Below are 110,725 nucleotides of genomic sequence, written 5' to 3'. Positions count from 1 at the left end.
GAACTGTTGCCCACTGCATACGTATAACTGCTAGCCAGACTGGTAAAGCTGGCACGCCGGATAACCCCGGTTCCATTTCCTGTACTCGCATCTGTACCCGGACTCTCACAGTGGTAGCCCACCACTTCTCGGGCCAGGTAAAAGCGCCGCTGCGGCGAGGCGAATTTAAAGCGAAAACCTGAGGCCGCAGCGCCACTGAGGGTCATCGCCCCTGCATTGAAGGCAAACCCAACACCATTGGGTGTTACTACGGCTGGGGTGGCAGCATTACTGCTGTTGAACGGGGGCCAGACGGAATCACCCGCAGTGTTCATGCCGATGTTGTACAGCACCATCCAACGCGCATCGGCGACACGCGCGGCTGTCATGCCGGGGCTCAGCACGTCGATTTCACAGGTCTGCGGCGATGGTGGGCAACGCGGCGGATCATGGCGCACCGTACTGCCGGCCAAATTGGCGCGGTAACGCCCGGCTTCATGAATGGCCAGCAGTTCAACCGTCTGCCCATTCGGCGTGCGCAAGGTATTCGGTACGGCCAGGCGAACGTCGCGAGCCATGCGGTTGAGCGCACCAGACGCCAGGTCCACCAGTGCGGCCCGCCGGCTTTGGTCGACAAACCCTTGCAATGGGTTGGACAGCACACTGCTGATCAGCACCGCCACCAGCGCCGACAGGGCGATCACCATGATCAGCTCCACCAGAGTGAAGCCACGCTCATCAAACCCTCTAGATGCATGCGCACCTGAGGGCGGGATAGCAAATGCCTGGTTGCACATCAGTAGGCCGCCCTGTAGCCATCGAGCGACAGCAGCTGGCCGGCGGGGTCACGCACCGTTACGGTGATTCGCAAGGCATCAGAATCGTTCAGTTGTGCGGGTACTACCGCAACGGTCACCTGGTAGCCCTCAAGTCCAGTCAACGGCGTAACCGATCCCGCGCTGCGCGGTGCAAACGGCTGATTGACGTAGAACAAACCGTTGTAATCGCATAGGTCATCAAAGCTGCTGCGCCCGGCGCCGTCATGGCTCGCTGCACAGGGCGTGGTGGCTGGGAATGCCTGCAAGGTGATTTCTTCCATGTAGGCTTCAGCAATCGCCAAGCTCTGTTGCCGCAGCATGGGGTCCGCCGAACGCCCGGTAATCGCCGCCATGGCTGAAAACATGGCCGCCGACGCGATGCCCAACACCAAAATGGTGATAACCAGCTCCACCAGGGTCATCCCGCGCTGCGCAGGCTTGTACTCAAGACGGGCAAACCGCGGCATGCTCACGGCGTGGTCTCAATAAAACCGGTGACGGGATGGACGCTCAGCACAAAGGCGCCATTGGCCATCTTGGCGGTGTTATCCGGACCCGCAGCGCCACCCAGAGAATTGAATGTAACGTCCAACGCGGCGCTCACGTCAACGTTGTCAGGCTTGCTGGCGGCATAGCTACCGCCAGCCGGGTTGGCCACCGCACTGCCCTCTGCCTGTGCACCACAGGCCGTCGCGTAGGTCAGTGCGTAGCCGGCATTGCTGATCTGCGCCTTGATCGGGCAACCACTGGCCACCGCCAGCTTCTGCCCGTATCGCACTGCCGCCAGGCTTTCTTCAAAAAACAGGCGCTCATCGAACACCTTCCGGTCAAAGAAACGCGGCCCTACCACTGCGGCGAGAATACCGATGATCACCATGACCATCAGCAACTCGACCAGGGTAAAGCCACGCACAGGGTTTAACAGCCTGTGGTCGTGGTAGTACGGACGATAGTCGGAGCCGTAATCACTGCCGGCGTACCCGATGATGTGGCTGCTGTATAAACCACCTGACAGTTAGCTGGCGTAGCTGCACCTTTAGCCTGCACAGTTGCTGTGGTGGTCGTGGTAGTAACGACGAAATCGCCCGTATTGGCAGCGTTGTCAAGAGCTCCCCCAGTAATATTCGCCGCCACTATGATGCCAGCAGGGCTGGCATAGCCGTTGGTAATTGCAACAGCGGCCCCTTCCAGATTGACAGTCCCCGGATTCGTACCAGCCGCCAGAAATGCCGAACGCGTGATCGCGCTGGCCGACTTCATCGCGCCCTCAACACCCTGAATGGTTGCGCGGCGAGCATCGGCACCGAAATCCGCAAACCGCGGCAACGCAAACGCCGCCAGAATGCCCAGAATCACAATCACCATAATCAGCTCGATCAGGGTAAAACCGCTTTGTTGCTTCTTCATCGGTACTTCCTCATTGCAGTAAAGGGGAATTAAGGGGTGGTGCGATCAAAGTTGGTGGTCACGGTGCCGTTGCTGGAGTCATAGACGATGCTGTCGTTAAGGTCATCCAGCTGGTAGGTGTAGGTGCAAACGGCGCCGGCGGCTGAGGCGATGTAGTCCACCGGGTTGGCTGGGGTCGAGGCGGTGCCGACGCGCGGTGCCGAGCCCTGCAGGATGGCATTCCACACCTGCACGCAGTTGAGGACGTCGGCGGTGCCGACGGGCCAGCCCTGGGCATTCACATCCACCGTGCCATCGCCAAAGCCGACCACATCGGTATTGGGCGTGGTGTCATTGCCATTGCCGCGGTTGACTTCCCACTGCGCGCGCACCAGCAGCACGGCCGAGGCCAACGCTCCGCCGGCACCGCGCACGGCGGCTTCGTGGGCATCCTTGGTGACGTTGATAAAACGTGGCAACGCCACGGCGGCAAGAACGCCAAGAATGACGATAACCACCACCAGTTCGATCAGGGTGAACCCCCGGTTGTGCTTCATGCCGCTCTCCTACTCAATCAAACCCTGCGCAGCCAATTGCGCCTGGGGTACTGCCTGAAGTTCAAGGGCCAGACCGCTGCCCTGCCAGTGTGCACCTGCCGCGGTTGCTTGAGGAACCGCCTGGACCCGGTAGGCCTGCAACTCAGTCGAGTCTTCTGCCCATCCGTCACTGAAGCGCCAGCGGTACAGCACCCAGCCAGGCTCAGCCAACCAGTACCAACAGCCGCTGGCGGGCGTGTCACCACGCGCCAGCTCGCCGCAGTAGTTGTCCTGTTGCCAGCGCAGCAACTGGAACGGATTAGCCGTCAGCATGCCGCGTGACAGCAGTCGATCCTGTGCCAGCTGCTCAGCCGTGAGGCTGATCAAACTGCTGGCCAGGTACTCACGGGTGGCCTGCTGCGCACGCCGCTCGCTGACCTGGGCGATCTGCCAGGCCAGCGCCAGCAGCACGGCCACCAGCAGTACACCGCCAATGGTCCAAACGAGCCGCCGCGCCAGGCGCACCTGCTCTTCCAATTGGTACTCGCCCTTCAACGGCCACCCTTGGCCGCCGAAGCCAGTTCCCACATCGGCAAAAACACGCCCAACGCCAACACCAGCACCATAATGCCCATGGCCACAATCAGAATAGGCTCGATGGCATCGGCCAGTTGTTTAAGGTCGTAGTCCACTTCCTGCTCGTAGAAATCCGCCACCTCAACAAACAAGTCGTCCAGCGCGCCGGTTTCTTCGCCAACGGCCATCATCTGCAGCACCAGGGGGGTGAACAGGCCGCTGGCAGACGCGGTGCGGGTCAATGCTTCGCCGCGTTCAATACCTTCACGCATGGCCAGAATCGCCTGACCGATATAGCGATTGCCAACGCTGGCGCTGTTGATCGACAGGGTTTGCAGCAAGGGCACGCCAGCGCGGTACATCATCGCGAAGGTGCGGGTGAAGCGCGCCAGGGCGATCCGCTCGAAAATCCCACCGACAATCGGCAGACGCAGTTTGATCTGGTCCCACTTCAGGGCACCGGCATCGGTCTCGATCCATTTGAAAAAGCCAAACAGGCTGCCACCGAACAGCAGCGCCAGCAGCCACCAGAAATCCTGAAAGAACTGCGAGGTGCCGATCAGTATCTGCGTAGCCCAGGGCAGGTCCGCCTTGAACTGGGCAAACACCTTGGAGAAGGCCGGAATCACGAACAGGTTGATCACCACCAAGGCCACCGCCATGGCGGACAGCACGAACAGCGGGTAACGCGTGGCCTGCTTGATGCGCTTGCGGGTTTCGCGCTCCAGCTCCAGATAAACCGACAACTGGCGGAAGGCCTGATCAAGCTGGCCGGTGTTTTCCCCGACACTGATCATGCTGACAAACAGGGTGTTAAACACCTTGGGATGAGCGTTGAGCGCCACGGCCATGCCCTGCCCGCCTTCCAGATCGCTGCGCACCGCCTGCAGCACTTCGCGCAGGTAAAGGTTGCGGCTGGATTCGGCCAGACCACCAATCGCACGGATGATCGGCACGCCAGCCTTGCTCAGGCTGTACATCTGCCGGCAGAAGATAATCAGCTCTTCCAGGTCGACATGTTTGCGCCGCAGGCTTTCCTTGAGCTGGGCGAACACGTCGCTGTCACTCGCCTGGGCCTGCTCCTCGATGGTCAGCGGGGTAATGCGTTCGGCCAGCAGCTCGCTGGCCAGGCTGTCCGCCGAACCGGACTCACGGCTGCCGATGATCTTGCCGCCTTGGGCATCACGGCCGGTAAAGCGATAGAGACTCACCGCCCGGCCTCCTGGCGCCATGCGCTCGCCATCAGGCCACCCCTTCATCGGTCAAGGTGGCACAGACTTTCAGCACTTCGTCCACGCTGGTGACCCCGGCCAGGGCGTAGTCCAGCGCACAGGCGGCGAGCGGCCGGTAGTGGGCACTGGTCTGGGCCGCTTCGGCAAAGCCTTGCGGGTCATTGCGGCGCAGGGCGGCGATCATGCCGTCATCCATTTCCAACAGTTCATACACCCCCACACGACCGGCATAACCGGTGTTGTGGCACTGGTGACAGCCTGCGCCACGCTTGAAGCTGCGCCCGAGCAGCGGCGCTTTGTAGAGGTTTTCCAGCCAGACCAGCTGACGGGCATCCGGGGTGTGATCCTGCATGCAGTTCTCGCACACCCGGCGTACCAGGCGCTGGGCCAATACGGCATTTAGCGAGGTGGCGACGAGAAAGGGTTCAGCACCCATATCGATCAGGCGCATGGCCGAGGTCAGGGCATCGTTGGTGTGCAGGGTCGAGAGCACCAAGTGACCGGTGAGTGCCGCTCGCAGGCCGATTTCGGCAGTTTCCTGGTCACGCATCTCACCGATCAGCACGATGTCCGGGTCCTGACGCAGCGCGGCGCGCAGCACGCGGGCAAAGCTCAGGTCGATCTTGGCGTTGACCTGCACCTGGTTGATGCGTGGCAGGCGGTATTCCACCGGGTCTTCCACGGTGATGATCTTTTTCTCCGGACTGTTCAGCTCCGACAGCCCGGCATACAGCGTGGTGGTCTTACCCGAACCCGTCGGCCCGGTCACCAGCACCAGGCCAAACGGGCGTTGCAGCAGGCGACGGAAGCGCACCAGCATGTCGGGCGGCATGCCGCTGGCTTCCAGGGTGGACACCCCGCCGGTTTGATCGAGCAGACGCATGACCACTGACTCGCCGTACTGCACGGGCATGGTCGAGACCCGCACATCGATGTTGTGGCCTTTAACGCGGATATTGAAACGGCCGTCTTGGGGCAGGCGCTTTTCGGAAATATCCAGCCCGGACATGATCTTCAGGCGCATCACCAGGGCCGAAGCGACCCGCGCCTCCTTCATCACCTGCTCATTGAGCACGCCGTCGATGCGCTGACGAATGCGTACCACGCCTTCGTCGGGCTCGATATGGATGTCCGACGCCTTCATCTGCACGGCGTCTTCAAACAGGGTTTGCAGCAGGCGCACTACAGGCGCTTCGGTGTTACTGTCAGCGCCGAGTTTGGACAGGTCGAAGTCGCTGTCCTTGAGTTCACCTTCCAGCTCACCGGCAATCGAGGCAATTTCACTGGTGCGCCGGTACACCGTATCCAGCGTCGCCAGCAGCTCGGCCTCGCGCACCACTGCAGGGCGCACGCGAACCTTGAGGATGCGGTCCATTTCATCCAGGGCAAACAGGTCGAGCGGGTCGGACATGCCCACCAGCAGGCCATCACCTTCGCGTGACAGCACCAGCGCGCGGAACCGCCGGGCCATGGCCTCCGGTAGTTTTTGCACCAACTCCTGGTCGAACTTGAAGTGTTTGAGATCGATAAACGGGATCTTCATCTGCTCGGACAAGGCGGTGAGCAGGCGCACCTCATCGACAAAGCCCATATCCACTACTGTGCGGCCCAGTTTGGAGCCCGTGCGTTTCTGGTCCTGCAGGGCCAGTTGCAGCTGCGCATCGCTGAGCAAACCGGCCTGGATCAGCAGGTCACCGAGGCGCACCTTGCGCTGGCGAACATCATCCTGACTCATCAAAGGCCTCCAAGCGCCTTGGCGCGTTCACTGACGAAGCGTCGAGTGCTGTCGTCCAGGTCTGTGCCCAGGAGGGCCAGACGGTAATGGCGGCCAGCTTCGGCCGGTTGATCGAGCTGCTCAAGGGCAATCGCCAGCCCGAGTTGCCAGGTTGACTGGCTGGGCCGCAGGGCGAGCAGACGCTGGTACAAGTCGGCACTGTTTTGCCATTGGTCGGTCTGTTGATAGCTCGCGGCCAGCAACGCAAAGTAAGTCGGTTCCTGTTCGAGGCGCGGCGGGTTCTGCTCCAGCGTCGCCACGGCGCGACGGGTATCACCGGCCTGCAATTGCGCGCGTGCCAGTATCAGGCGTAGCTCACTGTCATCGGGCAGTTGCGCCAGTTGCGCGGGCAGCCAGTCGAGGAGACGCTGCTGATCGTCGGCCGCCAGATAGGCGCGGGCCAACCAGCGCAGCACTTGTGGGTCATGGCCACGGGTGTTTTGCAGGGTTTCCAGCAGGCTAATCGCGCGAGGGTGGTCGCCTGCCTGCAAGGCCTGACGTGCCAAGGTCAGGGTGTCGGGCTGGTACGCGGCAATCTTCACCTGCGGCGCAGCAACGGGTGCGATGGGTTGTACTGCGGCCGGCGGTGGCGAGGCGGCAACAGGCGTCGGTAATGGCGCACTGACCCACCCCGGCAGTGGCGCTTCACTGTGCGCGGTTTCGGCTTCGGCCGGGGGCAGGTTATCCAGTGCCAAAGGGGCATCAATCGCCTCAGCAGGCGTATTCAGCGGCACGTCTATCCAGAGCATCCAGCGGTCACCTGCCGCTTCAAGGCGGTCAGACACTGCCAAGCTATTGCCCAGGCCGACCAGCAGGACTTGCACATCCGTACCCGAGTTCTCCACTCGCCAGGAAATGCTCCGGCCATCGCGCTGCAACCGCCCCTGCTGCAGTTCACCGGCCAGCTGGGTATCTTTCAGGCGCAGGCTGACAGCGCCACTTTCTTCGTTACGCCGATAGGCCACGCTGCGATCCAGCAGCAGCTGCAGCACCAAGCCACGGCCATCATGTTGCGGCAGCACGTCGAGTATCTGCACCGGCGACGGTACCGCCGAAGCGGGCGCCACGGGCAGCGTATCGGTGGCCACCTCAGGCGCTGCGCTGAGCAGCCGATCAACCAACAGGCCAAGTAGCACAGCGAGCACGGCCACCACCGCCAGCACGACAACGCTGCGGCGCAGACGCTCATATCGGTCGCGGCGGGTCACAGCGGTTTCATCCACCGCGTACAGCCCATCCAACTGCAGCCGTTCACTGGGTGCGGCGCGCCGGGTTTCCAGGTCACGCAGCATGTCGTTCACCAGGCTCATGGCAGCCACTCCCGCCAATGCGCCAGCCAGGGCCACGCGCCCACAACCAACATAATCGACAACACACCGGCCAACATGCCCCACCCCAACCAGGGGGAGCGCCGATGCAGGAAAGGTTGCGCACCTTCAGTATCGCGCTGGGCGCGTTTGACATGGCTGACACGCACCTGCCGCACCCCCTCACCGAAGGCCACCATCAAGGCTTTGTGCGCCAGGATATTGAGCAATCGTGGAATACCGCCGCTGCCCTGTACCAAGCACCGTACCGCGGGCATTTCAAACAGCGACTCGCCACGATAGCCGGCCACCGCCAGACGTTCGTTCAAGTAACGGCTGGTGTCTTTGACATCCAACGCACGCAGTTGATAGGAAAAGGTAATGCGCTGGCGCAGCTGACGAAACTCCGGACGCGCGAGGGTCGCATCCAGCTCGGGCTGGCCGAACAGCACCACCTGCAGCAGTTTGGCCCGCTCGGTTTCCAGGTTGGTCAGCAGACGCAGTGCTTCCAGAGTCGCGGTAGGCAGTGCCTGGGCCTCGTCAATCAGTAGCACCGTGCTTTTGCCTGCGGCAGCCAGCTCAATCAGCCGTCGGTGCAAGGCCTCCAGCACCGCCTGGGTATCCAGCTCTTCAATATCTTCAATGCCCAGCTCACGCGCCAAGGCCTGGCGCAAGCCCGTCGGGCTCATGCCCGGATTGGGCAAATAGGCCAGCTGAAAGCGCTCAGCGTCGAGCTCATTGAGCAACGTGCGGCAGAGTAACGTCTTGCCGGTGCCCACTTCCCCTGTGACTTTGATAAACCCTTCACCTTCACCGAGAGCCACGCGCAGCAAGTTGAGGCACGCCTGATAGGGCGCCAGCTGCACCAGAAAACCGGTGTTCGGGGTCAGCGCGAAAGGCTTTTCGTGCAGACCAAAGAAGGCTTCATACATCGGCCTATCTCAGCTCTTTGAAGGTTTGCGCACTCTTGCGCAGCTCATTCAGCCAGACCTCATCACTGACCACCTGCGGCCGCATGAGAATCACCAGCTCGCTCTGCTGCAGTGCTTTGCGCTGCTGCTTGAACAGGTTGCCGACGATCGGCAGGGTGCTGGCCCAGGGAATGCTGGCATCGGTGTTTTCGTTGTTGTTCTGCAGCAGGCCGCCAATCACCACCACCTGGCCACTGCGGGCACGCACAATGGAGTCCGACTGGCGCGTGGTGGACAACGCCAGCGGCAGGTTGAATACATTGTCTTCGCCCAGGGTGATGGTCTTGTTCTGATCACGCACACGGCTGACGGTCGGCCGCACATGCAGGGTCACGGTGTCGTTCTGATCGATCTGCGGCGTGACGTCGAGGGAGATGCCGGAGAAGAATGGCGTCAGAGTGATGTCCTGGGTCGGCTCAGTAACGCCGCCCACCGTGGCCGTGGAACCGGTGGAGGAGACATTGGTGACAAAGAATTCGTCAGTCCCCACCTTGATCACCGCTTTCTGGTTATTCAACGTGGAGATACGCGGGCTAGAGAGCACACGTACCTCACCTTGCGTCTCCAGCAACTCGATCAGCCCGGTGAAATCCCCCAGGGTCAGGGCAATGCCAAATACGCCATTGACCCCGGTTGGGCCACTCAGCGCCGCAGCCCCCAGGTTACTGCTGACATCGCCACCGATCTGGTCCCAGCTGATGCCTGCCTGGAAGCCGTCGGAGAGCTGCACCTCAAGGATTTTGGTCTCCAGAATCACCTGACGCTGCAGGTTGATCTGCGCCTGCTCAAGAAAGCGCGCGACGTTTTCCTGAGCAGCACTGTGTGCCCGCACCACCAGCAGACTGGCCTGCGGATTGACCATCACGCTGCTGTTGCTGTCACCCGCCACGATCATTTCCACCACCTGGCGCACTTCATTCCAGAAGTCGACATTGCTGGAAGTGCTGACCTGGCTGGCGTTGAGGGTAGTCACAGTATTGCTGTTGCCGCTGGTGTTGGTGCTGTTGCTGACGCCGCTTCCCGCGTTGTTGTTACTGGTGCTTTCCACCTGCCCGGAGCTGACCCGTGTATCGGTCTGGCCGATACGCTGCAGGTTGAGGTAGTTGATGTCGTAACTGCGGGTAATCACCTGATTGGGCAGGATCTGGTAGCCATAGCTGGTACGGCGGAAGTCATAACCGTAACTGTCGCGCACCGCTGCGAGCACTTCATCGAGGGTGACGCGGCGCAGGCTGAAGGTAATGGTGCCGCTCACGTCCGGGTGCACCACCAGGTTCTGCCCAGCACCCTCCATAAGGCTGAGAAAGAACTCACGCGCCGGCATATCCTTGGCCGCCACATCAAAGCGCGGGCCACTGCTGAAGCCGCTGCCCAGCGGCGGGATCAACGCGGCCTGCACGGCCAGCGGCGGCATCACCTTGGGGGCGGCCTGAGCCTGCTTGAGGCTGTCATCCAGCAACTTGCCGCTCTGCTCATAGAGTTGCGCGTCACCATCCTTGAAGGTCTGGCAGGCCACAAGCAGACAGCTCAGGCTCAATAGACAGACACTGGGCAAAAATCTGATCATGGGCATCATCGGCTCGGTTGCATAACGGGTTCAGCCAGGCGCAGCAGCTGTTGCTGGCCCTGGCGCTCAATCAATACGGACTGCGCATGGATGGCCAGCACCCGAGCATCGGCATAGCGCTCGCCAACCCGCAGGTTCTGTCCACCAATCACTGCGCGGCTGCCCTGGGCACCACGCACGATGGCTTGCAATATCAGCGGGCTGTCGCCACTGGCCGCGGCGGCAGGCAACAGCTCGCGCGGTGGCTGGGTCGGGTCGATACCCACATTGTCGGCCAGTGCCGCACTGCTCAATAGCAGACTCAGTAACAGGACTTTAGACACCGACCCACCCCGCATACCGACTCAATGTGTAGAGTTTCAGACGGATGCTGGCCTTGCTCGGCCCCGCCTCGCCAACCTGATAATCCAGGCTGTCCCAGTTGAGTTGCCAACCGCTGGCGTGCACTGCTTGCAGGTAGTTCAACAGGTCGAAATAACCACCTTCCAGCTGCAGCTCCAAGCCATGTTTATAGAGTGTCACCGCTGGGGTCGGCGGCGCTTTGTCAGCGCTTACCGGCGCCGCAGCCGGCTCGGCAGGAGCCAACTGTACCGGCTCACTGAAACTACTCATGCCCAGCACACGCAGCTGCGGTTGTTTGCGCAGCAGCTCTTGCAGCACCGTTTGCATTTTCTGCGGGGTGATCAGCTCTGCGGTGTGCTGATCAATCTGCTGGATGAGCCCATCACGACTCGCCGCTGCAGCGCTCAGGGCGCTGAGGTATTGCTTATTGGGATCAGCCTCTGTGCGACGCTGCAATTCCAACCGAGCACTCTCGGCCTCAGCACGACGACCTTCGGCCACTTGCCAGTCACTCTGCTGCTTGGCCAGGCGCATGCTCAAGGGGTCGCCAACCAGCAGAACATAGAGCACCCCGAGCAGACCCAGCGCCACGCCATACGTCAGCCAGCGCTCACGCGTGGCCATACCCTGCCAGCGCTGTAGCCACTTATTCATCGCCGGCCTCCTTATCCTTCAGCTGGGACGAGAGGTCAAACCGCAGCAGTTGATCGTCACCACGCTGCACATCGAAACGCGCGAACTCACGCCCGCTGAATACGGCACTCTGCCCCAGACGCTGCAAGTACGCCGGCAGCAACTCCTGGTCCTGGCTGCGCCCCTGCAGACGAATATGCCGCCCACCCTCGCGCAGGCTGATGCCGTTCAGCCACAAACCACTTGGGGGATGTTGCTCAGTCAGCGCCGCCAATGGTGCAACAAATCCGGCACTGCGTTGGCTGCCAAGCAGCTGCAAGTAAGCGACCAGTCGCTGCAACTCACGGTTGCCCTGCTCGCGCGCAGCCAGCTCCTCGGGTAATCGCTCATCCAGCGTGGGCTCGATAAAACTGCCAAGAGCCGATGCCAATTGGGCCTCTTCCTGCTGTGCTTGCAGCTGCTTCTCGGCCAGACGCTGTGCGCCGTGATGCAGCTGCCAGGCCTGCCAACTGGCATGGCCCAGGCACAGCAACAACATGACGCCTAATCCCAACAACATCTGCGCAGGACGCGGTCCACTCTGTTGTGTACGTTCGAGCTGATACAGGTTGAGGTTTTGCATCAGCCAGCCTCCTGCCGCAGCGCCGCACCTACGGCGCCCATGCAATAGGCTTGCTCCTGCTCGGATAATTCAGCGCTGGCTTGGCCCGGAAACAGCTCACGCAAGTCCAGTGCCTGCAGCTTAACCGCCAAGCCGTTGGACAAGGCTTGCAGGGCCGCGGCGCCATTGCGCTTCATGGGCAACAGCAGCAGCCGGTTGATGTACCCCTTACCGAGCTGACTTTCGTAGTAATCGAGCGAACGCTGAATCTCCAGGGTCATCGCCGAGAACTCCGGGTCCGCCTGGTCGAGGCCCTGCTCGATTCGCCGCGCCATATACAAATCGGCGCCATGCTGAACAGCGATCAGCCCTTCACTGGAACGTAAACGCAGCAGCGCCAGGCTCATGCCCTCGCTGCCAGCCAGCACGCCCAGATTGCGGAACGCCATTTCGGTGACATCAATGCTGCCCAGGCGCAAACCTGCCTCGTTGCACATGGCACCCAAGGCGTGCATCCGCGCCTTATTCAGGACGGCGCAATAAGCCATACGTGAGCGCCCTCGGTAGGCATCTTCGGGCAGATTGAACGCATCGACGACGACGTTCTCGAGCGGCTCGCTGATCAGCTCCTTGACTCGCCAACGCATCGCATCACGCAATTCAGTGGCCGGTACATCAGGGCTGTCGAGCAGCAGCATCTGGTAAGTCGCAGGGTGCAACAGCAGGTTGACCGGCATGCCGGCAAAGCCCAGCTCATTGACCAGGCGTTTGAGCAAGGCAGGCTGTTCAACACTTGTGGCCTCATGGAATTGGCATTCCAGCAGGCGCGGCGGCTGGCCGGGCTCACGTAGCACGCGTGCCAGCGCAATACCTTCAGGACTGGTTTCGATGCCCAGCAAACCATTGGCGACTTTTATCTTTCTTTTAGCAAACCACGCCAACTGTAAACCCCACCACCCATTGCGACGCAGGCAATCCTGCCGGCCGCACAGTTTAGAATAGCTGTTCAGGCGCGCCCCTGATGCTGATCAATGCCCCTGCTGCAACGCCTGAAACCGTGCCTCGACTGCCCCTCACCCAACCGCCTGACCTCAACACCTTCGCCAGCCATATAGCAACGCCAGTTGCTAGACAGCACTGCACAGCCACGCGACATCAAAAGGCCATACATCGGTTGAAGACTGTATAACACAAAGCATAGGCCTCGGCCCCGTGCTGCGCCCATCACCGCCAAGGCCTTCGCTATGAACGAGGCGGGAAATGCGCCAAAGCAATGCACATCCACCACCCCGATGCACAGCTATGATTCATCCCCACCAGCCCTAGCTGTCATCGGCAACAACGGCCGCCAGGCTCTAAGCCCCTATTTACTAGCCCTGCAGCCAACGTAATAAAACTGGCACACAGCCTGCATAGACTCAAGCAATCCCAGTTTTGGGGACCTTGGTACAGGCAGGCCGGGGATTCCCCTCTTTTATTGCTCCATCAGGCTGACCACCAGCCGCCAGCGCCCGTCCACCTCTTCAGCGCGCCATTCAGTGCGCAAAGGACGGGCCGCCACCACCTTCAAGACCAAATCCCTTCGCTCACGCTGCAAACGCCAGTTGGCCAAGCGCCCCTGTACTTCTAACTGGCCTTGCTGCTCGCGCCCAAAACTCTGCAAGCGCAGGATCACCACACCACCCACATGCTCTTCATGCGGCACCGGCTCGACGTTGAACCAGAACTCCAGCCGCTGCTCCAGCACGTCAACACGTTCAAGCCACAATGGGTCAGGCTGGAACATCCGGCCAATCATCAAACCAATCAAAAATCCAAACACACCCAATGAAGCAATCACCCGCACCCACGGACGGGGGCGCGGGTCTGTAGAATGCTGCTCGTCTTCAAGCTCGGAGCCGCGCATGTTTCACGTCATCCTTTTTCAACCGGAAATACCGCCCAATACCGGCAACATTATCAGGCTCTGCGCTAACAGCGGCTGCCACCTGCACCTGATCGAGCCGCTGGGCTTCGAATTGGATGACAAACGCCTGCGCCGCGCCGGGCTGGATTATCACGAATACGCCACCCTGCAGCGCCACGTCGACCTGGCCAGCTGTCTGGCGAGCATCGGCCGACCGCGCGTGTTTGCCTTTACCACCAAGGGCTCGCAGGCGTTCCACGACGTTAGCTATCAGCCTGGCGATGCCTTCCTGTTTGGCCCGGAAAGCCGCGGCCTGCCTCAGGAAATTCGCGACAGCCTGCCGCCCGAACAGCGTCTGCGCCTGCCGATGCGCGAAGGCTGCCGCAGCCTGAACCTGTCCAATACCGTCGCTGTGGCGGTCTATGAAGCCTGGCGCCAACAGGGGTTTGCCGACGCCCAGTAGCGCCGATCGTGCTGTACAGCGCCCATAAAAAACGCCCCGTAGGGCGTTTTTTGTTGCAACCGCAAACCTTAGTGCGCGGTGGCCGCTTCGCCGGCTTGCTGCATGCGCTGCAGCTCCTGAGCGTAGAGGGCGTCGAAATTCACCGGCGCCAGCATCAACGCCGGGAACGAGCCACGCACAACCAGGCTGTCCAGAGTTTCGCGAGCATAGGGGAAGAGGATGTTCGGGCAGAACGCACCCAGGGTATGGCTCATGGACGCCGCATCCAGACCCTTGATCAGGAAGATGCCGGCCTGCTGAACTTCAGCGATAAAGGCGGTTTCTTCGCCAGTTTTCACGGTTACCGAGAGGGTCAGCACCACTTCATGGAAGTCGCCATCCAGCGCCTTCTGACGGGTGTTGAGGTCCATGGCAACGCTAGGCGCCCACTCCTGACGGAAGATTTCCGGGCTCTTCGGCGCTTCGAAGGACAGGTCACGTACATAGATACGCTGCAGGGAGAACTGTGGGTTTTGTTCGCCCTGAGCGGCGCCGTTGCTAGCTTGTTCTGTCATGGCAAAGCCTTCTTGTCGTTAGGTACGGGTAAACAGGGAATTAAGCCTTGAGCAGCGCGTCGAGCTTGCCCGCGCGCTCCAAGGTGTAAAGATCATCGCAACCACCCACATGGGTGTCGCCGATCCAGATCTGCGGCACCGAGGTCTGGCGCGCCTTGCGGGTCATTTCAGCACGCACATCTGGCTTGCCATCAACCTTGATCTCGTTAAAGGCCACGCCTTTGTGCGTCAGCAGTTGTTTGGCGCGGATGCAGTACGGGCACCAATCGCTGGAATAGATGACGACAGGCTGCATCTCACTTCACCAATGGCAGGTTGTCGCCACGCCAGCTGGCAATCCCGCCGGACAGCTTGGCAGCGGTGAAGCCGGCCTTTTTCAGGTCACGGCAAACACCGCCGCTGTGCTGGCCCATGGCATCAACCACGATGATGGTTTTGGCCTTGTGTTTGTCCAGCTCAACCATACGAGCGGCGAATTTTTCGAACGGGATATTCAGTGCACCGACGATATGCCCAGCGGAAAAGTCCTTCTGCCCGCGGATATCCAACACCACGCCCTGCTCGCTGTTAACCAGTGCGGTCAGCTCGCGGCTGCTCAGGCTCTGTCCGCCCTTGCGCGCTTCGGTAAAGATCAGCAGCGCGAGCAGAGTTGCGAACAAACCGCTCAGGACATAGTGGGTAGTGGCAAATTCAATCAAGTTGGCAAGCATTGTGCGGTTCCGGGGCGGTAAAATGTCGGCCAGTATACACAGCCGCACAGGTCGGCCAAACCCCGCCCGGCGGTGACGTTTTCCATACTTGGCCGTAAAATGCCCAGCCTTGTTTCCCGCCCATCGACCCAGAGCGAACCAGCTTTATGAGCGCCACGCCCAAACCCCTGGTACTGATCATCCTCGATGGCTTCGGCCACAGTGACAGCCCCGAATCCAACGCCATCATGGCCGCCAACACGCCGGTCTATGACCACCTGCGCGCCACCCAGCCCCACGGCCTGATCTCGGGTTCAGGCATGGATGTCGGCCTGCCAGACGGACAAATGGGCAATTCCGAGGTCGGCCACATGAACCTCGGTGCCGGCCGCGTGGTGTATCAAGACTTCACCCGAGTGACCAAAGCCATTCGTGATGGCGAGTTCTTCACCAACCCAACCATCACCGCTGCAGTCGATAAAGCTGTCAGCGCCGGCAAAGCCGTGCATATCCTCGGGCTACTCTCCGATGGCGGCGTACACAGCCACCAGGATCATCTGGTGGCCATGGCCGAACTCGCCGTTCAGCGCGGTGCCGAAAAAATCTACCTGCACGCCTTCCTCGACGGCCGTGACACCCCACCGAAAAGCGCACAGCCGTCCATTGAACTGCTTGACGCCACCTTCGCCAAACTCGGCAAGGGCCGCATCGCCAGCCTCAGCGGTCGCTACTTCGCGATGGACCGCGACAACCGCTGGGACCGCGTCGAACAGGCCTACGGGTTGCTGGTCGACGGTCACGGCCAGTTCAACGCTGCCACTGCCGTGGAAGGCCTGAATGCTGCCTACGAGCGTGGCGAAAGCGATGAATTCGTCAAAGCCACCACCATTGGCGAGCCCGTGCGCATGGAAGACGGCGACGCCGTAGTCTTTATGAACTTCCGCGCCGACCGCGCACGCGAACTGACCCGCGCCTTTGTCGAGCCGGGCTTCAAGGAATTCGAGCGCCCGCGCGTGCCGCAACTGGCCGACTTCGTCATGCTCACCCAGTACGCTGCCAGCATCCCGACACCCAGCGCCTACAAGCCGGAAGCCCTGACCAACGTGCTCGGCGAATACCTGGCGAATAACGGCAAGACCCAACTGCGCATCGCCGAAACCGAAAAATATGCCCACGTCACCTTCTTCTTCTCCGGCGGCCGTGAAGAACCCTTCGCCGGTGAAGAGCGCATCCTGATCCCGTCACCGAACGTCGCCACCTATGACCTGCAGCCGCAGATGAGCGCACCGGAAGTTACCGACAAGATCGTCGATGCCATCGAAAACCAGCGTTATGACGTGATCGTCGTCAACTACGCCAACGGCGACATGGTCGGCCACACCGGCGTGTTTTCCGCTGCCGTGGCCGCCGTGGAGTGCCTGGACGGCTGCGTCGGCCGCATCGTTGCCGCACTGGATAAAGTCGGCGGTGAAGCGCTGATCACCGCCGACCACGGCAACGTCGAGCAGATGGCGGATGAAAGCACCGGCCAGGCGCACACCGCACACACCTGCGAGCCCGTGCCCTTCATCTACGTTGGCAAACGTCCGGCGACAATCCGTTCAGGCGGTGTACTGGCCGACGTAGCCCCGACCCTGCTGACTCTGATGGGTTTGCCAGTACCCGCGGAAATGACCGGCACCAGCATCGTCGAGCTGAACTAAGCAACTGCCCGCAGCCAGGTGCAATGCCTGGCCTGCGGGCCGTCGCAACGTGACGTTAACCATGGCTCCCGGCCATTTTTTAGGCATACTAGGCGCGTTCTTAATTCAGGTGCCGCCCGCCCCATGTTTCGTGCCCTCGCCCTTATTTTCCTGACCCTCCTGCTGACGCCTGCGATCGCCGACGAGAAGAGCGATGCGCAGAAGCAACTGGATGCCGCGCGCGCCGATGTCGCCGAGCTGAAGCAACTGCTGGAAAAGCTGCAGCAGGAAAAATCCGGCGTGCAGAAAGACCTGAAGAAAACCGAAAGCGAGATGGGCCAGCTGGAGAAGCAGGTCAAAGGCCTGCAGCAGGACCTGAAGAAGAGCGAAGAGGAAATCCAGCGCCTCGATACCGAGAAAAAAAAACTTGAGGGCGCGCGCCTTGAACAGCAACGCCTGATCGGCATCCAGGCCCGCGCCGCTTACCAGAGCGGGCGCCAGGAGTACGTCAAGCTGCTCCTCAACCAGCAGAACCCAGAAAAGTTCTCACGCACCCTGACCTACTACGACTACCTCAGCGAAGCGCGCATGGAACAACTTGCGACCTTCAATGAAACCCTGCGCCAGCTGGCTAACGTCGAGCAGGACATCGCCAACCAGCAGAACCAGTTACTGGAGCAGAAGAGCGCCCTGGATGGTCGCCGCGAACAGCTCGCCAGCGTACGAAAGGAGCGTCAGCTGGCCCTGGTCAAGCTGAACAAGGAATTCTCCGCTCGCGACCATAAGCTCAAGGCCCGCCAGCAGGAACAAGCCAACCTGGCCCGCGTGCTGAAAACCATTGAAGAAACCCTTGCCCGCCAGGCCCGTGAAGCTGAAGCCGCGCGTCAACAAGCCCTGCTCGCCGAACGTGAACAATCGCGCAACAGCACTAATACCGCGCCGACAGGTCCACTGGTAAGTTCTGGCGCCAGCTTCGGCGGCCCATTTGCCAAAGCCCGCGGCAAACTGCCCTGGCCAGTTGATGGTCGCCTGGTGGCTCGCTACGGCACACCGCGTGGCGGCGATGCCCGTACCAAATGGGACGGTGTGCTGATCGGCGCATCCGCTGGCAGCCAGGTGCATGCCGTGCATGGCGGGCGCGTGGTGTTTGCCGACTGGTTGCGTGGCGCCGGGCTTCTGGTCATTCTCGACCATGGCAACGGCTACCTGAGCCTCTACGGGCATAACCAGAGCCTGCTCAAAGACGCCGGGGATGTGGTCAAAGCCGGCGAAGCCATCGCCACCGTTGGCAACAGCGGTGGCCAGGAAACCTCAGCACTGTATTTCGCAATTCGCCAGCAGGGCCGCCCGATCGACCCCGCTCAATGGTGCCGCGCACAAGGATAAGTGCTGCGATTACCGATTCAGGACAGGAGTAAGTTCGACATGCCGCATCTGTTCCGCCTCACCGCCCTCGCGCTGGCCGTTACCCTGCTGGGTAGCACTGCCGCCTTTGCCGCGCCAGCCGAAGCACCGGCCACCGCCAACGACAGCGCGCCACTGCCGCTGGACGACCTGCGCACCTTTGCCGAGGTGATGGATCGCATCAAGTCCGCCTATGTTGAGCCGGTCACGGACAAAACCCTGCTGGAAAACGCGATCAAGGGCATGCTCAGCAACCTTGACCCGCACTCGGCCTACCTGGAGCCGGAAGCCTTCCGCGACTTGCAAGAGAGCACCAGCGGCGAATTCGGCGGCCTGGGCATTGAGCTCGGCACCGAGGATGGCTTCCTCAAGGTGGTCTCGCCGATTGATGACACCCCAGCCTCTGCGGCCGGCATCCAACCAGGCGACCTGATCGTGAAGATCGACGGCCAGCCAACCAAGGGCCTATCGCTGATGGAAGCCGTGGAGAAGATGCGCGGCAAAGCTGGCAGTGACATCGAACTGACCTTAGTGCGTGAAGGCGGCAAGCCCTTCGATGTTGAACTGACACGCGCCGTGATCAAGGTCAGGAGCGTGAAGAGCCAGCTGCTTGACGATGGCTACGGCTACATACGCATCACCCAGTTCCAGGTCAACAGCGGTGAAGAAGTCGGCAAGGCCCTGGCTAAACTGCGTAAAGACAACGGCAAGAAGCTGCGCGGCCTGGTGCTCGATTTGCGTAACAACCCTGGCGGCGTGCTGCAGGCAGCCGTGGAAGTCACCGATCACTTCCTCAAGAAAGGCCTGATCGTCTACACCGAAGGACGCATCGCCAACTCCGAACTGCGCTTCAATGCCGACCCGGCCGACGCCAGCGAAGGCGTGCCCCTGGTCGTGCTGATCAACGGCGGCAGCGCCTCGGCCTCCGAAATCGTCGCCGGCGCCCTGCAGGATCACAAGCGTGGCGTGCTGATGGGCACTGATAGCTTCGGCAAGGGCTCGGTACAGACCGTGCTGCCACTGAACAATGATCGCGCCCTGAAGCTCACCACGGCGTTGTACTTCACGCCTAACGGCCGCTCGATTCAGGCTCAAGGCATCGTGCCGGACATCGAAGTGGCGCGCGCCAAGCTAACCCGCGAACAGGGCGACGAAACCATCAAGGAAGCCGACCTGCAAGGCCACCTGGGCAATGGCAACGGCGGCGCCGATAAGCCAAGCAAAGGCAAGACCAGCGCACCGGCACGCCCACAGGATGACGACTACCAACTCAGCCAAGCCCTCAACCTGCTCAAGGGCCTGAGCGTCACCCGCGGCGACTAGGTTTCACCTGTAGAGGCACAGCGCTAAAAAAAGCCCGACCTTGAGTAATCAAGGTCGGGCTTTTTAATAACGCCTGCGACTACAGGTAGTTATTGGTCATCTCGTCAATAAAGCCTTCGGCGCGCAGTTCATCCAATGCTTTCTGCAGACGCTGCACCACCTCATCCGGGGTGTCCTTGTTAAGCGCCAGGTACAGCTCAGCCTCGTTAAAGCGCAGCGCGGTATTCAGACCACTGACGCCCTCCTGCTTGGCCAGATAGCGTCCCACGGGATCAGTGGTAGCCCACAGGTCGATCTTGCCGCTGAGCAGCTTCTTGATGTTCTCCTGATCACGCAGCGCATTGACCGGACTCAGCCCTTGGCTTTCCAGATGCTGGCTAACCGCGTCATTTTTGTAGGCGCCAATTTGGTACTGCGCTGCATCTTTGAGGCTAGCGACACTGACGTTATTACCTGGCGCTGCCAGCAGCACCCAACCGGTTTTAGCCAATGGTCCCACCCACTTGAACAGAGGCTGACGTTCAGCAGTGAACGTGGTGGAGAACAAGCCGTAGTTGGGTTTGTCCAGGGTCAGGCGGTATAAGCGGTCCCAAGGGAAGCGCAGGGTCAGCGTGTAGTTGATGCCGGCACGCTTGAACATCGCACGGACAATCTCGGCACTGATGCCGTCGATACCGTCATCACGGGCAAAGTTCTTGTCATCCACCGCCATGTTGAACGGCGGGAAGTTCTCGGTCAGCAACACCACTTTGTAATCGGCTGGAAGCTCTGCACGGGCAGCACAGGCACTCAGGACAAGCCCGAACAACAGGCTGGCTTTCAGGGTTTTTAACATAGGTCATTCCGCTCGCATGAATTGTGATTATGGCTAGCGGCATCCTTGCTCGGGCGGGTGCCCGGCGACGTATGGTACGTGGCGTCAACCATCCATGGCCGCGGGCCGGTTTGTGACCGGCCCACTGGTTTTGCGTATTACAGGTAGTTGTTCAGAATATCGTCGACAAAACCTTCGCTGCGCATCTTGTCCAGCTCGGCTTGCAGCTTCTGCACAACTTCATCCGGCACTTCTTTATTCAGCGCCAGATACAACTCTGCACTATCGAAACGCAGAATGGTTTTCAGCCCGGAGATGCCCTCCTGCTTGGCCAGGTAGCGGCCGGCGGGGTCGCCGGTGGCCCACAGATCAATCTGGCCGGCCATCAGCTTCTTGGCGTTTTCCGTGTCGCGCAGAGCGGTAATCGGTTCCAGACCTTTTTCCACCAAGTGCTCGGCAATCGCGTCGCCCTTGTAAGCGCCAACCTTGTACTGTTTGGCGTCGTCCAGGCTGTTCAGGGTAATACTGCTATCGGCCTTGCCGAGCAGCACCCAGTCATCCGGACCAATCGGGCCAACCCACTTGAACAGCGCCTCACGCTCCGGCAAGCGCGCCGCAACAAACACGCCATAGCCAGGCTTTTCCAGCGCCAGCTTATAGATGCGGTCCCAAGGGAAGCGCAGGGTCATGTTGTATTGAATGCCGGCACGCTTGAACATCTCACGGATGATGTCCACGGCAATGCCGTCAATATTGTCTTCCTGAGCGAAGTTCTTGCCGTTGATCGCCATGTTGTACGGCGGGAAATTCTCGGTCAGTAGAACCATGCGGTAGTTCGGGTCAATTTCGGCCCGAGCACTGCCCGCAAGCACCATAACTGTGCCGGCAAGGGCGGCTAGTAAGTGTTTAAACATGATGTCTCACATCGATAGTTGGGCTGAGCATGCAAGCATACCCAGCACGTCCGGCTAAGCCCAGCCCAGGTTTGCCGAGGGGATCGACAGCAGCGGGTTAAAGATAACCGTCTTTGATAGCGGTCAATCCACCTTGAGCGCGTATATCGTCCAACGCTTTTTGCAACTTCTGCACCACATCATCGGGTGTCTCTTTATTCAGCGCCAAGTAGAGGTCAGCACTGTTAAAGCGATGTACCACCTTGAGCGCACCCAGTGGCGACTGCTTAGCCATGTAGCGCCCGCCGACTTCATCGGTGGCCCACAGGTCGATCACGCCCTTCTCCAGCTTGTTGAGGTTTTCCTTGTCCTGCAGGCTGGTTTGTACCGTCACGCCACGGTCGATCAGAAACTGTGAAATCGCATCATTGCGATAACCGCCGATCTTGTAGGCACCGGCCTGATCCAGGCTGTTCAACGTAATGCTGCTATCGGCCTTGGCCAGCAACACCCAGTCGCTCACGGCAATCGGCCCAACCCACTTGAACAGCGATTCACGATCCGGCGTACGAATCGTGGAAAACACCCCATACCCTTTGTTCTCTAATGCCTGCTTGTACTGACGATCCCACGGGAAGCGCAGGATCATCTGGCACTCAAGCTGTGCCTTGCTGCACAGCGCACGCACTGTATCGCCGCTAATGCCCTGAACATCAGCATCCTTGGCGAAGTTGCCGCCGTTAGCCGCCATGCTGAACGGCGGCAGGTTTTCAGTCAGCAGAACCAAAGGCTCTGCGCGAGCCAGGCTGACGGCACACAACAGCCACACTGCGGTGAATAGCCGGATAGCGGACATAAGAACTCCGTGTATAGAAATGCCATTTATAAAAAGAGGGGCGCTGCGGGATGCTGAATGTATCAACCCGAACGCAGACAATCTGATTTTAGCGGGCGAGTCGACATTTTGCTGTCGACTCGCCCGCAGCAGTGGCCGGCAGGGCTGCCTGTTGATAGGCCCAAACCAGCGGCCACATGTAGACATCGCCGAGCTAGCCGTTAAATTGCTTCGTTTTTAAATGAGTGGGGGCACGCGGGCGTATTTGTAGCTCCGCCTAGCGGCGGCACATGATGAGGTTTGGGGGGGCTACGCAACTAGGGACCACAAAGGCGCGATTACATCTGAGGGTGCGCGAGCTTATGAGCTAACAGATGCGGAGCCGCGTGATGACTCAAAGTAACTCGGGCGCGGGAACAGCTCTGTGCGTATTCGATCCAGCTTATCGCGCATTTTTGCGATGTCAGAGCGGTCGTCAGTCGTGTCGTTGATGCAGATGCATAGATGACGCCCGAGCGAGTCAAGCAGCGACGCCACCCGGTCATTCTCCACATCATCGGTGAACAGGTAGCGGCACTGCTCCCAGTCAATATCTGCTCGTCCATGGGTCGCACACCAATCAAGGTATAAATTAGCCAGGATGCTTTGGCCTGTCCTGCGCCTGAATTTTTCCTGACGGACCTCGTCGAAAATATCAGGGTGCGCCGCTTCAAGCTCCATCATCCAGCTCTTACGAATGCCTTTGGGGGCGTGCTCAGGGATGAACGCGATGCTCGATGCGCCATAGTTTTTTTGCATCCAATGCCGCGCGTTACTGGCATCGTTATGACCCGACAGCTGCAGATCGGCATCACTGGTTGGAATAGCCTCTCGGGTTAAGAACACCATAGCGCCAACCGCGCTGAAAAAGTCTTTGGGCTGAACATGCCGGGTTAGCATTTGATCATCGTTGAATGAAACGAAGTGTTCCGCTAGGTCGGGGATATGGTGCAGCGCCGACTCGATCGCCCGGGATGAAAATGTCGGAAGATAGCGCGCATCCAGAATCTGCGAATGGTCAACGATGCGCAGCCGAGGGTGCTCCGCGATAAAGCCCGGTACTTGCTGATCGGTGACAATAAAGATGTTGCCGTCTATGCCCCAGAACTGCTCCATCGAGCGAAGCAAAAACAACAAATCGTCGTTATCTCGATAGCGGCCCTCGCCGTTGGCAAAGGGCAGAAAGTCTTGGTGCGGTTCACCTGAGTGATATTCACGCTTGGCCCGCCAATTAGCGTCGCCTCCATCAACCCAAGTAATAACAGCATCAACTTGCATGTCTAATCCAGCTTTGATTCAGGGCAGTCACAACAATCGTCATACGCGCACGGCAAACGTAAGGCATTGAGTGCGATGCGTAGCGGTTTGAACGGCCCTTACGGGAAACGGCTTACGGGGTGACGCTGGCGCACAACTCGTTGCCCCTTCGCACAAGGTGGCAACGCTCACTGACCTGCCAACTCGCTGACAGGGCTGCCGGCCAGCGAGGTTTAGCGCACGACAATCCCGCGAGCGGCCATGTAGGCCTTGGCTTCCGGCACGGTGTATTCACCGAAGTGGAAGATGCTCGCCGCCAGCACGGCCGCCGCTTTGCCTTCGATGATGCCGTCAGCCAGGTGCTGCAGATTGCCGACGCCGCCGGAAGCGATCACCGGGATGCCAACCATTTCGCTGATGGCGCGGGTCACGCCCAGGTCGTAGCCGCTTTTAACGCCATCCTGATCCATGCTGGTCAGGAGGATTTCACCGGCGCCGAGGTCTTCCATCTTTTTCGCCCAGAGCACAGCATCCAGGCCGGTGGGCTTGCGCCCGCCATGAGTGAAAATTTCCCAGCGCGGCGCTTCGCCCGGCTTGGAAACTTTCTTCGCGTCGATGGCCACGACAATGCACTGCGAGCCGAAGCGTGAGGCCGCTTCACCGACAAACTCCGGGGTAAACACAGCAGCGGTGTTGATCGACACCTTGTCCGCGCCGGCATTCAGCAGGTTGCGGATGTCCTGCACGGTGCGCACACCGCCACCGACAGTCAGCGGAATAAACACCTGGCTGGCCATGCGCTCGACGGTATGCAGCGTGGTGTCGCGGCCGTCGACGCTGGCGGTGATGTCGAGAAAGGTAATCTCATCAGCACCCTGCTCGTCGTAACGCCGGGCGATTTCCACCGGGTCACCGGCGTCGCGGATATTCTCGAACTGGACGCCCTTGACCACGCGGCCGTTGTCCACGTCGAGGCAGGGGATGATGCGTTTAGCCAATGCCATATCGGTATTTCCGTAGGGTATCGCGGGGCCGCCCAGGCGGCGCTCACCGCAAGAGCAGACGAATCAGCCCTTGAAGTTGTCGCAGAAGGTCTGCGCTTCAGCCACATCCAGAGTGCCTTCATAGATGGCACGGCCGGTGATGGCACCGATGATGCCGGGCGAACGCGCCAGCAGCAGCTTCTCGATATCGCCCAGGTTATGAATGCCGCCGGAGGCGATCACCGGGATACGGCTGGCCGCCGCCAGGGCCGCCGTGGCTTCGATATTGCAGCCCTGCATCATGCCGTCTTTAGCGATGTCGGTATAAACGATGGCCGAGACGCCATCAGCCTCGAAACGCTTGGCCAGGTCAGTCGCTTGCACAGTCGACACTTCCGCCCAGCCGTCGGTGGCGACGAAGCCATCTTTGGCGTCCAGGCCGACGATCACCTTGCCCGGAAAGGCTTTGCAGGCATCGGTGACAAACTGCGGATCTTTCACCGCCTTGGTGCCGATGATCACGTAGCTGACGCCGGCCCGCACGTAGTGCTCGATGGTTTCCAGGGTGCGGATGCCACCGCCAATCTGGATCGGCAGCGTCGGGTAGCGCTTGGCGATGGCGGTGACCACTTCGCCGTTAACCGGCTGGCCTTCGAAGGCACCATTGAGGTCAACCAGGTGCAGACGACGGCAGCCACCCTCGACCCATTTGGCAGCCATGCTCACCGGGTCATCGGAAAACACCGTGGAGTCTTCCATACGGCCCTGGCGCAGACGCACGCAGGCGCCGTCCTTCAGATCGATAGCGGGGATAATCAGCATCGGTTGAACCTGCTCAAGTCGTGTGAATTCGGTGGGTCAGCTCTTTTCGAGTGCCCAAAGGTCGCTTTCGATGCTCTCGAACCGTTCTTTCAGGTGAGTCTGCACATCGAAAACCGCCCGGTTGTAGTAGTGCGGCGCAATCTCGCGGGCAAACAGCTCAAGGATTTCCGCCGCTTCGAACGAACCCAGCTGCAGCTCGAAGCGCTCTTCCATAAAACGCTTGAGAGCATTGGTCGCTTCACGCTCCTGCTCAACAGAGAGGGTGAGAATCGGCGGCTTCTGCTTGGCCCGGCTCATTTACCAGCGACCATCCCAGGCGGCGAAGTTCTGCAGCAGCTGCAGGCCGTGGGTGTGGCTTTTTTCCGGGTGGAACTGCACGGCAAAGCGCGAGCCTTCAGCCAGCGCCGCGGCGAAGTCCTTGCCGTAATGGCCACGGCCGACCACCTGCTTGGGGTTACCAGCCTCGATGTAATAGCTGTGCACGAAGTAGAAACGCGCCAGGTCCGGAATGTTGTGCCACAGCGGGTGCTTGACCGACTGCGCCACCTCGTTCCAGCCCATGTGGGGCACCTTCAGCGGCTCGCCGTCTTCGACCATGTCCTTGCCGAAGAAGCGCACTTTGCCGGGGAACAGACCAATGCAATCAACGCCATCGTTCTCTTCGCTGTGCTCCAGCAGCGCCTGCATGCCCACACAGATGCCGAGAAACGGCCGATCCGCGCTGACTTCCCGCACCAGGCTGTCGAAGCCCAGGCGCTTGATCTCGGCCATGCAATCGCGGATCGCACCCACACCGGGGAATACCACGCGATCGGCTTCGCGAATCACCTGGGCATCACTGGTCACCAGCACCTTGCCGGCACCGACGTGCTCCAAGGCTTTGGCCACCGAGTGCAGGTTGCCCATGCCGTAGTCGATTACTGCAACTGTCTGCATTTACAGGCAGCCCTTGGTCGACGGCATCTGCCCGGCCATGCGCTCATCCAGCGTCACGGCCATGCGCAGGGCGCGACCAAACGCTTTGAACACCGTTTCAATCTGGTGGTGGGTATTGGTGCCACGCAGGTTGTCGATGTGCAGCGAAACCAGCGCGTGGTTGACGAAGCCCTGGAAGAACTCCTGAAACAGATCCACATCGAAACCGCCGACCACGGCGCGGGTAAATGGCACGTGCATCTGCAGGCCTGGACGGCCAGAGAAGTCGATCACCACGCGCGACAGCGCTTCATCCAGCGGCACGTAGGAATGGCCGTAACGAGTCATGCCCTTTTTGTCGCCGATGGCCTGGGTAAAGGCCTGCCCAAGAGTGATGCCGACGTCTTCCACGGTGTGGTGGTCATCGATATGCAGGTCGCCCTTGCACTGGATATCCAGGTCGATCAGGCCATGACGGGCGATCTGATCGAGCATGTGCTCAAGGAACGGCACGCCAATATCGAACTTGGCCTTACCAGTCCCATCCAGGTTGATCGAGACCTTGATCTGGGTCTCCAGGGTATTGCGCTCGACGGATGCCGTACGTTCGGCCATCACCAGCTCCAGAAATTGCCCACGGAAAAAGGCTGGCATTATAGGCGGGCATCCGCCTGGGCGGCTACCGGCGGCGATCAGAGGCACAGACTATTGGCCCAACCGAAGCCTCGCAGCCTGCGCGAGCCCGTGGGGAAACTCACCCCGAGCAGGGAACCGGCCACCGACTTACCTATCCAACTGCCAGAGCAGACGGTTCGAAAGCCCAGGCGCGACGGGCCCGGCCAGAGCCAGCCACGCTGCGCACCTGCAAAAGCCGCTTGCAAAATCACCGCGTAAACGGGACTGTCGGCGGTCAAGGTAAAAACGCTGGCGCTATACTCGCCGGCTCGAATTGCAGCTCTTCACCATCTCGTTTCGAAACAAGGATTCGCACATGAAAGCGCTCGGCAAAATTCTCGGCCTGTTTTTTCTCGGGCTCTTGCTGATCATCGTGGCGCTGGGCTTTGCCCTTACCCACCTGTTCGATCCCAACGATTACAAAGACGAAATCCGCCAGCTTGCCCGCGAAAAGGCCAACCTGGAGCTGACCCTCAAGGGCGATATCGGCTGGAGCCTGTTCCCCTGGCTCGGCCTGGAGCTGACCGACGCCACCCTCGCGAGCGTCAGCACTCCGGACAAACCGTTCGCCGATCTGCGCCTACTCGGCCTGTCGGTACGCGTACTGCCGCTGCTGCACAAAGAAGTGCAGATGAGCGACATCCGCATTGATGGCCTAAACCTCAACCTGCAGCGCGACGAGAAAGGTCGCAGCAACTGGGAAGATGTCGGCAAACCGGCCAGTGCCACGACTGCAACACCCGACGCCCAAGCATCGAGCACCGATAGCGCACAGACCGACAGCCCAGCCACCGAGCCAGGCGAAAGCAGCCAGCCTTTGAAACTGGATATCGATAGCCTGATCGTCAACAGCGCGCGCATCGACTACCACGACGCACAGAAAGGCCAGCAGTTCAGCGCCGAGAGCATCCAGCTGACCACCGGCGCAATACGCGAAGGCGCGGGCATCCCGGTCAAACTCAGCGCCTTCTTCGGCCTCAACAAACCGGTACTGCGCGCACGCAGCGAGCTGCAAGGCGAACTGCGCTTCGACCGCGCACTCAAGCGCTATCAGCTGGAAGACGCCAAGTTCTCCGGGGAGGTCTCCGGCGAGCCTTTCGACGGCCAGACCCTGACCTACTCGGCACAGGGCCAACTTTTGGTTGATCTGGCCGCTCAAGTTGCCGAATGGAACGGTCTGAAACTCTCCGGCAACCAGTTGCGCGCCCTCGGCGAGTTGAAAGTCCGCGACCTCGACAAGCAGCCAAAACTCAGCGGCGGCCTGTCGATTGCACCACTCAACCTGCGCGAGTTCCTCGCCACCATCGGCCAGAAACTGCCGCCGATGAATGACGACAAAACCCTCAGCCAATTTGAACTGGTCACCCGCCTCAACGGCACCGATAACAGCCTGACCTTCGAAGACCTCAAGCTGACCCTGGATGACAGCCACTTCAGCGGGCAACTGGCGGTAGCCGACTTCGCCAAACAGGCCCTGCGCGTGCAACTCAAGGGCGACCAACTGAACCTCGACCGTTACCTGCCCGCGCCCTCCAAAGATGCCAAGGACGCTGGCGCCGCCCGCAAAGCCGAGGTCAAAGCCAGCGTCGCCAGTGCCGGGCAGAGTGGCAGCACACCATTACCCGACGCACCGACCCAGCACGCCTGGAGCAGCAGCGAAGTACTGCCGATCGAGACACTGCGCAAGCTCGATATGCAGCTCGATATTGGCCTGGACCAGCTCACAGCTCAGCAACAAGCGATCAATAACTTCAGCGTCAAGGCACAAAGCAAAGGCGGCCTGCTGACGCTGCAGGATGTGCGCGGCAACATCGGTAACGGCAGCTTCGACGCCAAGGCCAGCATCGACGTGCGCCCGGCTGTGCCGCTGCTTAGTGTGCAGAAAAACCTCAGCGGCATCCCGGTTGAGCCGTTCCTGAAAAAGCCCGATCAGCCGTCACCGGTCAAAGGCCTGCTGGACCTCAACGCCAACCTGGCCACCAGCGGCAACAGCCAGCGCGCCTGGATCGACGGACTGACGGGCGAGGCCAGCTTCCTGCTCAACGACGGCGTGCTGGTCGACGCCAACCTGGAACAGCAACTGTGCCGCGGCATCGCCACGCTCAACCGCAAATCCCTGAGCAGCGACCCACGCGGCAAGGACACACCCTTCGAAACCCTGCAAGGCAGCCTGATCCTGCGTAACGGTGTGGCCCACAACCCCGACCTCAAGGCCGTTATTCCGGGCCTGGCGGTCAGCGGCAATGGCGATTTGGACCTGCGCATCCTCGGCCTCGACTACCGCGCCGGCATCACCATCACTGGCGATCAACGCGAAATGCCTGACCCGGCCTGCCAGGTCAACGAGCGCTATGTCGGCATCGAATGGCCAGTACGCTGTCGTGGCCCGCTGGAGATGGGCGGCAAGGCCTGCCGTCTGGATCAGGACGGCCTGGGCAAGGTCGCCGCCAAACTCGCCGGCAACAAGCTCAATGAGAAGATTGAAGAAAAACTCGGCGATAAAGTCAGCCCCGAGCTGAAAGATGCACTCAAAGGCCTGTTCAACCGATGAGCCCCGAGCAATTTTCTGACGCAGTACTGAATTGGTACGACAGCCACGGGCGCAAGGATCTGCCCTGGCAACAGGGCATAACGCCTTACCGTGTCTGGGTCTCGGAGATTATGCTGCAGCAAACCCAGGTCAGCACCGTGCTCGGTTATTTCGACCGTTTTATGGCCGCATTGCCGACGGTAAATGACCTGGCCGCAGCACCGGAAGACGAAGTGCTGCACCTGTGGACAGGCCTCGGTTACTACACTCGCGCGCGCAACCTGCAAAAGACCGCGCAGATCGTTATGCGCGAACATGCCGGCGACTTCCCCCGCGATGTCGACCAGCTCACCGAACTTCCCGGCATCGGCCGCTCTACCGCCGGCGCCATCGCCAGCCTGAGCATGGGCCTGCGTGCACCGATCCTCGACGGTAACGTCAAACGCGTCCTGGCGCGCTACGTGGCGCAGGAAGGCTATCCCGGCGAGCCAAAGGTGGCGAAACAGCTGTGGGATGTAGCCGAGCGCTATACCCCGCACGCCAGAGTCAACCATTACACCCAGGCGATGATGGATCTAGGCGCCACCCTGTGTACCCGCAGCAAACCCAGCTGCCTGTTATGCCCGCTGAAAAGTGGCTGCCAGGCGCACCTACTCGGCCTGGAAATCCGCTACCCAATCCCTAAGCCGCGCAAGGCGCTGCCGCAGAAACGCACGCTGATGCCGATCTTCGCCAACCGCAACGGCGAGGTGCTGCTTTACCGGCGCCCTTCAAGCGGCCTCTGGGGCGGCTTGTGGAGCCTGCCAGAGCTGGAGCATGCGAATGCTATCAACAGCTTGGCCAGCCAACACGGTTTGCAGCTCGGCGCACAACGCGAGCTGAGCGGCCTGACCCACACCTTCAGCCACTTTCAGCTGGCCATAGAGCCCTGGCTGGTGCAGGTCGACGCCGCGCCTGCTGCCGTGGCCGAGGTTGACTGGCTCTGGTATAACCTCGCCACCCCGCCGCGCCTGGGCCTCGCCGCCCCAGTAAAGAAACTGCTGAAGCGCGCGGCCGATGCACTCGCAGCAAATACTGGAGAAACGCCATGACCCGCACCGTACAGTGCCGCAAACACAAGCAGGAACTCCCCGGCCTGGACCGCCCGCCCTACCCAGGTGCCAAAGGTGAGGACATCTTCAACAACGTATCCAAGCAAGCCTGGGACGAATGGCAGAAGCACCAGACCCTGCTGATCAACGAACGTCGCCTGAACATGATGAACGCCGAAGACCGCAAATTCCTCCAGGTCGAGATGGACAAATTCCTCTCCGGCGAGGAATACGCCCAAGCCGACGGCTACGTACCGCCCAGCGCGTAACAGCTGCACATTGGCCAGCAGCTACAAACGCCCCTGCTGGCCATAACACGCCCGCAAAACCTCCGTTCGCAGCTAACCGCCCGTAATAATTAAATATTTTTCAAACTCACGCTTGACACCCACCCTTCAAATCCGTCTAATAGCGCCCCGTTGGCCCAGGTAGCTCAGTCGGTAGAGCAGGGGATTGAAAATCCCCGTGTCGGCGGTTCGATTCCGTCCCTGGGCACCATGAATACCGAGAAACCCCAAGTGAAGTTAAATTCCTTGGGGTTTTTTCTTGCCTGAAATTTACCGGGCAAGCGCTGATTACCCCCACTGAAATTGTGCACGCGCGACAGCCAACTGCAGCCAAGCGACAGCGTGACCGAGCAAGCACGCCCTGGCCGGTAAACGGCTTGGCGGTCAGCGAAACGCTATGCTAGCTTGACGCCTCGCCAGGAAGGCCACGCAACGCCTGAGCGCACCCGAAGAATAAGAGGACACTCCATGGCCGAGGCCACGCCCGCGCTGGAAATACGCGACCTGCATAAACGCTACGGCGACCTTGAGGTGCTCAAGGGCATCTCCCTCACCGCTCGCGACGGCGATGTGATTTCCATCCTCGGTTCTTCCGGCTCCGGCAAGTCGACCTTCCTGCGCTGCATCAATTTGCTGGAAAACCCGCACAAGGGACAGATCATCGTCGCCGGCGAGGAACTCAAGCTCAAAGCCACGAAGAATGGCGATTTGATCGCCGCCGACAACCGCCAGATCAATCGCCTGCGCAGCGAGATCGGCTTTGTCTTCCAGAATTTCAATCTGTGGCCACACATGAGCGTGCTCGACAACATCATCGAAGCGCCCCGCCGCGTGCTTGGCAAGAGCAAGGCCGAAGCCATCGAGATGGCCGAAGCGCTGCTGGCCAAGGTCGGCATTGCCGACAAGCGTCACGTTTATCCGAATCAGCTTTCCGGCGGCCAGCAGCAACGTGCAGCGATTGCCCGCACCCTGGCCATGCAGCCGAAAGTCATCCTGTTCGATGAGCCGACCTCGGCCCTCGACCCGGAGATGGTACAAGAAGTGCTTAATGTGATCCGCGCACTCGCTGAAGAAGGCCGCACCATGTTACTGGTCACCCATGAGATGGGCTTTGCCCGTCAGGTATCCAGCGAAGTGGTGTTTCTGCATCAGGGGCTGGTTGAAGAACAGGGCTCCCCGGCGCAGGTGTTCGACAACCCCAACTCGGCGCGCTGCAAACAATTCATGTCCAGCAATCACTGAAAACACGGAGCAACTACGCATGCAGAACTATAAGAAGATCCTGCTGGCCGCGGCCGCTACACTGGCCTTCGGCACCAGCGCCGTCGCCGCAGACAAGCTGAAAATCGGTACCGAAGGTGCTTACCCACCGTTCAACCTGATCGATGCCAGTGGCCAGGTCGGCGGTTTTGACGTGGAAATCGGCCAGGCCCTGTGCGCCAAAATGAAGGTCGAGTGCGAAGTGGTCACCTCCGACTGGGACGGCATCATCCCGGCTCTGAACGCGAAGAAATTCGACTTCCTGATCGCCTCCATGTCGATCACCGAAGAACGCAAAGTGGCGGTGGACTTCACCGAACCCTACTACACCAACAAGCTGCAGTTCATCGCCCCGAAAGGCGGCGACTTCAAGACTGATAAAGCCAGCCTGAAAGGCAAAGTGATCGGCGCTCAGCGCGCAACCATCGCTGGCACCTGGCTGGAAGACAACCTTAATGGCGTGGTCGACATCAAGCTGTACGACACCCAGGAAAACGCCTACCTCGACCTGTCCTCGGGCCGTCTCGATGGCGTGCTGGCTGACACCTTCGTTAACTGGGAATGGCTGAAGAGCGACGCTGGCAAGAGCTTCGAGTTCAAAGGCGACCCGGTATTCGACAACGACAAGATCGGCATTGCCGTTCGTAAGGGTGATGCCCTGCGCGACAAGCTGAACGCCGCACTGGCCGAGATCGTGGCTGACGGCACCTACAAGAAGATCAACGACAAGTACTTCCCGTTCAGCATCTACTAAGCTGCCGGCACTGCGTCGCCCGCCCGGGCGGCGCAGGCTTCTGAGCCCCTATGAATTTCGACCTCTACGGATTCGGCCCGGCCCTGGCTGCTGGCACCCTGATGACCATCAAGCTGGCGCTTAGCGCGCTGTGCCTGGGTCTGGTGCTCGGCTTGCTTGGCGCCCTCGCCAAGACTTCCCCGTACAAGCCGCTGCAATGGCTTGGCGGTACCTACTCGACCATCGTGCGCGGGATTCCCGAGCTGCTCTGGGTGTTGTTGATTTATTTCGGCACTGTGCAGCTGATGCGCAACCTGGCGGACCTGCTCGGCATCGAAAGCCTTGAGCTGAACGCCTTCGCCGCCGGCACCATTGCCCTCGGCATCTGTTTCGGCGCGTACGCCACCGAAGTGTTTCGTGGCGCGATCCTGGCCATCCCCAAAGGTCACCGCGAAGCCGGCCAAGCCTTGGGCATGTCCAAACCACGGATCTTCTGGCGGCTGATCCTGCCGCAGATGTGGCGCATCGCTCTGCCCGGCCTGGGGAATCTGTTTATGATTCTGATGAAGGACACCGCACTGGTATCGGTGATCGGCCTAGAAGAAATCATGCGCCGCTCGCAAATCGCCGTGACCGCCAGCAAGGAGCCTTTCACCTTTTATATGGTGGCGGCCTTTATCTACCTGGGCCTGACCGTGCTGGCGATGATCGGCATGCACTTCCTTGAAAAACGCTCCAGTCGTGGTTTTGTCAGGAGCGCGTCATGAGAAAGATCTCTGAAATCGCGGCCTGGTCGGTTGCCGTTGCGCTTATTGCCTATGCGCTGTGGAGCGGCCTAACTGCCCTTAACTGGAACGTGATCATCAAGTGGCTGCCGCGCCTGTCTGAAGGCGCCCTGCTTACCCTGGAGCTGGTGGGTATAGCGGTTCTCGCCGGGTTGATTCTCGCCCTGCCGATGGGCATCGCCCGCGCGTCGCGGCACTGGTATGTGCGCGCCCTGCCCTATGGCTACATTTTCTTCTTCCGTGGCACACCACTGTTGGTGCAACTGTTCCTGGTCTACTACGGCCTGGCACAGTTCGATGCGGTGCGCGAAGGCCCGCTCTGGCCCTACCTGCGCTCACCGTACTGGTGCGCGGTGCTGACCATGACCCTGCACACCGCAGCCTACATCGCTGAGATCCTGCGCGGGGCGATTCAGGCCGTGCCGCCGGGCGAGATCGAAGCCGCTCGTGCGCTAGGCATGTCGCGCGCCAAGACGATGTTCTATATCGTTCTGCCACGCGCCGCGCGTATCGGCCTGCCGGCCTACAGCAACGAAGTAATCCTGATGCTCAAGGCCAGCGCCCTGGCCAGCACCGTGACCCTGCTAGAGCTGACCGGCATGGCCCGAACCATCATCGCTCGCACCTATCTGCCGGTGGAGATCTTCTTCGCGGCAGGGATGTTCTACCTGCTGATCGCCTTCCTGCTGGTGCGCGGCTTCAAACTGCTGGAACGCTGGCTGCGCGTCGACGCCTGCCAGGGCCGCTGATTGCCTGAGGGCTCGCACCCTCAGGCACCGCCATCATGCCAACCACAACTCCCGCCCAGATCCTGCAAGACGTTGCCCTGTTGCAGCGCTTTCAGGCAGTAGATAGCTTTCTTATCGAACACCAAACGCTATGGCGGCCACGGCCATTTGTGCATTACCCCGCAGTCCCCTGGGAAGCCGAGCACCCACAGCTGGCCGCCTGGCTCAGGGCACAAAGCCTGGAGCATGCCGAAGCCGCACATAACCAGCCCCACCTGCTGAAAGCACCTGCGCCCTTCCTGCAACTGGCCGCCCAAGCTCATGATCTAAGCCAGATCGGTGAATTACCACAGTCACCCGCGACGGTATTGCCTGCGCGCTTTAGCAGCGATGTGCCGGGGCGCAAGTGGCAGCAGATCGATGCCTTCGCCCGCAGCCTGAGTTTTACCCATACACCGCAACACTGGCTGGACTGGTGCGCCGGCAAAGGCCACCTTGGCCGCATGCTGGCACACACGGGCGGCAGCCTGACCTGCCTGGAATACAACCCACAGCTGGTCAGCAGTGGCCAACAGCTCAGCCATAAACTCGGCATCACCGCACAGCATATCGAGCAGGATGTGCTGGCTGCAGACGCCGCGAAGCAACTGCAGGCTCAGCACACCCCCGTGGCGCTGCATGCCTGCGGCGAACTGCATACGCGCCTGCTGCAACTGGCCAGCCAAGCCGGCTGCCAGCAGGTGGCCGTGGCGCCCTGCTGCTACAACCGCATCAGCACTGCGAGCTATCAGCCACTTTCGGCAAGCGCCCAGGCCTCATCACTGCAACTGTCTATCGACGATCTCGGCCTCCCCCTGAGCGAAACCGTCACTGCAGGCGCCCGCGTTCGTCGGCAGCGCGATCAGTCCATGGCCTGGCGCCTTGCCTTCGATCTGTTGCAGCGCCAACTTCGTGGTATCGACGAGTACTTGCCAACGCCATCCCTGCCGCCAGCCTGGCTCGACAAATCGTTTGCCAATTACTGCCAAGATCTCGCCGCACTTAAACAGCTGCCCACCCCCGCGAAACAAAACTGGCAACAGCTCGAACAACAAGGCTGGAAACGCCTGGCCGAGGTGCGCAATCTGGAACTGCTGCGCGGATTATTCCGCCGCCCATTGGAACTCTGGCTACTGCTCGACCGCGCCCTCTACTTGCAGGAACACGGCTACACCGTACGCCTTGGCACCTTTTGCAGTCGACAACAGAGCCCGAGAAACCTGCTGCTGCTGGCAGAACGCCAGCAAAACTTGCCCACAGCATCTGTGGATAACTCTGTTGACAGAATCTGAGCAAATCGCGCAAAAGCCCGCCACAGCTGAACATTGCCAAGCTGCGCATTTTTTAATCTGAAAATATAGCTTGTAAAAACATAGACTTAGCCAATACCGCGAACCAGCGCACAAAGTCTGCGCACGTCCGTGCCAAATGCCCTGCTTGTGTGCATAACGATTTAGCTACTGATAACAATGCCTGCACAGAACTACGCTCAGACGGCTTTACTCAGCCAAATGAATGGATATAATGGCGACCCTCAAAGGCCGGTATAGCTCAGCTGGTAGAGCAACTGACTTGTAATCAGTAGGTCCCGGGTTCGATTCCTGGTGCCGGCACCATATAAAGAAAGCCCCGCAGCGATGCGGGGCTTTTTTTTGCCGAAAAAATACTGCAGCTTGCTCACCTAGACGCGGCTTGCAACACTGCCCGCAATGTTAACCGGCCACCAGAGCAACGGAAGGTATAAGCCTGTGCGTATCCTGATCACCGGCGGCGCCGGCTTTATTGGCTCGGCACTGATTCGTCATCTGCTGAATCACACCGAGCATCAGGTGCTTAACCTCGACAAGCTGACCTATGCCGGCAACCTCGAGTCGTTGGCCAGTGTTGCCAATCATCCCGGCTATCGCTTCATGCAGGCCGACATTGCCGACAGTGCAGCCGTCAGCCAGGCACTGGCTGAATTTCAGCCGGACGCGATCATGCACTTGGCGGCTGAATCGCACGTCGATCGCTCCATCGACGGCCCGGCAGCGTTTATCCAAACCAATATCGTCGGCACCTATACGCTGCTCGAAGCCACGCGTAGTTATTGGATGCAGCTGGAGCCGGCACGCAAAGCCGCGTTTCGCTTTCACCATATCTCGACCGATGAAGTGTATGGCGACCTGCACGGTGCAGATGATCTGTTCACCGAGGCCACGGCCTACGCACCCAGCTCGCCCTACTCGGCGAGTAAGGCCGCGTCAGATCATCTGGTCCGCGCCTGGCAGCGCACTTATGGCCTGCCAGTCCTGCTGACCAACTGCTCGAACAACTACGGCCCTTACCAGTTCCCGGAAAAACTGATCCCGCTGATGATCCTCAATGCTCTGGATGGCAAGCCGCTACCGGTTTACGGCAACGGCCAGCAGGTGCGTGACTGGCTGTATGTGGAAGACCATGCCCGCGCGCTGTTAACGGTGGTGAGTGAAGGCAAGGTCGGCGAGACCTACAACATCGGCGGGCATAACGAGCAGAAGAACCTGCATGTGGTGGAGAGCATTTGCGCGTTATTGGACGAGCTGTCCCCACGCCAGAACGGCTCCTATAAAGAGCAGATCAGTTTCGTCACTGACCGCCCAGGTCATGATCTGCGCTATGCCATCGATGCCAGCAAGATCGAACGCGAGCTGGGCTGGAAACCTGAGGAAACCTTCGCCAGCGGCCTGCGCAAAACCGTGCTCTGGTACCTGAATAATCTCGACTGGTGCCGCCGCGTGCAGGATGGCAGCTACCAGCGCGAATGCCTCGGCGCACTATAAGGAGCAGCACAATGAAAGGCATCATTCTCGCCGGTGGCTCCGGCAGTCGCCTGCACCCCATCACCCTAGGGGTGTCCAAACAGCTGCTGCCGATCTACGACAAACCGATGATCTACTACCCGATATCCGTGCTGATGCTCGCGGGTGTGCGCGAAATTCTGATTATCTCCACCCCGCAGGACTTGCCGAATTTCCGCAAGATGCTCGGTGATGGCAGCCAGTTTGGTGTGCGTTTCGAGTACATCGAACAACCCTCACCCGACGGTCTGGCCCAGGCCTTTATTCTGGGCGAAGAATTTATCGGCAAGGATTCGGTGTGCCTGATCCTTGGCGACAACATTTTCCATGGCCAGCACTTCACCGAAAAACTTCTGCGCGCTGCCGCTGAGCCATCAGGGGCTACGGTTTTCGGCTACTGGGTCAAGGACCCGCAGCGCTTTGGCGTGATCGAGTTCGACACTCAGGGCAAGGCCATCTCCATTGAGGAAAAGCCCGTCATACCGAAGTCCAGTTACGCGGTGACTGGCCTGTATTTTTACGACAACGATGTGATTGAGATTGCCAAAGCGGTCCAACCGTCGCCGCGTGGTGAGCTGGAAATCACCGACGTCAACAACGCCTACTTGCAGCGCGGTGACTTGCGCGTCGAGCGTTTCGGCCGTGGCTTCGCCTGGCTCGACACCGGCACCCACGACAGCCTGCTGGATGCATCGCAATACGTGCAGACCATCGAACATCGTCAGGGCCTGAAAGTCGCCTGCCTGGAAGAAATCGCTTACCAGCAGGGCTGGATTGATCGTCAGCAACTACTGGCGCAGGCCACTATTTTTGGCAAGACCGGCTACGGCCAGTACCTGTTCAAACTGGCTGAGGAATGAGCATGCAGGCGATCAGCACCGAGCTGCCCGGCGTGATCATCCTAGAACCCAAGGTATTCGGCGATCAGCGCGGGTTTTTCTTCGAGAGTTTCAATGCCCGCAGCTTTGCCGATGCCACCGGCCTACAGCGTGAGTTCGTTCAGGACAATCACTCGCGCTCAGCCAAAGGCGTGCTACGCGGGCTGCATTATCAAGTGCAGCAAGCGCAGGGCAAATTGGTTCGGGTCACGGCCGGCGAAGTCTATGACGTAGCCGTGGATCTACGCCGCAGCTCGCCCACCTTCGGCCGCTGGGTTGGCGTGCACCTGTCCGCCGAAAACAATCGGCAGTTGTGGGTACCGGAAGGGTTTGCCCATGGCTTTGTGGTACTCAGCGAGTTCGCCGAGTTCCTCTACAAAACCACCAACTACTATGCGCCGGAACATGAGCGCTGCATCCGCTGGGATGACCCAACACTGGCCATTGACTGGCCGCTGGAAGGTTCACCGCAACTGTCAGCCAAGGATCAGGCCGGCGCCAGCTTCGTCGATGCCCAGGTCTTCCCATGAAAGTTCTCCTGCTCGGCCGGCAGGGCCAGGTCAGCCAGGAACTGCAGCGCGCCCTGCACGGTGCCGCCGAGTTGACGGTACTGGGCCGCGAGCAGCTGGACCTGGCTCAGCCGGAGCGGATTCGCCAACAGGTTCAGCGCCTGCGCCCCGAGCTGATCATCAATGCCGCCGCGCACACCGCGGTCGATCAGGCCGAGAGCGAGCCGGGGCTGGCCTTCGCGATCAACGCCACGGCACCGGGCATCCTCGCCGAAGCAGCCGCTGAACTGAGTGTTCCGCTGATCCACTACTCCACCGACTATGTGTTCGATGGCAGCATGGCCGAGCCTTACCGCGAAAACGACGCCACCAACCCGCTGAGCGTATACGGGCGTAGCAAACTGGCGGGCGAGCAGGCGATTCAGGCCGTGGGCGGCATGCACCTGATTCTGCGCACCAGCTGGGTTTACTCGCAGCACGGCAAGAACTTTCTGCTGACCATGCAACGTCTGCTGCAGGAACGCGAACGCTTATCCGTGGTGGACGACCAGATCGGCGCGCCCACTTGGGCCGGCACGATTTCGCAAGCCACGGCGCAGCTGATCACGCAGTGGCGTAGCGGCCATCCAGGCCCGTGGGGGGTCTATCACCTGACCGCACAAGGCGAAACCAGCTGGTTCGGCTTTGCCCGCGCGATTGCCGCGCACCTGCACAGCCAAGGCAAAACCGTGGCGACGCTGCACCCCATCCCCAGCAGCGCTTATCCAACCCCGGCGCAGCGCCCACTGAATTCACGTCTGGACTGCAGCCGCCTGCAGCAGGACTGGCACGTTCAACTGCCAACCTGGCAGGCTGCGCTGGAGCAGTGCCTCGCTCATCGCTAAGCCCTGAAGCGCTGTATCTGCTGCTGCAAGCCTGTGGCCAGTTGCGCCAGATCGCGGCTGGCAATCGAGCTTTGCTCGGCACCGTTGACCACATCACCGATGCTGTCATTGAGGCTGCTGATGTTCTCGCTGATTTCATTCGCCACTGCCGTTTGCTGTTCCGTGGCAGCGGAAATCTGCACATTGCCGTCGGCGATACCTTCAATCGCAAGGGCAATGTGATTGAGCACCTCACCCGCCTCACGGGCACGGCTGACACTGTTTTGCGCCTGCTCGCGCGACAACTGCATCGCACTGACCGCACTGCGTGCGCCGCCTTGTAGGGCATCGATCATGCTGCGGATCGATTCGGTGGCTTTCTGCGTATTACTCGCCAGGCTGCGCACCTCATCAGCCACCACGGCAAAGCCGCGCCCGGCTTCACCAGCGCGCGCCGCCTCAATGGCGGCATTCAGCGCCAGCAGGTTGGTTTGCTCGGCAATACTCTGGATCACCCCAAGCACCTTACTGATTTCATCACTCTGGCTGTGCAGGGTGTCGATCACCTCACCGGCTTTTTCCACCGAGGTCGACAGCCCCTGAATCGATGTGAGGTTGGACTGCACCAACTCGCTGCCCTGGCGCGCTTCCTTATTCGCGTCTGCGGCATTGCTGGCAGTGGCCTGCGCATTGCGCGCGACCTCTTGCACTGCCACGCTCATCTGGTGCACGGCGGTGGCCACCATGCTGGTTTGGTCGCCTTGGGCCGTGGCAGCCTGGCTGACCTGAGCACTGATCGCACTCATTTCCTCGGACGCCGCCGCCAGCTGCGTGGCGGTATCGGTCAAATGGCGGATCAACGCCTGCTGGTGCTCTAGCATGGCATTGAAGGCCCGCGCGGTATCGGACACCTCATCGCGGCCGCGGGTGTCAGCACGCAGGGTCAAGTTGGATGACTCCTGCACCTCGCTGATCACGCTGCGCAAACCGGACAGCGGGCGAATGATCGACAGACTGATCATCACTGCGGCCACCAGCACCAGCACCAACGCAACGGCACCGATCAACAGGAAGGTATTACGGATGGCCAAGTACTGGGCCGTGGTCTCGACGTTGAGCCGCTCGCCCTCGCTCAGCTGCAAACTGATCAACCCTTCCAGCTCGCCACCCAGCGGGTCGAAGGTGTCATACAGGGTACGGTTGAACGATGCCGTTTCGGTCGCCAGTAACTGGCCATTTGCGAGTTGCCCCAGGTACTGATCCGCCAGTTGCTGGACCTTCAACAGGAGTGGTTTGGTGCGCTCGACCCGACTACTTTCATCACGGGTCAGTCGAGTGGCGATGTACTCGGCCCAGGCTTTGTCACCACGGCTGCGGGCATCGCTGAATGCCTTGCGCAATGCGGCTTCGTCGAACACCCCAGCGCGGTATTTATGCAACGCATCGACCATCGCCACCGCGTAGGCATCCGACACCACCTTGAGCTGGCTTATCGGCTGCATGCGGTCGGTAAACAACTCGTCAAAACTGTCATTCAGCTTGCTGGCATTGGACAACGCCATGCTGATCACCACAATCAGCACCAGCAGCGGCACCACCGCCAACAGCAGCAACCTCGCCCGTACCGTCAATTGAGCCAGCATCAGGGTATCTCCAGGACTAAAGCGCAGCCGTCCATGCAGGGCGCAAGCGGGCGGCACCATTACTCCAGGGCGATGCCAAACGGCTTGAGTATTGACCCTAATCGGCGAGCTTGCCCACTTATTGCATAACCGCCACTCTGAACTGATCACCCTGTACGAGTAAGCGCATGCCAACCGTTCATCCTCACCCGCGTCGTCCGCGTTGGCGCAGCCTGGCAGTCCTCGCCCTGCTGTTGACGCCCCTGTTGTGGCCGCTGCAGCAGCTGGCCGAGCGTTACTACAGCGGCGTGCTGGTCGAGCAGAACCGCCAGACCCTCGACCTCTACGTGGCCAACCTGCTCGGTACGCTGCGCCGCTACGAGGTACTACCCCCCATTCTCGGCGATCTGCCGGCCCTGCGCCTGGCCCTGCAACAGCCGACTGAGCGCACCCTGCTGGAGAACGCCAATCGCCTGCTTGACCAGGTGCGCGGGCAGACAGGCGCCGACGTGATCTACCTGATGGACCCCAACGGCAAGACCCTGGCGGCCTCCAACTGGGAGCAGGCCGACTCCTTCGTCGACCGCAACTTTGCCTTCCGCCCGTATTTTCGCGAAGCCATTGCCGGCCGCCCCGGACGTTTCTTCGGCCTCGGCACCACCTCGGGCAAGCGCGGCTACTACTTCGCCGCCGCCGTGCGCGACGGTGAGCGCAACCTCGGCGCGCTGGTGGTCAAGGTCGACCTCGACCACACCGAAACCCTCTGGGGCAACACCCCGGAACAACTGCTGGTGACCGATGCCAATGGCGTGGTGATCCTCACGTCCAACAGCCAGTGGCGCTTTACCGCCAGTCGCCCACTGGACGCCGCCGAACGCGCTGCAATCGCCGCCAACCTGCCCTACCCGACCCAGGCGCCACCGCCGATCAAGCTGGATGCGCAGAACTGGATTCGCCAGGACCGCGAACTCAAGGAAACCGGCTGGACCGTCAGTATTCTCGCCCCGCGCAGCCTGCTCGACCGCCCGGTACGTACCGCCCTGGTAGCCGGCGGCGGCATGCTGCTGTTGTTGATGCTGCTGCTCGGCCTGCTCATGCAACGCCGCCGTCACTACCTGGAACGCATCGCCCTCGACAGCCAGGCCCGTCAGCAGCTGGAGCAGCGCGTGCTGGAGCGCACCCTCGATCTGGAACGGCTGAATAGCCGGCTGAAGCAGGAAGTGCTGGAGCGCGAACAAGCCCAGCAGGAGCTGGTGCAAGCGCAGGATGAACTGGTGCAGGCCAGCAAACTCTCAGCCCTGGGCACCATGAGTGCGAGCATCAGCCATGAGCTCAATCAGCCGCTGGCGGCCATCCGCAGTTACGCCGACAACGCCGGGGTGCTGCTTGACCATCAGCGCGGCGACGAAGCCCGCGCCAACCTCAAGCTGATTAGCAAACTGACCGAGCGCATGGCCTCAATTATCGCCCACCTGCGCGCCTTCGCCCGCCGCGACCGTCACGCCCCGGAAAGCGTGGCCCTGCAGCCGGCCATCGACGATGCCCTGGCCCTGCTGGCCAAACGTCGCCAAGCCATGCAGGTCGAGCTAACCCGTGACCTGCCGGACGCCACCCTGTGGGTGCAGGCTGGCGAAACCCGCCTGCGTCAGGTGCTCGGTAACTTGCTGGCCAATGCCCTCGACGCGTTGAGCGAAGTGCCGCAGCCACGCCGCCTGTGGCTAAGTGCCGAACTTACCGCCGAAGGCGTCGATCTACACCTGCGGGACAATGGCCCCGGCTTTAGTCAAGAGGCGCTGCAACGCGCCCGTGAGCCATTTTTCACCACCAAAACCAGCGCTCAGGGCCTCGGCCTCGGCCTGGCTATTTGCGATACCCTGATGCGCGCCCTGGGCGGCGAACTGCTGTTCGCCAACCACCCCGATGGCGGCGCTCAACTGACCCTGCGCCTGCGCGCCGCGGATCAGGGCATCAAAACCCAGTCGCCAGAGGACTTTGTTGTATGAGCATGATTGACTCCCGCACCCAGGTGCTGCTGATCGACGACGACCCGCACCTGCGTCAGGCGCTGAGCCAGACCCTCGACCTGGCAGGGCTCAAGGTCAGCAGCCTGGCCGACGCCCATGGCGTCGCCGCGCGCATCGAGCGCGACTGGCCGGGCGTGGTGGTCAGCGATATCCGCATGCCCGGCATCGACGGCCTGCAACTGCTGCAACAACTGCAGGAACAGGACCCGGAACTGCCGGTGCTGCTGATCACGGGGCACGGCGATGTGCCGCTGGCCGTGCAGGCCATGCGCGCCGGGGCCTATGACTTCTTGGAAAAACCCTTCGCCAGCGACGACCTGCTCGACAGCGTGCGCCGCGCCCTGGCGCTACGCCGCCTGGTACTGGATAACCGCAGCCTGCGCATGGCCCTGGCCGATCGTCACACCCTGTCGGCGCGTTTAGTGGGGCAATCCCCGGCCATGCAACGCCTGCGTGAACAGATTGGCGCCCTGGCCGGAATCAACAGCGACGTGCTGATCCTCGGCGAAACCGGCGCCGGCAAGGAAGTGGTGGCGCGCGCGCTGCACGATCTATCCAGCCGCCGCGCCGGGCCATTCGTGGCGATCAACGCCGGCGCCCTGGCCGAATCGGTGGTGGAAAGCGAGCTGTTCGGCCACGAGCAGGGCGCCTTTACCGGCGCGCAGAAGCGCCGTATCGGCAAGTTCGAATTCGCCAATGGCGGCACGCTATTCCTCGATGAAATCGAAAGCATGAGCCTGGAAGTCCAGGTCAAGCTGTTGCGCCTGCTGCAGGAGCGCGTGGTCGAGCGCCTCGGTGGCAATCAGTTGATTCCTCTGGATATCCGGGTGATTGCCGCGACCAAGGAAGACCTGCGCCAGGCCGCCGACCAGGGACGTTTCCGCGCCGACCTGTATTACCGCCTCAACGTCGCACCGTTGCGCATCCCAGCCCTGCGCGAGCGTGGCGAAGATGCGCTGCTGCTGTTCCAGCACTTTGCCGAAGCCGCCAGTAGCCGCCACGGCCTGGCTGAACGCAGCCTGCAGCCGAGTCAGCGCGCGGCGCTGCTGCGCCACCCCTGGCCGGGCAATGTGCGTGAGCTGCAGAACGCGGCAGAACGCTTCGCGCTCGGTTTGGAGCTGGATCTCGACCTGCAGGCCCAGGCGGCTGCACCGATGTTCGATGAAGAGAGCAACAGCGGCGGCTTAAATGCCCAAGTAGAAGCCTTTGAACGCAGCCTGATCAGCGCCGAACTGAGCCGCTCGCACAGCTCGCTGCGAAGCCTCGCCGAAGCACTGGGCGTGCCGCGTAAAACCCTGCACGACAAGCTGCGCAAACATGGCCTGAGTTTCGCCGACGCTGGCGGAAGCTCGCCAGACAGCCTCGACTAGCTGGCGGATTTCCGCCAAAAGCTGCGTAAACCGCCTGCGCAGCCGCGCTCAAAATCTCCGGCAATAACCCGCCAAGCCTTGCCGCTGCTGCGTTTCATCACGCCCGCAGCGGCCATTTCAGCGCCTGGCATGGCGGTTGCTCTAGCCTCCTGCAGGCGACTCACCCAAGTACACCTCTAGGCAATCTGCCAGACGCCCGTCATTTTTTGATAGGCAGCCTAGACTTGAGCCTGTTCGCCCGACTTGTAGCGCTACGGCGCATCACGCTATACAAAAACAAGAGGAAAGACTCCATGTTCAAACTGACTGCCAAGGCGCTCGCGTGCGCCCTGTCGCTGAGCATCGCCGGCCTGGCTCAAGCGGCCGATCCGATCGTGATCAAGTTCTCCCACGTGGTCGCCGACCACACCCCTAAAGGCCAGGGTGCCGCGCTGTTCAAGAAGCTCGCCGAAGAGCGTCTGGGCGACAAGGTCAAGGTCGAGGTTTACCCGAACTCCTCGCTGTTCGGTGACGGCAAGGAAATGGAAGCGCTGTTGCTCGGTGACGTGCAGCTGATCGCACCATCGCTGGCCAAGTTCGAGCATTACACCAAGCAAATCCAGATTTTCGACCTACCGTTCCTGTTCAACGACATGGCCGCCGTTGACCGCTTCCAGCTCAGCCCGGAAGGTCAGGCTCTGCTGAAATCCATGGAAGAGAAAAACATCACCGGCCTGGCTTACTGGCACAACGGCCTCAAGCAGCTGTCCGCCAACAAGGCGCTGCGTGAGCCGAAAGACGCCCGCGGCCTGAAATTCCGCGTACAGGCTTCTGCCGTACTGGAAGAGCAGTTCAAGGCTGTGCGCGCCAACCCGCGCAAAATGAGCTTCGCCGAGGTTTACCAAGGCCTGCAGACTGGCGTGGTCAACGGTGCCGAGAACCCGTACTCGAACATCTACAGCCAGAAAATGCATGAAGTGCAGAAATTCATCACCGAATCCAACCACGGTGTTCTGGACTACATGCTGATCACCAACACCAAGTTCTGGAACGGCCTGCCTGCCGATGTTCGCAGCGAGCTAGACAAGATCATCGTGGAAGTGACCGCCGAAGTGAACAAGCAGGCTGACGCCCTCAACGAAGGCGACAAGCAGCGCATCCTCGAAGCCAAAACCACCGAGATCATTACCCTGACCCCAGAGCAGCGTAATGAATGGCGCGATGCCATGAAGCCAGTGTGGAGCAAGTTCGAAGCGGAAATCGGTGCCGACCTGATCAAGGCTGCCGACGCAGCCAACCAGTAAGGCGGAACAGGCTACGGCCTGCACCCAACCACAGCGCAGCCTTGCTGCTGCGCGATTGGCCGAATACCCAGGCAACCCTTGCCGGCTGCCTGGGTACGCTGCCCCTCACCACTGGAGACTCTATTGATGAACGCCTTGCGGCGCGTCTGGGACCACTTCGAGGAAGGCTTTATCGCGTTCCTGCTGGCCGCCATGACGCTGGTGACCTTCGTCTACGTGATCCTCAACAACCTCTACACGCTGTTCTACAACCTGGCGGATCGCTGGGAAGGCAGCAGCGAGTTTTTCTTCGCCATTGGCGACAGCATTCTCGGCATGGCCCAGTCGATGACCTGGAGCATTGCCCTGACCAAGGCGCTGTTCGCCTGGTTGATCTTCTTTGGCCTGGCCTACGGTGTGCGCACCGCCGGTCATATCGGCGTTGATGCGCTGGTGAAACTGGCCAGCAAACCGGTGCAGCGGGTTATCGGCCTGATCGCATGCATGGCCTGCCTGGGTTATGCGGGGCTGATCGCCGTAGCCAGCTTCGATTGGGTGAAAACCCTGTTCACCGCCGGCATCGGCGCCGAGGACCTCGGTCACTACGGCATCATGCAATGGCACATCACTGCCATCGTGCCGTTCGGCTACGCCATGGTGTTTATCCGCTTCTTTGAAATCTTCGTGCGCATCCTGCGTAACCAGCAGACCGGCCTCGGCCTGGCCGATGAAGCCGCCGACGCGCTGAAGATCAATGAGCATGAGGAGCACAAGCAATGACCATTCTGTTCCTCTTTGTCCTGCTGTTTCTGCTGATGTTTATCGGCGTGCCGATTGCCGCTTCGCTGGGCCTGGCCGGCTCGGTGACCATCATGCTGTTCAGCCCGGACTCGGTACGTTCACTGGCGATCAAGCTGTTCGAAACCTCTGAGCACTACACCCTGCTGGCGATTCCGTTCTTCCTGCTGTCCGGTGCATTTATGACCACCGGCGGCGTGGCCAAACGCCTGATCGATTTCGCCAACGCCTGCGTCGGCCATATCCGTGGCGGCCTGGCCATCTCGGCGGTATTGGCGTGCATGCTGTTCGCGGCGCTGTCCGGCTCCTCCCCAGCCACCGTGGCTGCAGTGGGTTCGATTGCCATCGCTGGCATGGTGCGCTCCGGTTATCCGCAGGCTTTTGGCGCCGGTATCGTGTGTAACGCCGGTACCCTGGGCATCCTGATTCCGCCGTCAATCGTCATGGTGGTGTACGCCGCCGCGACCGAGCAATCGGTGGGCAAGCTGTTTATGGCCGGTGTTGTACCGGGCCTGCTGCTGGGCGTAATCCTGATGGTGGCGATCTATATCGTCGCGCGGAAGATGAATCTGCCCGCCATGCCACGTGCCACTTTCCGTGAATTCATCACCGCTGCACGCAAGGCCATCTGGGGCCTGCTGCTGATGGTGATCATCCTCGGCGGCATCTACACCGGCATGTTCACCCCGACCGAAGCAGCCGCAGTGGCGGCGGTCTACGCCGGCTTCGTCGCGCTGTTCGTGTACAAGGACATGACCATCCGCGAGTGTCCGAAGGTGCTGCTGGAGTCCGGCAAGCTGACCATCATGCTGATGTTCATCATCGCCAACGCCATGCTCTTCGCCCACGTACTGACCACTGAGCAGATCCCGCAGACCATTACCGCCTGGGTAGTGGACATGGGCCTGCAGCCGTGGCAGTTCCTGCTAGTGGTGAACATCGTGCTGCTGGTAGCAGGCGCCTTTATGGAGCCGTCGGCGATCATCCTGATCCTCGCGCCAATCCTTTTCCCGATTGCCGTGCAACTGGGCATCGACCCGATCCACCTGGGCATCATCATGGTGGTGAACATGGAAATCGGATTGATCACACCGCCAGTGGGGCTAAATCTGTTCGTCACCTCGGCAGTGACCGGTATGCCGCTGACCGCCGTGGTCAAAGCCGCCTGGCCATGGCTGATGCTGCTGCTCAGCTTCCTGATTGTGATCACCTACGTGCCTTCAATCTCTCTGGCACTGCCGAACTGGCTGGGCATGACCTGACAGCGACTCCGTGTGTACTTCCCTACACACTTTTAGCCCGGCCTCAGTGCCGGGCTTTTTTTGCTCGCAGTTTTTTGTCAGGCGGATTGGCGCCATGCGCCATGGCCAGGTTCACGCCGTGCGGCGTAACCCCGCCTCGGCGGAACACACATCACTGGGCTAGAGAGTTAAACCCGCGCCAACTCTGGCAGGTCACCCGACAAACCCAGGGCCTGGCGCACGAACAGCGCCTTGGCTTCGGGCAGGTCGTCGACCCAGTTGAGGCCGCTGTTGCGCAGCCAGCGCACGGGCAGCGGATCAGCCTGGAACAGCCGCTCGAAGCCTTCCATCGCCGCCATCATCGCCAGGTTGTGCGGCATGCGCCGACGCTCGTAGCGGCTCAGCACCTTTACATCACTCAGACGCTCGCCACGTTGCATGGCGTGCAGCAACACCTCAGCCAATACCGCGACATCAAGAAAGCCCAGGTTGACGCCCTGCCCGGCCAACGGGTGGATGCTGTGCGCGGCATCGCCAATCAGTGCCAGGCCATCCTCGACATAACGCTTGGCGTGCCGCTGACGCAACGGAATACACAGGCGCGGGTCAGCTTGCAGCACCTCTCCCAGACGATGCTCGAAGGCAAAGCCCAGAGCGCGGCGAAAGCCTGCATCATCCAGCGCCATCAGTCGTTCGGCTTCTGCCGGGGTCACCGACCAGACAATCGAACACCAATGTTCGCCTGCTGGGCCAGCCAGCGGTAGAAAAGCCAGCGGACCGTCATCGGTAAAGCGCTGCCAGGCAGTGGCCTGGTGTGGCCTGGCGCAGCGCACGCTGGTGACAATGGCGTGGTGCAAGTAATCCCATTCACGGGTGGCGCAACCCGCCAGGCGGCGTACCGCTGAGTTGGCCCCATCCGCCGCGATAACCAATGGCGCACGCAGCTCACGCCCATCATTGAGGCTCAATAACCAGCCCTCGCCCGAGCGACGCAGCTGCTCCAGACGCGCGCCGGGGAGCAAGCCAATCGAACTGTCATGCAGGCGCTCAAGCAGCGCGTCCTGCACCACGCGGTTCTCGACGATATGGCCTAACGATTCGGCATGCACGCTGGCAGCGCTGAAGTGAATCTGCCCGGTACCGGAACCATCCCACACCTGCATCTCGCCATAGGGGCAGACACGCCGCGCGGCGATGCCTTCCCACACGCCCAGGCGTTCAAGAATGCGTTGGCTGGCAACCGACAGCGCGCTGACTCGGGGCTCGAAGGCAGCCTGCGGATCAAAGGGTTTGACGCTCAGCGGGCTGCCATCGACCAGCAGAATTTCCAGGCCCTGATCCTGCAGGGCCAGCGCCAGGGCGCTGCCCACCATGCCTGCGCCTACGATGATCAGATCCGCTTGCATCACATATTCCTTGTTCAGGCTGCCTGCCGAGCGCGCGGTTTTAGTCGCACGTAGAGAGTTTTATGCACCCGCGCCACCAAGGTACCGCTGCCATCGCGCACTTCTACATGCAGCTCGGGGTGGTACTTGTCACCGTCTGCGGTGTGTTGGCGAATATCGTCAAGCAGTCCTTGGTCGATGCTGAAGTCGGCGTACACCGGGCCTTTGCCGGGGGCGATAAAGTCGATGCGCGCGGCCTTGTCCCAGACGATAAAGTCACGCCCGAGGTTTTCCATGATCATCAGCATGAAGAACGGGTCGGTCATCGAATACAGACTGCCGCCGAACTGGGTGCCAACATAGTTGCGGTTATACCAGCCCAGGCCCATCTTCACCTGCACCTGACGGAAGTCCGCGCTGATCTGTCGCACCCGCACGCCAGCCCCCAGGTAGGGCGGATACAGGTTCATCGCCCAACGCAGCAGCCGCGCCTTGCGCGCCAATTTATTTGCCGACATGAATCAATGCTCCGAGCGGGTGCCAAGGCCCATGGCCTGGCGGGCAAACCAGCGTTTCGCCGGAGGAAGAAGATCGAGGCCAAGTAAACCCAGGTTACGCCCGGCGGCCAACAGCGGCTGGCCGGTGCTGAATAGACGGGTGACCTGATCAGAGAAGCCGACAGTCAATTGCTGATCCATCTGCTGGCTATTCAGGTAGCCCTGTAGCGTGGCCAGATCACCCAACGGCGCATCACTGGCCAACAGCGTTTCCGCCAGCACCTGGGTGTCGCGCAGCGAGAGGTTGTAGCCCTGCCCAGCAATCGGGTGCAGGCTGTGCGCGGCATTGCCGAGCACGACTAGATGCTGGCGCACCTGTTCTTTAGCGGCCGTCAGTGCCAGCGGGTAGAGGTGCCGCGCGCCGACCTGGCGCAGACTGCCCAAACGATAGCCGAAAGCGTGCTGCAGCTCGGCGAGAAACGCTGCATCGCCCAGTTCTGAAAGCCTTTCGGCTTCCAGGGTGGCACGGGTCCAGACCAGCGCGCAGCGGTTATCCGCCAGCGGCAACAGGGCCATTGGCCCTTCTTCGGTAAAGCGCTCAAAGGCCAGGCCGTTGTGCGCCTCCTGCGGGCTGACGTTAGCGATCAGCGCGCTCTGCCCATATGGCGTAGTACTGACGGCGATCCCCAGCTGCTCACGCAAACCGGAGCGACCGCCCTCGGCGAGAATCGCCAGGTTGCATTCAAGCTCGCTGCCATCATCCAGGGTCAGACGGTAGCCATCGGCCAAAGCTTGCATGCGGGTAACCTGTGCCGGGCTGCGCCAGCTCACCACCTGCTGATCAAGGGCCTGCCACAGGCATTCGCCGAGCCAGGCGTTTTCCACCACATAGCCGAGCGCCGGCACGCCTTCTTCCTCGGCACTTAGGCGCGCGGCGGCGAAACGACCACGGTCGGAAACATGAATCTGCTTGATCGGCTCGGCGCGCTGGCTGATTTGCGACCACAGACCGAGGCGCTGATAAATCTGCTGCGAACCAAACGACAGCGCAGTGGAGCGCGCATCGTAGCTAGGCTGATAGCCAGTGCCCGGAGTGAACGGTTCAATCAGGCAAATGCTCCAGCCGCGCTGCTTGGCTTCGGCCTGCAGGGCCACGGCCAAACTCGCGCCGACCAAGCCGCCGCCAATAATCGCAATGTCGACGCGTGGCATGCTCTAGGCCGCCACGCTGCGTGCGGCGGCCATCAGCGCTTCGATCTCGACGACAGTTTTCGGCACGCCACTGGTGAGGATTTCGCAACCGGTCTTGGTCACCACCACGTCGTCTTCAATGCGTACGCCGATGCCGCGCCATTTCTTCGCCACGTCCTGATTGTCCACGGCGATATAGATGCCCGGCTCGACGGTCATGGCCATGCCGACTTCCAGCTCGCGCCATTCGCCGCCGACCTTGTACTCACCCACATCATGCACATCCATCCCCAGCCAGTGGCCGGCGCGGTGCATATAAAAGGGCTTGTAAGCCTCAGTGGCGATCAGCTCAGCGACATCGCCCTGCAGCAAGCCGAGTTCCACCAGACCGGCGGTAATCACCTGCACCGTAGCTTCATGGGCCTGGTTCCAGTGCTTGCCGGGGCCGATTTCCTTGAACGCAGCTTCCTGTGAAGCCAGCACCAACTCGTAGATGGCTTTCTGTTCAGGGGAGAACGTGCCGCTGACGGGGAAGGTGCGGGTGATGTCACTGGCGTAGCAGTCGATCTCGCAACCGGCGTCGATCAGCACCAGGTCACCGTCTTTCAGCGGCGCGTCGTTCTCACGGTAATGCAGGATGCAGGCGTTCTTGCCGGCCGCGACGATGGAGCCATAAGCCGGCATCTTCGCCCCGCCCTTGCGGAACTCGTAATCCAGCTCGGCTTCCAGGTGGTACTCGAACAAGCCGGCACGGCTGGCCTGCATGGCGCGCACATGAGCGCGGGCGCTGATTTCCGCCGCCTCTTTCATCACTTTGACCTCGGCAGCCGACTTGTACAGGCGCAGGTCATGCAGCAAGTGTTCGAGGGTGATGAATTCATTGGGCGGCGTCGCGCCCTGCCGCGCTTTGGAGCGGATCACGTTGATCCACTCCATCAGCTGACGGTCGAACTCATGGTTAGTACCCATGGAGGAATAGACCCGATCACGGCCTTCGATCAGCCCCGGAAGGATGTCGTCGATGTCACCAATCGGGAACGCGTCATCCGCGCCGTACTGGCTGATTGCGCCATCCTGGCCAGCACGCAGGCCGTCCCACAGTTCGCGTAGCGGGTCACGCTCGCGACAGAACAGCACGTACTCGCCATGCTCGCGCCCGGGAATCAGCGCGATTACCGCTTCCGGCTCGGGAAAGCCGGAGAGGTACTGGAAGTCGCTGTCCTGGCGGTAGATATGTTCAACATCGCGGTTGCGGATATACACCGGCGCCGCCGGCAGAATCGCGATGCTGTTGGGTTCCATCTGCGCCATCAGCGCCTTGCGCCGACGGGCGTATTCCGACTTGGGGATGCTGATCATGGGCAGATTGAGTCCACTTCTATTGCATTAAAATCAATGCAGCGACGGCTTCGCCGCGGCAACCACTGGCTTGGCGCACTCGCTGAACAGCAGCAGCGGCGCAACGCGCAGATACTCCATCACTTCCATGTAATCGTTTTCGCCATCATCGGACTCGTCCAGGGCGTTCTGCACCTGGGAAATGGCCGAGAGGTCCTGCAGCACTTCCATGGCTTCGGCGCTCAGGGCGCTGTCACGGGCAGTCAGACCGAAGCCGCCGAGGAAGCCCTGGCACCATTGTCCCAGAGCGACGGCACGCTCGCTAAGCGGCGCATCGTCGCTGGGCAACAGCAGCACCACGGTAACGTCGTTGCTGGTCAGTTCGTTCTTGACCATTTCCTGCAGGCCGATCAGCGCCTGGCGTACGGTGTCTTCTGGCGCCGCGCCGAGCAGCTCGGCGGCATCCACCAGCCAGGAGTCGATTTCAAAGCCCGCACCAGCACAGCTGCGACCGAGCAGCAGACCATGCAACTCGGCTGGGGAAATGGTGTAACCGCTGCTGGCAAGCAGGGCGGCAAACGCGGAGTACGGAGAATTTGAAGTTGGCATAGATAACTAGGCGCAAAGCTGCGCGATCACTAGAATGGAGGCCTTGTATCCTAGCACCGGCAGGCGTGCCAAGACTATGCAAGCGGCTCGACGGAGCTCGCTCAGCCAGCGCAAAAATTGCCGCGCCGTGATCCATGGGTGAATTGCATCAATCTCTGGCGCACTGAACTGCCCCACACTGGCAAACAACTGTGCCGCGCACCGCTTGGTACTGTCGAAGACGCCGCAAAGACGCTATTTTTCACCTGCCAGCCCACTCACCTAGTAAGAGTAGAGAACCATGGAAGACGTCGACCTGCAGGCTCTTACGACCAAGCTGGACTTGCTGATCCAGCGTGTCGAACAGCTAAAGGCGCAAAACCGACAGCTTCTGACGAGCGAAAAGGCCTGGCGCGAAGAGCGCGCCCATTTAATTGAAAAGAACGAAATGGCCCGGCACAAGGTCGAATCCATGATTTCGCGCCTCAAAGCCCTGGAGCAGGATTAATGACCCAGTCGAACACCTTGACCGTCCAGATTCTGGACAAAGAATATTGCATCGCCTGCCCAAGCGATGAACGCAGCAACCTGGAAAGCGCCGCGCGCTACCTGGATGGCAAGATGCGGGAGATCCGCTCAAGCGGCAAAGTCATCGGTGCTGACCGCGTTGCGGTGATGGCTGCCCTGAACATCACCCACGACCTGCTACACAAACAGCAACACCTTGATCAGCAGGCCGGGGCCAACCGCGATCAGGTGCGTAGCCTGCTCAATCGGGTCGACAGCGCTCTGGCTCGGGATGCCGATGAGCAAGGCAGCTGATTGCGCGCCGACGCTTTCGGGTATACTGGCCGCAGCTCCCTGGAGTGTGCGCCAGTTGGTGATGTCCCTGAGCCGATTCGCACAACCCCGGAGGTTGCACGTTGAGACCGGTGTGCATGTCCGCTTGACGGAAAGCCTTAACGTCTCCTGCAACCTCCACCTTGAACTTTCGGGTTCAAGGGCTAAGCCGACAGCGGCACGTCGGGGAGTCACTTCTTCCAGCCAATTGCCCTCCTGCGGCAATCGCTTCAGTAACACCCCATGCTCGACACTTCCACACTAAGCCGTGCGCAATTGCGCCGCCACTTGCGTGGGCAACGTCGAGCACTCAGCCGCCACGCCCAGCACCAAGCCGCGCAAGGCCTGTATAAACAGCTGGCGCAGCACCCGCTGTTTCGCCGCGCACGACATATTGCCTTATACCTACCGAATGACGGCGAGATCGACCCGCGCCCCCTCTTGCGAGCCGCACAGCAACGAGGCAAAGCCACCTATTTACCGGTGCTCAGCCCTTGGCCGCGCAGCAAGATGGTGTTCCAACGCATCCGCGCCAAGCAGCGCCTGCAAAAGAATCGCTTTGGCATTGATGAACCCCGGCGCAATCGCAAACAGCAACGCAAGGTCTGGGCGCTGGATTTGGTGTTGCTGCCATTGGTCGGCTTCGACCGACACGGCGCGCGCCTGGGTATGGGCGGTGGGTTCTATGACCGCAGCCTGGCGTATCGCGGATTGCGCAAAAATTGGCACAAACCGACATTACTGGGCTTGGCGCATGAATGTCAGCAGGTGGATCGACTGGCCATGGCCAGCTGGGATGTGCCGTTGCAAGGCACCGTCACGAATAAGGCGTGGTATTGATGGGATAAGGCCGTACCGCGTTCCCTGCGGTACATGAGCACCTCAGCCAGCCACTTTAGACTGCACGACCGGCGCAGGCTGGCGCTCCCACAGGCTCTGGGTGTAACCGGTAGTGACCACACCCAGGCTGAACAGTATTACCAAAATCAACAACACATCGGGTTTACGCTTCATCGAATGCCTCCCCCTTAAAGGCATAACGCACGCTGTATACGCGGCGATTATTTTTATAGGTCCAACAGCGTCTGCCATCCACATTCGCCGGGTGCAAAACTGCAACACGCCGAATACCACCCGGCAAACAGCACCTGCCCGCTAACGGACCGAACCACAGGAGCAAAGTTCATGCCTTATTGGCTAATGAAGTCAGAACCCGACGAACTCTCAATTCACGACTTACAGCGCCTGGAGCAAGCACGCTGGGATGGCGTACGCAATTACCAGGCGCGCAACTTTATGCGCAGCATGCAGCCGGGTGATCTGTTCTTCTTTTATCACTCCAGCTGCCCGGAGCCGGGCATTGCCGGCATCGCTCGCATCGCTTCGGCGCACTACCCAGACCCTACTGCACTCGAGCCCCAGAGCCATTACTACGATGCCAAGGCCAGTGCCGCCAAGAACCCCTGGAGCGCAGTCGATGTGGCGTTTGTCGAGGCGTTCAAGCGGGTGATCCCGCTGGCGCAGCTGAAAGCGCAGAGCGCGCTGCTGGCGTTGCCGCTGGTGCAGAAGGGCAGCCGCCTTTCTGTGATGCCCGTCAGTGACGAGGAATGGGCAGCGGTGCTGGCGCTGCGCTGAAAAGGCGCAGCGCCAGCCGAGCATGGGCTTATTGAATAATCAGGTTGTTGAATAGCAAGTCTTCCACCAACGGCTTGCCTTCTTCCTGTGTCAGCACTTCCTGCACCTGCTTAAGCGCCTCGGCACGCAAGGTCTCACGTGCGCCTGGGGCCGACATGGCCGCTTCTGTTTGCTGGGAGAACAACATGACCAATTGATTACGGATCAGCGGGTCGTGGTGTTTAACCTTGGCTTCAATATCCGCCCCCGTCACGCGCAGGGAAATATCGGCCTTGAAGAACTTGAGCTTCGGCCCTTCACCAAAATTCCCCACCAACGCCGGGAACAGCGACACGTAAGCCACCACCGGAGCAGCAGCCTCCCCCTCCTTGGCTTCTTTCTCCTCATTGGCCTGAGCCAGCAATGGCAGGAACAGCGCTAGCAGCAATGCGATCCAGACTTTCACAGGCAGTATTCCTCAACAGTTCAGCCCTTAGCATAGCCACAGTCAGGCGGCAGCCCAAGCCCTAAGCTTATGCATCGCTATCAGGCGCAGGCATGCTTGTTGACCGGATATCGCCCGCACCTACACTGCATGCCCACCAACCGCAGAGGAAAAGCCCGATGAAAGCCGTGCTGTGCAAAGCCTTCGGCCCCGCCGAAACCCTAGTACTGGAAGAAATCGCCAGCCCCGAAGCGAAGAAGAATGAAGTGCTGCTGCAAGTGCATGCGGCGGGGGTCAACTTCCCCGACACCCTGATCATCGAAGGCAAGTACCAGTTCAAACCGCCCTTCCCGTTCTCTCCGGGTGGCGAGGCCGCTGGCATAATCACGGCCATTGGTGAAAAAGTCAGCCACCTGAAAGTCGGCGACCGGGTGATGGCACTCACAGGCTGGGGCAGCTTTGCCGAAGAGGTCGCGGTGCCTGGCTACAACGTCATGCCGATTCCGCCGAGCATGGATTTCGCCAGCGCGGCCGCCTTTGGCATGACCTACGGCACCTCGATGCACGCCCTCAAGCAGCGCGCCAACCTGCAACCAGGTGAAACCCTGCTGGTACTCGGCGCATCCGGTGGCGTTGGCCTGGCGGCCGTGGAAATCGGCAAGGCCATGGGCGCCAAGGTAATTGCCGCTGCCAGCAGCGCGGAAAAACTCGAAGTAGCCAAGGCCGCGGGCGCCGATGAGCTGATCAACTACAGCGAAAGCAACCTTAAGGATGAAGTAAAGCGCCTGACGGGCGGCCAGGGCGCAGACGTGATCTATGACCCGGTGGGTGGCGATCTGTTCGATGCCGCCATCCGCTCCATCGCTTGGAACGGTCGCCTGTTGGTCGTGGGTTTTGCCAGCGGGCGCATCCCCGAATTGCCGGTTAACCTGACCCTGCTCAAGGGCGCGGCCGTGGTCGGCGTGTTCTGGGGCTCGTTTGCCCAGCGCCAGCCGCAGGACAACGCGGCCAACTTCCAGCAGCTGTTTGCCTGGCACGCCGAAGGCAAGCTCAAGCCGCTGGTGTCGCAGACCTTCCCACTGCAGCAAGCGGCGGAGGCGATCAACACCCTCGGCCAGCGCAAGGCTGTTGGTAAAGTCGTCGTCAGCGTGCGCTAAACCTCACGCGTAGCAAAAGGCCGCCCATCAGGCGGCCTTTTTTATGCGCGGGATTCAGCCGCGCGGCGCATAGGCGAATACATCCGCGCGCATCTGATGGGCATCCATACCGGCCTCCACCAGCGCATCCAGGGTGGCGTAGACCATCGCCGGCGAACCGCTGGCGTAAACGTGCAACGCCTTAAGACTGGGGAAATCTTCACGTACTGCTTCGTGCAGCAGGCCGCAACGACCCTGCCAGCCGCACTGGTCGCTGACCACCTGATGCAGAAATAGATTCGGCACCTGCTGCCACTGCGCCCAGTGCTCCAGTTCGTAGAAGTCGTCCGGACGGCGCGCCCCCCAGTACAAGTGCACCGGGTGAGCAAAGCCAGTGGCGCGGCAGTGCTCGATCAAGCTGTGCATCTGCGACATGCCAGTCCCGGCGGCAATCAGCACCAGCGGCCCATCCGGTAACTCGGCCAGGTGGGTGTCGCCGAACGGCAGCTTCACCCGTACCAGGCCGCTATGGCGCAGCTGGGCGATCAGCGTAACCGTGGCCTCATCGCGAGCCAGCACATGCAATTCCAGCTCACGCCCACGTTGCGGCGCCGAAGCCAGGGAGAACGCTGCGTAATCGTCACCATCACGCTGCAGCAGCAGGTATTGTCCTGCGTGGTAGCGCGGCACCTTGCCGGCAGGCGCCTGCAGGCGCAGACGAAAGACATCACCGCCCACGTCATCACACGCGACCACCTGGCAGGCCAGCTCACGCACCTGCAGCTCGCCAGGGGCCAGCACACCATCCCAGTGCAGCACACAGTCTTCCAGCGGTTCGGCCAGGCAGGTGAACAGCTCACCCTGACTCAGCTCAACCCCGCCCTGCTGCACACGGCCTTCAACCAGCAGCGCTGCGCAGATATGGCAGTTGCCATTGCGGCAGCTCTGCGGGCAGTCATACCCAAGCCGCCGTGCCGCATCGAGGATGCGTTCGTGGGGCTGCACGTCAAGTACCGCGCCTGAAGGGTTCAGGGTGACTTTCATCAATCAATTCCCAACTCAGACCACAGTGCGTCGACGCGCTGCTTGATCGCATCATCCTGAACGATAGCCCGGCCCCACTCGCGCGTCGTCTCGCCCGGCCACTTGTGGGTGGCATCCAGCCCCATCTTCGAGCCCAAACCCGAGATCGGCGAGGCAAAGTCGAGGTAATCGATCGGTGTATTGTCGATCATCACGGTGTCGCGCTTGGGGTCCATGCGCGTGGTAATCGCCCAAATCACGTCATTCCAGTCCCGTGCGTTGATATCGTCGTCGGTGACGATAACGAACTTGGTGTACATGAACTGTCGCAGGAACGACCACACACCGAGCATTACGCGCTTGGCGTGGCCGGGGTACTGCTTCTTGATGGTCACCACCGCCATGCGATACGAGCAGCCTTCAGGCGGCAGGTAGAAGTCGATGATCTCGGGAAACTGCTTCTGCAGGATCGGCACGAACACTTCGTTCAGCGCCACGCCGAGAATCGCCGGTTCATCCGGCGGACGACCGGTGTAGGTGCTGTGGTAGATCGGTTTTTGCCGACGGGTGATACGCTCGACGGTGAAAACCGGGAAGGTGTCGACCTCGTTGTAGTAGCCGGTGTGATCGCCGTACGGACCTTCCGGCGCGGTCTCGCCCGGATGGATCACGCCTTCCAGCACGATTTCGGCGCTGGCCGGCACCTGCAGATCGCTGCCACGCGCCTTGATCAGCTCGGTGCGGTGGCCTCGCAACAAACCGGCAAACGCGTATTCAGACAGCGTATCGGGAACAGGTGTCACCGCACCCAGGATGGTGGCCGGATCAGCACCCAGCGCCACACACACAGGATAAGGACGATCCGGGTACTTCAGGCACCACTCGCGAAAGTCCAGCGCGCCGCCACGGTGGCTGAGCCAGCGCATGATCAGCTTGTTACGGCCAATCACCTGCTGGCGATAGATACCGAGGTTCTGCCGTTCCTTGTTCGGGCCTTTGGTGATGGTCAGGCCCCAGGTAATCAACGGGCCGACATCACCTGGCCAGCAGGTCTGCACGGGCAGCTTGCTGAGGTCGACGTCGTCGCCCTCTTCGATCACTTCCTGGCACGGCGCATCCTTCAGCACCTTGGGCGCCATGCTCAGCACCTTTTTGTAGATCGGCAGCTTGTTCCAGGCATCCTTGAGGCCTTTCGGCGGCTCGGGCTCCTTGAGAAAAGCCAGCAGCTTGCCGATTTCACGCAGCTCGCTGACCTCTTCCGCGCCCATACCCAGCGCCACGCGCTTGGGCGTGCCGAACAGGTTGCCGAGTACCGGCACATCAAACCCTGTGGGGTTTTCGAACAGCAGCGCCGGCCCGCCTTTACGCAGGGTACGGTCGCAGATTTCGGTCATTTCCAGTACAGGGGAAACCGGCGTTTGGATGCGCTTAAGCTCACCACGCGCTTCCAGGCCGCGAATAAAGTCGCGCAGATCACGATACTGCATGCAAATGCCTCGTTTCGGGCCGAGCAATAGGGGCACAAAGTTTAGCGCCGAACTGGGTCTTTCAGAAGGGAAAGCCAGCTTCCAGACACACAAAAGCCGGGCTTACCCGGCTTTTGTTATAAAGCGAAGAACGCCTTACTTACGCTTCATCGACTGGAAGAACTCTTCGTTCGTCTTGGTCGCTTTCAGCTTGTCGGTGAGGAACTCGATGGCGGCAATCTCGTCCATCGGGTGCAGCAGCTTGCGCAGAATCCACATGCGCTGCAGTTCGTCATCGGCGGTCAACAGTTCTTCGCGACGGGTGCCGGCGCGATTGATGTTGATCGCAGGGAATACGCGCTTCTCAGCGATACGACGGTCCAGCGGCAGCTCCATGTTGCCGGTGCCTTTGAACTCTTCGTAGATCACTTCATCCATCTTCGAGCCGGTTTCCACCAGCGCGGTGGCGATGATGGTCAGTGAACCGCCTTCCTCGATGTTACGCGCTGCGCCGAAGAAGCGTTTCGGCTTCTCCAGGGCGTGGGCGTCGACACCACCGGTGAGCACCTTGCCGGAGCTTGGGATCACTGTGTTGTAGGCACGTGCCAGACGGGTGATGGAGTCGAGCAGGATAACCACGTCCTTCTTGTGTTCGACCAGCCGCTTGGCCTTTTCGATGACCATTTCGGCCACTTGCACGTGACGGGTTGGCGGCTCGTCGAAGGTCGACGCGACCACTTCGCCGCGCACGGTACGCTGCATCTCGGTCACTTCTTCCGGGCGCTCGTCGATCAGCAGAACGATCAGGTGGCACTCGGGATTGTTGCGCGCGATATTCGCGGCAATGTTCTGCAGCATGATGGTCTTACCGGCTTTCGGCGGTGCGACGATCAGGCCACGCTGGCCTTTGCCAATCGGGGCGCAGAGGTCGATCACCCGGCCGGTGATGTCCTCGGTGGAGCCGTTACCAGCTTCCATCACCAGACGCTTGTTGGGGAACAACGGCGTCAGGTTTTCGAACAGAATCTTGTTCTTGGCGTTTTCCGGGCGGTCGTAGTTGATCGTGTCAACCTTGAGCAGCGCGAAGTAACGCTCGCCTTCTTTCGGCGGGCGAATCTTGCCGACGATGGTATCGCCAGTACGCAAGTTGAAGCGGCGGATCTGGCTCGGCGAGACGTAGATGTCATCGGGGCCAGCGAGGTACGAGGCATCCGCAGAGCGGAGAAAGCCGAAACCGTCCTGGAGAATCTCCAGCACGCCATCACCGGAGATTTCCTCACCGCTTTTAGCGTGTTTTTTCAACAGGGAGAAAATCACGTCCTGCTTGCGCGAACGGGCCATGTTTTCCAGGCCTTGTTGTTCAGCGAGTTCCAGCAGTTCGGTAATCGGCTTTTGCTTGAGTTCGGTCAGATTCATAGGAATGACGTAATCATGAAGGAGGGGAATAAGCTATTTAGCTTGGGAGGCCGCGCCGCTGAGAAGGCGACTTGATCGCCTGCTTGTATATCGAAAGATTCGAATAGGAATGCGTCGGCGACGGCTTGCAGGGGGCTGCATAGGAAATGCAGCGAGGCCGAATGTAACACCGGTTTTATTCATACGTCTAGCGCCCAGACAGAAAAAAGCCCCGCAATGTGCAGGGCTTTCAGGGCTTGTTGCCGTCTCAGCGCAACTTAGATGTTGCTGTCGAGGAAGGCTGCCAGTTGCGACTTGGACAGTGCGCCCACTTTGGTGGCTTCAACATTGCCGTTCTTGAACAGCATCAGCGTCGGGATGCCACGCACACCGAACTTCGGCGGGGTGTCCTGGTTTTCATCGATGTTCAGCTTGCAGACTTTCAGTTTGCCCTGATAGGTCTGAGCGATCTCATCGAGCACCGGCGCGATCATTTTGCACGGGCCGCACCACTCAGCCCAGTAGTCGACCAGCACCGGACCCTCGGCCTGGAGAACATCCTGGTCGAAACTGGCATCGCTGACGTTGGTGATGAATTCGCTCATGGAAAGTCTCCGAGTTCGTAAGCAAAAGATGGGCGACATCATAGCCCGGCTTTTCCCACACAGGAAGGCGGTGGCAATTGAGCTTCTCTATGGCCTGGCCACCAGCCAGCCGCGCAAAGGCCTGCGTCACAATTTATTCAGACGGCCGGCAAGCCCTGGCCGGCCGCCGCACGAGCCCTAGTGCAGCCGGCGTGGCCTGTACCTGCGACATCAGTATGCGTTGGCGGGGCCAGCCTATCGTGGCACGATGGCGCGGTTCCGCATTGAGATCGTTCTGCCATGCCGCATACCCCTGCCGAGTCTTTTCCTTTGATTGCAGCTATCGACCTGGGCTCCAACAGCTTCCATATGGTGCTGGCCAAAGCCGATCATGGCGAGATCCGCATCCTCGAACGCCTCGGCGACAAGGTCCAGTTGGCCGCCGGCATCGACGAGCAGCGCCTGCTCAGCGAAGAAGCCATGCAGCGCGGGCTCGATTGCTTGCGCCGCTTCGCTCAGCTGACCGCCAGCCTGCCGGAAGGCGCAGTGCGCGTAGTGGGCACCAATGCCCTGCGTGAGGCGCGCAACCGTGGCGAATTTATCCGCCGCGCCGAAGAAATTCTCGGCCACCCGGTGGAAGTCATCTCCGGGCGCGAAGAAGCGCGCCTGATCTACCTCGGTGTGTCGCACAGCATCGCAGACACTCCTGGCAAGCGTCTGGTTGCCGATATTGGCGGCGGCAGCACCGAGTTCATCATCGGCCAGCGCTTCGAGCCACTGCTGCGCGAAAGCCTGCAAATGGGCTGCGTCAGCTTTACCCAGCGTTTCTTCAAGGACGGCAAGATCACCCCGGCGCGTTACGCCCAGGCCTACACAGCGGCGCGGCTGGAGATCATGGGCATTGAGCATGCTCTGCGCCGCCTGGGCTGGGAAGACGCGGTGGGCGCATCCGGCACCATCAAGGCCATCGGCCTGACCATTCAAGCGGCGGGCCTTGGCGCAGGCGAAGTGAACGCCCAGGGCCTGGCCTGGCTGAAACGCAAAGTATTCAAGGCTGGTGAGGTGGAAAAGCTCGACCTCGATGGCATCAAGCCAGATCGCCGAGGCATCTTCCCGGCGGGCCTGGCGATTCTCGAAGCGATCTTCGATGCCTGTGATATCCAGCGCATGAGCCATTCCGAAGGCGCGCTGCGTGAAGGCGTGCTGTACGACCTACTGGGCCGCCATCAGCATGAAGACGTGCGTGAACGCACGCTGAGCTCGCTGATGGAGCGCTACCACGTCGACCTGGAGCAGGCCGCGCGGGTCGAGAGCAAGGCACTCTCGGCACTGGAGAAGGTCGCAGGGGATTGGCAGCTGGAAGACGACTGGCACCGCGAGTTGCTCAGCTGGGCGGCCAAAGTGCATGAAGTCGGCCTGGATATTGCCCACTACCAGTACCACAAGCACGGCGCTTACCTGGTCGAGCACTCAGACCTGTCCGGCTTCTCGCGACAGGATCAGCAGATGCTCGCGCTCTTGGTGCGCGGCCATCGACGCAACATCCCCAAGGACAAGTTTGCCGAGTTCGGCGCCGAGGGCATGAAACTGATCCGCCTCTGCGTGCTGCTGCGCTTTGCCATCCTGTTCCACCACATCCGTGGTACTCAGGAAATGCCCAACGTGCAGCTAAAAGCGGCCGAACAGCGCCTGGATATTCAGTTCCCTGAAGGCTGGCTGGAGAGCAACCCGCTGACCCAGGCAGATTTCACCCAGGAAGCGGAGTGGCTCAAGCGCATCGGGATTGAACTGAGTGTGAGCTGATACTCACGGCCCTCGCCCATAGTGTGAGAGGGCCATTCAGATAGATGTGGCAGCCTTGCTTAGCGCGCGCTGATCAGCGGTGCCGTCAGCTTCTCCAGTAGGCCAGCCTGAGCGCTGCGCGGATTCTGGTTGCCGCTGGGGCTGACACGCAGATAACGCCCGTCCGGCTGTAGCACCCAGGCCTGGGTGTTGTCGGTCAGATAGCTTTCCAGCTCCTTCTTGACCCGCAGAATCAGCTTCTTGCCTTCCACCGGGAAGCAAGTCTCGACGCGCTTGTCGAGGTTGCGCTCCATCCAGTCGGCACTCGACAGGTAGATCTTCTCCTCGCCGCCATTGGAGAAATAGAACACCCGCGTGTGCTCCAGGAAACGGCCAATGATCGAGCGCACCTGAATGTTGTGCGAGACCCCGACAATCCCTGGACGCAAGCAGCACATACCGCGCACCACCAGGTCGATCTTCACCCCAGTCTGGCTGGCCTTGTACAGCGCGCGGATGATCTTCGGATCAGTCAGCGAGTTGAACTTGGCGATGATATGCGCCGGCTTACCCTCGGCCGCCAGCGCGGTTTCGCGGGCGATCATGTCAAGCAGGGTCTTTTTCAGGGTAAACGGCGCGTGCAGTAGCTTCTTCATGCGCAAGGTCTTACCCATGCCAATCAGCTGACTGAACAGCTTGGAGACGTCCTCGCACAGCGCCATATCGGCGGTCAGCAGGCTGTAGTCGGTGTACAGTTTGGCGTTGCCAGCGTGGTAGTTGCCGGTGCCGAGGTGGGCGTAGCGGACGATATCGCCACTCTCGCGGCGCAGAATCAGCATCATCTTGGCGTGGGTTTTAAAGCCAACCACACCGTAGATCACCACCGCTCCAGCGGCCTGCAGGCGGCTAGCAAGCTGCAGGTTGGACTCTTCATCAAAGCGCGCCCGTAGCTCGATTACCGCCGTGACTTCCTTGCCGTTGCGCGCGGCTTCCACCAGCGCATCGACGATCTCCGAGTTGGCACCGGAGCGGTACAGCGTCTGCTTGATGGCCAGTACATGCGGATCTTTCGCCGCCTGACGCAGCAGATCGACCACCGGGGTGAACGACTCGAAGGGGTGCAGCAGCAGAATGTCCTGCTTACTGACCACACTGAAAATGTTCTCGGCGTTCTGCAACAGCTTGGGGATCACCGGGGTAAACGGTGTGTATTGCAGCTCCGGGTGGCTTTCCAGGCCGGTGATGCTGAACAGGCGGGTCAGGTTGACCGGACCATTGACCCGGTACAACTCGGCCTCGGTCAAGCTGAACTGTTTGAGCAGGTAATCGAGTAGCGGCCGTGGGCAGGTGTCGACCACTTCCAGGCGCACTGCATCGCCATAACGACGGCTGAACAGCTCACCGCGCAGAGCGCGGGCCAGGTCTTCGACGTCCTCGGTGTCCACCGACAGGTCAGCGTTCCGGGTCAGGCGGAACTGGTAGCAGCCCTTGACCTTCATGCCCTGGAACAGGTCATCGGCATGGGCGTGGATCATCGAGGAGAGGAAGACGAAGTTGTCGCCAGGGCCACCGACGTCTTCCGGAACCTTGATAATGCGCGGCAGCAGGCGCGGCGCCGGGATGATCGCCAGACCCGAGTCGCGGCCGAAGGCGTCGATACCTTCCAGCTCGACGATAAAGTTCAGGCTCTTGTTCACCAGCAACGGGAACGGGTGCGTCGGATCGAGGCCGATCGGGGTGATGATCGGCGCGATCTCGTCGCGGAAATAGCGCCGTACCCAGGCCTTGTGCTTGGCCGTCCAGAAACGCCGACGGATAAAGTTGACGTTGTGCTTGGCCAGCGCCGGAAACAGGGTGTCGTTGAGAATCGCGTACTGGCGATCCACCTGCTCGTGCACCAGCTCGGCAATCCGCGCCAGCGCCTGATGCGGCTGCAGACCATCGGCACCGGCCTGTTCGCGGGCAAAGTTGATCTGCTTCTTCAGCCCGGCCACTCGGATCTCGAAGAACTCGTCGAGGTTGCTGGAGAAGATCAGCAGAAATTTCAGCCGCTCCAACAGCGGATAGGACTCATCCAGCGCCTGTTCCAGCACGCGGATATTGAATTGCAACTGCGACAGCTCGCGGTGAATGTACAGGCTGCTGTCATCCAGGTTATGGATCACCACAGGCGCCGGGGCGACCGGCACTGGGGCTTCGATGACAGGCACTTCCACGGCTACAACCTCGTCGACGACCGGCTGGGCGTCTTGCAATTCAGGGGTACTGAGTCCTTCGGTGTTCATTACAAAGTCCTGGCGGGGCTATTGCCCCTGCTTCAGCAGTTCTGCCGCGCGCACGGCGAAATAAGTCAGGATGCCATCGGCACCCGCACGTTTGAAGGCAGTCAGTGATTCAAGAATCACCGCCTCGCCCAACCAACCATTCTGGATCGCCGCCATATGCATGGCGTACTCACCGCTGACCTGATAGACAAAGGTCGGCACCTTGAATTCCGCTTTGACCCGCCAGAGGATGTCCAGATAGGGCATACCCGGCTTGACCATGACCATATCCGCGCCTTCGGCCAGATCGGCCGCTACTTCATGCAGCGCTTCGTCGCCATTGGCCGGGTCCATTTGGTAGCTGGCCTTGTTGGCCTTGCCCAGATTGGCCGCCGAACCCACCGCGTCGCGGAACGGGCCGTAGTAGGCGCTGGCGTACTTGGCCGAGTAGGCCATGATGCGCACATTGCTGTGATCGGCCAGTTCCAGCGCCTCGCGGATCGCCTGTACGCGGCCATCCATCATGTCCGAGGGCGCCACCACCTGAGCACCGGCCGCGGCATGTGACAGCGCCTGCTTGACCAGCGCATCAACGGTCACGTCGTTCTGCACATAGCCGGATTCATCGAGGATGCCGTCCTGACCGTGCGTGGTGAACGGGTCCAGCGCCACGTCGCTGATCACCCCCAACTCGGGAAACTTGGCGCGCAGGGCGCGGATGGCGCGCTGGGCGATGCCGTCCGGGTTCCAGGCTTCTTCAGCCAGCAGGGATTTTTTCTCCAGCGGAGTCACCGGGAACAGCGCCAGCGCCGGAATGCCCAGGGCCACCCAGTGTTCGGCTTCCTTGAGCAGCAGGTCAATGGACAGGCGCTCGACGCCGGGCATCGAGACAATCGCTTCGCGGCGGTTTTCGCCGTCGAGGACGAATACCGGCAGAATCAGGTCATCGACACTCAGGCGGTTTTCCCGCACCAGACGCCGGGAAAAATCATCACGGCGGTTGCGACGCAGGCGAGTGGCGGGAAACAGACGATTGGCGGGGGTAAAGCTCACGGCAGGCTCCGAAGCCCGTAGCAACGGGCGAGTGTGACAGTTATAAGCGGCCATTATGACCAAAGTATGACAACGCACGACAGCGCTGCGACCGCTTGCCGCAAGCCCAGCAAGCATAGCGCCGCAACTGTGGCGAAGATATGTATCACGCATATACACCACAGCCGTTTCCCCGACCCGGAAAGCACAACGGTGGACAGGCCTGCACCTGTCCACCGTTGTAAGGCCAGCCATGAATAAAGTTTAGGCTGGCACAGCATCCTGCCCGCGCGGGGCCCAGAACAGCGCGCCCAGACTCAGCAAGCTGTAGCCCAGCAGCAGCGCCCAGAGCAGTGACTGCGCGGTCAGCAGGCCAAGCTGCAGGGCCAGCCAGACTGCCGGCAGGTTGAGCAGCAGACGCAGCATTTCCCAGCGCCTGGCCGTCGGCCGGTTTTCTAGCCAGCTGCCGATGATCATCAGCCCCACAGCCATCCAGACGATGCCTAGCAGCGCCTGCATCAGGCTCAGTGTGTCGCCCATGCCCAGCAGCAAGGTGCCGGCCACTACATACAGACTGAACTGCACGCCGGCATAAAGCTTCTGCGCCAGGCTCAGCGGCACATCGAATTTGACGAACTGGCTGAGGTCCGGTTTGGTTTGCGGGTACTTGGCCGCGACATCGGCCGGGCGCCAGCCGGTGCGCATAAACCAGATGCGCAGCTTGTCCCACCAGGACTCGGCCCGCACGGCATCACGCCACAGCGCGACATAGAACTGCGCATTGGCCCACAGCGGGTTCCAACTGGCCAGCGGCGTGGTCACGCCAAAGATCACCGGTTCTTCGTCCAGTTCCTCCTGAAAGGTGCCGAACAACCGATCCCAGAGAATGAACACTCCGCCGTAATTGCGATCCATATACGCAGCATTCTGCGCATGGTGCACACGGTGGTTGGACGGCGTGATGAAGAACCACTCGAACCAGCCCAGTTTGGGGATATGCCGGGTGTGCACCCAGAACTGATACAGCAGGTTCAACGCAGCCACGGTGAGGAATACCAGCGGCGGCACACCGATCAGCGCCATCGGCAGGTAGAAGATCCAGCCGAAGATGAAACCCGTACTGGTCTGCCGCAACGCGGTGGAGAGGTTGTAGTCCTCACTCTGGTGATGCACCGAATGCGCGGCCCAGAGCACATTGCGCTCATGGCCCAGACGGTGGTTCCAGTAGTAACAGAAGTCGTAGAAGACGAAGGCAAACAGCCAGACCCACAGACTGCTGGCCGACAACTCGAACACACCGAAGTGCTGCCAGGCCAGGGTGTAGGTGAGTAACCCGACGGCCTTGGTCAGCAGGCCCACGGTAGTCGACAGCACCCCGGCGCTGAGGCTGTTGACGGCGTCGGAGAAGCGGTAGGTGCTGACCCCGCGCCAGCGGTCGAGCAGCAGCTCAAGAGCGATCAAGGCAAAGAAGAACGGTACGGCATAGAGGATGTAATTCATGGTTTCACCGGTTGCATAGAATCGCCATATCGCTGCACGAGGCTAACGGCTAGGATTGCTCAATAAATCCTAGCCCAGCGCTACTTCCGCCTCGCGGCGCGCCATGCCAACCTGGGTGGCATATGGCGACATTAGGGTTCAGGCGACGACACGACTCAATTCGGTACAGCTGGTTATTCAGGAGAATTTGATGAACAAGAAAGTCGCGGTGATTCTTTCCGGCTGTGGCGTCTACGACGGCGCGGAAATCCATGAAAGCGTGATCACCCTGCTGCGCCTCGATCAGCGCGGCGCGCAGGTGCAGTGCTTTGCCCCCAACGTGCCGCAGCTGCACGTGGTCGATCACTACAGTGGCGACGAAATGGACGACACGCGCAACGTACTGGTTGAATCGGCGCGCATCGCCCGCGGCAAGATCAAGGACGTCAAGGAGCTGCATGTCGGCGACTTCGATGCGCTGATCCTGCCAGGCGGCTTCGGCGTGGCAAAAAACCTTTCCGACTTCGCCATCAGCGGCGCCAACTGCACCGTGCAGCCCGATGTACTGAGCGCCACCCAGGCCTTCGTCAAGGCCGGCAAGCCGGTGGGCTTGATGTGCATTGCCCCGGCACTGGCGGCAAAAATCTTCGGCGCGGGCGTGATCTGCACCATCGGCAAGGACCATGAAACCGCCGCTGCCGTGGTGCAGATGGGCGCCGAGCACCATGAATGCGAAGTCAGCGAGATTGTCGAAGACGCCGAGCGCAAGCTGGTGACCACCCCGGCCTATATGTCCGCCCAGTCGATCAGTGAGGCCGCCTCGGGGATCAACAAGCTGGTCGATCGGGTGCTGGAGCTCAGCCAACCGGCTTAAGTCTACGACCTGATCAGCCACCGATCAGGCCGATAGCAAGCCAATCACGCCAATGCGCGCGGTACTCCGGCCGCGCCACTGGTCACAGCGGCCGTAGTGCGGCAGGTTGATCATCCATCCGCCCAGGCACGACTCCCATGAGCAACCCACCTTTCGAGCTCACCGCCGAACTGCAACAGGCGGTCGGCAGCTTCTTCCAGCGTATTCCCTTCAACCAGATGCTCGGCATCGAGCTGGATGAACTGAGCGCTCAGCGTGTCACCATGCACCTGCCGATGAAGCCCGAACTGATTGGCAACTTCGTCCACGGCATCCTGCATGGTGGAGTGATTTCCTCGCTGCTGGATGTGGCTGGCGGGGCCATGGCGCTGATCGGTGCTTTCGACAAGCACCAGCATCTGTCCAGCGCCGAACGCATGGCGCGGCTGTCCAAGCTCGGCACCATCGACCTGCGCATCGACTACCTGCGCCCCGGCCGTGGCCAGCGCTTTACCGCCAGCGCCGTGCTGCTGCGTACCGGCAACAAGGTAGCGGTGGTGCGCAGCGAGCTGCACAGCGATGACGGCACCCTGGTCGCCGTCGGCACTGGCACTTACCTGTGCGGGTAAAAAGCTAACTGCGCTGCAAACGCGTGAGAATGCGATCCAATGAATTGGCAAACGCCTGCTTGTCGCGCTCACCATAAGGCGGCTGACCGCCACCCACCTGACCCAGCTCGCGCAACTCGGTGAAGAGGTTACGCACGGCCAGTTTGTCGCCCATGTTGCGCTCATCAAACTCGCGGCCACGCGGGTCGAGGGCAGCCACGCCCTTCTTCACCAAGCGGTCGGCCAGCGGCACGTCGCTGCAGATCACCAGCTCACCCGGCAGCGCATGTTCCACCAGGTAGTCATCCGCTGCATCCGGACCGCTGGGCACCACAATCAGCCGCACACAGCTGTAGGCCGGTTTGACCTGCGCCTGCCCCGCCACCAACAGCACCTCGAAGTGCCGCTTCAAGGCGAACTTCACCACCTGGTCCTTGGCTGCCTTGGGGCAGGCATCGGCATCAATCCAGACTCGCATCACCCTGCACTCTCCAGCGGCACTAAAGCCGGCATGTTAAGCCATGCCGGCCACCACTGCGCTTTACGCCTGAGACAAACGGCGACGCTCGCCCAGCCAGCTGCGCCCGTACAGCAGCGTAATGGCTGCCAGCGCCGCAGCCTGGGCCGCCAGGCTGTAGGCATCGTCGTGAATACCCAGCCAGTCGAACTCGAAGAATGCCACCGGCCGCGTACCGAGCACTCCAGCTTCCTGCAGCGCCGCGACGCCATGGCCAGCGAATACCACCGAGAGCACACAGAGCAACACCGCATTGACACCGAAGAAGGTCGCCAGCGGCAGTTTGCGTGAGCCGCGCAGAATCACCCAGGCCAGCCCCAGCAGCAGAACCAAAGCCGCCGCCGCACCCGCCAGCACCATGCCGTGGCCTTGCGGACCGGCCTGCAGCCAGAGGGTTTCGTAGAACAGGATGACTTCGAACAACTCGCGGTACACCGAGAAGAACGCCAGCACAGCAAAGCCGAAACGCCCGCCACCGCCGACCAGGCTGCTCTTGATGTAATCCTGCCAGGCCGCCGCATGCCGGCGGTCATGCATCCACACGCCGAGCCAGAGCACCATCACGCTGGCAAACAGCGCAGTCACGCCTTCCAGCAGTTCACGCTGCGCACCGCTGACATCGATCAAATACGCCGCCAACGCCCAGGTGCCCGCGCCAGCCAGCAGCGCCAGGCCCCAGCCGATATGCACGCTGCGCACCGCCTGTTGCTGGCCAGTGTTGCGCAGGAAAGCCAGAATCGCCGCCAGCACCAGAATCGCCTCCAGTCCTTCACGCAGCAGAATCAGCAGGCTGGAGAAGAAACTCAGTGAGTCCGACAAGCCATCGCTGTCGAGCAATGCGGCAGACGTCGCCAGCTCGGCCTTGGCCTGCTCCAGCCGCTGCGCCGCCAGGGGTACCGACAGGCCATCCTGCAGCGCCTGGCGGTAAGCCATCAGCGCACGCTCGGTGGTCTTGCGCTGCACCGAGTCGAGGTTATCCAGGGCGCTTTCGACCAGCTCGAAGCCCTCCAGGTAAGCGCCAACGGACAGATCATAGGCCTGCTCGTGATCGCCCGCCCGGTAGGCTGCCAGGCTCTGCTCCAAGGTGGCGCGAGTGTGCTCGATCAACTGCAGTGGGCCGCGCTGCTGCGCCGGTGGCTGGGCACGCTGGACGCGGAAGCGTGCAGCCGCCTCATCACCCTGCGCTGCCGCCACTTCATCCGGGGTTGTGCCGGCCAACACCGCCACCGTGAACGGCGCGCCGGCGGCAACCGGCTCGGCACTGAAGCCAGCGATATAACTGGCCAGGTCCCAGCGCTGACGCTCATCCAACTGATCGGCAAAAGCCGCCATATCGGTGCCTTCGATGCCCAGACCGATGGTGTTGAACAGGTCATACAGGCTCAATCGGTTGAGCCGCGCCAGGTCGCGCAGGTTGGCTGGTGGCGGTTCCAGGCCGATACCGGCCGGCCCATCACCCGCACCGCTGTCGCCGTGGCACACGCTGCAGTGCTGGGCAAACAGCGGCGCGCCACGACTAGGATCAGGGGTGATTGCTGGGGTCTGACTGACGCCATAAGCGCTGGCCAAGGTCGCGGCCAACTGCCGGGCCTGCAGCGCAACCTGGCCGCCGTCGACACGTTGCTCAATGCCCTGGCGCAGACTGGCAACACCCTGCTGCAACTCGGCTTGCTCGTTACGCGCTGGCAGCGCAACGATCAGCCCTTGCAGTACAGTAAGAAACTCAAGCTGCTCACGGTACTCACCGGAGTCGATCACCTGACCATTGGCCACGGTGGCCGGGTAGTCAGCGCCCAGGTAACCGAGCAGATGCAACGCTTGCGCCGCGCCGTCAATGGGCTCGGCCATAACAGCCAGGCTGCAGAATGCCAACACAGGCACCAGCAACCAGCTGCAGAAACGTAATACGGAAGTCATATAGGAGTGGATCCCAAATACGAATGGATGACATTCGATTGTTACCCTCCTAATGATTTTCCTCAACCTTTGATCGACCATGGCCTGCGACGGATCGTCGCAAGGATGCAGGAGTGATGCGATGACGTTTTGGCAACGCCTTGAAGAACCAGCGCATGTCGTGGTCTGCGGTGCCAGCCGGGGAATCGGTCTGGCCCTCACCGCGCAGCTGCTGGCGCGCGCTGATATTGCTGAAGTGTGGGCCATCGCCCGCCACGCCAACCAGTCCCCCGGCTTGCTTGAGCTGCAAGCGCAATACGGCCAACGCCTGCGCTGCCTGGATGTGGACGTGTGCGATGAACAGGCGCTGAGCGCGATGGCCATGCATTTACGTGCCGCCATGCCACGCCTGCACCTGTTGCTGTGTACCGTTGGTGTGCTGCAGGACGGCGCAGCGAAAGCCGAGAAAGGCCTAAGCCAGATCAGTCTTGAAGGGCTACTGGCAACCTTTCAACGCAACAGCTTTGCGCCGATTCTGCTGCTCAAGCACCTGCTGCCGCTGCTGCGTGGTCAGCACGCCTGCACTGTGGCGGCGCTGTCGGCACGGGTCGGTTCGATTGGCGACAACCGCCTCGGCGGCTGGTACAGCTACCGCGCCAGCAAAGCCGCACTCAACCAGTTGCTGCACACCGCGAGCATCGAGTTAAGCCGTCTCAACCCCAACAGCTGCGTGCTCAGCCTGCACCCTGGAACCACCGACACCGAACTGTCGAAACCCTTTCAGGCCAATGTGCCAGCCGACAAGCTGTTTACCCCGAACTATTCAGCCGAGTGCCTGCTGGCGCAAATCGAACAGCATGGTCCGGCGCAGACAGGCAGCTTCTGGGGCTGGGACGGCCAGCCGATTCCCTGGTAGCGATACCGGCGAAGATCAGACCGGCGCGCGCCGCACGCTGGCCAGCAGTGCCGCCGCGCCGACAAACAGCGCGCCGAATGTACGGTTCATCAGTTTCTGCTGACGTGGCGAACGCAGCGCGCCCAACACCCGGGCAGCCAGACCGGTGTAACCGGCCATAACAATCAGGTCGACGCAGATCATGGTCACCCCCATCACCAGGTACTGCATCAGCAGCGGTGCCTGCGGGTTAAGGAACTGCGGCAGCACCGCGAGCATAAAGACGATCGCCTTGGGGTTGCTGAAGTTGACCAGAAAGCCGCGCAGCACCAGGGTCAGCGGCCGGCCGATGGGGCGCTCGGTCTGCGCGGCCATATCACTGGGCAGCGCCTGCCACTGGCGATAGCCGAGGTAGACCAGATAGACCACGCCAAACCATTTGATCAGGCTGAAAGCCAGCTCCGATGCCGCCAGAATCGCCCCAACACCGGCGGCTACGATGGCAATCTGCAAGGCCAGGCCCAGCTGCAAGCCCAGAGCATTCCAGTAACCACGCAAAAAACCGTATTGCAGCCCGGCCGACATCGAGGCAATCGCCCCGGCACCCGGCGACAGGCTAATGACCCAACAGGCCACAAAGAACGCAAGCCAGGTTTCCAGTGCCATGGCATTTCTCCATTAAACAAATGCGAAATAAAAAGGGGTAGGCCTTAGCCTACCCCTTGTCGATTGCCTCGCCCAGCCTGTGGCTTAGTTTGGCAAGTCCTTGCGCAACTGCACCGGCTCCGCCTCTTCCTCCTTGCGTGCACGAGCACGAGCGGTACGCATGCGGATATTGACGGCTTCCACCGCCAGCGAGAAGGCCATGGCGAAGTACACATAACCCTTCGGCACATGCACCTCGAAGGCTTCGGCGATCAACACGGTACCGACCACGATGAGGAACGACAGGGCAAGAATTTTCAGGCTCGGGTGCTTGTCGATAAAGTCGCTGATAGTGCCGGCTGACAGCATCATCACGATCACCGAAATCACAATGGCCGCGACCATGACGGGCACGTTGTCGACCAGGCCGACCGCAGTGATTACCGAGTCCAGGGAGAACACGATGTCGATGATCGCGATCTGTACGATGATCCCCATAAAGCCATAGGTCTTGCCACCGACGGATTGGGCTTCTTCTTCGCCTTCCAGGCTGTGGAAGATCTCCGCAGTACTCTTCCACAACAGGAACAGGCCACCGAAGAACAGGATCAGATCACGGCCGGAGAAGCCCTGATCGAACACATGGAACAGATCGGCGGTCAGGCGCATCACCCAGCTGATCGACAGCAGCAGGAGAATCCGCGTGCCCATCGCCAGGGCCAGGCCGAAGAAGCGCGCCTTGGGTTGCTGATGCTTGGGCAGACGGCTGACCAGGATCGAGATAAAGATGATGTTGTCGATGCCCAGGACAATTTCCAGGGCGGTCAGGGTCAAAAATGCGACCCAGAGTTCAGGGCTGGCTAGCCATTCCATAGGAATCAGTTCTCGCTCTTACGTTCAGGGGGGAGTTCGCCATTGCGCCAGCGGCGCACGGCTTTTTGAAAAAACAGGCTATTGGGAATCTGCACCCAGGCACCAGGCGCATCACCGCTGAGATCTTCCAGGGTGGTATAGAACAGGTTGATCGCCATCACTCTGCCGCGCACCCCGGGCTTGTCGGCGCTTTCCAGCACTTCGACACAGTCACCGATACGAAACGGCCCCATGGCGAAGATCAACAACGCGCAGAACATGTTGGACAACACGCTCCAGATGGCGAAAAAGGCCACTGCAGCGACGGCGGCAAAGCCGGTCAGTGCGGTCCACAGCACCTGCGCGGAAACGCCCAGACGCTCCAGCACCAACATGAATGCGCTACCGAGAATCAGCCAGCGCAGCAGACCGCGCAGCGGCATCAGCAACTCGGCCGGCAACTGCGGGTAGCGGTTACCGAGGCGGGTGATGCCACGGGTGAGAATGCGCTGAAACAACCAGGCCAGCAGCACAATCAGGATGACCTGACCGGTGCGCAGCAACGGCTCTTGCCAGGTCATCAGCCATTCCAGCGTCGGCAGGGTGATGCTCAACTGGCGGCCTCCAGCTCGGCTTGCAGAGCTTCGAGGGTTTCCAGCGCGAGCATCCAGCGTTCTTCAAGATCGGCTTCGCGACTTTTCAGCTTGGCCTGTTCGGCCAGGGCGTCACGCAGCTCGTCCTTGCGCGCGGCCTCGTAGATGCCGCTGTCGCCCAAACGCGCTTCGACGGCTGCGAGCTTCTCGTGCAACTGGCCCAGTTCTTTCTCCAGCTTGTCGGCTTCGCGCTTATGCGGCGCCAATTGCTGACGCAAAGCCGCTGCGGCCTGGCGCTGCACACGCTTGTCGGCTTTATCCGGGTTGCTTTCACCACTGCTGGTCGGCGCCTGCCGCGTGCGGTAATCCACCAGCCAGCGGGCGTAGTCTTCCAGGTCACCATCAAACGGCTGCACCTGACCATCGGCGACCAGCAGGAACTCGTCAGTGGTGCTTTTCAGCAGATGGCGATCGTGCGACACCACCACCACTGCGCCGGAAAACTCCTGCAGCGCCATGGTCAGCGCCAGGCGCATTTCCAGGTCGAGGTGGTTGGTCGGTTCATCGAGCAGCAGCAGGTTGGGTTTGCCCCAGGCAATCAGCGCCAGGGCCAGGCGGGCTTTCTCACCGCCGGAGAAATTCAGCACCGGCTCGTCGCAACGCGGGCCGCGGAAGTCGAAACCACCGAGGAAGTCGCGCAGGGTCTGCTCACGCTCGGTCGGGGCCAGGCGCTGGAAGTGCAGCAATGGGCTGGCCTTGTCATCCAGGGCATCGAGCTGATGCTGGGCGAAGTAGCCGACCACCAGGTTCTCACCGCGCTGCAGATGGCCACTGATGGGCTGCAGTTCGTTCGACAGGTTTTTGATCAGGGTCGACTTACCCGCCCCGTTCGGTCCGAGCAGGCCCAAGCGCGCGCCGGGAGACAGGTTCAGTTTGACCTTCTCCAACACCACCTTGTCGCCGTAACCCAGACGGCCTTCGCTCAGACTGAGCAGCGGGCTGGAGATCTTGTCGGCCTCGCGGAAACTGAAGTCGAAGGGCGAATCAACATGCGCGGCCGACAGCTCTTCCATGCGTTCCAGCGCTTTGATCCGGCTCTGCGCCTGGCGCGCCTTGGTGGCCTGGGCCTTGAAGCGGGCGATGTACTTTTCCATGTGCGCGCGCTGCGCCTGCTGCTTCTCGTACGCCTGTTGCTGCTGCGCCAGGCGCTCGGCACGGGTGCGCTCGAAGGCCGAATAGCCTCCGCGATACAGGGTCAGTTTCTGCTGATCGAGGTGGGCAACGTGGTCCACTACGGCATCCAGGAAATCGCGGTCATGGGAGATCAGCAGCAAGGTACCGGGGTAACCTTTCAGCCAGCTTTCCAGCCAGAGGATTGCATCGAGATCGAGGTGGTTGGTCGGCTCATCGAGCAACAGCAAATCAGACGGGCACATCAACGCCTGCGCCAGGTTCAGGCGCATGCGCCAGCCACCGGAGAAGTCGCCGACGCGGCGATCCATCTGCGCACTGTCAAAGCCCAAGCCGGCGAGCAACTTGCGCGCACGGGCATCGGCGCTGTAGCCGTCAAGGGTGTCCAGCTCGGTGTGCAACCGCGCCACGGCGGCACCGTCATGCGCCGCTTCGGCCACAGCCAGTTCGGCCTGCACCTTGCGCAGTTGCAGGTCGCCATCGAGCACATAATCCACCGCCTGGCGCTCGACCGCGTCGATCTCCTGGCGCATATGCGCCACACGCCAATCGGCGGGGATCAGGCAATCGCCCGCGTCCGCACTCAGCTCGCCACGGAACAGGGCAAACAGGCTGGATTTGCCGGCGCCGTTGGCGCCGATCAGGCCGGCTTTGTGGCCGGGGTGCAGGGTCATCTCAGCGTCTTCTAGCAGACGCTGAGGGCCACGCTGTAAAGTCAGGTTCTGGAGTCGGATCATAATGGCGGCGGAGTCTACCAGAGTCCCTTTAGAGAAACCCGGAAAGCACCATGCCTACTGACCTGTGGCGATTCGCCGAAGCACTGTATCAACGCCCTGGCGTCGAGGCCGCGTGCCTGCTGTTGCAAACGCAAGGGGCGGACGTGTGCCTGCTGCTTTGCGCAGCCTGGCTGGAACGCCGGCAGATTATCTGCACCAACGAGCGCAGCGATGCGTTACGCAATATCGCGCAACCCTGGCAACAGCAGGTAGTAGTGCCGCTGCGCCAATTGCGCCAGAGCTGGCGCGAGCAAGCGCAGAGCAATCATGCCCTGGCGCAATTACGTGAACAGATCAAACAGCTGGAGCTGACCGCAGAGCGCGAGCAGTTGGAACGCTTGGCAGCCTGTACTCAGGACTGGTCAAGCCACGCGGCGAACGCGCCGCTGAATTGGCTGGAAAGACTGACTCCCCCGCCGGGCAACCGCGATGCGCTGCAAACGCTGCGCATCGCGGCGGCACACCTCAGCGCTTAAACAGCGCTGGGCGGAGTGCTGCCATTGCTGCCGGCAGGTGCAGCAGGCGCTTCGGCAACCACTGGTTTGACAGCAGCGGGCTTGGCGGCAGCTTTTTTCACAACCGGCTTGGCTGCAGGTTTTGCAGCAGGCTTGCTGGCAGGTTTAGCCGCCGGAGCCTTTTTCACCGCAGGTTTAGCAGCAGCCTTGGCAGGCTGTGCCACCGGCTTGCTCGCTTCAGGCTTGGCCGCGCCGGCTGCTGGTTTTTTCGCCGCAGGTTTGGCGGATGCCTTGGCTACAGGCTTAGCCGCGACGGGAGCCTTGCTGACAGCCTTGGCCGGTGCTTTGGCAGCCGGTTTGGCGGGCGCTTTAGCCGGGGCCTTGACGGCTGGCGCAGCAGCTTTAGTGGCAGGTTTAGCCGCTGGCTTGCTGGCAGCGGGCTTGGCCGGGGCTTTAGTTGCAGCTGGCTTGGCAGCCGGTTTGACCACTGCGGCCTTAGCGGAACGGCTATCGAGCGCTTTGCCTACGGCTTCTTTAACTTTACCAACGCCCTGGGCGAGTTTCAGGCTTTCCTGTGCGTCGCGCTTAAGGCTGGCGATGTAAGTACGGGTTTCACTTTGGCGGTCTTTCAGGGTATCGAGCAATTGCTCCAGCTCAGCCACGGCTTCTTTACCTTTGGCCTGCGCCTTGGCTTTGCCGGCTACCGCTGAATCCTGCATTTTACTGCGGGCTTTATGCAGTTTTTCCTGGGCCTTGCCGCGTTGCTTTTCCAACTTGGCGAGCAGCTTCTCGGCATCAACCAAGGCACGCGTGCAGGCATCTTCAAGATGCTCAAGCAGGCTGCTGGAAAGTTGCTGCAGCAGGTGCAGCGGGGTACTCACTGATTTCTTCTTTGCATTCTTTGTTGCCGACATGACACGCCTCCTGGCGGATGAAGATGGCGTCATACTAGACCTCCTTTTGTCCGCCTTGCCACCTCGCCGCACCTGGCTGGCATAATCGGCGCATCTTCGCCGGAGAACCCCCATGCCACGTTTTGCCCTGTTATTGCTCTGCCTGCTCGCACCCTTGTCTCAAGCAGACGAGCACGCCCACGACCTGGCTTACAGCTTGGGGGTAAAACTCGGCGAGCGACTGCGCGACGAAGTACCCGATCTGGAACTGCAAGCGCTGCTCGATGGCCTGCGCCAGGCTTACCGCAATGAGCCGCTGGCAGTGGATGCCAAACGCATCGAAAGCCTGCTGGCCGAGCATGAAGCGCAACTGGCTAACGCGCCTGAACGCGTTGAAAAAGCCAAGACGGCCGAGCAGCGCTTTCTCGCCATGGAGAAAGCCAAGGCCGGTGTACGCGTACTGCAGGATGGCGTATTGATGCAGGAGCTGCGCGCCGGCAACGGCCGCAAACCAGGCCCCAAGGATCGTATTCAGGTGCGCTATATCGGCTTCTTGGCGGATGGCAGCCAGTTTGATGAAAGTCAGACTGCGCAGTGGTTTCGCTTGGACAGCGTGATCGCCGGATGGCGCAGTGCGCTGCAGCAGATGCCAGTCGGCGCACAATGGCGTTTGGTGATTCCATCGGCGCAGGCGTATGGCGAAGAAGGTGCGGGGGATTTGATTCCACCCTACTCGCCCCTGGTGTTCGAGCTGGAATTGCTCGACACCAAGGAGTAACGCGTCGGCGTATCAGAGAGCAGGCGCGGCCTGTTCCTGATGGGCGTTGTGCAGGACTTCAATCAAGCAGTCCTCTAGCTCAAACCGCTCGTGCAACAACTGCCCCAAGCGTTTCAGCTCATCGATCAGCGAGACCGAGTCATGGCAATCGCCATTGTCACAGCGGTCGTTGAACGCCAGCGCCACTTCGGTGATGACCTCAATGCGCGGGTAAATCTGCTTGGCCAAATCGAGGCCACGCTGGTCACCAAAGGCCTTGGCTTCGCTGGTCAACTGTTCGTACACCTCGAAATGGCCAGCGGACACATAGTCAACCAGGATTTCGCAGAAGTGCTGCAGCGGCTCTGCGTTGGCGCTCGGAGCTTGCGGCGAACTGTTGATGGCCGCGTAGGCACTCACCAATTCCTTGCGCTCTTGCAGCCAGCGGTCGATCAGCAGGTGAACTCCACCCCAACGTTCCTGGGCGTTCTGACAACTCTCGAGCATGATGACCTCTACTTCCCTATTGCTATTAGTGTTGTACGCCCGCATCGAGACAGTTTTTTGTCAGTCCGTGCAAGGTCTGGGAAGACAGCCGTGAAACGGCAACTTTCCGGCGGTATCTGTGAGCCAGATTATTCCCGCCGGCCTGGGCCTTCAAGGTAGCGCCGGAGAAAATTTCATACAAGCGTTTAACCGGCGACTATTCGGCTTTACCCGCCACTGCGGGTTTGTAAAAACTCAGGGTGACCTGACCCAGATCGATCCCCCACTTCGACATCCGTGCGCGGTTGAGCATCACCTGACCATCCATCAGGAACATCCAGTCATCAAAATCAACCACATAGGTTGAATCATCGACCTTCAGCCGCAGTTTGTAACGCCAGTGCAGGGCGTTGCCGGCCACCTCACCGATAGCCTCGCCAACCACATCGTCTGCCGTGCCGCGCCAGCTGCCGTCAGCCTGTTTTTTAAGGGTCCAGACGCGCCGCTCGGTGCTGCCATCGCTGTAGGTAAAGCGCTCATCCAGCACGCCTACATCGCCCTCCCAGGTACCGGTCATGGCTACATGGAAGCGTTTGACCACTTCGCCGGAGCGGTTCTGGAACATCCCCCAGGCCTGCATATCACCCTTGAAGTAATCGCTCAGCTCCAGGCGCGGCTGCTCATTGGCGTAATCACTCACCTGCGGGCCGGCGCACCCTAGCAACAGCGCCATCAGACAACCCATCAACAACGTTCGCATAAGCACCTCGGGCAACAGTTATTCAGTTTTCAACGGACAAGGCCGGCGTGCACAAACGTGCGTCGAGCAAGCGCAGGCCTTCCTGATACAGGCTGTTGCTGCGCTCCAGCTCACCCAGTTGCGCCAATAAACGAGCCAGCTCGGCACATGTTTCCGGGTGACGCTGAAAGGCCAGACTGGTTTCCAGATAATCCTTGGCCTTGCCCCATAATTGACTGTGCAGGCACAACCGCCCCAACGTCAGCAACAACCCGGCATCCTGCGGGTGTTGCTTCAGCCAAGCTTCGGCGGCTTGCAGCTGCTTGCCCAAGTCGCTGCCTCGCAGCAAGCCGTACAGGCGCACCAGAGCGGTGTCGTAGTGCTGTTTCAAGTAAGGGCGCAGCAGCGCTTCAGCCTCAGCTTCCGCACCTAACAAACGCAGTTGCTCGGCGTAAATCGCCAGCAGTTCGGGCTCCTGATGCTGTGCGGTTGGCATGGCCTGCCATGCGTGCTGCAACGCCAGCAGTGCGGCAAGCGCCTCGCCATCAGCCGTCTGCGCAGTTTGCAACAAGCGGCCACGCCAGGCCTGACGCTCAAGCTCGCTCAACTCGGCATTGCCCAGGGCTTTTTCCTTGCGCAACTCTGGCAGCAGGCCGAGCAACGCTGACCAATCGCCCGCCTGCAGATACAGCTGCTGCAGCTGACGCAAGACTAGGTGATGGTGCGGATGGCGCGAGCGCATGGCCTGCAGGGTGTCCAGCGCATCCGCCGCCTGACCGCGCGCCAGCTGTAATTCGGCGTGCTGCAGCGCAATCGCCAGCTCAGCCTGCGGCTGGCGATTGAGCGCCTGCTCCAACAAGTCATCGCTGTCACTGTGATGCCCCAGCTGATGCGCGGCCTGCGCGGCGCCGAGGTAGTAGCTCAATGGTTGCGGCGAGTCGTTGGCCGCCTGTTTAAGATGACGCAAAGCACGTGCCCAGCGACCTTCGGCAAGATCGAGAAAGCCCTGCTCAGACGCCAGCCGCACGCGACGACGTTTGTGCAAGCGTGACCACGGGTTGAGCAGGCCCCCAGATGTCACCAGCAACCTCACGCTCAATCGCAGCAGATAAACCAGCAGCCAGAGCGCCAGCACCAGAGCGACAAATGCCCACAGGCTGGACTCATATCGAAAGCCCTGGAAAGCAATCAGCACATAGCCCTTGTGCTCAGCCAGCGGCAAACCGAACAACACCAAGCTGGCGACGCCGGCAACCAGCGCCAGGATCAGCAGCAACCAATAGAAGCGCTTCATTGCAGCGCCTCCTGCAGTTGCGCCTCGACATCATCGGTGGCTGCAGCGGCGGGCTCAGCTTCGACCTGCTGCTGAGTGCGCGCGGCCTGCTTGGCCTGGAGATAGGCTTGCACGGCATTCAGCGTCTGGCTGAGGTCCGGCGGCGTCACTGCAATCGGGCGCTCGGCTAATTCATCAATGCGCGCACGCAGAGCGCGGCTGTTGGGGTTGTCCACATCGAAGTGCGCGTCCAGCACCTCACGCGCCTGCTGCAGGGCTTGCTGGTACACCGCCGTCTGACCGTGCAGTGCGCCCCACTGCGCCTGCTCCAGCGCCAGACTGAGAGCCAGACGCACCTGGGTCAGGCTCTGCCCGTCGAGCACAGGGCGGATATTGCGGTCGGCGTTGAAATCGATACGGAAGTATTCCGACAAGGTTTGCAGGCCGCGCTGCCACCATTGCGGCTCCATGACACCTTCGTCAGCCAGCTCGCTGAGCACACCGCCCTCACCGCTGAAACTCGGGGCCAGGGCATTGAGTTGTGCCACCTGATCGCGCAGAGCGCCCAGTTGCAGAAACAGCCCGGTACGATCTGGGTTGGCGGTCGAGCGTAGCGCTTGCAGGCTCTTGGCTAATTGCTCGCGGGCAGCAAATGCGGCGGGATCATCCTGTTCGTGGAGGATTTCATCGGCAGCCTGCACCAGCGCGGTAGCGCTGTTGATGTCCTGCAACGCGGACAGGCGCAGGCTGGCCAGGCGCAGCAGATGCTCGGCCTCGGCCAGGCGCCAATCCTGTCGGCTGGCACCCAGCACGGTTTCCAGGCGCTGGTTGAGCAGCTGCTGATCGCCCTGCAGCTGCGCCAGCAGGCGGCGACGGGTTTCCAGCTCCTCGACACTGGGCAGCTGATCGAGGCGAGCCTCTAATTGCTTACTCGTTTGCGCCAGGCTTTGCGCTTCACTGCGCGCGTCCTGCAACTGGCCTTGCTGTTGTTGCTCGCGAGCGTCCAGCGCCTGCAACTGCCAAAGCCCCCAACCGCCTGCACCGGCACCGGCCGCCGCAACCAGTAAAGCCAGCAGTGCCAGGCCGTTGCCACGCGAAGCGGGTTTGCCCGCAACCGCTGCGGGTGTAACGGGTTTCGCCGCAGCCTGCACAGGCTCGGACGGCTGTTGGTTCACATTGTGATCCTGCGGGGCTTGCTCTTTCGGAGTAGTTGCTTCGCTCACGTATCCATCCTTTGCGTCAGAGATCGGGGCAGGTTGCGCCTGCAAGGCTGCCAGCAACGCCGCGGCACTCGCGCCGCGGCAGTCCACAACAAATTGTGCACCTGCCGCACGGGCCATTTCGGCCACTCGCGGGCTGGGTACAAACAAGGGCAGCTGGGCCAGCTCAGCCCAAGCTTCAGCGGCAAGCTCGCGCAAATGCACAAAGCCCTGCCCACTGCTGACCACCAGCGCGTTCAGGCGTTCAGCCTGAATGCGTTCGGCGAGCGCAGCCGGCGGGTAATCCGGCAGCACCCGGCGATACAGTGGCAGATAGTCCACCTGCACGCCTTGGCCGCGCAAGCGCTCGGCCAGTAACTCTCGGCCACCCTCGCCACGCAGGATCAACACCCGTGGGCTGGCAGCCGCCGTCAACGCCTGCTGCAGTTGCGGCAGGGCGAGCAGCGCCTCGCTGTCATCGGCCTGCTCTGGATAGTGCACCTGCAAGCCATGCTCGCGGAGAATTTGCGCAGTGGCTGCACCGACGCTGAACCAGGGCTGCTCGGCAGACACTGGCGTTTGGTAGCGATCCAACAGATCAAGCGCCAGCCGCGCCGCCGGCTTGCTCACCACGATCACCGCGCTATAGCGCTGCAGATCGGCAAGCGTGGCGCGCTGCTCGGCACTCTCGCTCAGCGCCTCAATGGCCAACAACGGCAAGCTGCTGCTGTAGATGCCCTGCTCGGCCAAGGTTGCCGCCAGCGCGGCCGACTCCTGGGCCGGTCGCGTCAGCAGCACACGCCAGCCCGTCACTCGGCAGCGGCCTCGCCGTAAACAGCTTGCAGAATGGCCGCAGCACCCTGGGCCAACAGGGCTTCAGCGACCTGCACACCCAGCTGTTCGGCTTGCGCTAGCGGAGCACGGTTTTCCGCCCGCAACAGCAAGCCACCATCCGGCTGACCGACCAGGCCGCGCAGCCACAGCTGCTCGCCCTCGAGCACCGCGTAGCAGGCGATTGGCACTTGGCAGCCGCCGTTCAGATGCTTGTTAAGTGCGCGCTCGGCGGTCACCCGCAGTGCGGTGTCACGGTGATGCAGAGGCGCCAGCAGGGCATGGATCTCGCTGTCGGCAGTACGGCACTCGATACCCACGGCGCCTTGACCACCCGCTGGCAAGCTGTCTTCAGCGCTGATCGAGGAACGGATGCGCGCTTCGAACCCCAGGCGAATCAGGCCGGCTGCGGCCAGGATAATGGCGTCGTACTCGCCGGCATCCAGCTTGGCCAGACGGGTGTTGACGTTGCCACGCAGAAACTGGATTTTCAGATCCGGACGGCGCGCCAGCAGCTGGGCCTGACGGCGAAGACTGGACGTGCCGACCACGCTGCCTGCGGGCAAGGCATCGAGGCTGGCATAGGTGTTGGACACGAAGGCATCGCGCGGATCTTCCCGCTCGCAGATGCAGTAAAGGCCCAGGCCTTCGGGGAAGTCCATCGGCACATCCTTCATCGAATGCACGGCGATGTCGGCCTGGTTCTCAAGCATCGCGGTTTCCAGCTCTTTGACGAATAGGCCCTTGCCGCCGATTTTCGCCAGCGGCGCGTCGAGCAGCTTGTCGCCACGGCTAACCATGGGCACCAGGCTGACCTTGAGGCCAGGGTGGGCCTGCTCCAAGCGGGCTTTGACGTGTTCGGCCTGCCATAGGGCCAGGGCACTTTTACGGGTGGCAATGCGAATTTCGCGAGACATGGGCAATTCCAGAAAACGAACTGCCGAGGATGATAACAGGCTGGCCCAGATCAGGCCTGCGACCCTAGCTGCTAAAGCTCCTTAGCAACCAGTATCGGATCTGGCGAGCTAGAGTGAGACAAGGCGGAAACAGGCGAGGAAACGGAGTTTACTGTTGTAAATGAGCATTCCGAGCCTGTTTCCAACGCAGGATCGCCGACGCGCAGCAGATCCAGCCAGAACGCTAAAGGTTGTGCATCAGCTTGCGCACCCCGGCCACATGCCGGCGGCTGACAATCAGCGCTTCCTCGTTCATACCCTTGAGGAACAGCTGGAAATGCCCAAGCGGCGTGCGTTGCAGACGTTCAATGCGCTCACGTGCCACCAGCGCATTGCGGTGAATGCGCACAAAGCGATCACCAAATTCGTCTTCCAAGGCTTTCAGCGGCTCATCCAGCAGCACTTCACCGCCCGCATGACGCAGGGTTACGTATTTATGGTCGGCAATAAAGTAGATCACCTGATCCAGCGGAATCAGCTCGATGCCTTTGCGGGTGCGTGCACTGATGTGGCTGCGCGGGCCGCCACCGCTGTCTACTGCAGGACGGGTCAGGGCGGCGAGTTGCACGCGGTTGGGCCGCTCGGCTTTCTTCAGCGCCTCACTGAGGCTTTCTGCGCGCACCGGTTTGACCAGATAGCCAACGGCGCTGACCTGAAAGGCTTCCAAGGCAAATTCATCATGAGCGGTGCAGAAAATCACGGCTGGCGGCGCCTCGCGCTCACATAGCCTTGCTGCCACCTGCAAGCCATCCAGGCCCGGCATGCGGATATCCAGCAACACCACATCCGGCCTCAGGCTGTCGATCAGGCTCAGGGCCTCCTCGCCGTTGCTGGCTGCGGGTTCAAGCACGCGATAGCCATCGAGTTCGCCCACCATGCGGCTTAGGCGCTCTCGGGCCAGGGGTTCATCATCGACAATCAGGACATTCATAATGCACGGGCTTCCTGCTTGGGTCTCGCACAAGGATAGCGTAGACAAGTGAAGTGGCGTCCGTCACGGCGCTCTACGCTGAGACTGGCCCGCGGCCCGAAAAGTGCCACCAGCCGCGCATCGATATTGGTCAGCGCCTGATGGGTACCGCGCGACGGCGGCTCCTCGCCTAGTTGTTCGTATGGATTGCTCACGCACAGCTGGAATACCCCATCGTGATAACTTGCTTCGACCCGTACCAGACCGCCCTCAATGCGCGGCTGAATGCCGTAGATCAAGGCGTTTTCCAGTAAAGGCTGCAACGTCAGTTGTGGAATGGGCAGATCGTCCGGCACATCAACAATCTCCCACTGCAACTGTAGACGCTCGCCGAGCCGATAGCGCTCAATCGATAAATATCGTTGCGCCAGCTCCAGCTCTTCGCGCCAGGGCACTAGACTACCGGGCTTGGCTAGGCTGGCGCGAAACAGGTCGGACAAATCCAGCACCGCCTGCTCGGCCTTGTAGGGGTCGACCACCACCAGGCTGGCAATGCTGTTCAGGCTGTTGAACAGAAAGTGCGGGCGAATGCGCGCCTGCAACGATTCGATGCGCGCGCGCAGCTCGGCCTGCTCCTGCTTACGCCACTGGCTCTGCAGGTAGAAATAACGCAGCAGCAACGCCGACATGATCAGGCTGATCAAGGCATGGCGCAGGTACAGATTGACCTCGCCAGTACGCGGCAGCGGCCCGCCCAGCTCGTAGTAGTCCGCCACGGCAGTACAGATCAGACTCAGGGTGACCACAATCGCGCAGCACAAGGCGCCGGCTGTGGCTGCCGGCATGCGCGCCATCAACGGGCGCAGGCGGCACAGCACGGCAGCCGAGAGCAGCACGATCCACTGCACAAACAGCGACGTCAGCGCCAGGCGCACCCAATCGAAGCCCGGCAGCATCGGCTCGGACAACACCAGCACCAGCACGAGCAACTCAGCCAGCAGCACCATGCTCAGCAGGGCTTCTGGTTGGCAAAGCTCGGGCACGAAGAAATCATCGACCAGTGGTGGTTGTTTTTCTGATGAAGCGCTTTTTATTTTCATCGCCGCAGTTTCCGCGTGACCCGCCCCAGCAGCAAGATAGACAGCTGCGACCGGGCAAAATAAAGCACCGAAATGCGTCCGCCGCGGTAAAACTGTGAACGGCGCAACATTGCCCTAGTGCAGCCTAGCTGCGCCCACCGACAAAGCGACGCGGCGAATTTGCCGGCCAGCCTGTTATTATCGGCGCACTTTCCCGTCTTGCCGGCCGCCCCAGCGCGGCCAGCCCGTTTTAGCGCACCAGCCGAGCGAAGCCCATGAGCACTGAAAAAACCAACCAATCCTGGGGCGGCCGCTTCAGCGAGCCAGTCGATGCCTTTGTTGCCCGCTTTACCGCCTCCGTCGAATTCGACAAACGCCTGTATCGCCACGACATCATGGGTTCCATCGCCCACGCCACCATGCTGGCCAAGGTCGGCGTACTGAATGATGCCGAGCGCGATGCCATCGTCGACGGTCTGACGCAGATTCAGAGCGAGATCGAAGCCGGCCAGTTCGACTGGCGCGTCGATCTGGAAGACGTGCACATGAACATCGAAGCGCGCCTGACCGACCGCATCGGCGTCACCGGCAAGAAGCTGCACACCGGGCGTAGCCGCAACGACCAGGTGGCTACCGATATCCGCCTGTGGCTGCGCGACGAAATCGACCTGATCCTGGCCGAGATCACCCGCCTGCAGCAGGGTTTGCTGGAGCAGGCCGAGCGTGAGGCGGAAACCATCATGCCCGGCTTTACCCACCTGCAAACTGCGCAGCCAGTGACCTTCGGCCACCACCTGCTGGCCTGGTTCGAAATGCTCAGCCGCGACTACGAGCGCCTGGTCGATTGCCGCAAGCGCACCAATCGCATGCCCCTGGGCTCGGCGGCGCTGGCCGGCACCACTTACCCGATTCAGCGCGAAGTCACTGCTCAGTTGCTCGGTTTCGACGCCGTTGGCGGTAACTCGCTGGATGGCGTCTCGGATCGCGATTTCGCCATCGAATTCTGCGCCGCCGCCTCGATTGCCATGATGCACCTGTCGCGTTTCTCCGAAGAGTTGGTGCTGTGGACCAGCGCGCAGTTCCAGTTTATTGATCTGCCGGACCGTTTCTGCACCGGCAGCTCGATCATGCCGCAGAAGAAAAACCCCGACGTACCCGAGCTGGTGCGCGGTAAGACCGGCCGGGTATTCGGCGCCCTGATGGGCCTGCTGACCCTGATGAAAGGCCAGCCGCTGGCCTACAACAAGGACAACCAGGAAGACAAAGAACCGCTGTTCGACGCCGCCGACACCCTGCGCGACTCGCTGCGCGCCTTTGCCGACATGATCCCGGCGATCAAGCCCAAGCACGCGATCATGCGTGAAGCGGCGCTGCGCGGCTTCTCCACCGCAACCGATCTGGCCGACTACCTAGTGCGCAAGGGCCTGCCGTTCCGTGACTGTCACGAAATCGTCGGTCATGCGGTGAAATACGGCGTCGAGTCCGGCAAGGATCTGGCCGAGATGAGCCTGGAAGAACTGCGCCAGTTCAGCGAACAGATCGAACAGGACGTGTTTGCCGTGCTCACCCTGGAAGGCTCGGTCAATGCTCGCAACCATATCGGCGGCACCGCACCGAATCAGGTAAGAGCAGCGGTGGCGCGCGGCCAGGCGCTACTCGCCTTGCGCTAAACCCTACGGGCGCGACCCCGTCGCGCCCTTATTCGCTGCTGGCATAAGACCTGAACTGACAATGCCAAAAAAACAGCGTCAATTTGCAAACAGCCCTGCAAAATGCGAACAAACCCGCCGCCAGCCGCTGGCGTACTCTTTCCTGCAGGCCAAATACTTTCCTCCACGCCGCCAGACACTCGTCTGCGCACTGGAGAAAGCCATGAAAATCTTCCAACGCTTACTCGCAAGCATCGGCACGCTCACCCTCGCCGCCTGCGTCAGCGCTACACCCATCGTTATTCCCAGCCAGGCAAGCTGGCACTGGCAACTCAGCGGCAAACTGAAAATCCCCGAGCGCCAGGTCTACGACATTGACCTGTTCGACACCTCAACGACCACCATCACCAACCTGAAAGGCCAGGGCCGTATCGTGGTCTGCTATTTCAGCGCGGGTAGCTGGGAAGACTGGCGCAGTGATGCCGCCCAATACCCTAAAGAAGCACTGGGTGCACAGCTGGACGGCTGGCCGGGCGAACGCTGGCTGGATATCCGCCACCCCGCTGTTCGCACACTCATGGCCAAACGCATACGTTTGGCGGCCGAAAAAGGTTGTGATGCTGTCGAACCGGACAATGTGGACGGCTACAGCAACGGCAATGGCCTGGGGTTGAGTGAGGCAAACCAGATCGACTACAACCGCTGGTTAAGCCAGCAAGCGCATGAGCATAACCTGGCAATTGCATTGAAAAATGCAGTCGAGTTGATCCCCGCCCTGGTCGATGACTTTGACTTTGCCCTCAACGAAAGTTGCTATGCCTACAAGGAGTGCGAGGCGTACCGTTTATTCAGGCAGCAGGGCAAAGCTGTTTTCATCGCGGAATACCGTTCTTACAACAGCAACATGTGCAACAAAGCTTCCGCCTCTGGTTACCAGTTGCAGTTCTTCAAGCGCGCTTTGAACGCCGTGGGCTCACCCTGCAAGTAATAGTCCCACGCGAAAAACAGCGTACTGGCGTCTAGCGCTGCACACCCGTATGCGGTGATCGCCCGATCACCGCAACCCACCCCGCTGAATGTGCGCGCACCCGAGCATCAGCCTTGACGCTGGCGATGCCCGCCCGCAAAAGCAATTCATACCTGCTCTGCCTGCACTCGGTCACTCGCCTTTACGCCCACACATGGCACACTGTAGGCCCCACCAAGGAGCCGCACATGAGCGAGCAAGAAGACGAAGATTTTGCCCAGGACACCCTGATCCAGGCCATCGAAAACCAGCTGGAAGCCGGCGAACCGGCCTTCGTCCAGGCTGTGCTGAACAAGCTGAGTCTGGTCGGTTACGAGCGAAACGAGATTATCGAGCTGATGGCCCTGGTGCTGGCCGATGAAATCGACGTCATGCTGCGCGATGACCGCCCCTTCGATCTCGCCCGCTATGAGCAAGGCCTGCGCGCCCTGCCCGAGTTGCCCGAACAGGCACCGTAATCAGCGCCGAAAAATTTACCCCACAGCACGCCAACTTCTGGCAGCATCAGGTCACAGCAGACTGCCTGGCGCTTCACTACACTGCTTCGCAGGCTGCCTGTTGTTTCAGCCGATTTACCGCAGCGGGTGCTGCAGCCGCCGGCCGCAGCTCACTAAAACAAGAAGCTGGAGTACTTATGGCCTTTACCCCTGAACTGATTGCCGAACTGGAAATCCTCGCGCTGTTTAACCTGGGCACCACTCAGGAAGGAATCAAGGTTCACCACACTGCCACCCCCTCGGCGATTGCCGCTGCCAAACGCCTGCATGACAAAGGCCTGATCAACCAGCCAGACGGTGGTTATCTGACCAGCCTGGGGCTCGACGCCGCCGAACACGCGCAAGTTCTGCTGACCATTCTCAATGTGACTGAAGCGGCCTAAGAAGCACCTGAAAACCTCGTCCACTGGCCCAACCGAAACTGCTTCTAAGACAACCCAGTCTGCGTCGCAACGGCTTTCTCAAGCTGCCCGTGACGCAGGCGATAACCCTGTATCCGCCGCCGTCCGCCAGCCGCCTGGCCAGGCATGATCACGCACCGCCCTGCAGAGCCTGAGCATGAGCCGTACCGAGGAAATTCGCCCAGACATTGAAGACGGTATCGACCGCAAGGTACTGACGCAGCTGCGTGCGCGCTTCCTCAAACTCAACCAGGGCCGCCTGCAACGCGCCATGCAAGCGCTGTCGACGCGCCAACAACTGGTGCTGAAGCTGTTACCACTACTGTTCCACGTCAATCACCCGCTGCTGCCGGGCTACGTGTCCGGGCTGACCCCAGCCGGCCTCAGCGGCTTTGAACCGGATGACGAACTGTTGTCCGAAGTGCAGCGCCTGACCCGCTCGTTCGCTTACAAGCCCTACCGCGGCAAACAGACACTGCCAATCCACGGCCTGTTTCTGATGGGCAGCCTGGGTACCGTGGCTCAGGCCGAACAGAGCGACATGGACTTCTGGGTATGCCACGCCAGTGATCTGAGCCCACAACAGCTCAATGAACTGAACAAAAAGTGCGCATTGCTGGAGGCCTGGGCGGCCACCTTCGGCGCCGAAGCGCATTTCTTCCTGATTGATCCCGCGCGTTTCACCCAAGGCGAACGCGAGGCGCAGTTGACCTCGGACGACTGCGGCACCACCCAGCACTATCTGCTACTCGACGAGTTCTACCGCACCGCCATCTGGCTAGGCGGGCGCACGCCGCTGTGGTGGCTGGTGCCGGTGTATGAAGAGCAGCGCTATCAGCACTACACCAGTACCCTGCTGGCCAAGCGATTTATCCGCGCCGAGGATGTGCTCGACCTCGGCCATCTGGCGCGCATCCCGCCGGAAGAGTTTATCGGCGCCGGCATGTGGCAGCTGTTCAAGGGCATCGAGTCGCCCTACAAGTCGGTGCTCAAGCTGCTGCTGACCGAGGTTTACGCCAGCGAACACCCCAAGGTCGAATGCCTGTCGCTGCGTTTCAAACAGGCGGTGTTCGCCAATCGCCTGGACGTCGATGAGCTCGACCCCTATATCGTGGTCTACCGGCGCCTGGAGGAATACCTCAAGGCCCGTGGCGAGCATGAGCGCCTGGAGCTGATCCGCCGCTGCCTGTACCTCAAGGTCGACAAGAAGCTCAGCCGCCCACCGCGCAATAACCGCAAAAGCTGGCAACGCCTGCTGCTGGAGCGCCTGACCCGCGACTGGAACTGGGACAGCCGCCAACTGGCAATGCTCGACAGCCGCAGCCAGTGGAAGGTGCGCCAGGTCAGTGCCGAGCGGCGCATGCTGGTCAACGAGCTGACCTACAGCTACCGCTTTCTCTCGGAATTCGCCCGCAGCGAACACGCGGGCAGCTCGCTCAACAGCCGCGACCTGGGCATCCTCGGCCGCCGCCTGTATGCCGCCTTCGAGCGCAAGGCCGGCAAGATCGAATTTATCAACCCGGGCATTGCCCCGGACCTCGCCGAAGACACCCTGACCCTGGCGCAAAACCCCAGCTCGGACGAGCCCAATGAAACCCTCTGGGCGCTCTACAGCGGCAGCGTCAACGCTCAGGACCTGGAAGACTTTTCACCGCTCAAACGCTCGCGCGAGCTGGTTGAACTGCTCGCCTGGTGCCAACGCAATGGGGTGATCGACAACAGCACACGGCTGTCCTTGCACCCAGGCTCCAGCGACCTGACCGAGTACGAGCTGTCCAACCTGCTCAACAGCCTGCAGCAGGTGGTACCACTACCCTTGCCGGCCGTTGACGAGGCGGCACTACTGAGCGCCAGTGTAGCCAGCGAGGTGCTGCTGCTGGTCAACGTTGGCGTCGACCCGCTCAGGCAGTTCAGCCAGATGAACATGCACATGACCACCGAGCGCACCGATGCACTGGGCTACTCCGGGGTGCGCGAGAACCTGATTCTGACCATCGACCAGGTCACGCTGAACAGCTGGAATGAGCTGCTGGTGACCCGCTATGACGGCCCGCACGCACTGCTCGACTGCCTGCGCGATTTCCTCAACGCCCTGCCCGCCCGCGGTAGGAAGCCGAACCTGCGCGTACGCTGTTTCTGCCGCAACCGCGCGACAGCGATTGCCGAGCGGGTGGAAGAGCTGTTCCGCGAAACCCTGGGTAGCTTCAGCAGCGATCAGGCCAACCGCTACCTGCTACAGATCAAACAGCAGTATCACCTGCTCGAATTGAAGCCTGGCCATGTCAGCCACACCAGCCTGAAAGACCTGCCCACCCTGATCGAGCACCTGGGTGAGGAGCTGCCCGGCTACAGCGAACTGCACCTGGACCGCAGCGCTCTGGAAGGGGAAGACCTGGCGCTGATTTTGCCCGTGGGTCGGCCGCAGTGCATTCAAGTGTTCTACCGGTTGAATGAAGCCAGCGCCACGGCTGAGCTGAGCGTGCTCGATGAACACAACGCCCTGTGGCGCCAGCAGATGCCGTTCCGCGATGAGCAGAGCCTGCTGACCCCACTGCAACGTTTTCTGCAATCGGTGCTGTACCGGCGCAACGCCTTGCTGCCGCTGGATAACCTGCCGGCGCATCAGCCGCTGGAGGTGCTGTATTACCAGGTGCTACCGGATGCGCCTTTGCGCGCCCAGCGCCTGGAGCGCCGACCGCCGCCACTGTCACCGATCAGCCACCCGTTCTATGACGTACAGGCCATCGTCGAGCCTGGCGATGGCAAGCGCTCACACGTCACCCTGTACTGTAATCACCGTGAATTTTCCGAGCTGGAGTACGCTGGCGACCTATACGCCGCCGTTGCCCAGCACATCCTCGCGCAGCGCCGCGATGGTGCGCGCTACCCCTGCTACATCACCGACCTTGATCTGTCGGCAGTGCTGGGCGAAGGGCACATGCAGAGCGTGCATTACCTGCGCTACAAGAGCCGCCTGGAGGCGGCGCTAAATCAAGCCCTGCAAAAGGCCTGACCGGCCTACTCAAGCGCGACTGTATTCACCCGCCGCTTCCGGCTGATATTCCACCGCCAGCAGGGTCAGTTTGAGCACTTTGCCGCCGGGCGCGGCCCAGTCGATATGCTGCCCCACAGACAGCCCCAGCAGGGCCGTGCCGACCGGCGCCAGCACCGACACACAGCCTTCGCCGCCGGCGTCCTGCGGGTAAACCAGGGTCAGGTGGTAATCCTTGCCGCTGCTTTCCTCACGGCAATGCACCCGCGAATTCATGGTCACCACCCCGGCCGGCACCTCGTCATGGCCAACCACGTCGGCGCGGTCCAGTTCGGCCTGCAACGCGATGGCACTGGGGCCGAAGTCGTCCAGGCTGTCGAGCAGATGCTCCAGGCGCTGCAGGTCAAGACGGGTGATGGTGAGCGAAGGTGCGCTGGTCATGGTGCGGGTATGTCCCCTTTACAGATCGTGAAAAAAGCAAAACCCCATCACTAAGACGGGGTTTTGCAAGGCTTAGGCTGACCGTACCACAGCTAGTCAAATAAACAAGACCGCCCGGTCAAGGTGCCGCGCTACGCTGTTGCAAGCGCGCTTCAGCAGCCGCGCAGATGCTGCGTTTGCCCGCCATATCGGCTTTGCCCCAGTCGAGAATCTCCTGCAGCGTACGGCCACAGCCCAGGCAGATATCCTGATCATCCAGACAACACTGGCGACGGCAGGGCGAGGCGACCTCCTGGCCCGCGCCGTCAGAGCTCTTCGAACTCAAGGTCGGCACCGGATTGTTCCAGGGTGATACGCGCCAGCATTTCGCCCAGCTGCTCGTCGCTGCTGTCGCAGATCCAGCGCTCGCTGGCCTGGTCGTAATCGAAATGGAAGCCGCCCGAACGCGCCGCCAGCCACAGCTGACGCAGCGGCTCCTGACGACTGAAGATCAGCTGAGTGCCGTTTTCAAAACGCACAGTCAGCACCCCGGCGGAGTTTTCCAGGTCGAGGTCCAGGTCGCTGTCATCGAAGATATCTTCCACCGCCTGCTGGGTGGCATCGACCAGATCGTGAAAGCGGGCTTCGGTCAAACTCATTGCGACTTACCTCAAAAAATTCAGCGACTGCAAAAGTCTTGGGCTGCGGTGATTAATGTTCTTTCAAGCTACGGCGATATTCGCCTGGGCTTTGCCCGGTCCAACGGCGAAACGCGCGGGCCAGCGAGCCAGGCTCACTGAAGCCAACCAGGAAGGCGATTTCTGCCAGTTCCAGCGCCGGGTCGCGCAGGTAATGCAACACCAGTTGCTGACGGGTTTCATCCACCAACTGATTGAAGGATAACCCGGCTTCGCGCAAACGCCGCTGCAGGGTACGCGGACTGAGTGCCAAACGCGCGGCGATTTGCTGCAGGTCGGCGCCCACTTCCGGCAGCTGGTGGGACAATTCCAGGCGCGCGCGATCGAGCACGCTATGGCCCTGCTGAATCTCGCCAAGCAGGCGATCAGCATAGGCATCGAGCATCAAGCGCACCTGCGCATCGGCCTGACCGAGGCGCGTGGTGAGTAGGCGTTTGGGAAATACCAGGGCGTTATCGGCCTGATCGAACAGCACCGGGCAGCGGAAAATCCGCTGGTACTCGGAGCTATCCGCCGGGGCCGAATGCTGGAAGCGTACCTCGGTCGGCGGAATATCCAGGCCACTGATCCAGTGGCCGAAGGTTACCCAGCCGGCCAGAGTTTCTTCGCTGAGCTGACGCTTCTGTTGCGGCAACAACGGCTGCCAGCTGTGCGCCACCTGCGGCTCCAGCCCTGCACGCGGCGGCTCATCGGCAAGATCAACCTGGCCCAGGTTACCGACCAGCGCGGCATAGCGCGCCTGGCGATGCAGGGCATCGGCGAGGGTCGCACAGCTCATGATCAGATAACCCAACACGCCGTAATAACCGGGACGCACCGCCTCACCCAAATGCAGCCCCAGTTGCTCATCACCGGTCAACCGCACGCCATGGCCGAGCAGCTCCAGATAAGTGCTGGCGGCAATGCGCTGATCTCGCTGAGCGAGGATCTGCGGGCTGAGCTGCACCCGTTCCAGCAGCTCAGTGCTGTCGACGCCCTGGCGCGCCAGGTAATCGAGCAAACCTTGCAGGTAAGCAACTGAAACCGAGCTGCTCACAGGTACGGGGTTGTCCATCCAGTCTCCTGATCGCTGGCGATGGGTGCAAAGCGAGGGTCTGTTCCCGTTTCGTTCGCGGCCGCGCCGGAGCTAGTTTTAGCGCGAGGCAAGGCACGAGACACGAAGTTTGGTTGTTCCAAATGAGTGTCGAGAAACGCAGCATCGCGCTAAAACTAGCCCGGACCTTCGGGTTGCGCGAAAAATCTCGCCATACGGTGTTGGAGGACTTGGCAAGGGAACACCATTACCTGCGTCCTCCGCCTAGCCTGGCGAGATTTTTAGTGGCAACGCGGCTCGTGACGAAATGGGAACAGACCCTAGCGCCAAAGATACAGGCAAAGCCCCGCCCGACGGGAACCCCGGCGCATAGGCAAGGCGCCGGGGGGTCGGTATACTCCGGCGCAATCATGCTTTATTACAAGGATTCCACCATGAAGCGGTTATTTACTGCCTTTGTCGCGATGCTTGCCGTCAGCGCCCTGCTCGCTGGCTGCGGCCAGAAAGGCCCGCTGTACCTGCCGGAAGAAAGCCAGCCAGCGCCTGCGCAAACCGAATAAGGACAGCTTATGAACGCCTTCAACTACCGCGACGGTGCGCTGTTCGCGGAAGGCGTGGCGTTGTCCGCCATCGCCCAACGCTTCGGTACGCCGACCTACGTTTACTCGCGTGCGCACATCGAAGCGCAGTACCGCGCCTATGCCGATGCCCTGCAGGGCATGCCGCACCTGGTGTGTTTTGCGGTGAAAGCCAACTCCAATATCGGCGTGCTGAATGTCCTGGCGCGCCTCGGTGCCGGTTTCGACATCGTCTCCCGTGGCGAACTGGAACGCGTACTGAGCGCTGGTGGCGAGCCGAGCAAGATCGTCTTCTCCGGCGTTGGCAAGAGTCGTGACGACATGCGCCGCGCTCTGGAAGTCGGCGTGCACTGCTTCAACGTCGAATCCACCGACGAGCTGGAGCGCCTGCAACTGGTGGCCGCCGAGTTGGGCAAGACGGCGGCGATCTCGCTGCGGGTCAACCCGGACGTCGACGCCGGCACCCACCCGTATATCTCCACAGGCCTTAAAGAAAACAAATTCGGCATCGATATCGAGCAGGCCCCGGCTGTTTACGCCCGCGCCGCTGCGCTGCCGAACCTTCAGGTAGTGGGTGTCGATTGCCATATCGGCTCGCAGCTGACCACGTTGCCGCCGTTTCTCGATGCCCTCGACCGTTTGCTCGCGCTGATCGATCAACTCGCCGCAGACGGCATCCGCATCAAGCACCTGGACCTGGGTGGCGGTCTCGGCGTGCGATACCGCGACGAGCAGCCGCCACTGGCCGGCGATTACATCAAGGCCGTGCGTGAACGCATTGCTGGCCGCGACCTGGCCCTGGTGTTCGAACCGGGCCGCTCGATCGTCGCCAACGCTGGCGTGCTGCTGACCCAGGTCGAGTACCTCAAGCACACCGAGCACAAAGACTTCGCCATCGTCGATGCGGCGATGAACGACCTGATCCGCCCGGCCCTGTACCAGGCCTGGATGGACGTGGTGGCGGTGCAGCCGCGCGATGGCGCGACGCGCAACTACGACATCGTCGGGCCGATCTGCGAGACCGGCGACTTCCTTGCCAAGGATCGCCAACTGGCCCTGGCCGAAGGCGACCTGCTGGCTGTGCGCTCGGCGGGTGCCTACGGTTTTGTCATGAGTTCCAACTACAACACCCGCGGCCGTGCCGCCGAGGTGATGGTGGATGGCGAACACGCCTTCGAAGTGCGTCGTCGTGAGACGCTCAGCGAACTCTTTGCGGGCGAAAGCCGCCTGCCGGAGTAATGGCGATGTTATTGCGCTTTACCAAGATGCATGGCCTCGGCAACGACTTTATGGTCCTCGACCTGGTCAGCCAGCACGCGCATATCCAGCCGAAGAACGCCAAGCAGTGGGGCGACCGCCACACCGGCGTAGGTTTCGATCAGCTATTGCTGGTCGAGCCGCCGAGCAACCCGGACGTGGACTTCCGCTACCGCATCTTCAATGCCGACGGTTCGGAAGTGGAGCAGTGCGGTAACGGTGCGCGCTGCTTCGCCCGCTTCGTGCTGGACAAGCGCCTGACGGTGAAGAAGCAGATGCGCGTGGAAACCAAGGGCGGCATCATCGAGCTGGACGTGCGCAACGACGGGCAGATCAGCGTCAACATGGGCGCGCCGCGCCTGGTGCCAGCCGATATCCCGTTCCAGGCCGACCAGCAGGCGCTGAGCTACAGCGTTGCAGTCGACGGCCAGACCGTTGAACTGGCCGCCGTGTCCATGGGCAACCCGCATGCCGTGCTGCGCGTCGACAACGTCGATAACGCACCGGTGCACAGCCTGGGGGCAAAACTCGAACACCATTCGCGCTTTCCGCAGCGGGTGAACGTCGGTTTCCTGCAAGTGGTCGACCGCCAACGCGCCAAGCTGCGCGTCTGGGAACGTGGCGCCGGGGAAACCCAGGCCTGCGGTACCGGCGCCTGCGCAGCGGCAGTGGCGGCAATCAGCCAGGGCTGGATGGACTCACCGGTGCAGATCGAACTGCCCGGCGGCAAACTGAGCATCGAGTGGGCAGGTCCTGGCCAGCCCGTTATGATGACCGGACCCGCAGTACGTGTGTACGAAGGACAGGTTCGCCTATGACCGACAAGCAGGATTCACCCAAGCCACTGGATTCGGAAACGGTTGCCGCTTATCTGCGTCTGCATCCGGAATTCTTTATCGACCACGACGAGTTGATCCCCGAGCTGCGCATTCCGCACCAGCGCGGCGATACCGTATCGTTGGTCGAGCGCCAGGTGAAACTGCTGCGCGAGCGCAATATCGAAATGCGCCACCGCCTCTCGCAACTGATGGACGTGGCCCGCGACAACGATCGTTTGTTCGACAAGACCCGCCGCCTGGTGCTCGACCTACTCGACGCCAGTAGCCTGGAAGAAGTGGTCAGTTGCGTCGAAGACAGCCTGCGCCGCGAGTTTCAGGTGCCTTTTGTCAGCTTGATTCTGTTCAGTGATACGCCCATACCGGTCGGCCGTTCAGTCAGCAGCGCTGAAGCGCATCAAGCCATCGGCGGCCTGCTGGCTGGTGGCAAAACCATTTGCGGCGTGCTGCGCGAGCATGAACTGAACTTCCTGTTCGGCAACGAAGACGGTGCCCAGGTGGGCTCAGCGGCGGTGGTCAGCATCAGCCATCAGGGCCTGCATGGCGTGCTGGCGATTGGCAGCGCCGATCCGCAGCATTACAAAAGCTCGCTGGGCACGCTGTTCCTCGGTTACATCGCCGAAGTACTGGCACGCGTCGCTCCAGGCTTTGCCACACCTTTGCGCTCGGTGCGCTAGCGCTAAACATTGCACCGACCGCACCGCAGGGAGCTTCCATGCAAGACCTCTTGGACGCCTACCTTGAACACCTGCGCAGCGAACGTCAGCTATCCCCGCACACCCTGATTGGCTATCGCCACGACCTCAGCACGCTGTTGGCGCTCTGCACCCAAGAGCAGATCGACAGCTGGCGTACGCTCGATACCCCACGCCTGCGCCGCATGGTCGGTCGCCTACACATGCAGGGCCAGTCCAGCCGCAGCCTGGCGCGCCTGCTCTCGGCCACCCGTGGCCTCTATCGTTATCTGATTCGTGAGGGCCACTGCGACAGCGATCCAGCCAGCGGGCTGACGCCGCCCAAGGGCGAGCGCCGCTTGCCAAAGACCCTGGACGCTGACCGCACCGCACAGCTGCTCGACGGCGCCTTGGAAGATGACTTTATCGCCCGCCGCGATCAGGCCATGCTAGAGCTGTTCTACTCGTCAGGCTTGCGTCTGTCGGAGCTGGTGAGCCTCAACCTCGACGGCCTTGACCTGCCCGCCGGATTGGTAAGGGTTATCGGCAAGGGCAACAAGACCCGCGAGCTACCGCTTGGGCGCATGGCACGTGAAGCGATGCAGCAGTGGCTGCCACTGCGGGCGCTGGCGAACCCGAGCGACGGCGCGGTATTTATCAGCCAACAGGGTCGGCGTATAGGTCCACGCGCGGTGCAACTGCGCGTGCGCCAGGCCGGCGTGCGTGAACTGGGCCAGCACCTGCACCCGCATATGCTGCGCCACAGCTTCGCCAGTCATATGCTCGAATCATCCCAGGACCTGCGCGCGGTGCAGGAGCTGCTCGGCCATGCCGACATCGCCACCACCCAGGTTTATACCCACCTGGATTTCCAGCACCTGGCCACTGTTTATGACCAGGCCCACCCAAGGGCCAAACGCAAAGGCAACACAGAATGAGCATTCAGCTGATCACTTTCGACCTCGACGACACTCTGTGGGATGTCACCCCAGTGATGCAGGACGCCGAAGCGGCGCTGCGCAACTGGCTGGCGATGCACGCGCCGCGGCTGGGTGCGGTGCCGGTGGAGCATCTGTGGTCGATTCGCGCCACCTTGCTGCAGGCCGAGCCGATGCTCAAGCATCGCCTCAGCGAACTGCGCCGGCGCATTCTGCTGCATGCCCTAACAGACGCTGGCTATGCAAACTCGGATGCGCAGGCGCTGGCCGAAGCGGGCTTTCAGGTATTTCTCGCCGCGCGCCATCAGGTCGAACTGTTTGCCGAGGTGCATCCAACCCTTGAAGCCTTAGCCAATCGCTTCCAGCTCGGGGTCATCACCAACGGCAATGCCGATGTGCGCCGCCTGGGCCTGGCCGACTACTTCCAGTTCGCCCTGTGCGCCGAAGAGCTTGGGATTGGCAAACCCGATCCGAAGCCCTTCGAGGAAGCGCTCAAGCGCGCCGGGATAGCCGCCGAACACGCGGTACATATCGGCGACCACCCCAGCGATGACATCGCCGGAGCCAAGGCCGCCGGGCTGCGGGCGATCTGGTTCAACCCGCAGGGTAAGACCTGGAGCGACGCGATTACGCCTGATGGCGAGATCCGCAGCCTGGCCGAGCTGCCGGCGCTGCTGCACAGCTGGGCATAGGCTGCAGACGCGCGGCGCTGGCCGACGATGAACGGTGGATGGATAAAGCGCCATCCACCCTACAAAGCCATCTGCCTGCCTTGACAAGGCATCGCACACAAAAAAGCCCGCACGCGGATGGCATACGGGCTTTTTGTTTTACAGCAGACCCTTAGATAGGGCGGCTGCCGTACTTGCTGTCCGGCTTTTTGGGCGGATCAGAGACCACATTCGGCTCGACTTCCTGCACCTTGCCACCACGGGAGAGGAACTCTTCCATGGCGCGGGCCAGTGCATCACGCTCTTTCTGCTTGGCTTCGATGCTCGGCAGTTCTTCTACGTCGACGGCGGCTTTGGCTTTTTTGCCTTTGCTGGCGGGTACAACTTCGTCGTCACCATCGCCATCATCGCTGCTGTCGCCATCATCGGCGGCAGCCAGCTCCTCGCCTTCGTCTTCGTCAGCGCCTTCTAATTCGTCGTGTTCCAGATCTTCGTCGCTCATGTTCCAACCTCATGACTTGCGAAAAGCAGAGTAGTTATAGCCCAGCTGCGTCAGCTTTCTAACGTCGCTGATAAAAATTCCAGTGGCCTTGCCTTGGGCTGAGCGCTGCGCATCGGCGAACTGCGCTCAACGGCGCGCATTCTAGGGTCTGTTGCTGCTCCATCACAACCGCGCGCACGCTGAAAAACCACAACCTTTAATGGGCATTCAGAAAAAACAAAGGGCGCCCTAAGGCGCCCTTGTTGAAACCCTAGGAAATCAACGCTTGGTGAATTCCGGGTAGGCTTCCATACCGCATTCGGCGATGTCCACGCCTTCGTACTCTTCTTCCTCGGTAACGCGCAGGCCGATCACCAGTTTGATGATGGACCAGACGATCAGGCTGCAGACGAAGACCCAGGCGAAGATCGAGCCGATACCCAGTAGCTGAGCACCGAGGGTGGCGTCGCTGTTCGTCAGGCAGACCGCCAGCAGGCCCCAGATACCGACCACACCGTGAACGGAGATGGCACCGACTGGATCGTCGAGCTTCAGTTTGTCCAGACCGAGGATCGAGAACACCACCAGCACGCCACCCACGCCACCGATAAGGGTGGCTTGCAGGGCAGTCGGGGTCAGCGGTTCAGCCGTGATCGCTACCAGGCCGGCCAAGGCACCGTTGAGGGCCATGGTCAGGTCAGCCTTGCCGAACAGAATGCGCGCCACGATCAGCGCCGCAATCAAGCCACCGGCAGCCGCCATGTTGGTGTTCACAAACACGTTGGCTACAGCGTTGGCGTCTTCGATGGTGCTCATCTTCAGCTGCGAGCCACCGTTGAAGCCGAACCAGCCCATCCACAGGATGAAAGTACCCAGCGCTGCCATCGGCAGGTTGGCACCCGGAATGGCGTTGACCTGGCCATTTGGGCCGTATTTACCTTTACGGGCGCCGAGCAGCAGTACGCCAGCCAGGGCAGCAGTTGCGCCGGCCAAGTGCACTACGCCGGAACCGGCGAAGTCGAGGAAGCCTGCTTCATTGAGGAAGCCCGAACCCCATTTCCAGAAGCCCTGTACCGGGTAGATGAAACCGGTCATGACCACGGCGAAAGCCAGGAAGGCAAACAGCTTCATGCGCTCAGCAACGGCACCGGAAACGATCGACATACAGGTCGCGGCAAACACCACCTGGAAGAAGAAGTCCGAACGCGCCGAGTAGTAAGGGGCATCGTCACCGCCGGCCAGAACCGACTCAACGCTGTTTTCATCACCAATCAGGAAACCCAAGCTTGGCAGGATGCCGCCTTCCGGGCTGGAGTACATGATGTGGTAGCCGATCACCAGGTACATGATGCTCGCCACTGCATACAGGGCGATGTTCTTGGTAAGAATTTCAGTGGTGTTCTTGGCGCGCACCAGGCCGGATTCGAGCATGGCAAAACCCGCTGCCATCCACATGACCAGAGCACCGCAAACCAGAAAGTAAAACGTGTCAAAACCGTACTGCAATGCAGTCAATGCTGTGTTGTCCATGGTCCACCTCTTGCCGTCGCGCTTTATAGCGCTGTTCGGTTAAGGCGCCCGGGTTGGCCCCGGGCGCGCTCCGTGTGCTTACAGGTTGTAGCCGCGCTCGTTGTGCTCGGAGAGGTCAAGACCAACCGATTCAGCTTCTTCACTGACCCGCAGGCCCATCACCAGATCCAGCACCTTGAGGATGACGAAGGTGACGATGCCGGTGTAAACCACGGTAACCAGCACACCCACGATCTGGATCCAAACCTGGCCGCCGATGTCTTCCACCGAACCGAAGCCGCCCAGGGCCGGTGCAGCGAACACGCCGGTGAGGATGGCGCCGACGATGCCGCCGATACCGTGCACGCCAAAGGCATCCAGGGAGTCGTCGTAGCCCAGCTTGCGCTTGAGGCTGGTGGCGCAGAAGAAGCAGATCACGCCAGACGCCAGACCGATCACCAGTGCGCCCATCGGGCCGGCGGTACCGGCGGCCGGGGTAATGGCGACGAGGCCTGCAACCACACCGGAAGCGATGCCCAGGGCACTCGGCTTACCATGAGTGACCCACTCGGCGAACATCCAGCCCAGGGCAGCAGCAGCGGTTGCAATCTGAGTCACCAGCATGGCCATACCAGCGGTGCCGTTGGCAGCGATAGCCGAGCCGGCGTTGAAGCCGAACCAGCCGATCCACAGCATGGCTGCACCGATCAGGGTGTAACCCAGGTTGTGTGGCGCCATCGGAGTGGTCGGATAACCCTTGCGCTTGCCCAACACCAGACAGGCCACCAGACCGGCGATACCGGCGTTGATGTGCACCACGGTGCCACCGGCGAAGTCCAGCACGCCTTCATCCCACAGGAAAGCGCCGTCGCCGGACCAGACCATGTGGCACATCGGGGCGTAAACCAGGGTGAACCAAACACCCATGAAGATCAGCATCGCGGAGAACTTCATGCGCTCGGCGAAGGCACCGACGATCAGGGCCGGGGTGATAATGGCGAAGGTCATCTGGAAGACGATAAACACGCTTTCCGGGAAGGCGCCAATCAGGCTATCCGGCGTCAGACCACTGAGGAAGGCCTTGTTCAGACCGCCGATAAAGGAGTTGAGGTTGGTGACGCCCTTCTCCATACCTGTGGTGTCGAAGGCCAGGCTGTAGCCATACACAACCCAAAGAATACTGATCAGGCCGGTGATGGCGAAGCACTGCATCATCACCGACAAGACGTTCTTCGAACGCACCATGCCGGCATAGAAAAGCGCCAGACCTGGGATGGTCATGAACAGCACCAGCGCAGTGGCAGTCAGCATCCATGCTGTGTCACCGCTGTTCAACACAACCTCGTCAGCCAGGGCCAGGCCTGGAAAAACGAGGGACAAAAGGGCTCCTAGCCCTGCGATTTTTCGCAGAGTCATGGTTTAACTCCTGGGGCGTGGGGTTCGTTCGGAGGCTTAAACTGCGTCGGTGCCGGTTTCGCCGGTACGGATGCGGATCGCCTGTTCCAGGTTTACAACGAAAATCTTGCCGTCACCGATCTTGCCGGTGTTAGCAGCTTTGGTGATGGCCTCGATGACGCGATCGAGTTGATCGTCAGCGATGGCCACGTCGATTTTCACTTTTGGCAAGAAATCGACCACGTATTCAGCACCGCGATACAGCTCGGTATGGCCTTTCTGGCGACCGAAGCCTTTGACTTCAGTGACGGTGATACCCTGCACGCCGATCTCCGACAGTGACTCACGGACGTCGTCCAGCTTGAACGGCTTGATGATGGCAGTGACTAGCTTCATGTAACTCTCTCCCGTGTAAGGTGGACATGCCCCAGGAATTGCGAACCCGGGCCAAGTCTAAGCGCAGTGCCTGGCTTTTGTAATGCATCGCCGCCCTGATCCAGCAGCACCGATACTCACCAACCGCTCCCGACGAAGCACTTCCCCGCTTCGCCTGACGCACCGGAACTGCATCGGTGCATGCGTCGCAAGAGACAAAGCAGAAAGCTTGCCAGATCAGGTAAAACCGATTTATTTCATGCAGTTACCCGGCAAACGGGCGTTTTAGCCCGGTACTAGCCAACCGCCAGCGCACAACAACGGTGCAACAGCCCGCCAAGCAGCGCGCGAAAACCGTGCAGAACCCGCCAACCCCGTTCCAAGCCCGCCCGGCAAGCCCGATAAAGCTGCGTGCTACACTGCCGCCATCTGTAAATGGAACCTCATCATGCTGCCACCTAAAGCCCTACTAGACGCCCTGACCACCCACGCCTCGCGCCTATTCAACGGTGACGCGCCCCTGCCGCGCGGCGAGTTCGAAGCCCAGTTCAAAGTGCTGCTGCAAAGCGCCTTCAGCAAACTCGACTTGGTCAGCCGCGACGAATTCGACAGCCAGATGGTCGTACTCGCCCGCACCCGCGCCCGTCTGGAAGCCCTCGAAGCCAAGGTCGCCGAAATGGAAGCACGCAGCGCAGACACCCCAGCCACCCGCGAGTAACACACGCAGCGGATGCATCAGCCGATCAAGGAGTGATCGATGTCCCTGGCCATAGTCCACAGCCGCGCCCAAGTGGGTGTTGAAGCCCCTTCCGTCACCGTCGAAGCCCACTTGGCCAACGGCCTGCCCTCGCTGGCCCTGGTCGGCTTGCCGGAAACCGCCGTCAAGGAAAGCAAGGACCGGGTGCGCAGCGCCATCCTCAACTGCGCCTTCGAGTTCCCCCCCAGGCGGATTACCTTGAATCTGGCACCGGCCGATTTACCCAAGGACGGCGGGCGCTTCGACCTGGCGATTGCCCTCGGGATTCTCGCCGCCAGCGGACAGGTGCCAAGCAGCGCACTGGAGCCGCTTGAGTGCCTGGGTGAACTGGCGCTGTCCGGGGCGATTCGTCCTGTACAAGGCGTCTTGCCCGCCGCGCTAGCCGCCCGCACCGCCGGACGCACCTTAGTAGTGCCCAAGGCCAATGCCGAGGAAGCCAGCCTAGCCTCGGGACTCACGGTGATTGCCGTCGAGCACCTGCTGGAAGTCGCCGCCCACCTCAATGGCCAAACGCCGATTGCGCCCTATCAGGCCAAGGGCTTGCTGCGCCAAGTGCTGCCCTATCCCGATCTGGCCGAGGTGCAAGGACAGATCGCCGCTAAACGCGCGCTGTTGGTCGCAGCGGCCGGTTCGCATAACCTTCTATTTACCGGGCCACCCGGCACGGGAAAAACCCTGCTGGCCAGCCGCCTACCCGGCTTGTTGCCGCCACTGGATGAACAGGAAGCATTGGAAGTCGCTGCAATTCATTCCGTGGCCAGCCACGTTCCGCTTAGCGCCTGGCCGCAACGCCCCTTCAGAACCCCACACCACAGTGCCTCCGGTCCCGCGCTGGTCGGTGGCGGCAGTCGCCCGCAACCGGGTGAAATCACGTTGGCTCATCACGGCGTTTTATTCCTCGATGAGCTCCCCGAGTTTGACCGCAAGGTTTTGGAGGTGCTGCGTGAGCCCCTGGAAAGTGGCCAGATCGTGATTGCTCGGGCACGCGACAAAGTGCGTTTTCCTGCGCGCTTTCAGCTGGTGGCGGCGATGAATCCGTGCCCTTGCGGGCATTTGGGCGATCCATCCGGGCGCTGCCGCTGTTCCACTGAACAGATCCAGCGCTACCGCGGCAAACTCTCCGGCCCGTTGCTCGACCGCATCGACCTGCACCTCAGCGTGCCGCGGGAAACCACCCGACTGAACGCTGACGCCGAGCCCGGCCCAAGCAGCGCCGAACTGGCCGAGCAGGTGGTGCAGGCACGCCAGCAGCAACTGGCTCGCCAGGGCTGCGCCAATGCCCACCTCGATCTCAATGGCGTGCAGCAACATTGCAGCCTGCCGGGCGAAGACCGCCAGTGGCTGGAAAATGCTTGCGAGCGCCTGGGACTGAGCCTGCGTGCAGCACACCGCGTATTAAAAGTGGCACGCACCCTGGCCGACTTGGACAGTGCTGCACATATTCGCCGCAGCCACTTGGGTGAAGCCCTGCAGTACCGACCCAGCATCAGCGGGGCCTGAATCGCAGCCATAAAAAAGCCCCGCATGCGGGGCTTCTTAATATGCAGTTGGAACGCTTACTGGTCGCGGCGGGCTACCTGCTCACGACACGCATCACCGAACGCCTTGAAGATTTTCACCGAATGCGGGTTCTGCGCCGCCTGCCACTCCGGGTGCCATTGCACCGCCAGGGTGAACTGCTCGGCGCCCGGCAGGTGAATCGCCTCAACCAGACCGTCCTCGGCATGGGCCAGCGCCTCGACGCCCTCACCCAGCTGATCCAGCGCCTGGCCGTGCAGCGAGTTGACCGGGAACTCGGCCTCACCCATCAGCTCGGCAAACCAGCTACCCGGCAGCGCGCGCACGCTGTGGCTGTCGGCGTATTGCACCTCCACCGGAGCACTGGTGTCTTCGCGGTGGTCATTCATGCCCGGGACTTCGTAGACCTTCTGGTGGATATTGCCGCCCAGGGCCACGTTGATTTCCTGCATGCCACGGCAGATCGCGAACAGCGGCAGACCACGGGCCAATGCACCGCGTATCAGTGGAATATCAAACAGATCACGGTCCTTATCCTGGCCCTTAGTCGGGGTCAGGTTTTCCTGGCCGTAGAGGGCCGGATCGATATTGCTGCCCGCACCGGTCAGGTACACGCCATCGACCATCGACAGGTACTGCTCGATGTCATCCGCGCCGCAGCAGCTGGGCGCCAGCAGCGGCACACAGCCCGACAGTTCGACCAGCGGGGTTATGTATTTGTGGGTCATGACTTGATAGGCATGCCCTTTGCGCTCTTGAGCGCCCATGGACATCAGGACAACCGGTTTACGCGCGCCTGGGCGCTGTTTCGTATTGTTGTTGGACATACATCACCTTGGGGCAGCCGGGATTGGCTGCCGTTGTTGTGCAGAAGGGCCGACGGTTGTCACGCACCTTCTGTTTTACGGCTGATTGCGCCTGTCTAGCTGGCCGCCGCAGCGGCATCAGATGCGCGAGAAGCGCTCATCTGGCAGCCACAATCCTGAAGCCAGTCTGCCAAAGCCGTAAAATATGTCAAACAAATACGCTCGGATCGTTAAGAAATCAGACCGCAAGCAGCAGACAGCTCAATCTAAAACCGCATTAACCCTATGTTTTAAAAGCGTTAATACGAATAAGCCAACAAAGGATAGTCCAATATTTTTTACGCTCCACGCGTCACCCGCTAACGTGCCCGACTTCCCACCCGCTCAACCACCGGCAGCTGCATAGCCGCCACATCGGCTACCAGATAATCGCGCAAACGGCGAAAGCGCTCCTGGCCTCGGCGCGCCTTTGGCCATACCAGGTAGTAACTGTCGCCACTGGGTACGGCGCAGGGCCAGGGTAGGCCGAGCCGGCCTTGCGCGACATCCTCGGCGACCATCACCAGATCACCAATCGATACGCCATAGCCACGCGCCGCGGCCACCATGCCCAGCTCCAGGGTGTCGAAGACCTGGCCGCCTTTGAGCGGCACCTGATCCGCCAGGCCCATGGCCTGCAACCACTGTCGCCAGTCGCGGCGATCCGGAGTCGGGTGCAGCAGTTCGGCGGCCTGCAGACGTGCCAGATCCCAAGGTTGTTCGCTCAAGGCTTCTGGCGCGCAGACCGGAATCAACCATTCGGCAAACAGCTCGGTACTTTCCCATTCCTCCGGGAAATCGCCCTGACTGAGCAATACGGCGCAGTCGAACGGCTCATGCAGAAAGTCCACCTTATCCACGTCCATCCAGGCGCTGGTCAGTTGCACCTCACTGGCGCTGAGCAGGCGATAGCGCGACAGGCGCGCCAGCAACCAGCGCATGGTCAGCGTCGACGGGGCTTTCAGGCGCAGCACCGCGTCGTCGACACGCAGGGTGTTACAGGCGCGTTCCAACGCCTCGAAGCCATCGCGCAGCCCCGGCAGCAACATGCGCGCCGTTTCGGTGAGTTGCAGGCTGCGACCCCGACGCTCGAACAGGCGGCAGGCAAAGTGTTCCTCCAGGGTACGCACGTGACGGCTGACCGCACTCTGGGTGATCGCCAACTCTTCGGCGGCGCGGGTAAAGGAGCTGTGCCGTGCCGCCGCCTCAAAGGCGCGCAGGGCATAAAGCGGTGGTAGGCGCTGGCTCATGCACCCAACCCATGAGTAATAGTCATGCCTGTCATCGCTATTATCCTTTTGTGCTGCCACGGCTGGCTTATGAGAATAGGCGCATTCTCTGCCTGCGCGGATCACCCGGGCAAGTCTTCTAACTGAGTAGAACTCATCATGCTGCATCCGCTTCGTGGCGAACTGCGCGCCATCCTGAAACTTGCCGGGCCGCTGATTGCTGCGCAACTGGCGCATGTGCTGATGGTGTTTACCGACACCGTGATGATGGGCCTGCTCGGCCCCGCCACCCTGGCGGCCGGCGGGCTGGGCGCGGCCAGCTATTCCTTCGTATCGATCTTCTGCGTCGGGGTGATTGCCTCGGTTGGCAACCTGGTGGCCATCCGCCACGGCGCGCAGGACGCGGCCGGCGTCACCCGGCTGACGCAGAACGGCCTGTGGCTGGGCTGGGGCCTGGCGCTGCTGGCCGGCCTGGCGCTGTGGAACCTCGGCCCGGTATTGCTGCATTTCGGCCAGCAACCGGAGAACGTCAGCGGCGGCATGCAGTTTCTCTCCACCCTGGTGTTTGCCCTGCCTGGCTATATGAGCTTTATGGCGCTGCGCGGTTTTACCAGCGCCATCGGCCGCCCAGGCCCGGTAATGGCCATCAGCATTGGCGGCGCGCTGGCCAACTTCGTCCTCAACTATGCCTTGATCAAGGGCTGGTTCGGCCTGCCGCCACTGGGCCTGGCCGGCATCGGCCTGGTCACCGCCGTGGTGATGAATGTCATGGCACTGCTGCTGGCCTGGCATGTGTTGCACCACAGCGCCTACAGCCCTTATCCGCTGTGGCGCGGCTTGTTGCGGCCAGCCTGGGCCGAGCTGAAAGAGCTGCTGCGCCTAGGCCTGCCGATTGGCGGCACCTATGCGGTGGAGTCAGGCCTGTTTGCCTTTGCCGCGCTGTGCATGGGCGCGCTGGGCAGCACCCAACTGGCGGCGCACCAGATCGCAATCATGTCGGTGTACGTGGCGTTTATGGTGCCAGTGGGGATTTCCTACGCGGTGACCTTCCGTATCGGTCAGCACTTTGGTGCCGGCCGCCTGCAGCAGGCACGCCAAGCCGGTCGCCTGGGCCTTGGCCTCGGTGCGCTGTGCATGCTCGGTTTCGCCTGCCTGTTCTGGCTGGCGCCGCATTGGGTAGTGGGGCTGTTTCTCGACCACAACGACAGCGCCTATGCCGAGGTGGTGAGCCTGGCCGTGGCACTGCTGGCGATTGCTGCCTGGTTCGAGTTCTTCGATGGCATCCAGACCATCGCCATGGGCGCAATTCGCGGCCTCAAGGACGCCAAGACCACCTTCTGGGTTGGCCTCGGCTGCTACTGGGCAGTTGGCGCGCCACTGGCATGGGCTCTAGCCTTCCCGCTGGGCTGGGGCGCAGAAGGCGTTTGGTGGGGATTAGCCGGCGGCCTGGCCTGCGCCGCCATCGGCCTGACCCTGGGTTTTGAGTGGAAAACCGCGCGCCTGCTGCAACCGGCGGCCGCAGCCTTTACGCCACAGCCTAAGCGCCTGGTTTCTTGAAGCGATAGAACAGATTCGGCTCGCTAACCAGATAGAGCACGCCCTGGTTATCCATGGCGATGCCTTCACCCTGCGGTACGCTGCGTTTGAGGCCGTTACGTCCACCAAGCAGCGACAGGCTGCTGATCGGTTTGCCCTCGACATTCAGCTCCAGCACCAGGCGTGACTCGTCGGACAGCGCCAGCAAATGCCCGCTGCGCTCATCAAATTGCAGGCTGGAGAGGTCACGTACAAATAGCCCAGCGTCACGCTGCTGATCATCCACCACGTGCACGGCAAAGGGGCTCTGTGGGTCTCGCTGAGGAAAACCGTGAATCTCATAGATGCGCATCGGATCGCGCTCTTTGGCAACAAACAGACGCTGCCCAGCCGAATCGTAGGCCAAGCCCTCAAACCCCTTGTTGCCATTCAGGCCAATGCTCAACGAGAACTGCTGAGCCTGGTCGGCATGCAACTCGGTGGTGGCATCATCCACCCGCACCTTGATCAGACGCTGTTTACGCTCATCAGTGATCACATACAGGCCTGGGCTGATGTACTCAACCGCTTCAGCATCGCCAAAACCGTGCAAATCGATACGCCGTAGCAGCTCACCATCCAGCGATAACTCAAGCAGCTGCGGCTTCTGGTTGGTCACGGTGAACAGGCTGTTGCGGTCTGGGTCGAAGGTAAGCGCCGAGACATCATCGTTCAGGCCCTCGATCACGCGGGCCTCAAGGTCCACCTGATAATCCGCCAACAGCATGGAGCCCTGCTGCCCGCTACCGGCTTTCTGCCACTGCTGCACATTGAACCAAGCCCGCTCGAACAAACGGTACTCCTGCGCAAACAAGCCCAGCAGCAGCAAGGACAGCGCGACAAGGCTCAGCAGCAGACGTTTCAGGGTGAAATGATCTCGCATGACGCTTCACTCTCAACAATAACGGGTGGCACAACGGCGTCAGCCCGAAGCAGGGCTTCGGGCTGACATGGGCACATGATCGAGTGATTTACTTGACCAGTTCGAGGTACTCGACATCGATTTCGCGGCTGGTCAGGTCACGATCCACTTCACCACTGATCTTGACCACGGCCTTTTCAGAAATGGCCTGGGCCGGCCAATGCTCGTCG

114 protein-coding genes, 2 tRNA genes, 1 other RNA gene and 3 pseudogenes (2 of these 120 only partly in view) are annotated in these 110,725 nt (G+C 61.1%); 49 read left to right on the top strand and 71 right to left on the bottom strand.

All coding sequences use genetic code 11. From position 1 onward, the window contains the following. The 16 genes from CUR33_RS01660 to CUR33_RS01585 form a co-directional block, all read right to left on the bottom strand. A protein-coding gene (locus CUR33_RS01660) for a PulJ/GspJ family protein (protein ID WP_289238490.1) crosses the window boundary here: on the bottom strand, positions 1-776 show its 5' portion. The gene continues 151 nt to the left of window position 1, outside the view; 776 of the gene's 927 nt are visible here — the first part of the coding sequence; its start codon is at positions 774-776; the stop codon falls past the left edge of the window. Further along, complete coding sequence (locus tag CUR33_RS01655; protein ID WP_289238631.1) at positions 776-1,264, bottom strand: type IV pilus modification PilV family protein; 489 nt, start codon at positions 1,262-1,264, stop codon at positions 776-778. The genes CUR33_RS01660 and CUR33_RS01655 overlap by 1 nt, the downstream gene beginning before the upstream one ends. A 2-nt stretch (positions 1,265-1,266) precedes the next feature. Further along, positions 1,267-1,710: a type II secretion system protein gene (locus CUR33_RS01650; RefSeq protein ID WP_289238489.1), complete on the bottom strand. Its 444-nt coding sequence runs from the start codon at positions 1,708-1,710 to the stop codon at positions 1,267-1,269. Between the two features lie 5 nt (positions 1,711-1,715). Continuing rightward, on the bottom strand, positions 1,716-2,204 hold the full coding sequence (locus CUR33_RS01645; RefSeq protein WP_289238488.1) for a type IV pilin protein: 489 nt from the start codon (positions 2,202-2,204) through the stop codon (positions 1,716-1,718). A gap of 29 nt (positions 2,205-2,233) precedes the next feature. Then, the gene (locus tag CUR33_RS01640) at positions 2,234-2,740 is read right to left on the bottom strand and encodes a type II secretion system protein (protein ID WP_289238487.1); all 507 of its coding nucleotides are present in this window, start codon (positions 2,738-2,740) and stop codon (positions 2,234-2,236) included. A 9-nt stretch (positions 2,741-2,749) separates the two neighbouring features. Continuing rightward, positions 2,750-3,274, bottom strand: a complete 525-nt coding sequence (locus CUR33_RS01635; protein WP_289238486.1) for a hypothetical protein — start codon at positions 3,272-3,274, stop codon at positions 2,750-2,752. Continuing rightward, positions 3,271-4,527: a type II secretion system F family protein gene (locus CUR33_RS01630; protein WP_448703062.1), complete on the bottom strand. Its 1,257-nt coding sequence runs from the start codon at positions 4,525-4,527 to the stop codon at positions 3,271-3,273. The genes CUR33_RS01635 and CUR33_RS01630 overlap by 4 nt, the downstream gene beginning before the upstream one ends. 10 nt (positions 4,528-4,537) lie before the next feature. Next, the gene (locus CUR33_RS01625; protein ID WP_090254789.1) at positions 4,538-6,262 is read right to left on the bottom strand and encodes a GspE/PulE family protein; all 1,725 of its coding nucleotides are present in this window, start codon (positions 6,260-6,262) and stop codon (positions 4,538-4,540) included. After that, entirely contained in the window at positions 6,262-7,611 is a 1,350-nt protein-coding gene (locus CUR33_RS01620) for a tetratricopeptide repeat protein (RefSeq protein WP_289238484.1), read from the bottom strand. Before CUR33_RS01620 ends, CUR33_RS01625 begins: the two co-directional genes overlap by 1 nt. Then, a complete protein-coding gene (locus CUR33_RS01615; RefSeq protein WP_289238483.1) occupies positions 7,608-8,540 on the bottom strand; it encodes an ExeA family protein in 933 nt (310 codons plus the stop codon). The genes CUR33_RS01620 and CUR33_RS01615 overlap by 4 nt, the downstream gene beginning before the upstream one ends. Before the next feature lie 4 nt (positions 8,541-8,544). Further along, entirely contained in the window at positions 8,545-10,146 is a 1,602-nt protein-coding gene (locus tag CUR33_RS01610; RefSeq protein ID WP_241693803.1) for a pilus (MSHA type) biogenesis protein MshL, read from the bottom strand. 5 nt (positions 10,147-10,151) lie between these two features. Then, the gene (locus CUR33_RS01605; protein ID WP_244152899.1) at positions 10,152-10,469 is read right to left on the bottom strand and encodes a Type II secretory pathway component; all 318 of its coding nucleotides are present in this window, start codon (positions 10,467-10,469) and stop codon (positions 10,152-10,154) included. Then, on the bottom strand, positions 10,462-11,142 hold the full coding sequence (gspM, locus tag CUR33_RS01600; protein WP_289238482.1) for a type II secretion system protein GspM: 681 nt from the start codon (positions 11,140-11,142) through the stop codon (positions 10,462-10,464). The genes CUR33_RS01605 and gspM overlap by 8 nt, the downstream gene beginning before the upstream one ends. After that, the gene (locus tag CUR33_RS01595) at positions 11,135-11,743 is read right to left on the bottom strand and encodes a PilN domain-containing protein (protein WP_289238481.1); all 609 of its coding nucleotides are present in this window, start codon (positions 11,741-11,743) and stop codon (positions 11,135-11,137) included. The genes gspM and CUR33_RS01595 overlap by 8 nt, the downstream gene beginning before the upstream one ends. Then, complete coding sequence (locus tag CUR33_RS01590; RefSeq protein ID WP_289238480.1) at positions 11,743-12,621, bottom strand: MSHA biogenesis protein MshI; 879 nt, start codon at positions 12,619-12,621, stop codon at positions 11,743-11,745. Before CUR33_RS01590 ends, CUR33_RS01595 begins: the two co-directional genes overlap by 1 nt. A 575-nt stretch (positions 12,622-13,196) precedes the next feature. Further along, positions 13,197-13,628 (bottom strand): hypothetical protein, encoded by a 432-nt coding sequence (locus tag CUR33_RS01585; protein WP_289238479.1) that lies wholly within the window; start codon positions 13,626-13,628, stop codon positions 13,197-13,199. On the opposite strand from CUR33_RS01585, the gene trmL reads away from it, so the two are divergent. Then, the gene (trmL, locus tag CUR33_RS01580; protein WP_160089758.1) at positions 13,627-14,091 is read left to right on the top strand and encodes a tRNA (uridine(34)/cytosine(34)/5-carboxymethylaminomethyluridine(34)-2'-O)-methyltransferase TrmL; all 465 of its coding nucleotides are present in this window, start codon (positions 13,627-13,629) and stop codon (positions 14,089-14,091) included. The genes CUR33_RS01585 and trmL overlap by 2 nt on opposite strands. 68 nt (positions 14,092-14,159) lie before the next feature. On the opposite strand, the gene secB is transcribed toward trmL, so the two are convergent. From secB to CUR33_RS01565, 3 genes are read right to left on the bottom strand one after another with little or no spacing between them, the layout of a single operon-like run. Further along, on the bottom strand, positions 14,160-14,645 hold the full coding sequence (secB, locus tag CUR33_RS01575) for a protein-export chaperone SecB (RefSeq protein ID WP_090254767.1): 486 nt from the start codon (positions 14,643-14,645) through the stop codon (positions 14,160-14,162). A gap of 40 nt (positions 14,646-14,685) precedes the next feature. Further along, positions 14,686-14,940, bottom strand: coding sequence for a glutaredoxin 3 (grxC, locus tag CUR33_RS01570; RefSeq protein ID WP_289238478.1), 255 nt, complete (start codon positions 14,938-14,940; stop codon positions 14,686-14,688). Position 14,941: 1 nt separating this feature from the next. Then, positions 14,942-15,355, bottom strand: a complete 414-nt coding sequence (locus CUR33_RS01565; RefSeq protein ID WP_090254763.1) for a rhodanese-like domain-containing protein — start codon at positions 15,353-15,355, stop codon at positions 14,942-14,944. 146 nt (positions 15,356-15,501) lie between these two features. On the opposite strand from CUR33_RS01565, the gene gpmI reads away from it, so the two are divergent. From gpmI to CUR33_RS01550, 3 genes are all read left to right on the top strand, one after another. Further along, entirely contained in the window at positions 15,502-17,037 is a 1,536-nt protein-coding gene (gpmI, locus tag CUR33_RS01560; RefSeq protein ID WP_289238477.1) for a 2,3-bisphosphoglycerate-independent phosphoglycerate mutase, read from the top strand. Positions 17,038-17,160: 123 nt separating this feature from the next. Further along, complete coding sequence (locus CUR33_RS01555) at positions 17,161-18,402, top strand: murein hydrolase activator EnvC family protein (protein ID WP_289238476.1); 1,242 nt, start codon at positions 17,161-17,163, stop codon at positions 18,400-18,402. 39 nt (positions 18,403-18,441) lie between these two features. Continuing rightward, on the top strand, positions 18,442-19,743 hold the full coding sequence (locus tag CUR33_RS01550) for a S41 family peptidase (RefSeq protein WP_289238475.1): 1,302 nt from the start codon (positions 18,442-18,444) through the stop codon (positions 19,741-19,743). A gap of 79 nt (positions 19,744-19,822) precedes the next feature. Here CUR33_RS01550 and CUR33_RS01545 read toward each other — a convergent pair whose 3' ends face one another. The 9 genes from CUR33_RS01545 to hisB all read right to left on the bottom strand — a co-directional run bounded on the left by CUR33_RS01545 (position 19,823) and on the right by hisB (position 26,916). Beyond that, entirely contained in the window at positions 19,823-20,578 is a 756-nt protein-coding gene (locus CUR33_RS01545) for a substrate-binding periplasmic protein (RefSeq protein ID WP_160089766.1), read from the bottom strand. Between the two features lie 137 nt (positions 20,579-20,715). Further along, complete coding sequence (locus CUR33_RS01540; protein ID WP_090254752.1) at positions 20,716-21,471, bottom strand: substrate-binding periplasmic protein; 756 nt, start codon at positions 21,469-21,471, stop codon at positions 20,716-20,718. Positions 21,472-21,568: 97 nt separating this feature from the next. After that, positions 21,569-22,306 carry a substrate-binding periplasmic protein gene (locus CUR33_RS01535; protein WP_289238474.1) on the bottom strand — a complete coding sequence of 246 codons (738 nt, stop codon included), beginning with the start codon at positions 22,304-22,306 and terminating at the stop codon, positions 21,569-21,571. Between the two features lie 339 nt (positions 22,307-22,645). Then, positions 22,646-23,602 (bottom strand): stealth family protein, encoded by a 957-nt coding sequence (locus CUR33_RS01530; RefSeq protein ID WP_160090228.1) that lies wholly within the window; start codon positions 23,600-23,602, stop codon positions 22,646-22,648. A 212-nt stretch (positions 23,603-23,814) separates the two neighbouring features. Beyond that, positions 23,815-24,585, bottom strand: a complete 771-nt coding sequence (hisF, locus tag CUR33_RS01525; protein ID WP_090254748.1) for an imidazole glycerol phosphate synthase subunit HisF — start codon at positions 24,583-24,585, stop codon at positions 23,815-23,817. 63 nt (positions 24,586-24,648) lie between these two features. Further along, positions 24,649-25,386, bottom strand: coding sequence for a 1-(5-phosphoribosyl)-5-[(5-phosphoribosylamino)methylideneamino]imidazole-4-carboxamide isomerase (hisA, locus tag CUR33_RS01520; RefSeq protein WP_090254746.1), 738 nt, complete (start codon positions 25,384-25,386; stop codon positions 24,649-24,651). A gap of 36 nt (positions 25,387-25,422) precedes the next feature. Further along, positions 25,423-25,683 (bottom strand): DUF2164 domain-containing protein, encoded by a 261-nt coding sequence (locus CUR33_RS01515; protein ID WP_289238473.1) that lies wholly within the window; start codon positions 25,681-25,683, stop codon positions 25,423-25,425. Beyond that, entirely contained in the window at positions 25,684-26,322 is a 639-nt protein-coding gene (gene hisH / locus CUR33_RS01510) for an imidazole glycerol phosphate synthase subunit HisH (protein ID WP_090254742.1), read from the bottom strand. After that, the gene (gene hisB / locus CUR33_RS01505; protein ID WP_090255169.1) at positions 26,323-26,916 is read right to left on the bottom strand and encodes an imidazoleglycerol-phosphate dehydratase HisB; all 594 of its coding nucleotides are present in this window, start codon (positions 26,914-26,916) and stop codon (positions 26,323-26,325) included. A gap of 376 nt (positions 26,917-27,292) precedes the next feature. Here hisB and CUR33_RS01500 point away from each other — a divergent pair, with 376 nt between their 5' ends. The 14 genes from CUR33_RS01500 to rfbD all read left to right on the top strand — a co-directional run bounded on the left by CUR33_RS01500 (position 27,293) and on the right by rfbD (position 39,519). Next, complete coding sequence (locus tag CUR33_RS01500) at positions 27,293-29,527, top strand: AsmA family protein (protein ID WP_289238472.1); 2,235 nt, start codon at positions 27,293-27,295, stop codon at positions 29,525-29,527. Then, positions 29,524-30,597, top strand: a complete 1,074-nt coding sequence (gene mutY, locus CUR33_RS01495; RefSeq protein WP_282874307.1) for an A/G-specific adenine glycosylase — start codon at positions 29,524-29,526, stop codon at positions 30,595-30,597. Before CUR33_RS01500 ends, mutY begins: the two co-directional genes overlap by 4 nt. Then, positions 30,594-30,866 (top strand): oxidative damage protection protein, encoded by a 273-nt coding sequence (locus CUR33_RS01490; protein ID WP_090254736.1) that lies wholly within the window; start codon positions 30,594-30,596, stop codon positions 30,864-30,866. The genes mutY and CUR33_RS01490 overlap by 4 nt, the downstream gene beginning before the upstream one ends. A 153-nt stretch (positions 30,867-31,019) precedes the next feature. After that, positions 31,020-31,095, top strand: a tRNA-Phe gene (locus CUR33_RS01485). 257 nt (positions 31,096-31,352) lie between these two features. Beyond that, positions 31,353-32,126 (top strand): ABC transporter ATP-binding protein, encoded by a 774-nt coding sequence (locus CUR33_RS01480; protein ID WP_282874308.1) that lies wholly within the window; start codon positions 31,353-31,355, stop codon positions 32,124-32,126. A gap of 19 nt (positions 32,127-32,145) precedes the next feature. Further along, a complete protein-coding gene (locus tag CUR33_RS01475) occupies positions 32,146-32,898 on the top strand; it encodes an ABC transporter substrate-binding protein (RefSeq protein WP_167146441.1) in 753 nt (250 codons plus the stop codon). Positions 32,899-32,948: 50 nt separating this feature from the next. Next, complete coding sequence (locus CUR33_RS01470; RefSeq protein WP_090254729.1) at positions 32,949-33,644, top strand: ABC transporter permease; 696 nt, start codon at positions 32,949-32,951, stop codon at positions 33,642-33,644. Beyond that, on the top strand, positions 33,641-34,411 hold the full coding sequence (locus CUR33_RS01465) for an ABC transporter permease (protein ID WP_289238471.1): 771 nt from the start codon (positions 33,641-33,643) through the stop codon (positions 34,409-34,411). Before CUR33_RS01470 ends, CUR33_RS01465 begins: the two co-directional genes overlap by 4 nt. Before the next feature lie 35 nt (positions 34,412-34,446). After that, the gene (locus CUR33_RS01460; RefSeq protein WP_289238470.1) at positions 34,447-35,721 is read left to right on the top strand and encodes a methyltransferase; all 1,275 of its coding nucleotides are present in this window, start codon (positions 34,447-34,449) and stop codon (positions 35,719-35,721) included. A gap of 248 nt (positions 35,722-35,969) precedes the next feature. Beyond that, positions 35,970-36,045, top strand: a tRNA-Thr gene (locus CUR33_RS01455). A gap of 132 nt (positions 36,046-36,177) precedes the next feature. Continuing rightward, entirely contained in the window at positions 36,178-37,230 is a 1,053-nt protein-coding gene (gene rfbB, locus CUR33_RS01450) for a dTDP-glucose 4,6-dehydratase (protein WP_289238469.1), read from the top strand. An 11-nt stretch (positions 37,231-37,241) separates the two neighbouring features. Beyond that, the gene (gene rfbA, locus CUR33_RS01445) at positions 37,242-38,108 is read left to right on the top strand and encodes a glucose-1-phosphate thymidylyltransferase RfbA (protein WP_090254723.1); all 867 of its coding nucleotides are present in this window, start codon (positions 37,242-37,244) and stop codon (positions 38,106-38,108) included. A 2-nt stretch (positions 38,109-38,110) separates the two neighbouring features. Then, positions 38,111-38,656 (top strand): dTDP-4-dehydrorhamnose 3,5-epimerase, encoded by a 546-nt coding sequence (rfbC, locus tag CUR33_RS01440; protein ID WP_289238468.1) that lies wholly within the window; start codon positions 38,111-38,113, stop codon positions 38,654-38,656. Further along, positions 38,653-39,519 (top strand): dTDP-4-dehydrorhamnose reductase, encoded by an 867-nt coding sequence (gene rfbD, locus CUR33_RS01435; protein ID WP_289238467.1) that lies wholly within the window; start codon positions 38,653-38,655, stop codon positions 39,517-39,519. The genes rfbC and rfbD overlap by 4 nt, the downstream gene beginning before the upstream one ends. Here the strand turns inward: rfbD and CUR33_RS20640 are convergent. After that, positions 39,516-40,109 (bottom strand): annotated as a pseudogene (locus CUR33_RS20640) (methyl-accepting chemotaxis protein); the annotation flags it as partial. The gene rfbD and the pseudogene CUR33_RS20640 sit on opposite strands and share 4 nt — an antisense overlap. 270 nt (positions 40,110-40,379) lie before the next feature. Then, positions 40,380-41,141 (bottom strand): annotated as a pseudogene (locus tag CUR33_RS20635) (MCP four helix bundle domain-containing protein); the annotation flags it as partial. Between the two features lie 167 nt (positions 41,142-41,308). Between CUR33_RS20635 and CUR33_RS01425 the strand changes: the two are divergent. The 5 genes from CUR33_RS01425 to dctM all read left to right on the top strand — a co-directional run bounded on the left by CUR33_RS01425 (position 41,309) and on the right by dctM (position 47,836). After that, a complete protein-coding gene (locus CUR33_RS01425; protein ID WP_090254715.1) occupies positions 41,309-43,123 on the top strand; it encodes a sensor histidine kinase in 1,815 nt (604 codons plus the stop codon). After that, on the top strand, positions 43,120-44,514 hold the full coding sequence (locus tag CUR33_RS01420; protein WP_289238465.1) for a sigma-54-dependent transcriptional regulator: 1,395 nt from the start codon (positions 43,120-43,122) through the stop codon (positions 44,512-44,514). Before CUR33_RS01425 ends, CUR33_RS01420 begins: the two co-directional genes overlap by 4 nt. 293 nt (positions 44,515-44,807) lie before the next feature. Beyond that, entirely contained in the window at positions 44,808-45,797 is a 990-nt protein-coding gene (dctP, locus tag CUR33_RS01415; protein ID WP_090254711.1) for a C4-dicarboxylate TRAP substrate-binding protein DctP, read from the top strand. Between the two features lie 126 nt (positions 45,798-45,923). After that, positions 45,924-46,556, top strand: coding sequence for a TRAP transporter small permease (locus tag CUR33_RS01410; RefSeq protein ID WP_282874317.1), 633 nt, complete (start codon positions 45,924-45,926; stop codon positions 46,554-46,556). Then, positions 46,553-47,836 carry a C4-dicarboxylate TRAP transporter large permease protein DctM gene (dctM, locus tag CUR33_RS01405; RefSeq protein WP_282874318.1) on the top strand — a complete coding sequence of 428 codons (1,284 nt, stop codon included), beginning with the start codon at positions 46,553-46,555 and terminating at the stop codon, positions 47,834-47,836. The genes CUR33_RS01410 and dctM overlap by 4 nt, the downstream gene beginning before the upstream one ends. 167 nt (positions 47,837-48,003) lie before the next feature. On the opposite strand, the gene CUR33_RS01400 is transcribed toward dctM, so the two are convergent. The 5 genes from CUR33_RS01400 to CUR33_RS01380 are packed head-to-tail and all read right to left on the bottom strand — an operon-like array spanning position 48,004 to position 52,835. Beyond that, entirely contained in the window at positions 48,004-49,221 is a 1,218-nt protein-coding gene (locus CUR33_RS01400; protein ID WP_289238464.1) for a 2-octaprenyl-3-methyl-6-methoxy-1,4-benzoquinol hydroxylase, read from the bottom strand. A 14-nt stretch (positions 49,222-49,235) separates the two neighbouring features. After that, the gene (locus CUR33_RS01395; protein ID WP_090254703.1) at positions 49,236-49,718 is read right to left on the bottom strand and encodes a DUF4442 domain-containing protein; all 483 of its coding nucleotides are present in this window, start codon (positions 49,716-49,718) and stop codon (positions 49,236-49,238) included. A gap of 3 nt (positions 49,719-49,721) precedes the next feature. Next, positions 49,722-50,909, bottom strand: coding sequence for a 2-octaprenyl-6-methoxyphenyl hydroxylase (gene ubiH / locus CUR33_RS01390; RefSeq protein ID WP_289238463.1), 1,188 nt, complete (start codon positions 50,907-50,909; stop codon positions 49,722-49,724). Positions 50,910-50,912: 3 nt separating this feature from the next. Next, the gene (pepP, locus tag CUR33_RS01385; RefSeq protein WP_289238462.1) at positions 50,913-52,247 is read right to left on the bottom strand and encodes a Xaa-Pro aminopeptidase; all 1,335 of its coding nucleotides are present in this window, start codon (positions 52,245-52,247) and stop codon (positions 50,913-50,915) included. Between the two features lie 33 nt (positions 52,248-52,280). Continuing rightward, on the bottom strand, positions 52,281-52,835 hold the full coding sequence (locus tag CUR33_RS01380; RefSeq protein ID WP_167146390.1) for a YecA/YgfB family protein: 555 nt from the start codon (positions 52,833-52,835) through the stop codon (positions 52,281-52,283). Between the two features lie 280 nt (positions 52,836-53,115). On the opposite strand from CUR33_RS01380, the gene CUR33_RS01375 reads away from it, so the two are divergent. The 4 genes from CUR33_RS01375 (at position 53,116) to CUR33_RS01360 (ending at position 54,494) form a co-directional block, all read left to right on the top strand. Further along, positions 53,116-53,322, top strand: a complete 207-nt coding sequence (locus CUR33_RS01375) for a TIGR02449 family protein (RefSeq protein ID WP_090254694.1) — start codon at positions 53,116-53,118, stop codon at positions 53,320-53,322. Continuing rightward, positions 53,322-53,636, top strand: coding sequence for a cell division protein ZapA (locus CUR33_RS01370; RefSeq protein WP_090254691.1), 315 nt, complete (start codon positions 53,322-53,324; stop codon positions 53,634-53,636). The genes CUR33_RS01375 and CUR33_RS01370 overlap by 1 nt, the downstream gene beginning before the upstream one ends. A gap of 33 nt (positions 53,637-53,669) precedes the next feature. Then, positions 53,670-53,848: non-coding RNA, 6S RNA (gene ssrS, locus CUR33_RS01365), on the top strand. 49 nt (positions 53,849-53,897) lie between these two features. Further along, positions 53,898-54,494, top strand: coding sequence for a 5-formyltetrahydrofolate cyclo-ligase (locus CUR33_RS01360; protein WP_289238461.1), 597 nt, complete (start codon positions 53,898-53,900; stop codon positions 54,492-54,494). A gap of 42 nt (positions 54,495-54,536) precedes the next feature. Here CUR33_RS01360 and CUR33_RS01355 read toward each other — a convergent pair whose 3' ends face one another. Further along, a complete protein-coding gene (locus tag CUR33_RS01355) occupies positions 54,537-54,668 on the bottom strand; it encodes a hypothetical protein (RefSeq protein ID WP_256665625.1) in 132 nt (43 codons plus the stop codon). A 171-nt stretch (positions 54,669-54,839) separates the two neighbouring features. On the opposite strand from CUR33_RS01355, the gene CUR33_RS01350 reads away from it, so the two are divergent. Further along, positions 54,840-55,289 carry an EVE domain-containing protein gene (locus tag CUR33_RS01350; protein WP_289238460.1) on the top strand — a complete coding sequence of 150 codons (450 nt, stop codon included), beginning with the start codon at positions 54,840-54,842 and terminating at the stop codon, positions 55,287-55,289. A gap of 28 nt (positions 55,290-55,317) precedes the next feature. Here the strand turns inward: CUR33_RS01350 and CUR33_RS01345 are convergent, their stop codons facing one another. Beyond that, entirely contained in the window at positions 55,318-55,734 is a 417-nt protein-coding gene (locus CUR33_RS01345) for a flagellar basal body-associated protein FliL (protein WP_090254685.1), read from the bottom strand. Positions 55,735-55,892: 158 nt separating this feature from the next. On the opposite strand from CUR33_RS01345, the gene CUR33_RS01340 reads away from it, so the two are divergent. Next, complete coding sequence (locus tag CUR33_RS01340; RefSeq protein ID WP_289238459.1) at positions 55,893-56,870, top strand: NADPH:quinone oxidoreductase family protein; 978 nt, start codon at positions 55,893-55,895, stop codon at positions 56,868-56,870. A gap of 54 nt (positions 56,871-56,924) precedes the next feature. Here CUR33_RS01340 and CUR33_RS01335 read toward each other — a convergent pair whose 3' ends face one another. The 4 genes from CUR33_RS01335 to trxA all read right to left on the bottom strand — a co-directional run bounded on the left by CUR33_RS01335 (position 56,925) and on the right by trxA (position 61,338). After that, positions 56,925-57,893: a CDP-6-deoxy-delta-3,4-glucoseen reductase gene (locus CUR33_RS01335; RefSeq protein ID WP_289238458.1), complete on the bottom strand. Its 969-nt coding sequence runs from the start codon at positions 57,891-57,893 to the stop codon at positions 56,925-56,927. Beyond that, positions 57,893-59,359 (bottom strand): 4-hydroxy-3-polyprenylbenzoate decarboxylase, encoded by a 1,467-nt coding sequence (gene ubiD / locus CUR33_RS01330; RefSeq protein ID WP_160086725.1) that lies wholly within the window; start codon positions 59,357-59,359, stop codon positions 57,893-57,895. Before ubiD ends, CUR33_RS01335 begins: the two co-directional genes overlap by 1 nt. A 135-nt stretch (positions 59,360-59,494) precedes the next feature. Next, positions 59,495-60,754, bottom strand: a complete 1,260-nt coding sequence (rho, locus tag CUR33_RS01325; RefSeq protein WP_160014921.1) for a transcription termination factor Rho — start codon at positions 60,752-60,754, stop codon at positions 59,495-59,497. Between the two features lie 257 nt (positions 60,755-61,011). Further along, entirely contained in the window at positions 61,012-61,338 is a 327-nt protein-coding gene (gene trxA, locus CUR33_RS01320) for a thioredoxin TrxA (RefSeq protein WP_090241426.1), read from the bottom strand. Positions 61,339-61,617: 279 nt separating this feature from the next. Here trxA and ppx point away from each other — a divergent pair, with 279 nt between their 5' ends. Beyond that, on the top strand, positions 61,618-63,120 hold the full coding sequence (gene ppx / locus CUR33_RS01315) for an exopolyphosphatase (RefSeq protein WP_090254674.1): 1,503 nt from the start codon (positions 61,618-61,620) through the stop codon (positions 63,118-63,120). A 59-nt stretch (positions 63,121-63,179) separates the two neighbouring features. Here ppx and ppk1 read toward each other — a convergent pair whose 3' ends face one another. The 3 genes from ppk1 to CUR33_RS01300 all read right to left on the bottom strand — a co-directional run bounded on the left by ppk1 (position 63,180) and on the right by CUR33_RS01300 (position 67,895). Further along, complete coding sequence (gene ppk1, locus CUR33_RS01310) at positions 63,180-65,384, bottom strand: polyphosphate kinase 1 (RefSeq protein ID WP_090254672.1); 2,205 nt, start codon at positions 65,382-65,384, stop codon at positions 63,180-63,182. A gap of 18 nt (positions 65,385-65,402) precedes the next feature. Next, positions 65,403-66,416, bottom strand: a complete 1,014-nt coding sequence (gene hemB / locus CUR33_RS01305; RefSeq protein WP_289238457.1) for a porphobilinogen synthase — start codon at positions 66,414-66,416, stop codon at positions 65,403-65,405. Between the two features lie 243 nt (positions 66,417-66,659). Continuing rightward, positions 66,660-67,895: a sterol desaturase family protein gene (locus CUR33_RS01300; protein ID WP_289238456.1), complete on the bottom strand. Its 1,236-nt coding sequence runs from the start codon at positions 67,893-67,895 to the stop codon at positions 66,660-66,662. Positions 67,896-68,085: 190 nt separating this feature from the next. On the opposite strand from CUR33_RS01300, the gene elbB reads away from it, so the two are divergent. Then, entirely contained in the window at positions 68,086-68,748 is a 663-nt protein-coding gene (elbB, locus tag CUR33_RS01295) for an isoprenoid biosynthesis glyoxalase ElbB (RefSeq protein ID WP_090254666.1), read from the top strand. A 137-nt stretch (positions 68,749-68,885) separates the two neighbouring features. Then, positions 68,886-69,356 (top strand): thioesterase family protein, encoded by a 471-nt coding sequence (locus CUR33_RS01290; protein ID WP_289238455.1) that lies wholly within the window; start codon positions 68,886-68,888, stop codon positions 69,354-69,356. 4 nt (positions 69,357-69,360) lie between these two features. Here CUR33_RS01290 and CUR33_RS01285 read toward each other — a convergent pair whose 3' ends face one another. Both CUR33_RS01285 and CUR33_RS01280 read right to left on the bottom strand, forming a co-directional pair. Next, entirely contained in the window at positions 69,361-69,813 is a 453-nt protein-coding gene (locus tag CUR33_RS01285; protein ID WP_289238454.1) for a YaiI/YqxD family protein, read from the bottom strand. Positions 69,814-69,876: 63 nt separating this feature from the next. Next, positions 69,877-71,769, bottom strand: coding sequence for a cytochrome c/FTR1 family iron permease (locus CUR33_RS01280; RefSeq protein WP_289238453.1), 1,893 nt, complete (start codon positions 71,767-71,769; stop codon positions 69,877-69,879). A gap of 121 nt (positions 71,770-71,890) precedes the next feature. Between CUR33_RS01280 and CUR33_RS01275 the strand changes: the two genes are divergently transcribed. Continuing rightward, positions 71,891-72,664 carry an SDR family NAD(P)-dependent oxidoreductase gene (locus tag CUR33_RS01275; protein ID WP_289238452.1) on the top strand — a complete coding sequence of 258 codons (774 nt, stop codon included), beginning with the start codon at positions 71,891-71,893 and terminating at the stop codon, positions 72,662-72,664. Positions 72,665-72,679: 15 nt separating this feature from the next. On the opposite strand, the gene rhtB is transcribed toward CUR33_RS01275, so the two are convergent. The 4 genes from rhtB to CUR33_RS01255 all read right to left on the bottom strand — a co-directional run bounded on the left by rhtB (position 72,680) and on the right by CUR33_RS01255 (position 76,661). Further along, a complete protein-coding gene (gene rhtB / locus CUR33_RS01270) occupies positions 72,680-73,309 on the bottom strand; it encodes a homoserine/homoserine lactone efflux protein (RefSeq protein WP_170049865.1) in 630 nt (209 codons plus the stop codon). Positions 73,310-73,393: 84 nt separating this feature from the next. Next, positions 73,394-74,161: a TerC family protein gene (locus CUR33_RS01265; protein WP_160086705.1), complete on the bottom strand. Its 768-nt coding sequence runs from the start codon at positions 74,159-74,161 to the stop codon at positions 73,394-73,396. Positions 74,162-74,166: 5 nt separating this feature from the next. After that, entirely contained in the window at positions 74,167-74,721 is a 555-nt protein-coding gene (locus CUR33_RS01260) for a mechanosensitive ion channel domain-containing protein (protein WP_374725347.1), read from the bottom strand. Positions 74,722-74,750: 29 nt separating this feature from the next. Next, a complete protein-coding gene (locus tag CUR33_RS01255) occupies positions 74,751-76,661 on the bottom strand; it encodes an ATP-binding cassette domain-containing protein (RefSeq protein ID WP_160086703.1) in 1,911 nt (636 codons plus the stop codon). Positions 76,662-76,711: 50 nt separating this feature from the next. On the opposite strand from CUR33_RS01255, the gene CUR33_RS01250 reads away from it, so the two are divergent. Continuing rightward, positions 76,712-77,176 (top strand): TIGR02444 family protein, encoded by a 465-nt coding sequence (locus CUR33_RS01250; RefSeq protein ID WP_289238451.1) that lies wholly within the window; start codon positions 76,712-76,714, stop codon positions 77,174-77,176. Here CUR33_RS01250 and CUR33_RS01245 read toward each other — a convergent pair. Then, a complete protein-coding gene (locus CUR33_RS01245) occupies positions 77,173-78,069 on the bottom strand; it encodes an AlgP family protein (RefSeq protein ID WP_289238450.1) in 897 nt (298 codons plus the stop codon). The two genes, CUR33_RS01250 and CUR33_RS01245, sit on opposite strands and share 4 nt — an antisense overlap. 112 nt (positions 78,070-78,181) lie before the next feature. Here CUR33_RS01245 and CUR33_RS01240 point away from each other — a divergent pair, with 112 nt between their 5' ends. Further along, positions 78,182-78,826, top strand: a complete 645-nt coding sequence (locus CUR33_RS01240; protein WP_170049861.1) for an FKBP-type peptidyl-prolyl cis-trans isomerase — start codon at positions 78,182-78,184, stop codon at positions 78,824-78,826. A gap of 12 nt (positions 78,827-78,838) precedes the next feature. On the opposite strand, the gene rsd is transcribed toward CUR33_RS01240, so the two are convergent. From rsd to CUR33_RS01200, 8 genes and pseudogenes are all read right to left on the bottom strand, one after another. Further along, positions 78,839-79,312: a sigma D regulator gene (gene rsd / locus CUR33_RS01235; protein ID WP_282874335.1), complete on the bottom strand. Its 474-nt coding sequence runs from the start codon at positions 79,310-79,312 to the stop codon at positions 78,839-78,841. Between the two features lie 196 nt (positions 79,313-79,508). Continuing rightward, complete coding sequence (locus CUR33_RS01230; RefSeq protein ID WP_289238449.1) at positions 79,509-80,051, bottom strand: DUF3833 domain-containing protein; 543 nt, start codon at positions 80,049-80,051, stop codon at positions 79,509-79,511. Positions 80,052-80,073: 22 nt separating this feature from the next. Next, positions 80,074-81,324, bottom strand: coding sequence for a heme biosynthesis HemY N-terminal domain-containing protein (locus tag CUR33_RS01225; RefSeq protein ID WP_289238448.1), 1,251 nt, complete (start codon positions 81,322-81,324; stop codon positions 80,074-80,076). Next, a complete protein-coding gene (locus CUR33_RS01220) occupies positions 81,321-82,526 on the bottom strand; it encodes a uroporphyrinogen-III C-methyltransferase (RefSeq protein ID WP_289238630.1) in 1,206 nt (401 codons plus the stop codon). Before CUR33_RS01220 ends, CUR33_RS01225 begins: the two co-directional genes overlap by 4 nt. Positions 82,527-82,559: 33 nt before the next feature. Further along, a pseudogene (locus tag CUR33_RS01215) lies at positions 82,560-83,300 on the bottom strand (uroporphyrinogen-III synthase); the annotation flags it as partial. Between the two features lie 11 nt (positions 83,301-83,311). Beyond that, positions 83,312-84,250 (bottom strand): hydroxymethylbilane synthase, encoded by a 939-nt coding sequence (gene hemC / locus CUR33_RS01210; RefSeq protein WP_090254630.1) that lies wholly within the window; start codon positions 84,248-84,250, stop codon positions 83,312-83,314. A gap of 223 nt (positions 84,251-84,473) precedes the next feature. Further along, complete coding sequence (locus CUR33_RS01205) at positions 84,474-85,220, bottom strand: LytR/AlgR family response regulator transcription factor (RefSeq protein ID WP_090254627.1); 747 nt, start codon at positions 85,218-85,220, stop codon at positions 84,474-84,476. Next, entirely contained in the window at positions 85,217-86,299 is a 1,083-nt protein-coding gene (locus tag CUR33_RS01200; protein ID WP_170049858.1) for a sensor histidine kinase, read from the bottom strand. Before CUR33_RS01200 ends, CUR33_RS01205 begins: the two co-directional genes overlap by 4 nt. A 254-nt stretch (positions 86,300-86,553) precedes the next feature. Between CUR33_RS01200 and argH the strand changes: the two genes are divergently transcribed. The 5 genes from argH (at position 86,554) to CUR33_RS01175 (ending at position 92,865) form a co-directional block, all read left to right on the top strand. Next, entirely contained in the window at positions 86,554-87,948 is a 1,395-nt protein-coding gene (argH, locus tag CUR33_RS01195; RefSeq protein ID WP_167146317.1) for an argininosuccinate lyase, read from the top strand. Positions 87,949-88,150: 202 nt separating this feature from the next. After that, complete coding sequence (locus tag CUR33_RS01190; protein ID WP_289238447.1) at positions 88,151-88,915, top strand: endo alpha-1,4 polygalactosaminidase; 765 nt, start codon at positions 88,151-88,153, stop codon at positions 88,913-88,915. Positions 88,916-89,142: 227 nt separating this feature from the next. Continuing rightward, positions 89,143-89,412, top strand: coding sequence for a hypothetical protein (locus tag CUR33_RS01185; protein ID WP_289238446.1), 270 nt, complete (start codon positions 89,143-89,145; stop codon positions 89,410-89,412). 176 nt (positions 89,413-89,588) lie between these two features. Then, positions 89,589-89,834, top strand: a complete 246-nt coding sequence (locus CUR33_RS01180; RefSeq protein WP_289238445.1) for a TIGR02647 family protein — start codon at positions 89,589-89,591, stop codon at positions 89,832-89,834. 175 nt (positions 89,835-90,009) lie between these two features. Continuing rightward, positions 90,010-92,865 (top strand): class I adenylate cyclase, encoded by a 2,856-nt coding sequence (locus tag CUR33_RS01175; RefSeq protein WP_289238444.1) that lies wholly within the window; start codon positions 90,010-90,012, stop codon positions 92,863-92,865. Positions 92,866-92,874: 9 nt separating this feature from the next. On the opposite strand, the gene rnk is transcribed toward CUR33_RS01175, so the two are convergent. The 4 genes from rnk to CUR33_RS01155 form a co-directional block, all read right to left on the bottom strand. Next, positions 92,875-93,285: a nucleoside diphosphate kinase regulator gene (gene rnk / locus CUR33_RS01170; RefSeq protein ID WP_090254613.1), complete on the bottom strand. Its 411-nt coding sequence runs from the start codon at positions 93,283-93,285 to the stop codon at positions 92,875-92,877. Positions 93,286-93,403: 118 nt separating this feature from the next. Next, the gene (locus CUR33_RS01165) at positions 93,404-93,610 is read right to left on the bottom strand and encodes a DUF1289 domain-containing protein (RefSeq protein WP_289238443.1); all 207 of its coding nucleotides are present in this window, start codon (positions 93,608-93,610) and stop codon (positions 93,404-93,406) included. Beyond that, entirely contained in the window at positions 93,591-93,923 is a 333-nt protein-coding gene (gene cyaY, locus CUR33_RS01160; protein WP_090254611.1) for an iron donor protein CyaY, read from the bottom strand. Before cyaY ends, CUR33_RS01165 begins: the two co-directional genes overlap by 20 nt. A gap of 52 nt (positions 93,924-93,975) precedes the next feature. Further along, positions 93,976-95,016: an AraC family transcriptional regulator gene (locus CUR33_RS01155; protein ID WP_289238442.1), complete on the bottom strand. Its 1,041-nt coding sequence runs from the start codon at positions 95,014-95,016 to the stop codon at positions 93,976-93,978. A 413-nt stretch (positions 95,017-95,429) separates the two neighbouring features. Between CUR33_RS01155 and lptM the strand changes: the two genes are divergently transcribed. From lptM to CUR33_RS01125, 6 genes are read left to right on the top strand one after another with little or no spacing between them, the layout of a single operon-like run. Continuing rightward, positions 95,430-95,555 carry an LPS translocon maturation chaperone LptM gene (gene lptM, locus CUR33_RS01150; protein ID WP_090387640.1) on the top strand — a complete coding sequence of 42 codons (126 nt, stop codon included), beginning with the start codon at positions 95,430-95,432 and terminating at the stop codon, positions 95,553-95,555. 9 nt (positions 95,556-95,564) lie between these two features. Continuing rightward, positions 95,565-96,812: a diaminopimelate decarboxylase gene (gene lysA, locus CUR33_RS01145; protein ID WP_289238441.1), complete on the top strand. Its 1,248-nt coding sequence runs from the start codon at positions 95,565-95,567 to the stop codon at positions 96,810-96,812. Between the two features lie 5 nt (positions 96,813-96,817). Beyond that, on the top strand, positions 96,818-97,648 hold the full coding sequence (gene dapF / locus CUR33_RS01140) for a diaminopimelate epimerase (protein ID WP_289238440.1): 831 nt from the start codon (positions 96,818-96,820) through the stop codon (positions 97,646-97,648). Then, entirely contained in the window at positions 97,645-98,343 is a 699-nt protein-coding gene (locus tag CUR33_RS01135; RefSeq protein WP_160086671.1) for a DUF484 family protein, read from the top strand. The genes dapF and CUR33_RS01135 overlap by 4 nt, the downstream gene beginning before the upstream one ends. A 38-nt stretch (positions 98,344-98,381) precedes the next feature. Further along, positions 98,382-99,278, top strand: coding sequence for a tyrosine recombinase XerC (gene xerC / locus CUR33_RS01130; RefSeq protein ID WP_160086669.1), 897 nt, complete (start codon positions 98,382-98,384; stop codon positions 99,276-99,278). Continuing rightward, on the top strand, positions 99,275-99,970 hold the full coding sequence (locus tag CUR33_RS01125) for an HAD family hydrolase (protein WP_167146296.1): 696 nt from the start codon (positions 99,275-99,277) through the stop codon (positions 99,968-99,970). The genes xerC and CUR33_RS01125 overlap by 4 nt, the downstream gene beginning before the upstream one ends. Before the next feature lie 151 nt (positions 99,971-100,121). Here the strand turns inward: CUR33_RS01125 and sutA are convergent, their stop codons facing one another. From sutA to glnK, 4 genes are all read right to left on the bottom strand, one after another. Next, a complete protein-coding gene (gene sutA, locus CUR33_RS01120; RefSeq protein ID WP_160014953.1) occupies positions 100,122-100,451 on the bottom strand; it encodes a transcriptional regulator SutA in 330 nt (109 codons plus the stop codon). Positions 100,452-100,709: 258 nt separating this feature from the next. Further along, positions 100,710-101,960, bottom strand: coding sequence for an ammonium transporter (locus CUR33_RS01115; RefSeq protein ID WP_090254595.1), 1,251 nt, complete (start codon positions 101,958-101,960; stop codon positions 100,710-100,712). A 78-nt stretch (positions 101,961-102,038) separates the two neighbouring features. Then, on the bottom strand, positions 102,039-103,355 hold the full coding sequence (locus CUR33_RS01110) for an ammonium transporter (RefSeq protein ID WP_282874347.1): 1,317 nt from the start codon (positions 103,353-103,355) through the stop codon (positions 102,039-102,041). A gap of 36 nt (positions 103,356-103,391) precedes the next feature. Then, positions 103,392-103,730 (bottom strand): P-II family nitrogen regulator, encoded by a 339-nt coding sequence (gene glnK, locus CUR33_RS01105; protein ID WP_021700071.1) that lies wholly within the window; start codon positions 103,728-103,730, stop codon positions 103,392-103,394. A gap of 427 nt (positions 103,731-104,157) precedes the next feature. On the opposite strand from glnK, the gene CUR33_RS01100 reads away from it, so the two are divergent. Both CUR33_RS01100 and CUR33_RS01095 read left to right on the top strand, forming a co-directional pair. After that, a complete protein-coding gene (locus CUR33_RS01100) occupies positions 104,158-104,427 on the top strand; it encodes an accessory factor UbiK family protein (protein ID WP_170049849.1) in 270 nt (89 codons plus the stop codon). A gap of 39 nt (positions 104,428-104,466) precedes the next feature. After that, a complete protein-coding gene (locus CUR33_RS01095) occupies positions 104,467-105,966 on the top strand; it encodes a YifB family Mg chelatase-like AAA ATPase (protein ID WP_289238439.1) in 1,500 nt (499 codons plus the stop codon). A 56-nt stretch (positions 105,967-106,022) separates the two neighbouring features. Here the strand turns inward: CUR33_RS01095 and CUR33_RS01090 are convergent, their stop codons facing one another. Further along, a complete protein-coding gene (locus CUR33_RS01090; protein WP_282874361.1) occupies positions 106,023-106,811 on the bottom strand; it encodes a gamma-glutamyl-gamma-aminobutyrate hydrolase family protein in 789 nt (262 codons plus the stop codon). A gap of 338 nt (positions 106,812-107,149) precedes the next feature. Continuing rightward, on the bottom strand, positions 107,150-108,079 hold the full coding sequence (locus tag CUR33_RS01085) for a LysR substrate-binding domain-containing protein (RefSeq protein WP_289238438.1): 930 nt from the start codon (positions 108,077-108,079) through the stop codon (positions 107,150-107,152). Positions 108,080-108,217: 138 nt separating this feature from the next. Here CUR33_RS01085 and CUR33_RS01080 point away from each other — a divergent pair, with 138 nt between their 5' ends. Continuing rightward, the gene (locus CUR33_RS01080; protein ID WP_289238437.1) at positions 108,218-109,615 is read left to right on the top strand and encodes a NorM family multidrug efflux MATE transporter; all 1,398 of its coding nucleotides are present in this window, start codon (positions 108,218-108,220) and stop codon (positions 109,613-109,615) included. Here the strand turns inward: CUR33_RS01080 and CUR33_RS01075 are convergent. Together CUR33_RS01075 and CUR33_RS01070 are read right to left on the bottom strand one after the other, a co-directional pair. Then, positions 109,596-110,516: an SdiA-regulated domain-containing protein gene (locus CUR33_RS01075; RefSeq protein WP_160086653.1), complete on the bottom strand. Its 921-nt coding sequence runs from the start codon at positions 110,514-110,516 to the stop codon at positions 109,596-109,598. The genes CUR33_RS01080 and CUR33_RS01075 overlap by 20 nt on opposite strands. Before the next feature lie 88 nt (positions 110,517-110,604). Continuing rightward, a protein-coding gene (locus tag CUR33_RS01070; RefSeq protein ID WP_160086651.1) for a NirD/YgiW/YdeI family stress tolerance protein crosses the window boundary here: on the bottom strand, positions 110,605-110,725 show its 3' end. Its footprint extends 227 nt past the window's final position; the window shows 121 of its 348 coding nt (coding positions 228-348); its start codon lies off the right edge, out of view; it ends in the stop codon at positions 110,605-110,607.

The organism is Pseudomonas sp. FEMGT703P (assembly GCF_002786345.1).
In the GTDB taxonomy this organism is placed as follows: domain Bacteria; phylum Pseudomonadota; class Gammaproteobacteria; order Pseudomonadales; family Pseudomonadaceae; genus Aquipseudomonas; species Aquipseudomonas peli.
This window is presented reverse-complemented; position numbering and strand designations above follow the sequence as displayed.

Excerpts from the sequence above, each read along its gene's own strand:
- CUR33_RS01110 (WP_282874347.1), bottom strand. The coding sequence starts at position 103,355 with ATGACTCTGCGAAAAATCGCAGGGCTAGGAGCCCTTTTGTCCCTCGTT.
- glnK (WP_021700071.1), bottom strand. The coding sequence starts at position 103,730 with ATGAAGCTAGTCACTGCCATCATCAAGCCGTTCAAGCTGGACGACGTC.
- CUR33_RS01205 (WP_090254627.1), bottom strand. The coding sequence starts at position 85,220 with ATGAATGTCCTGATTGTCGATGATGAACCCCTGGCCCGAGAGCGCCTA.
- CUR33_RS01400 (WP_289238464.1), bottom strand. The coding sequence starts at position 49,221 with ATGCAAGCGGATCTGATCATCGTAGGCGCAGGCATGGTGGGCAGCGCC.
- grxC (WP_289238478.1), bottom strand. The coding sequence starts at position 14,940 with ATGCAGCCTGTCGTCATCTATTCCAGCGATTGGTGCCCGTACTGCATC.
- dapF (WP_289238440.1), top strand. The coding sequence starts at position 96,818 with ATGTTATTGCGCTTTACCAAGATGCATGGCCTCGGCAACGACTTTATG.
- CUR33_RS01465 (WP_289238471.1), top strand. The coding sequence starts at position 33,641 with ATGAGAAAGATCTCTGAAATCGCGGCCTGGTCGGTTGCCGTTGCGCTT.
- CUR33_RS01610 (WP_241693803.1), bottom strand. The coding sequence starts at position 10,146 with ATGATCAGATTTTTGCCCAGTGTCTGTCTATTGAGCCTGAGCTGTCTG.
- CUR33_RS01100 (WP_170049849.1), top strand. The coding sequence starts at position 104,158 with ATGCTGCCACCTAAAGCCCTACTAGACGCCCTGACCACCCACGCCTCG.
- rhtB (WP_170049865.1), bottom strand. The coding sequence starts at position 73,309 with ATGGCACTGGAAACCTGGCTTGCGTTCTTTGTGGCCTGTTGGGTCATT.
- CUR33_RS01090 (WP_282874361.1), bottom strand. The coding sequence starts at position 106,811 with ATGTCCAACAACAATACGAAACAGCGCCCAGGCGCGCGTAAACCGGTT.
- CUR33_RS01500 (WP_289238472.1), top strand. The coding sequence starts at position 27,293 with ATGAAAGCGCTCGGCAAAATTCTCGGCCTGTTTTTTCTCGGGCTCTTG.
- CUR33_RS01285 (WP_289238454.1), bottom strand. The coding sequence starts at position 69,813 with ATGCGAGTCTGGATTGATGCCGATGCCTGCCCCAAGGCAGCCAAGGAC.
- CUR33_RS01625 (WP_090254789.1), bottom strand. The coding sequence starts at position 6,262 with ATGAGTCAGGATGATGTTCGCCAGCGCAAGGTGCGCCTCGGTGACCTG.
- CUR33_RS01350 (WP_289238460.1), top strand. The coding sequence starts at position 54,840 with ATGCCTTATTGGCTAATGAAGTCAGAACCCGACGAACTCTCAATTCAC.
- pepP (WP_289238462.1), bottom strand. The coding sequence starts at position 52,247 with ATGATCAGCATCCCCAAGTCGGAATACGCCCGTCGGCGCAAGGCGCTG.
- CUR33_RS01540 (WP_090254752.1), bottom strand. The coding sequence starts at position 21,471 with ATGTTTAAACACTTACTAGCCGCCCTTGCCGGCACAGTTATGGTGCTT.
- CUR33_RS01265 (WP_160086705.1), bottom strand. The coding sequence starts at position 74,161 with ATGGAATGGCTAGCCAGCCCTGAACTCTGGGTCGCATTTTTGACCCTG.
- CUR33_RS01075 (WP_160086653.1), bottom strand. The coding sequence starts at position 110,516 with ATGCGAGATCATTTCACCCTGAAACGTCTGCTGCTGAGCCTTGTCGCG.
- CUR33_RS01260 (WP_374725347.1), bottom strand. The coding sequence starts at position 74,721 with ATGACCTGGCAAGAGCCGTTGCTGCGCACCGGTCAGGTCATCCTGATT.
- gspM (WP_289238482.1), bottom strand. The coding sequence starts at position 11,142 with ATGAATAAGTGGCTACAGCGCTGGCAGGGTATGGCCACGCGTGAGCGC.
- CUR33_RS01275 (WP_289238452.1), top strand. The coding sequence starts at position 71,891 with ATGACGTTTTGGCAACGCCTTGAAGAACCAGCGCATGTCGTGGTCTGC.
- rfbD (WP_289238467.1), top strand. The coding sequence starts at position 38,653 with ATGAAAGTTCTCCTGCTCGGCCGGCAGGGCCAGGTCAGCCAGGAACTG.
- CUR33_RS01080 (WP_289238437.1), top strand. The coding sequence starts at position 108,218 with ATGCTGCATCCGCTTCGTGGCGAACTGCGCGCCATCCTGAAACTTGCC.
- rsd (WP_282874335.1), bottom strand. The coding sequence starts at position 79,312 with ATGCTCGAGAGTTGTCAGAACGCCCAGGAACGTTGGGGTGGAGTTCAC.
- CUR33_RS01395 (WP_090254703.1), bottom strand. The coding sequence starts at position 49,718 with ATGTCGGCAAATAAATTGGCGCGCAAGGCGCGGCTGCTGCGTTGGGCG.
- xerC (WP_160086669.1), top strand. The coding sequence starts at position 98,382 with ATGCAAGACCTCTTGGACGCCTACCTTGAACACCTGCGCAGCGAACGT.
- CUR33_RS01245 (WP_289238450.1), bottom strand. The coding sequence starts at position 78,069 with ATGTCGGCAACAAAGAATGCAAAGAAGAAATCAGTGAGTACCCCGCTG.
- CUR33_RS01370 (WP_090254691.1), top strand. The coding sequence starts at position 53,322 with ATGACCCAGTCGAACACCTTGACCGTCCAGATTCTGGACAAAGAATAT.
- CUR33_RS01535 (WP_289238474.1), bottom strand. The coding sequence starts at position 22,306 with ATGTCCGCTATCCGGCTATTCACCGCAGTGTGGCTGTTGTGTGCCGTC.
- CUR33_RS01335 (WP_289238458.1), bottom strand. The coding sequence starts at position 57,893 with ATGAAAGTCACCCTGAACCCTTCAGGCGCGGTACTTGACGTGCAGCCC.
- hisH (WP_090254742.1), bottom strand. The coding sequence starts at position 26,322 with ATGCAGACAGTTGCAGTAATCGACTACGGCATGGGCAACCTGCACTCG.
- ubiH (WP_289238463.1), bottom strand. The coding sequence starts at position 50,909 with ATGCCACGCGTCGACATTGCGATTATTGGCGGCGGCTTGGTCGGCGCG.
- lptM (WP_090387640.1), top strand. The coding sequence starts at position 95,430 with ATGAAGCGGTTATTTACTGCCTTTGTCGCGATGCTTGCCGTCAGCGCC.
- argH (WP_167146317.1), top strand. The coding sequence starts at position 86,554 with ATGAGCACTGAAAAAACCAACCAATCCTGGGGCGGCCGCTTCAGCGAG.
- CUR33_RS01200 (WP_170049858.1), bottom strand. The coding sequence starts at position 86,299 with ATGAAAATAAAAAGCGCTTCATCAGAAAAACAACCACCACTGGTCGAT.
- CUR33_RS01230 (WP_289238449.1), bottom strand. The coding sequence starts at position 80,051 with ATGCGAACGTTGTTGATGGGTTGTCTGATGGCGCTGTTGCTAGGGTGC.
- CUR33_RS01300 (WP_289238456.1), bottom strand. The coding sequence starts at position 67,895 with ATGAATTACATCCTCTATGCCGTACCGTTCTTCTTTGCCTTGATCGCT.
- hisB (WP_090255169.1), bottom strand. The coding sequence starts at position 26,916 with ATGGCCGAACGTACGGCATCCGTCGAGCGCAATACCCTGGAGACCCAG.
- CUR33_RS01280 (WP_289238453.1), bottom strand. The coding sequence starts at position 71,769 with ATGACTTCCGTATTACGTTTCTGCAGCTGGTTGCTGGTGCCTGTGTTG.
- cyaY (WP_090254611.1), bottom strand. The coding sequence starts at position 93,923 with ATGAGTTTGACCGAAGCCCGCTTTCACGATCTGGTCGATGCCACCCAG.
- trxA (WP_090241426.1), bottom strand. The coding sequence starts at position 61,338 with ATGAGCGAATTCATCACCAACGTCAGCGATGCCAGTTTCGACCAGGAT.
- CUR33_RS01530 (WP_160090228.1), bottom strand. The coding sequence starts at position 23,602 with ATGCAAGTTGATGCTGTTATTACTTGGGTTGATGGAGGCGACGCTAAT.
- CUR33_RS01255 (WP_160086703.1), bottom strand. The coding sequence starts at position 76,661 with ATGATCCGACTCCAGAACCTGACTTTACAGCGTGGCCCTCAGCGTCTG.
- CUR33_RS01185 (WP_289238446.1), top strand. The coding sequence starts at position 89,143 with ATGAGCGAGCAAGAAGACGAAGATTTTGCCCAGGACACCCTGATCCAG.
- CUR33_RS01115 (WP_090254595.1), bottom strand. The coding sequence starts at position 101,960 with ATGGACAACACAGCATTGACTGCATTGCAGTACGGTTTTGACACGTTT.
- CUR33_RS01375 (WP_090254694.1), top strand. The coding sequence starts at position 53,116 with ATGGAAGACGTCGACCTGCAGGCTCTTACGACCAAGCTGGACTTGCTG.
- CUR33_RS01630 (WP_448703062.1), bottom strand. The coding sequence starts at position 4,527 with ATGGCGCCAGGAGGCCGGGCGGTGAGTCTCTATCGCTTTACCGGCCGT.
- elbB (WP_090254666.1), top strand. The coding sequence starts at position 68,086 with ATGAACAAGAAAGTCGCGGTGATTCTTTCCGGCTGTGGCGTCTACGAC.
- CUR33_RS01480 (WP_282874308.1), top strand. The coding sequence starts at position 31,353 with ATGGCCGAGGCCACGCCCGCGCTGGAAATACGCGACCTGCATAAACGC.
- secB (WP_090254767.1), bottom strand. The coding sequence starts at position 14,645 with ATGACAGAACAAGCTAGCAACGGCGCCGCTCAGGGCGAACAAAACCCA.
- CUR33_RS01410 (WP_282874317.1), top strand. The coding sequence starts at position 45,924 with ATGAACGCCTTGCGGCGCGTCTGGGACCACTTCGAGGAAGGCTTTATC.
- dctM (WP_282874318.1), top strand. The coding sequence starts at position 46,553 with ATGACCATTCTGTTCCTCTTTGTCCTGCTGTTTCTGCTGATGTTTATC.
- CUR33_RS01620 (WP_289238484.1), bottom strand. The coding sequence starts at position 7,611 with ATGAGCCTGGTGAACGACATGCTGCGTGACCTGGAAACCCGGCGCGCC.
- CUR33_RS01175 (WP_289238444.1), top strand. The coding sequence starts at position 90,010 with ATGAGCCGTACCGAGGAAATTCGCCCAGACATTGAAGACGGTATCGAC.
- rnk (WP_090254613.1), bottom strand. The coding sequence starts at position 93,285 with ATGACCAGCGCACCTTCGCTCACCATCACCCGTCTTGACCTGCAGCGC.
- CUR33_RS01515 (WP_289238473.1), bottom strand. The coding sequence starts at position 25,683 with ATGAGCCGGGCCAAGCAGAAGCCGCCGATTCTCACCCTCTCTGTTGAG.
- CUR33_RS01240 (WP_170049861.1), top strand. The coding sequence starts at position 78,182 with ATGCCACGTTTTGCCCTGTTATTGCTCTGCCTGCTCGCACCCTTGTCT.
- trmL (WP_160089758.1), top strand. The coding sequence starts at position 13,627 with ATGTTTCACGTCATCCTTTTTCAACCGGAAATACCGCCCAATACCGGC.
- CUR33_RS01355 (WP_256665625.1), bottom strand. The coding sequence starts at position 54,668 with ATGAAGCGTAAACCCGATGTGTTGTTGATTTTGGTAATACTGTTCAGC.
- mutY (WP_282874307.1), top strand. The coding sequence starts at position 29,524 with ATGAGCCCCGAGCAATTTTCTGACGCAGTACTGAATTGGTACGACAGC.
- CUR33_RS01290 (WP_289238455.1), top strand. The coding sequence starts at position 68,886 with ATGAGCAACCCACCTTTCGAGCTCACCGCCGAACTGCAACAGGCGGTC.
- CUR33_RS01475 (WP_167146441.1), top strand. The coding sequence starts at position 32,146 with ATGCAGAACTATAAGAAGATCCTGCTGGCCGCGGCCGCTACACTGGCC.
- hisF (WP_090254748.1), bottom strand. The coding sequence starts at position 24,585 with ATGGCATTGGCTAAACGCATCATCCCCTGCCTCGACGTGGACAACGGC.
- CUR33_RS01550 (WP_289238475.1), top strand. The coding sequence starts at position 18,442 with ATGCCGCATCTGTTCCGCCTCACCGCCCTCGCGCTGGCCGTTACCCTG.
- sutA (WP_160014953.1), bottom strand. The coding sequence starts at position 100,451 with ATGAGCGACGAAGATCTGGAACACGACGAATTAGAAGGCGCTGACGAA.
- dctP (WP_090254711.1), top strand. The coding sequence starts at position 44,808 with ATGTTCAAACTGACTGCCAAGGCGCTCGCGTGCGCCCTGTCGCTGAGC.
- CUR33_RS01380 (WP_167146390.1), bottom strand. The coding sequence starts at position 52,835 with ATGCCAACTTCAAATTCTCCGTACTCCGCGTTTGCCGCCCTGCTTGCC.
- gpmI (WP_289238477.1), top strand. The coding sequence starts at position 15,502 with ATGAGCGCCACGCCCAAACCCCTGGTACTGATCATCCTCGATGGCTTC.
- CUR33_RS01180 (WP_289238445.1), top strand. The coding sequence starts at position 89,589 with ATGGCCTTTACCCCTGAACTGATTGCCGAACTGGAAATCCTCGCGCTG.
- CUR33_RS01640 (WP_289238487.1), bottom strand. The coding sequence starts at position 2,740 with ATGAAGCACAACCGGGGGTTCACCCTGATCGAACTGGTGGTGGTTATC.
- CUR33_RS01250 (WP_289238451.1), top strand. The coding sequence starts at position 76,712 with ATGCCTACTGACCTGTGGCGATTCGCCGAAGCACTGTATCAACGCCCT.
- CUR33_RS01585 (WP_289238479.1), bottom strand. The coding sequence starts at position 13,628 with ATGCGCGGCTCCGAGCTTGAAGACGAGCAGCATTCTACAGACCCGCGC.
- CUR33_RS01085 (WP_289238438.1), bottom strand. The coding sequence starts at position 108,079 with ATGAGCCAGCGCCTACCACCGCTTTATGCCCTGCGCGCCTTTGAGGCG.
- CUR33_RS01645 (WP_289238488.1), bottom strand. The coding sequence starts at position 2,204 with ATGAAGAAGCAACAAAGCGGTTTTACCCTGATCGAGCTGATTATGGTG.
- CUR33_RS01125 (WP_167146296.1), top strand. The coding sequence starts at position 99,275 with ATGAGCATTCAGCTGATCACTTTCGACCTCGACGACACTCTGTGGGAT.
- rfbC (WP_289238468.1), top strand. The coding sequence starts at position 38,111 with ATGCAGGCGATCAGCACCGAGCTGCCCGGCGTGATCATCCTAGAACCC.
- CUR33_RS01565 (WP_090254763.1), bottom strand. The coding sequence starts at position 15,355 with ATGCTTGCCAACTTGATTGAATTTGCCACTACCCACTATGTCCTGAGC.
- CUR33_RS01460 (WP_289238470.1), top strand. The coding sequence starts at position 34,447 with ATGCCAACCACAACTCCCGCCCAGATCCTGCAAGACGTTGCCCTGTTG.
- CUR33_RS01420 (WP_289238465.1), top strand. The coding sequence starts at position 43,120 with ATGAGCATGATTGACTCCCGCACCCAGGTGCTGCTGATCGACGACGAC.
- CUR33_RS01655 (WP_289238631.1), bottom strand. The coding sequence starts at position 1,264 with ATGCCGCGGTTTGCCCGTCTTGAGTACAAGCCTGCGCAGCGCGGGATG.
- ppx (WP_090254674.1), top strand. The coding sequence starts at position 61,618 with ATGCCGCATACCCCTGCCGAGTCTTTTCCTTTGATTGCAGCTATCGAC.
- hisA (WP_090254746.1), bottom strand. The coding sequence starts at position 25,386 with ATGCTGATTATCCCCGCTATCGATCTGAAGGACGGCGCCTGCGTGCGT.
- ppk1 (WP_090254672.1), bottom strand. The coding sequence starts at position 65,384 with ATGAACACCGAAGGACTCAGTACCCCTGAATTGCAAGACGCCCAGCCG.
- hemC (WP_090254630.1), bottom strand. The coding sequence starts at position 84,250 with ATGTCTCGCGAAATTCGCATTGCCACCCGTAAAAGTGCCCTGGCCCTA.
- CUR33_RS01425 (WP_090254715.1), top strand. The coding sequence starts at position 41,309 with ATGCCAACCGTTCATCCTCACCCGCGTCGTCCGCGTTGGCGCAGCCTG.
- CUR33_RS01225 (WP_289238448.1), bottom strand. The coding sequence starts at position 81,324 with ATGAAGCGCTTCTATTGGTTGCTGCTGATCCTGGCGCTGGTTGCCGGC.
- rfbA (WP_090254723.1), top strand. The coding sequence starts at position 37,242 with ATGAAAGGCATCATTCTCGCCGGTGGCTCCGGCAGTCGCCTGCACCCC.
- CUR33_RS01340 (WP_289238459.1), top strand. The coding sequence starts at position 55,893 with ATGAAAGCCGTGCTGTGCAAAGCCTTCGGCCCCGCCGAAACCCTAGTA.
- CUR33_RS01555 (WP_289238476.1), top strand. The coding sequence starts at position 17,161 with ATGTTTCGTGCCCTCGCCCTTATTTTCCTGACCCTCCTGCTGACGCCT.
- lysA (WP_289238441.1), top strand. The coding sequence starts at position 95,565 with ATGAACGCCTTCAACTACCGCGACGGTGCGCTGTTCGCGGAAGGCGTG.
- CUR33_RS01545 (WP_160089766.1), bottom strand. The coding sequence starts at position 20,578 with ATGTTAAAAACCCTGAAAGCCAGCCTGTTGTTCGGGCTTGTCCTGAGT.
- CUR33_RS01595 (WP_289238481.1), bottom strand. The coding sequence starts at position 11,743 with ATGCAAAACCTCAACCTGTATCAGCTCGAACGTACACAACAGAGTGGA.
- ubiD (WP_160086725.1), bottom strand. The coding sequence starts at position 59,359 with ATGCAGTATCGTGATCTGCGCGACTTTATTCGCGGCCTGGAAGCGCGT.
- CUR33_RS01360 (WP_289238461.1), top strand. The coding sequence starts at position 53,898 with ATGCTCGACACTTCCACACTAAGCCGTGCGCAATTGCGCCGCCACTTG.
- rho (WP_160014921.1), bottom strand. The coding sequence starts at position 60,754 with ATGAATCTGACCGAACTCAAGCAAAAGCCGATTACCGAACTGCTGGAA.
- CUR33_RS01135 (WP_160086671.1), top strand. The coding sequence starts at position 97,645 with ATGACCGACAAGCAGGATTCACCCAAGCCACTGGATTCGGAAACGGTT.
- CUR33_RS01470 (WP_090254729.1), top strand. The coding sequence starts at position 32,949 with ATGAATTTCGACCTCTACGGATTCGGCCCGGCCCTGGCTGCTGGCACC.
- CUR33_RS01490 (WP_090254736.1), top strand. The coding sequence starts at position 30,594 with ATGACCCGCACCGTACAGTGCCGCAAACACAAGCAGGAACTCCCCGGC.
- CUR33_RS01095 (WP_289238439.1), top strand. The coding sequence starts at position 104,467 with ATGTCCCTGGCCATAGTCCACAGCCGCGCCCAAGTGGGTGTTGAAGCC.
- CUR33_RS01155 (WP_289238442.1), bottom strand. The coding sequence starts at position 95,016 with ATGGACAACCCCGTACCTGTGAGCAGCTCGGTTTCAGTTGCTTACCTG.
- CUR33_RS01190 (WP_289238447.1), top strand. The coding sequence starts at position 88,151 with ATGAAAATCTTCCAACGCTTACTCGCAAGCATCGGCACGCTCACCCTC.
- CUR33_RS01615 (WP_289238483.1), bottom strand. The coding sequence starts at position 8,540 with ATGTATGAAGCCTTCTTTGGTCTGCACGAAAAGCCTTTCGCGCTGACC.